93 protein-coding genes, 1 tRNA gene and 1 riboswitch (1 of these 95 running past the window's edge) are annotated in these 115,343 nt (G+C 64.4%); of the genes, 66 read left to right on the top strand and 28 right to left on the bottom strand.

All coding sequences use genetic code 11. From position 1 onward, the window contains the following. The 3 genes from ABCN07_RS04145 to ABCN07_RS04135 all read left to right on the top strand — a co-directional run. Window positions 1-748 carry the final stretch of a heavy metal translocating P-type ATPase gene (locus tag ABCN07_RS04145; protein WP_343005499.1) on the top strand. It extends 1,568 nt beyond the left edge of the window, so 748 of the gene's 2,316 nt are visible here — the last part of the coding sequence; its start codon lies beyond the left edge, outside the window; it ends in the stop codon at window positions 746-748. 102 nt (window positions 749-850) lie between these two features. Then, window positions 851-1,072 carry a heavy metal-associated domain-containing protein gene (locus ABCN07_RS04140; RefSeq protein WP_343005498.1) on the top strand — a complete coding sequence of 74 codons (222 nt, stop codon included), beginning with the start codon at window positions 851-853 and terminating at the stop codon, window positions 1,070-1,072. Between the two features lie 125 nt (window positions 1,073-1,197). Continuing rightward, a complete protein-coding gene (locus ABCN07_RS04135) occupies window positions 1,198-1,470 on the top strand; it encodes a metal-sensing transcriptional repressor (RefSeq protein WP_343005496.1) in 273 nt (90 codons plus the stop codon). Between the two features lie 345 nt (window positions 1,471-1,815). Here ABCN07_RS04135 and ABCN07_RS04130 read toward each other — a convergent pair whose 3' ends face one another. Further along, window positions 1,816-2,172, bottom strand: coding sequence for a phage holin family protein (locus ABCN07_RS04130; protein WP_343005495.1), 357 nt, complete (start codon window positions 2,170-2,172; stop codon window positions 1,816-1,818). Between the two features lie 243 nt (window positions 2,173-2,415). On the opposite strand from ABCN07_RS04130, the gene ABCN07_RS04125 reads away from it, so the two are divergent. Further along, a complete protein-coding gene (locus ABCN07_RS04125) occupies window positions 2,416-2,691 on the top strand; it encodes a YerC/YecD family TrpR-related protein (RefSeq protein WP_293815842.1) in 276 nt (91 codons plus the stop codon). A gap of 179 nt (window positions 2,692-2,870) precedes the next feature. Further along, window positions 2,871-3,950 carry an NlpC/P60 family protein gene (locus ABCN07_RS04120; RefSeq protein WP_343005494.1) on the top strand — a complete coding sequence of 360 codons (1,080 nt, stop codon included), beginning with the start codon at window positions 2,871-2,873 and terminating at the stop codon, window positions 3,948-3,950. 632 nt (window positions 3,951-4,582) lie between these two features. On the opposite strand, the gene ABCN07_RS04115 is transcribed toward ABCN07_RS04120, so the two are convergent. The 6 genes from ABCN07_RS04115 to sufC all read right to left on the bottom strand — a co-directional run bounded on the left by ABCN07_RS04115 (window position 4,583) and on the right by sufC (window position 10,206). Next, on the bottom strand, window positions 4,583-5,053 hold the full coding sequence (locus tag ABCN07_RS04115; protein WP_293815805.1) for an RrF2 family transcriptional regulator: 471 nt from the start codon (window positions 5,051-5,053) through the stop codon (window positions 4,583-4,585). Window positions 5,054-5,055: 2 nt separating this feature from the next. Then, entirely contained in the window at window positions 5,056-5,568 is a 513-nt protein-coding gene (sufU, locus tag ABCN07_RS04110) for a Fe-S cluster assembly sulfur transfer protein SufU (RefSeq protein ID WP_343005493.1), read from the bottom strand. Beyond that, window positions 5,561-6,793, bottom strand: coding sequence for a SufS family cysteine desulfurase (locus ABCN07_RS04105; protein WP_343005492.1), 1,233 nt, complete (start codon window positions 6,791-6,793; stop codon window positions 5,561-5,563). Before ABCN07_RS04105 ends, sufU begins: the two co-directional genes overlap by 8 nt. Before the next feature lie 2 nt (window positions 6,794-6,795). Continuing rightward, on the bottom strand, window positions 6,796-7,947 hold the full coding sequence (locus ABCN07_RS04100) for a SufD family Fe-S cluster assembly protein (protein WP_343005491.1): 1,152 nt from the start codon (window positions 7,945-7,947) through the stop codon (window positions 6,796-6,798). Continuing rightward, the gene (gene sufB / locus ABCN07_RS04095; RefSeq protein WP_343005580.1) at window positions 7,948-9,318 is read right to left on the bottom strand and encodes a Fe-S cluster assembly protein SufB; all 1,371 of its coding nucleotides are present in this window, start codon (window positions 9,316-9,318) and stop codon (window positions 7,948-7,950) included. It abuts the gene before it with no gap. 117 nt (window positions 9,319-9,435) lie between these two features. Next, window positions 9,436-10,206 (bottom strand): Fe-S cluster assembly ATPase SufC, encoded by a 771-nt coding sequence (sufC, locus tag ABCN07_RS04090; RefSeq protein ID WP_343005490.1) that lies wholly within the window; start codon window positions 10,204-10,206, stop codon window positions 9,436-9,438. Between the two features lie 281 nt (window positions 10,207-10,487). On the opposite strand from sufC, the gene ABCN07_RS04085 reads away from it, so the two are divergent. The 5 genes from ABCN07_RS04085 to ABCN07_RS04065 all read left to right on the top strand — a co-directional run bounded on the left by ABCN07_RS04085 (window position 10,488) and on the right by ABCN07_RS04065 (window position 18,792). After that, window positions 10,488-11,435, top strand: a complete 948-nt coding sequence (locus tag ABCN07_RS04085) for a bile acid:sodium symporter family protein (RefSeq protein WP_343005489.1) — start codon at window positions 10,488-10,490, stop codon at window positions 11,433-11,435. A gap of 328 nt (window positions 11,436-11,763) precedes the next feature. Beyond that, window positions 11,764-12,513 (top strand): SDR family NAD(P)-dependent oxidoreductase, encoded by a 750-nt coding sequence (locus tag ABCN07_RS04080; protein ID WP_343005487.1) that lies wholly within the window; start codon window positions 11,764-11,766, stop codon window positions 12,511-12,513. Between the two features lie 102 nt (window positions 12,514-12,615). Next, window positions 12,616-13,614, top strand: coding sequence for a 2-keto-3-deoxygluconate permease (locus tag ABCN07_RS04075; RefSeq protein ID WP_343005486.1), 999 nt, complete (start codon window positions 12,616-12,618; stop codon window positions 13,612-13,614). A 347-nt stretch (window positions 13,615-13,961) separates the two neighbouring features. Next, on the top strand, window positions 13,962-17,759 hold the full coding sequence (dnaE, locus tag ABCN07_RS04070) for a DNA polymerase III subunit alpha (RefSeq protein ID WP_343005485.1): 3,798 nt from the start codon (window positions 13,962-13,964) through the stop codon (window positions 17,757-17,759). Window positions 17,760-17,835: 76 nt separating this feature from the next. Beyond that, window positions 17,836-18,792 carry an isoaspartyl peptidase/L-asparaginase gene (locus ABCN07_RS04065; protein ID WP_343005484.1) on the top strand — a complete coding sequence of 319 codons (957 nt, stop codon included), beginning with the start codon at window positions 17,836-17,838 and terminating at the stop codon, window positions 18,790-18,792. Window positions 18,793-18,825: 33 nt separating this feature from the next. Here ABCN07_RS04065 and ABCN07_RS04060 read toward each other — a convergent pair whose 3' ends face one another. Then, window positions 18,826-19,950, bottom strand: coding sequence for a hypothetical protein (locus ABCN07_RS04060; RefSeq protein WP_343005483.1), 1,125 nt, complete (start codon window positions 19,948-19,950; stop codon window positions 18,826-18,828). Window positions 19,951-20,191: 241 nt separating this feature from the next. On the opposite strand from ABCN07_RS04060, the gene ABCN07_RS04055 reads away from it, so the two are divergent. Beyond that, window positions 20,192-21,058 (top strand): hypothetical protein, encoded by an 867-nt coding sequence (locus ABCN07_RS04055; RefSeq protein ID WP_343005482.1) that lies wholly within the window; start codon window positions 20,192-20,194, stop codon window positions 21,056-21,058. A 205-nt stretch (window positions 21,059-21,263) separates the two neighbouring features. On the opposite strand, the gene ABCN07_RS04050 is transcribed toward ABCN07_RS04055, so the two are convergent. Continuing rightward, window positions 21,264-22,271 (bottom strand): hypothetical protein, encoded by a 1,008-nt coding sequence (locus tag ABCN07_RS04050; protein WP_343005481.1) that lies wholly within the window; start codon window positions 22,269-22,271, stop codon window positions 21,264-21,266. A 324-nt stretch (window positions 22,272-22,595) separates the two neighbouring features. On the opposite strand from ABCN07_RS04050, the gene ABCN07_RS04045 reads away from it, so the two are divergent. The 5 genes from ABCN07_RS04045 (at window position 22,596) to ABCN07_RS04025 (ending at window position 26,959) form a co-directional block, all read left to right on the top strand. Beyond that, the gene (locus tag ABCN07_RS04045) at window positions 22,596-23,441 is read left to right on the top strand and encodes a hypothetical protein (RefSeq protein ID WP_343005479.1); all 846 of its coding nucleotides are present in this window, start codon (window positions 22,596-22,598) and stop codon (window positions 23,439-23,441) included. A gap of 178 nt (window positions 23,442-23,619) precedes the next feature. Next, a riboswitch (TPP riboswitch) is annotated at window positions 23,620-23,728 on the top strand. A gap of 90 nt (window positions 23,729-23,818) precedes the next feature. Further along, window positions 23,819-24,127, top strand: a complete 309-nt coding sequence (locus tag ABCN07_RS04040) for a thiamine-binding protein (protein WP_293815834.1) — start codon at window positions 23,819-23,821, stop codon at window positions 24,125-24,127. A gap of 228 nt (window positions 24,128-24,355) precedes the next feature. After that, complete coding sequence (locus tag ABCN07_RS04035; protein ID WP_293835125.1) at window positions 24,356-25,045, top strand: ABC transporter permease; 690 nt, start codon at window positions 24,356-24,358, stop codon at window positions 25,043-25,045. Beyond that, window positions 25,045-26,088, top strand: coding sequence for an ABC transporter substrate-binding protein (locus tag ABCN07_RS04030; RefSeq protein WP_343005478.1), 1,044 nt, complete (start codon window positions 25,045-25,047; stop codon window positions 26,086-26,088). The genes ABCN07_RS04035 and ABCN07_RS04030 overlap by 1 nt, the downstream gene beginning before the upstream one ends. Before the next feature lie 7 nt (window positions 26,089-26,095). Beyond that, complete coding sequence (locus ABCN07_RS04025) at window positions 26,096-26,959, top strand: ABC transporter ATP-binding protein (RefSeq protein ID WP_343005477.1); 864 nt, start codon at window positions 26,096-26,098, stop codon at window positions 26,957-26,959. Window positions 26,960-27,193: 234 nt separating this feature from the next. Here the strand turns inward: ABCN07_RS04025 and ABCN07_RS04020 are convergent, their stop codons facing one another. Then, window positions 27,194-28,333 (bottom strand): Gfo/Idh/MocA family oxidoreductase, encoded by a 1,140-nt coding sequence (locus ABCN07_RS04020; RefSeq protein ID WP_343005476.1) that lies wholly within the window; start codon window positions 28,331-28,333, stop codon window positions 27,194-27,196. A 514-nt stretch (window positions 28,334-28,847) separates the two neighbouring features. On the opposite strand from ABCN07_RS04020, the gene ABCN07_RS04015 reads away from it, so the two are divergent. After that, the gene (locus tag ABCN07_RS04015; protein WP_343005475.1) at window positions 28,848-29,240 is read left to right on the top strand and encodes a desulfoferrodoxin family protein; all 393 of its coding nucleotides are present in this window, start codon (window positions 28,848-28,850) and stop codon (window positions 29,238-29,240) included. Window positions 29,241-29,441: 201 nt separating this feature from the next. Here ABCN07_RS04015 and ABCN07_RS04010 read toward each other — a convergent pair. Further along, window positions 29,442-29,517 (bottom strand) — tRNA-Thr (locus ABCN07_RS04010). A 206-nt stretch (window positions 29,518-29,723) separates the two neighbouring features. Here ABCN07_RS04010 and ABCN07_RS04005 point away from each other — a divergent pair. After that, window positions 29,724-30,389 carry an HAD family phosphatase gene (locus ABCN07_RS04005; RefSeq protein WP_293834854.1) on the top strand — a complete coding sequence of 222 codons (666 nt, stop codon included), beginning with the start codon at window positions 29,724-29,726 and terminating at the stop codon, window positions 30,387-30,389. Window positions 30,390-30,431: 42 nt separating this feature from the next. Continuing rightward, on the top strand, window positions 30,432-31,496 hold the full coding sequence (locus ABCN07_RS04000; RefSeq protein ID WP_343005474.1) for a DMT family transporter: 1,065 nt from the start codon (window positions 30,432-30,434) through the stop codon (window positions 31,494-31,496). A gap of 159 nt (window positions 31,497-31,655) precedes the next feature. Here the strand turns inward: ABCN07_RS04000 and ABCN07_RS03995 are convergent, their stop codons facing one another. Next, the gene (locus ABCN07_RS03995; protein ID WP_343005473.1) at window positions 31,656-32,726 is read right to left on the bottom strand and encodes a beta-eliminating lyase-related protein; all 1,071 of its coding nucleotides are present in this window, start codon (window positions 32,724-32,726) and stop codon (window positions 31,656-31,658) included. A 327-nt stretch (window positions 32,727-33,053) separates the two neighbouring features. Between ABCN07_RS03995 and hisS the strand changes: the two genes are divergently transcribed. The 7 genes from hisS to ABCN07_RS03960 all read left to right on the top strand — a co-directional run bounded on the left by hisS (window position 33,054) and on the right by ABCN07_RS03960 (window position 42,319). Then, the gene (gene hisS / locus ABCN07_RS03990; protein WP_343005472.1) at window positions 33,054-34,370 is read left to right on the top strand and encodes a histidine--tRNA ligase; all 1,317 of its coding nucleotides are present in this window, start codon (window positions 33,054-33,056) and stop codon (window positions 34,368-34,370) included. A gap of 3 nt (window positions 34,371-34,373) precedes the next feature. Beyond that, a complete protein-coding gene (locus tag ABCN07_RS03985; protein ID WP_343005471.1) occupies window positions 34,374-35,129 on the top strand; it encodes an RluA family pseudouridine synthase in 756 nt (251 codons plus the stop codon). Between the two features lie 255 nt (window positions 35,130-35,384). Next, window positions 35,385-37,007, top strand: a complete 1,623-nt coding sequence (locus tag ABCN07_RS03980) for a 4Fe-4S dicluster domain-containing protein (RefSeq protein ID WP_343005470.1) — start codon at window positions 35,385-35,387, stop codon at window positions 37,005-37,007. Window positions 37,008-37,421: 414 nt separating this feature from the next. After that, entirely contained in the window at window positions 37,422-38,372 is a 951-nt protein-coding gene (locus ABCN07_RS03975; RefSeq protein WP_343005469.1) for an alpha/beta fold hydrolase, read from the top strand. 118 nt (window positions 38,373-38,490) lie between these two features. Then, window positions 38,491-38,817, top strand: coding sequence for an HIRAN domain-containing protein (locus ABCN07_RS03970; protein ID WP_293815632.1), 327 nt, complete (start codon window positions 38,491-38,493; stop codon window positions 38,815-38,817). A 200-nt stretch (window positions 38,818-39,017) separates the two neighbouring features. Continuing rightward, a complete protein-coding gene (locus tag ABCN07_RS03965) occupies window positions 39,018-41,720 on the top strand; it encodes a valine--tRNA ligase (RefSeq protein ID WP_293815672.1) in 2,703 nt (900 codons plus the stop codon). An 8-nt stretch (window positions 41,721-41,728) separates the two neighbouring features. After that, a complete protein-coding gene (locus ABCN07_RS03960; RefSeq protein ID WP_343005467.1) occupies window positions 41,729-42,319 on the top strand; it encodes a 5-formyltetrahydrofolate cyclo-ligase in 591 nt (196 codons plus the stop codon). 139 nt (window positions 42,320-42,458) lie between these two features. Here the strand turns inward: ABCN07_RS03960 and ABCN07_RS03955 are convergent, their stop codons facing one another. Further along, a complete protein-coding gene (locus ABCN07_RS03955; protein ID WP_343005465.1) occupies window positions 42,459-43,220 on the bottom strand; it encodes an IclR family transcriptional regulator in 762 nt (253 codons plus the stop codon). A 381-nt stretch (window positions 43,221-43,601) separates the two neighbouring features. Between ABCN07_RS03955 and ABCN07_RS03950 the strand changes: the two genes are divergently transcribed. The 6 genes from ABCN07_RS03950 (at window position 43,602) to ABCN07_RS03925 (ending at window position 49,755) form a co-directional block, all read left to right on the top strand. Continuing rightward, window positions 43,602-45,116: an altronate dehydratase family protein gene (locus tag ABCN07_RS03950; protein WP_343005464.1), complete on the top strand. Its 1,515-nt coding sequence runs from the start codon at window positions 43,602-43,604 to the stop codon at window positions 45,114-45,116. Between the two features lie 215 nt (window positions 45,117-45,331). Beyond that, complete coding sequence (locus ABCN07_RS03945; protein ID WP_120179202.1) at window positions 45,332-46,123, top strand: SDR family oxidoreductase; 792 nt, start codon at window positions 45,332-45,334, stop codon at window positions 46,121-46,123. 27 nt (window positions 46,124-46,150) lie between these two features. Beyond that, entirely contained in the window at window positions 46,151-47,407 is a 1,257-nt protein-coding gene (locus ABCN07_RS03940; RefSeq protein ID WP_343005462.1) for an MFS transporter, read from the top strand. A gap of 5 nt (window positions 47,408-47,412) precedes the next feature. Then, window positions 47,413-48,210 carry an amidohydrolase family protein gene (locus ABCN07_RS03935; RefSeq protein ID WP_330027755.1) on the top strand — a complete coding sequence of 266 codons (798 nt, stop codon included), beginning with the start codon at window positions 47,413-47,415 and terminating at the stop codon, window positions 48,208-48,210. A gap of 75 nt (window positions 48,211-48,285) precedes the next feature. Beyond that, complete coding sequence (locus ABCN07_RS03930; protein ID WP_343005461.1) at window positions 48,286-48,741, top strand: RbsD/FucU domain-containing protein; 456 nt, start codon at window positions 48,286-48,288, stop codon at window positions 48,739-48,741. A 132-nt stretch (window positions 48,742-48,873) separates the two neighbouring features. Then, window positions 48,874-49,755, top strand: a complete 882-nt coding sequence (locus ABCN07_RS03925) for a dihydrodipicolinate synthase family protein (protein ID WP_317285943.1) — start codon at window positions 48,874-48,876, stop codon at window positions 49,753-49,755. Window positions 49,756-49,864: 109 nt separating this feature from the next. Here ABCN07_RS03925 and ABCN07_RS03920 read toward each other — a convergent pair whose 3' ends face one another. Continuing rightward, window positions 49,865-50,983, bottom strand: coding sequence for a helix-turn-helix domain-containing protein (locus ABCN07_RS03920; protein ID WP_343005459.1), 1,119 nt, complete (start codon window positions 50,981-50,983; stop codon window positions 49,865-49,867). 265 nt (window positions 50,984-51,248) lie between these two features. Between ABCN07_RS03920 and ABCN07_RS03915 the strand changes: the two genes are divergently transcribed. From ABCN07_RS03915 to ABCN07_RS03825, 19 genes are all read left to right on the top strand, one after another. After that, window positions 51,249-52,913 carry a formate--tetrahydrofolate ligase gene (locus ABCN07_RS03915; protein ID WP_343005458.1) on the top strand — a complete coding sequence of 555 codons (1,665 nt, stop codon included), beginning with the start codon at window positions 51,249-51,251 and terminating at the stop codon, window positions 52,911-52,913. Window positions 52,914-52,929: 16 nt separating this feature from the next. Then, window positions 52,930-53,562 (top strand): cyclodeaminase/cyclohydrolase family protein, encoded by a 633-nt coding sequence (locus tag ABCN07_RS03910; RefSeq protein WP_343005457.1) that lies wholly within the window; start codon window positions 52,930-52,932, stop codon window positions 53,560-53,562. Window position 53,563: 1 nt separating this feature from the next. Further along, complete coding sequence (locus tag ABCN07_RS03905) at window positions 53,564-54,433, top strand: bifunctional 5,10-methylenetetrahydrofolate dehydrogenase/5,10-methenyltetrahydrofolate cyclohydrolase (protein WP_343005456.1); 870 nt, start codon at window positions 53,564-53,566, stop codon at window positions 54,431-54,433. Window position 54,434: 1 nt separating this feature from the next. After that, on the top strand, window positions 54,435-55,109 hold the full coding sequence (folE, locus tag ABCN07_RS03900) for a GTP cyclohydrolase I FolE (RefSeq protein ID WP_343005455.1): 675 nt from the start codon (window positions 54,435-54,437) through the stop codon (window positions 55,107-55,109). Window positions 55,110-55,217: 108 nt separating this feature from the next. Beyond that, on the top strand, window positions 55,218-56,663 hold the full coding sequence (locus tag ABCN07_RS03895) for a Mur ligase family protein (RefSeq protein WP_343005454.1): 1,446 nt from the start codon (window positions 55,218-55,220) through the stop codon (window positions 56,661-56,663). A 269-nt stretch (window positions 56,664-56,932) separates the two neighbouring features. After that, entirely contained in the window at window positions 56,933-57,364 is a 432-nt protein-coding gene (locus ABCN07_RS03890; protein ID WP_293815661.1) for a zinc ribbon domain-containing protein, read from the top strand. A 701-nt stretch (window positions 57,365-58,065) separates the two neighbouring features. After that, the gene (gene thrS / locus ABCN07_RS03885; protein WP_293815663.1) at window positions 58,066-59,829 is read left to right on the top strand and encodes a threonine--tRNA ligase; all 1,764 of its coding nucleotides are present in this window, start codon (window positions 58,066-58,068) and stop codon (window positions 59,827-59,829) included. 12 nt (window positions 59,830-59,841) lie between these two features. Then, window positions 59,842-60,225 (top strand): hypothetical protein, encoded by a 384-nt coding sequence (locus ABCN07_RS03880; RefSeq protein ID WP_343005453.1) that lies wholly within the window; start codon window positions 59,842-59,844, stop codon window positions 60,223-60,225. A 76-nt stretch (window positions 60,226-60,301) separates the two neighbouring features. Then, a complete protein-coding gene (locus ABCN07_RS03875) occupies window positions 60,302-60,745 on the top strand; it encodes a hypothetical protein (RefSeq protein ID WP_343005452.1) in 444 nt (147 codons plus the stop codon). 586 nt (window positions 60,746-61,331) lie between these two features. Next, the gene (gene adhE, locus ABCN07_RS03870; RefSeq protein WP_343005451.1) at window positions 61,332-63,953 is read left to right on the top strand and encodes a bifunctional acetaldehyde-CoA/alcohol dehydrogenase; all 2,622 of its coding nucleotides are present in this window, start codon (window positions 61,332-61,334) and stop codon (window positions 63,951-63,953) included. A gap of 119 nt (window positions 63,954-64,072) precedes the next feature. After that, window positions 64,073-64,834, top strand: coding sequence for an aminoglycoside phosphotransferase family protein (locus tag ABCN07_RS03865; protein WP_293815456.1), 762 nt, complete (start codon window positions 64,073-64,075; stop codon window positions 64,832-64,834). Window positions 64,835-65,189: 355 nt separating this feature from the next. Next, window positions 65,190-66,053: an NAD(+)/NADH kinase gene (locus tag ABCN07_RS03860; protein ID WP_343005450.1), complete on the top strand. Its 864-nt coding sequence runs from the start codon at window positions 65,190-65,192 to the stop codon at window positions 66,051-66,053. Between the two features lie 33 nt (window positions 66,054-66,086). After that, window positions 66,087-67,721 (top strand): DNA repair protein RecN, encoded by a 1,635-nt coding sequence (gene recN, locus ABCN07_RS03855; RefSeq protein WP_343005449.1) that lies wholly within the window; start codon window positions 66,087-66,089, stop codon window positions 67,719-67,721. Between the two features lie 218 nt (window positions 67,722-67,939). Further along, window positions 67,940-71,131, top strand: coding sequence for a PD-(D/E)XK nuclease family protein (locus tag ABCN07_RS03850; RefSeq protein ID WP_343005448.1), 3,192 nt, complete (start codon window positions 67,940-67,942; stop codon window positions 71,129-71,131). Next, window positions 71,131-74,766 (top strand): UvrD-helicase domain-containing protein, encoded by a 3,636-nt coding sequence (locus ABCN07_RS03845; RefSeq protein ID WP_343005447.1) that lies wholly within the window; start codon window positions 71,131-71,133, stop codon window positions 74,764-74,766. Before ABCN07_RS03850 ends, ABCN07_RS03845 begins: the two co-directional genes overlap by 1 nt. 15 nt (window positions 74,767-74,781) lie before the next feature. Further along, window positions 74,782-76,167 (top strand): DNA recombination protein RmuC, encoded by a 1,386-nt coding sequence (rmuC, locus tag ABCN07_RS03840; protein ID WP_343005446.1) that lies wholly within the window; start codon window positions 74,782-74,784, stop codon window positions 76,165-76,167. A 251-nt stretch (window positions 76,168-76,418) separates the two neighbouring features. After that, complete coding sequence (gene gltB, locus ABCN07_RS03835) at window positions 76,419-81,065, top strand: glutamate synthase large subunit (RefSeq protein ID WP_343005445.1); 4,647 nt, start codon at window positions 76,419-76,421, stop codon at window positions 81,063-81,065. Window position 81,066: 1 nt separating this feature from the next. After that, on the top strand, window positions 81,067-82,548 hold the full coding sequence (locus ABCN07_RS03830; RefSeq protein WP_343005444.1) for a glutamate synthase subunit beta: 1,482 nt from the start codon (window positions 81,067-81,069) through the stop codon (window positions 82,546-82,548). A gap of 154 nt (window positions 82,549-82,702) precedes the next feature. Continuing rightward, complete coding sequence (locus tag ABCN07_RS03825) at window positions 82,703-83,191, top strand: hypothetical protein (RefSeq protein ID WP_343005443.1); 489 nt, start codon at window positions 82,703-82,705, stop codon at window positions 83,189-83,191. A 309-nt stretch (window positions 83,192-83,500) separates the two neighbouring features. Here ABCN07_RS03825 and ABCN07_RS03820 read toward each other — a convergent pair whose 3' ends face one another. Together ABCN07_RS03820 and ABCN07_RS03815 are read right to left on the bottom strand one after the other, a co-directional pair. Further along, entirely contained in the window at window positions 83,501-84,634 is a 1,134-nt protein-coding gene (locus ABCN07_RS03820; protein ID WP_343005442.1) for a 5-methyltetrahydropteroyltriglutamate--homocysteine S-methyltransferase, read from the bottom strand. Between the two features lie 439 nt (window positions 84,635-85,073). Further along, complete coding sequence (locus tag ABCN07_RS03815) at window positions 85,074-86,381, bottom strand: O-acetylhomoserine aminocarboxypropyltransferase/cysteine synthase family protein (RefSeq protein ID WP_343005441.1); 1,308 nt, start codon at window positions 86,379-86,381, stop codon at window positions 85,074-85,076. A gap of 735 nt (window positions 86,382-87,116) precedes the next feature. On the opposite strand from ABCN07_RS03815, the gene ABCN07_RS03810 reads away from it, so the two are divergent. After that, window positions 87,117-88,049 (top strand): aldo/keto reductase, encoded by a 933-nt coding sequence (locus ABCN07_RS03810; protein WP_343005440.1) that lies wholly within the window; start codon window positions 87,117-87,119, stop codon window positions 88,047-88,049. A gap of 25 nt (window positions 88,050-88,074) precedes the next feature. Here ABCN07_RS03810 and ABCN07_RS03805 read toward each other — a convergent pair whose 3' ends face one another. After that, a complete protein-coding gene (locus ABCN07_RS03805; protein WP_343005438.1) occupies window positions 88,075-88,998 on the bottom strand; it encodes a LysR family transcriptional regulator in 924 nt (307 codons plus the stop codon). An 806-nt stretch (window positions 88,999-89,804) separates the two neighbouring features. On the opposite strand from ABCN07_RS03805, the gene ABCN07_RS03800 reads away from it, so the two are divergent. The 3 genes from ABCN07_RS03800 to ABCN07_RS03790 all read left to right on the top strand — a co-directional run bounded on the left by ABCN07_RS03800 (window position 89,805) and on the right by ABCN07_RS03790 (window position 93,966). Further along, the gene (locus ABCN07_RS03800; protein WP_343005437.1) at window positions 89,805-91,019 is read left to right on the top strand and encodes an iron-containing alcohol dehydrogenase; all 1,215 of its coding nucleotides are present in this window, start codon (window positions 89,805-89,807) and stop codon (window positions 91,017-91,019) included. A gap of 440 nt (window positions 91,020-91,459) precedes the next feature. Continuing rightward, complete coding sequence (locus ABCN07_RS03795) at window positions 91,460-92,911, top strand: radical SAM protein (protein WP_343005436.1); 1,452 nt, start codon at window positions 91,460-91,462, stop codon at window positions 92,909-92,911. Between the two features lie 251 nt (window positions 92,912-93,162). Continuing rightward, window positions 93,163-93,966 carry an SDR family NAD(P)-dependent oxidoreductase gene (locus ABCN07_RS03790; protein ID WP_293815488.1) on the top strand — a complete coding sequence of 268 codons (804 nt, stop codon included), beginning with the start codon at window positions 93,163-93,165 and terminating at the stop codon, window positions 93,964-93,966. 57 nt (window positions 93,967-94,023) lie between these two features. Here ABCN07_RS03790 and ABCN07_RS03785 read toward each other — a convergent pair whose 3' ends face one another. Then, window positions 94,024-94,377: an acylphosphatase gene (locus ABCN07_RS03785; protein ID WP_343005435.1), complete on the bottom strand. Its 354-nt coding sequence runs from the start codon at window positions 94,375-94,377 to the stop codon at window positions 94,024-94,026. A gap of 6 nt (window positions 94,378-94,383) precedes the next feature. After that, a complete protein-coding gene (locus ABCN07_RS03780; protein ID WP_343005434.1) occupies window positions 94,384-95,616 on the bottom strand; it encodes an iron-containing alcohol dehydrogenase in 1,233 nt (410 codons plus the stop codon). A gap of 177 nt (window positions 95,617-95,793) precedes the next feature. Between ABCN07_RS03780 and ABCN07_RS03775 the strand changes: the two genes are divergently transcribed. The 3 genes from ABCN07_RS03775 to map all read left to right on the top strand — a co-directional run bounded on the left by ABCN07_RS03775 (window position 95,794) and on the right by map (window position 98,350). Beyond that, window positions 95,794-96,111 (top strand): hypothetical protein, encoded by a 318-nt coding sequence (locus ABCN07_RS03775; RefSeq protein ID WP_343005433.1) that lies wholly within the window; start codon window positions 95,794-95,796, stop codon window positions 96,109-96,111. Between the two features lie 354 nt (window positions 96,112-96,465). Next, window positions 96,466-97,338 carry a class II fructose-1,6-bisphosphate aldolase gene (gene fba / locus ABCN07_RS03770; RefSeq protein WP_343005432.1) on the top strand — a complete coding sequence of 291 codons (873 nt, stop codon included), beginning with the start codon at window positions 96,466-96,468 and terminating at the stop codon, window positions 97,336-97,338. A gap of 127 nt (window positions 97,339-97,465) precedes the next feature. After that, on the top strand, window positions 97,466-98,350 hold the full coding sequence (gene map, locus ABCN07_RS03765; RefSeq protein ID WP_343005431.1) for a type I methionyl aminopeptidase: 885 nt from the start codon (window positions 97,466-97,468) through the stop codon (window positions 98,348-98,350). 257 nt (window positions 98,351-98,607) lie between these two features. On the opposite strand, the gene ABCN07_RS03760 is transcribed toward map, so the two are convergent. The 4 genes from ABCN07_RS03760 to ABCN07_RS03745 form a co-directional block, all read right to left on the bottom strand. Further along, window positions 98,608-99,411 carry an AIM24 family protein gene (locus ABCN07_RS03760; protein ID WP_343005430.1) on the bottom strand — a complete coding sequence of 268 codons (804 nt, stop codon included), beginning with the start codon at window positions 99,409-99,411 and terminating at the stop codon, window positions 98,608-98,610. Between the two features lie 147 nt (window positions 99,412-99,558). Then, window positions 99,559-100,233 carry a hypothetical protein gene (locus ABCN07_RS03755; RefSeq protein ID WP_343005429.1) on the bottom strand — a complete coding sequence of 225 codons (675 nt, stop codon included), beginning with the start codon at window positions 100,231-100,233 and terminating at the stop codon, window positions 99,559-99,561. A gap of 148 nt (window positions 100,234-100,381) precedes the next feature. Beyond that, a complete protein-coding gene (locus ABCN07_RS03750) occupies window positions 100,382-100,987 on the bottom strand; it encodes a methylated-DNA--[protein]-cysteine S-methyltransferase (RefSeq protein WP_343005428.1) in 606 nt (201 codons plus the stop codon). 117 nt (window positions 100,988-101,104) lie between these two features. Continuing rightward, a complete protein-coding gene (locus ABCN07_RS03745) occupies window positions 101,105-101,401 on the bottom strand; it encodes a hypothetical protein (RefSeq protein ID WP_343005427.1) in 297 nt (98 codons plus the stop codon). 128 nt (window positions 101,402-101,529) lie between these two features. Here ABCN07_RS03745 and rlmH point away from each other — a divergent pair, with 128 nt between their 5' ends. The 7 genes from rlmH (at window position 101,530) to ABCN07_RS03710 (ending at window position 108,245) form a co-directional block, all read left to right on the top strand. Further along, window positions 101,530-102,000: a 23S rRNA (pseudouridine(1915)-N(3))-methyltransferase RlmH gene (rlmH, locus tag ABCN07_RS03740; RefSeq protein WP_343005426.1), complete on the top strand. Its 471-nt coding sequence runs from the start codon at window positions 101,530-101,532 to the stop codon at window positions 101,998-102,000. 115 nt (window positions 102,001-102,115) lie between these two features. After that, the gene (locus ABCN07_RS03735) at window positions 102,116-102,496 is read left to right on the top strand and encodes a GntR family transcriptional regulator (RefSeq protein ID WP_320680392.1); all 381 of its coding nucleotides are present in this window, start codon (window positions 102,116-102,118) and stop codon (window positions 102,494-102,496) included. Window positions 102,497-102,508: 12 nt separating this feature from the next. Further along, window positions 102,509-103,390: an ABC transporter ATP-binding protein gene (locus tag ABCN07_RS03730; RefSeq protein ID WP_343005425.1), complete on the top strand. Its 882-nt coding sequence runs from the start codon at window positions 102,509-102,511 to the stop codon at window positions 103,388-103,390. After that, window positions 103,387-104,064: an ABC-2 transporter permease gene (locus ABCN07_RS03725; protein WP_343005424.1), complete on the top strand. Its 678-nt coding sequence runs from the start codon at window positions 103,387-103,389 to the stop codon at window positions 104,062-104,064. Before ABCN07_RS03730 ends, ABCN07_RS03725 begins: the two co-directional genes overlap by 4 nt. A gap of 280 nt (window positions 104,065-104,344) precedes the next feature. Further along, on the top strand, window positions 104,345-105,784 hold the full coding sequence (locus ABCN07_RS03720; protein ID WP_343005423.1) for an APC family permease: 1,440 nt from the start codon (window positions 104,345-104,347) through the stop codon (window positions 105,782-105,784). A gap of 142 nt (window positions 105,785-105,926) precedes the next feature. Continuing rightward, the gene (locus ABCN07_RS03715) at window positions 105,927-107,174 is read left to right on the top strand and encodes an amidohydrolase family protein (RefSeq protein WP_293834966.1); all 1,248 of its coding nucleotides are present in this window, start codon (window positions 105,927-105,929) and stop codon (window positions 107,172-107,174) included. A 225-nt stretch (window positions 107,175-107,399) separates the two neighbouring features. Next, a complete protein-coding gene (locus ABCN07_RS03710; protein ID WP_330027498.1) occupies window positions 107,400-108,245 on the top strand; it encodes a LysR family transcriptional regulator in 846 nt (281 codons plus the stop codon). A gap of 292 nt (window positions 108,246-108,537) precedes the next feature. Here ABCN07_RS03710 and pflB read toward each other — a convergent pair whose 3' ends face one another. The 3 genes from pflB to ABCN07_RS03695 form a co-directional block, all read right to left on the bottom strand. Next, window positions 108,538-110,808, bottom strand: a complete 2,271-nt coding sequence (gene pflB, locus ABCN07_RS03705) for a formate C-acetyltransferase (RefSeq protein ID WP_343005422.1) — start codon at window positions 110,806-110,808, stop codon at window positions 108,538-108,540. Window positions 110,809-110,888: 80 nt separating this feature from the next. After that, a complete protein-coding gene (gene pflA / locus ABCN07_RS03700) occupies window positions 110,889-111,620 on the bottom strand; it encodes a pyruvate formate-lyase-activating protein (RefSeq protein ID WP_343005421.1) in 732 nt (243 codons plus the stop codon). Between the two features lie 336 nt (window positions 111,621-111,956). Continuing rightward, window positions 111,957-112,697: a Crp/Fnr family transcriptional regulator gene (locus tag ABCN07_RS03695; RefSeq protein WP_293815151.1), complete on the bottom strand. Its 741-nt coding sequence runs from the start codon at window positions 112,695-112,697 to the stop codon at window positions 111,957-111,959. Window positions 112,698-112,966: 269 nt separating this feature from the next. Between ABCN07_RS03695 and ABCN07_RS03690 the strand changes: the two genes are divergently transcribed. Continuing rightward, complete coding sequence (locus ABCN07_RS03690) at window positions 112,967-113,551, top strand: NUDIX hydrolase (RefSeq protein WP_343005420.1); 585 nt, start codon at window positions 112,967-112,969, stop codon at window positions 113,549-113,551. Window positions 113,552-113,711: 160 nt separating this feature from the next. Here ABCN07_RS03690 and ABCN07_RS03685 read toward each other — a convergent pair whose 3' ends face one another. Then, window positions 113,712-114,674, bottom strand: a complete 963-nt coding sequence (locus tag ABCN07_RS03685) for a 3-hydroxyacyl-CoA dehydrogenase (RefSeq protein ID WP_343005419.1) — start codon at window positions 114,672-114,674, stop codon at window positions 113,712-113,714. Window positions 114,675-114,832: 158 nt separating this feature from the next. Then, on the bottom strand, window positions 114,833-115,174 hold the full coding sequence (locus tag ABCN07_RS03680) for an ArsC/Spx/MgsR family protein (protein ID WP_343005418.1): 342 nt from the start codon (window positions 115,172-115,174) through the stop codon (window positions 114,833-114,835). Between the last annotated feature and the right edge of the window lie 169 nt (window positions 115,175-115,343).

Genomic DNA, 115,343 nt, shown 5'->3' with positions numbered 1-115,343 from the left:
CCCCGGCAAGGGCGTGACGGCCCGCGAGGGCGCGAATGCCGTCGCCGCGGGCAACGCGCGCCTCATGGCCGAGCTCGGCGTCGAGGTGGACGAGGCGCGTCTCGAGGCCTTCGCCCGCGAGGGTAAGACGCCGCTCATGTTCGCCAAGAACGGCAGGCTCGTGGGCACGATCGCCGTGGCGGACCAGGTGAAGCCCTCGAGTGCGAACGCCATCGCGGCGCTGCGTGGGCTAGGCGTGCGTGCCGTCATGCTGACGGGTGACAACCTCACGACGGCGCGCGCCATCGCCCGCGGCGTGGGCCTAGGCGAGGACGAGGTCATTGCCGAGGTTCTGCCCGCGGACAAGGAGCGTCACGTTCGCGAGCTGCAGGGGGCGGGCCACATCGTCGCCATGGTGGGCGACGGCATCAACGACTCCCCGGCGCTCGCTCGCGCCGACGTGGGGCTGGCCATCGGTGCTGGTGCGGATATCGCCAAGGAGGGCGCAGACGTCGTCCTCATGCACTCGGACCTGCTCGACGTGGCGCGCGCCATCGAGCTGTCGCGTGCGGTCATCCGCAACATCAAGCAGGACCTCTTCTGGGCGCTCTGTTATAACGCTTGTGGCATCCCGCTGGCGGCGGGCGTCTTCTATCCGCTCCTGGGCTGGCAGCTCTCGCCGATGTTCGGTGCCGCCGCGATGAGCCTCTCGAGCGTCTGCGTGGTCACCAACGCCCTCCGCCTCACGCGCTTCAAGGCGAGGGACTAAAACCTGAAAAAGGGACAGTCCCTTTTTCAGGTTTCAAGTTGACAAAGGGACTGTCCCTTTGTCAACTTTGTCAACTTCCTAAAGCGAGAGAGAGGAACGAACATGAGCTACACCGTGAAGACTAAGGGAATCATGTGCGGCCACTGCGAGGCCAAAGTCGAGAGCGCCCTGCTCAAGGTCGCTGGCGTGACCGACGCCGAGGCGGACCACGAGACCAACGTGGTCAAGGTCGAGTGCTCCGATGACGTCACCGCCGATGCTGTGAGGGCCGCGATCGAGGGTGCGAGCGACACCTACGAGGTGCTCGAGATCAGCGAGGACTAGCCGCTCGCATGCGTCCGCCGCGTGATGCGTGCGCCAAGCGTCCCGCTCCGGTGGCGCTGCGCGGGTGAGGCCGCAGGTTGCCCTCCGCCGCGCCGCTGACATGCCCCACACGAAAGGAGCCTGCCATGGTGGCAGACGAGAAGACGGTCCTGAACCTCCTCAAGACCGCGCGAGGCCAGCTCGACGCGGTGATCCGCATGGTGGAGGAAGACCGCTACTGTATCGACATCTCAAACCAGCTCATGGCCATCGAGAGCCTGGTCGCCAAGACCAACGCCACCGTGCTCAAGGCGCACATCGCAGGATGCGTGAGGAGCGCCTGCCACTGTGGCACCGATGCCGAGCGCGACGAGAAGCTCCTCGAGGTCGAGGACATCATCGACAAGCTGTCGAGGTAGGGGCGTCGGCCGTCGGGGAAGCCTGAGCGTCGTGGCCGCTGCCACTCCGTGCCCGCCGCGCCGGCGCCCGCCGCGGGCCCGCCATGCATCGACAGCCGCCCCGGACCCGCCGCGCCGGCGTGCGCCTCGGGCCCATTGCGCATTGATAGCCGCCCCGGGCCCGCCGCGCATTGATAGCCGCCCCGGGCCCGCCGCGCATTGACAGTCGCCCCGGGCCCGTCCCTCGGCATCTACCGTCCAAAAGCGAAAGGGCGCCCCGCTCGATGCGGGACGCCCTTCTCGTCTTGGTGCCGGGGTGCCGGGCTTGGCCGAGTCAGAGTCTCGCCTGGCGCCCCGCCGGAGTTGTTATCTGACGATGCCGCCGACGATCATCGTGACGAGGGAAACGACGATGGCGCCGAAGAACGCTGCGCCGAAGCCGTCGATGACGATGCCTGCGTGCGTGATGTTGCGCGAGAGGAAGCTCGCGAGCTCAAGCATGAGCGCGTTGATGACGAGCGCGAACAGGCCAAGGCTGAGGATGGTGAACGGCAGGCCGATGATCTTGAGCACCGGCTTGATGCTGGCGTTCACGATGGCGAGGAACAGCGCTGTGAAGAGGGGGCCCGCATAGGCACCGCCCACGACAGTGATGCCGGGGGTGAGCCAGATGGCCGCGCCCACGGCAATGGCGCTGACGAGCCAGGTTGCGATGAAGTCCATACGTACCTCCTTGGATGACGGGGGTAGTGTACCCGGCCGCCGCGCGCCGCCTTGGGACCGGGTTCTGAAAAACGTTTGATATCAAGGTCTCTCCATGAGTGCCTTAAACGCTTTAATGCGATAAAGTTGACGGCAGTCGATGAGCCGCAGCGTGCGAAGCGCTGTTGGGGAGTTCACGGAGGGCCCGCGCAAGGCGCCCTTCGGCTTGGTTGGGAGGAATGTCACATGGATGCCACCGAGATCATGGCGACGGAGCCCGCCCAGGAGCTCCTCTCGGTCTTAGCCGAGCTTTCCACGCCCGAGGAGGTCGAGGCCTTCCTGCTCGACCTGTGCACCCTGAAGGAAATCGCCGACCTATCCCAGCGCCTCGAGGTCGCGAGGTTGCTCGACTCCGGTGAGTCCTACCTCTCCGTCCAGCAGCGCACGGGCGCCTCATCGACGACGGTCAGCCGCGTCTCGAAGTGCCTGAATGGTCCTGCTGGCGGCTATCGGGCCGTTCTCGCCCGCGAGGGGGAGTAGCCCGGCGTTCGCCGCATGCGGCGCTGTGACCTGGCGGCTCCATCCCCCGTCCACATTGCCTTGGCCATGGGGGATAAGAAACCCTATCATAGGTATGCAGAAAGGTGGGCAACCTGCCTCTACGCGCCGCGCGCCGCGGGACAACCCTCCTGACATGTAGCCTACGAAGGGACACACCCTTGAATTTCCGTCGGACCATCGCTCGCGCGACCGCAGGCCTCGTCCTCGGCGCGACCGTTCTCACCGGCCTTCCCACCATCGCCCTCGCCGACACTCCGGCAGAGCTCCAGGCGAAGCTCGACCAGGCCAACTCCCACCTCAGCGGCCTCTATGATGAGGCTTCCCGCGTGAGCGAGGAGGTCAACAAGACCCAGGAGGATCTCGACGCCACTAACGCGGAGATCGAGCAGAAGACCGCCGAGCTCGCGCAGGCCCAGGACACCCTCTCCCGCCGCGTCGCCTCCAACTACAAGACCGGCGGCGTCTCGCTCGTTTCCATCCTGTTCGACTCCACGAGCTTCGAGGACATGGTCAATCGCATCACCTACGCGAGCAAGGTGAGCGACTCCGACGCCCAGATCATCCAGCAGGTCAAGGACATCCAGTCCGATCTCGACCAGAAGCGTACCGATCAGCAGCAGCTCCTTGATGACCTCAAGGCCCAGCAGGCCGAGCTCGATGCCAAGGTCACCGAGGCCCAGAACTATGTGAGCTCCCTCGACCAGCAGGTCCAGGACGCCCTCGAGGCCGAGCGCGCCGCCGCCGCAGCAGCGACCGAGGCCGCCCAGAGGGATGCCGAGCGCAATGCCGAGAACAACGGCGGCAACTACGTGCCCAACACCGGCAACCAGAACAGCAACAACAACAGCAATAACAACACCAACAACGGTGGCTCCAACTCCGGATCCGGCTCCGCGAGCGGCAGCCTCTCCGCCTCGCAGCGCAACGCCATCGTCTCCGCCGCGTGGAGCAAGGTCGGCTGCAGCTATGTCTACGGTGCCACTGGTCCGAACGCCTATGACTGTTCTGGCTTCGTGCAGTACTGCTACGCCCAGGCCGGCATCTCGCTGCCGCGTACCTCGTACGCCCAGGGTGCTTGTGGCACCACCACGTCCAACCCCCAGGCCGGCGACATCGTCTGCTGGGGTGGCCACGTGGGCATCTACATCGGCGGTGGCATGATGATCGACGCCGGCAACCCCAGTGTCGGCGTGAGCTATCGCTCGGTCTACGGTAGTCCCTGGTACCAGACGCTGTAGCGAGCTGGACCCGAGGGCTCGGGGCAAAATGTGTTCCGCAAGGGGCGTCGACGCAAGTCGATGCCCCTTTGTCTTGTCTTTGGCGTCAAAAGCCGGCCCGAAGGCAATTGATGGAGAGGTGGTCAAAATACCCATCTTGGCGTACGCCTCTTTGGTTCTGGGAGGCGTTTGGGGTCATGAATCGCGTGTATAAGGTGCTCTGAAGGGTGCTTCTGGAGCCCTTTGGATTCTCGTTGAACAAATCGCTCTCATTTGCCAAATGCTGCAACTAATCTACCTGCGGTTTCGCATCTTGGCAAAAACAAGGGGCGTTCAGGAGTATCGCAGGGAATTCGAAAGGCGTACGCCAAGATGGTGTTTTTGACCAACCTTTGAGACCTACGCCCGCCAATTGCGTCTCAGAGACGTCTGGTTTTGGGCCTTCTTAATCTGCGACCGAGAACCTATGCGCTGTGAGCTGAATCCTATACATGTTTGAACGAGGCTAATCATGGGTGCCACCGGGAAAAGCCGATCAGGTAAAAGAAACGGGACCCCGTGGGGTCCCGTTGGCCGTTCTTGTGGGATTGGGTCGTCTCGGCGGCGTTCGGGTGTGCAGGTCGCCACGGGCGAACGCCGCGTCCGCCCGAGTCCTATTTGCAGAGGCCCGCGCCAAGCGCCTCGAGTGCATCGAGGGCGCCGTCCGTGTCGTCAACGATGTCAGACAGGTGCTTGCTGTCGAGGAATCCGCTGATGAGGGCTCCAAGCTCCTGCCACACGGGGAGCGTGGGGCAGGTCTTGGTGCGAGGGCAGATCGTGCCGTTCGAGCAGTCGAGGCAGGAGACGGGCGCCAGAGAACTGCCCTCCGCCACGCGGATGATCTCTCCCAGCGTGTAATCCTCGGGCTTACGGGCGAGACGGTAGCCGCCGCCCTTGCCACGCTGGCTTACAACGAACTTCGCCTTATGCAGCGACGCCATGACCTGCTCGAGGTACTTGCGAGAGATGCCCTGGCGTCGCGATATGTCGCCGAGGGAGACCCATCCGGCCTCGCCCTGAGCGGCGGCGAGGTCTGCCATGACGCGGAGGGCGTAGCGACCCTTGGTGGAGATTCCGGAAGCCATGGCTACTCCTCGTCTCCGCGCGCATCGGCGGAGAGGGGGTTGCCGTGCTCGTCCGTGCCGTCCTCGGTGGAGGCTGCCTCGCCGAGCTTATCGGGGTGGCCGAGCATCTCGTCGAGCGTACGCCAGGCGAGCTCGGCGCACTTCACGCGCGCGGGCATGTGGGAGATGCTCTCGAGCTCGGCGGCCTCGTCAAGCTCTTCGAGGACGGAGGCGTCCGTCTCCTCGCCGCGGATCATGCGGCCGAAGAGGTGGCAGAGCTCGCGTGCGTGCTCAGGCGTCTCGCCAACCATAAGATCGCTCATCATGTCGGCGGAGCCCTGGGAGACGGCGCAGCCGCTGCCCGTCCAGGAGACCTCGGCGATCTTGCCGTCGTCGCCGAGGCGGACGTCGAGGACGAGGTCGTCACCGCAGCTGGGGTTGATGCCCTCGTGGCTGTAGGTGGCGTCCTCCATCTTGTACTTGTAGTCAGGATTGCTCACGTGGTCCATGAGCGCGCGGCTGTAGACGTTAGCCATTGAAGACCCCCCAGACGAAGTCGAGGCCCTCGACGAGGCGGTCGACGTCTGTCTTGTCGTTGTAGAAGCCCACGGAGGCGCGGCAGCAGCTCTCGATGCCCATCCAGGTGAGGAGGGGCTGGGCGCAGTGGTGGCCGGCGCGGATGGCGATGTTCTTGGTGTCGAGCAGGCTCGAGACGTCGTGCGGGTGGATGCCGTCGACCATGAAGGAGACCGCGCCGATGTGGGCGCGCGGGTCATCCGGGCCGACGATCTTGATGTAGGGGAGAGCCTGGAGCTTCTCGCACAGGTAGGCGGCAAGCTCGCGCTCGCGCTCCTCGAGCTCGGTGCGACCGTGCTCGAGGATGTAGTCGATGGCGACACCGGTGGCGTAGATGCCCGCGGCGTCCTGGGTGCCGGCCTCGAACTTCTCCGGGATGGGCGCCCAGACGGCACCGTCCTCGGTCACGGAGTCGATCATCTCGCCGCCGGTGAGGAACGGTGGGAGGGACTCGAGCAGCTCGCGGTGGGCCCAGAGGCCGCCGATGCCCATCGGGCCGCCGAGCTTGTGGGCGGAGAAGGCGAAGGCGTCGACGCCGAGCTCCTTCACGTCGACGAGGACGTGCGGCAGCGACTGGGCGCCGTCGGCGATGACGATGGCTCCCTGGGCGTGGCCGGCGTCGGCGATGGCGCGGATGGGGTTCTCGACGCCCAGCACGTTGGAGACGTGCGTGACGGAGACGATCTTGGTCTTCGGGCCAATCTTGGAGGCGATCTCCTCGGGGCCGATGACGCCCTGGTCGTCCGGGCGCAGGAAGACGAGCTTGGCGCCGGAGGCGCGGCAGACCTGCTGCCAGGGGATGAGGTTGGAGTGGTGCTCCATGATGGAGATGCAGACCTCGTCGCCCTCGTGCAGGACGGTGGGGCCGAGGGTCTTGGCGATGAGGTTGAGCGACTCGCTGGCGTTGCGAGTGAAGATGACCTCCGCTGGGTCATCGGCGCCCACGAAGGCCGCGACCTTGGCGCGGGCCTGGTCGATGGCCGCCGTCGCGTCGACGGAGAGCTTGTAGAGGCCGCGGAGTGGGTTGGCGTTCATCGTCTCGTAGAAGCTGCGCTCCGCGTCGAGCACGGCAGCCGGGCGCTGTGCGGTGGCGGCGGAGTCGAGGAACACGAGCTCGGGGTTGTTGGCAAGCAGGGGGAAGTCCGCCTTGAAGGGGCTCGCCTGGATGTCGGTCACGTTTGCCATGGTTAGGCCTCCTCGATCATGTCACGAATCTCTGCTGCCGTCTGGGCACCGAGCGCACGCTCGGCCCAGGAGATGACGGCTGCGGGAGCGTCGCCAGGAAGGGCGATCGCGGCGTCGTCGACGATGGCGCGGCGGAAGAGACCCTCCGCCTCGTCCTCGGTAAGGCCACGGTCGCTCAGGTAGGCGAGCTGCTCGGGGCTCACGGTGCCGATGGCGGCGCCGTGGGAGCCCTCGACGTCGTCCTCGTCGCACAGGATGGTGGGGAGCGTCTTGTTCACGACGTCGTCGCCGCAGACGAGGACGGTCTCCTGCTCGGAGGCCTTGGCTCCCTTGCAGCCGTTGACGAGGTCGATCGTGGCACGCAGGGCCTTCTTGGCGTCATCCGAGAGGACGCCCGTCATGTCGAGGTTCGCGCGTGCCTTGACGCCCCTCACGGGAACGGTGTAGGCGAGGTCGAGCTTCTCTCCCGCGCCCGCGAGGTAGCGAAGCGAGAGGTCGAGGCGGGAGCGGTCTCCGGCAAGGTCGATCGTGGAACCGAGGGCGGTGGTCGCGGCGCCGATCACGTACTGGCGGACGGCGACCTCCGCGCGGTCATCGGCGACGATGCCAAGGCTGTCGATATACTGCTCGCCTGTGGTGGCGGCGACGAGGAGCGTCACGTGGACGTGGCTGCCCTGCTCCGCGTGGATGCGCAGGGCGTGGCCACTCGTGACGGGGGCGTCGCCGCGCTCGACGGGGGTGTCGCCCTCGCGTGCGGCAGCTTCGTTGTCCTCGGCGTGGGCGCGCTCGTCGCGGGCCTTGGGCGCGGCACCGAGGCCGTCTGCGGCTACGACGTCTACGAACGCCTCGGCGCCGGGGCGCACGAAGACGCTCGTCTGCGCGACGCTGCCGAGCGAGGTGTCGACCTTGACAGAGATGCGCTCGCCGGTGGTGTCGGCGGGCACGACGATGGTGCGGCGGTCGGTTGCGGAGGCGTCGAGCCACTGGGTCGCCTCGGCGCCGGCGCCGCAGGTGATGCGGCGGGCGGCGGCGGGGACCTCCGCCATGGGGTCTGCGGCGGGCGGCTCGGGAACGACGAGGGTGGTGTCGTTCGTCTTGAGCCAGTTCCAGGTCTGGGCGGGCGTGAGGCCAACGCCGGTGAGGGTGTGCGCCATCTAACCAATCGCCCCTTCCATCTCGAGCTTGATAAGGTTGTTCATCTCGACGGCGTACTCGAGCGGCAGCTCCTTCGAGACTGGGTCGGCAAAGCCGTTGACGACCATCGTGCGAGCCTCCTGCTCGGAGCAGCCGCGGCTCATGAGGTACATGATCGTGTCGTCAGAGATGCGGCCGATCGTGGCCTCGTGGCCGACGTTCGCGGAGGCGCAGCGGACGTCCATCGCGGGGATGGTGTCAGAGCGGCTGATGTCATCGAGCATGAGCGAGCTGCAGCTCACGGAGGCGCGGGCGCGCTCGGCCTTCTTCGTCACCACGACGGAGCTGCGGAAGGTCGAGATGCCGCCGCCCTTGGAGAGCGACTTGGTGTCGACCGAGGCACGCGTGTCGGGCGCGGCGAGGGTCACCTTGCAGCCCGTGTCGAGGTTCTGCGTGGCACCGGCGAAGGTGATGCCGGTGAACTCGCAGCTCGCGCGCGGCCCCACGAGCAGCGAGCTGGGGTAGAGGTAGGAGACGTGGCTGCCGAACGAGCCGGAGACCCACTCGACCTTGCCGTCCTCCTCCACGCGCACGCGCTTCGTGTTGAGGTTGTACATGTTCTTGGACCAGTTCTCGATCGTGGAGTAGCGCAGGCGCGCGCCCTTGCCCACGAAGAGCTCCACGGCACCTGCGTGGAGGTTGGCCACGTTGTACTTAGGCGCGGAGCAGCCCTCAATAAAGTGCAGGTCAGCGCCGGGCTCAACGATGATGAGGGTGTGCTCGAACTGGCCGGCTCCCGCGGCGTTCAGGCGGAAGTAGCTCTGGAGCGGGAAGTCGAGCTTCACGCCGGCGGGCACGTAGACGAACGAGCCGCCGCTCCAGACGGCATAGTGGAGCGCCGCGAACTTGTGGTCCGTCATGGGGATGAGGGTACCGAAGTGCTCGCGGATCATGTCCTCATAGCCGGAGTGCATGGCGTCCTCCACCGTGGTGTAGACCACGCCGGACTTTGCCACCTCGTCCTTCATGTTGTGATAGACGATCTCCGAGTCATACTGGGCGCCCACGCCGGCGAGGCTCGTGCGCTCCGCCTCGGGAATGCCGAGGCGCTCGAAGGTGTCCTTGATGTCGTCCGGGACTTCGTCCCAGGAGTCGGCCTGCTTGGAGCCGCTCGCGACGTAGGTAGAGATGGTGCTCATGTCGAGGCCGCCGATGGCCGGGCCCCAGTTCTTGGGCATCTCCATGCGCTCGTAGGTCTCGAGGGCCTTGAGGCGCATCTGGAGCATCCACTCGGGCTCGTCCTTCTTGCGGCTGATCTCCTCGACGATGTCGCCGGAGAGGCCGTCGGCGAAGCGCTCGTAGCCGGTCTCGGGCTTCACGAAGTCATACATGCTGCGGTCGACGTCGGCGACCTCGGCGCGCTTGCGCTCGGGGGCGGCCCCGGGAACGGAGCCGGTCTCGGTGACGTCGACGGGGGCCACGGGGGCCTTGTCCTCGGTCAACATGCGCTACGCCTCCGCCTGCTCGACGGCGGCCTCTTTGGCCTCGTAGCTCTCGAAGCCGTTGGCGTCGATCTGGGCGATGAGGTCCGGGCCGCCCTCGGCGACGAGGTGGCCCTTCACCATGACGTGGGTGCGGTCGACTTCGACGCGCTCGAGGATGCGCGTGTTGTGCGTGATGATGAGGAGGGCGCCGTCGCACTGCTCGCGGTAGGCGGTGATGCCGCGCGAGACGACGGAGAGGGCGTCGACGTCGAGACCGGAGTCCGTCTCGTCGAGGATGGCGAGCTTGGGCTGCAGGAGCAGCAGCTGGAGCATCTCGACCTTCTTCTTCTCGCCACCGGAGAAGCCCACGTTGAGCTCGCGGGTGAGGTAGGAGGAGTCCATGTCGAGCTCGTCGCAGAGCTCGCCGACGCGGCGGCGGAACTGCTTGGCCGTCATCTTGAGCTCGGGGCGCTTCTGGCAGATGGTGCGAAGGAAACTGTACAGGGGCACGCCCGGAATCTCGACCGGTGCCTGGTAGGAGAGGAAGAGGCCTGCGAGCGAGCGCTTGTCGGGCGAGAGGTCCGTGATGTTCTCGCCGGCGAACTCGATCGTGCCGGAGGTGGTGCGGTAGGTGGGGTCGCCCATGATGACGTGGCCGAGGGTCGACTTGCCGGCGCCGTTCGGTCCCATGAGGACGTGGCACTCGCCGGCGTTAACCGCGAGGTTAACGCCGTGGAGGATGGGCTTGTCGTCCGCGCTCGCGCTCACGCCACGGATGTTAAGGAGGTGTTCCATTTGATTTCCTAACCTTGCCTGTCAAAACAGCCTCAGAGATAATACCCCATAGAAAGTGGGATTAGCACCTATTCGCCTGAAAATACCGGCGATGTGGAGGGTTATCTTTGAAAACGAGGCTGCGGCATCTTCGTAGAGGGGACCCTGCTTCTTCGCAGTGCGATTGCCGCACTTCCGGACGGGGTCGCCGCGCGTGGAGCAGCCGCGCTTCCGGACGGGGTCACCGTGCGTGGTGCCGTCACGTGCGTGGTGCCGCCACATTTCCGAGATGGGACTATTGCATGGATAGATGGACCAAGTTTGGCAAGGCGATCGGCTCGCACATGTCGTTCATCGCGCCTACGTGCGTGATTCTTGGCGTGCTGTTTCCCGGGGTGTTTGGCCTGGCCAAGCCTGCGGTCCCCGCGATGTTCGCGCTCCTGACGTTCCAGGGGTCTCTGAACAACGACTTCAAGAGCGTGGCCGTGCAGTTCCGCCACCCCAAGGACGTGCTGTGCATCCTCGGCGTGAGCATGATCGCGATGCCCGTCGTGGCGCATCTCATCGCGAGTTTGCTGTTCAGCGGAAACCCCAACCTCGTGACTGGCGTCACGCTCGAGTATTGCGTGCCCGTTGGTGTGGTGTGCTTCATGTGGTGCGGCATGTATGAAGGCGACCTCTCGCTGGCGCTCGCGTCGATCCTCGTCTCCACCGTGCTCTCGCCCGTGAGCATTCCCTTCACGCTCAAGCTGCTGCTGGGGGCGGACGTCCAGGTTGACGTGCCGCAGATGATGAGCAACATGGCGTTCATGATCGCATTGCCTGCCATCGCCGGCATGCTCGTGAACAACGTGACCTATGGCTGGGGCCACAAGAAGCTGTCACCCGCCCTGTCTCCCGCCGTGAAGGTGCTGCTCATGATCATCATCGCGAGCAACTCCTCACAGATGAGCGACCAGGTGCGTCACCTCACGCCGGAACTCGTGGAGGTCGCGGCCTTCATCCTCGTCTTCGCTGCGTGCGGCTTCGCGCTGGGTATCGGGCTGGCGCTGGTGCGCAAGAGGCCCACTTCGAGGCTTGTGACCTCGTGCTTTTGCGTGGGCATCCGCAACATCTCCGCCGGCGCCGTAATCGCGGCGCAGTTCTTCCCGGGCGAGGTCGTCTTCCCGGTCATGATGGGCACCCTCTTCCAGCAGGCCCTCGCCGGCATCTACGGCTCCCTCATGGAGCGCAAGCTCCTCAAAAGTTGACAAAGGGACAGTCCCTTTGTCAACTTTTCAACCTGAAACCTGCAAAAGGGACTGTCCCTTTTGCAGGTTTTTCGTAGCAGGTTAGAGGCTGTCTCTCCATAATGCGAGCACAAAATGTATCGAAATACGTGGTCAAGTCATACCGTTCACGGATGAGTGGCTACCGTTTGCCGTTCGCGTAAAAATAAGTACCGCTCGCAAAGTTCTCGACTATCGAGATTCGCTTGCAACAATTCGCGCCTATTGTGCACTCGACAAGGCACGCCGCGAGCCCCGGGAGGGGGCTTCCGCCGCCCACGACGCGCAAGAATCCAAAGAGGGAGAAACCATGGTCTTCGACTTCACTGGCAAGACCGCGATTGTGACCGGTGGCACCCAGGGCATCGGCTACGAGATCGCGAAGGGCATCGTAGAGGGCGGCGGCCACGTCATCCTGATCGCCCGCAGCAAGGACAAGGGAGAGGCTGCCGTCGCCAAGCTCGGCGAGGGCAACTACTTCTATCAGCTCGACGTCTCCGACACGCCCAAGGCTCGCGAGACCGTTGAGAAGATCTTCGCCGAGGTGCCGGGCGTCAACACGCTCATCAACTGCGCCGGCGTCATCTCCACCAAGAAGTTCGACGAGATCGACGATGCTGAGTGGACCCGTACGATCAACATCAACCTCAACGGTGTCTTCACGATGATGTCCGCGGTCTACCCGCACTTCAAGGCCGCTCACGCCGGCACCATCGTCAACGTCTCCTCCGTCGCCGGCAAGATTGGTGGTGGCCTTCTCGGCACCGCGGCCTATGCCAGCTCCAAGGCCGGCGTCAACGGCCTCACCAAGGCGGTCGCCAAGGAGGGCGGCAAGTTCGGCATCCGCTGCAACGCCGTCTGCCCGTCGCTCACCCTCACCGACATGACCTCGATCCTCTCCGACGAGAACTCCCAGCGCATCATCGCCGGCATTCCTCTGGGCCGCGCCGCCCAGGCCAGCGAGCCCGCGCAGATGGTCCTGTTCTTCGCCTCTGACGCCGCGAGCTTCGTCAACGGCGAGATCGGCGACTGCGACGGCGGCATCGTCCTCGACGGGTAATTCCCGCAACGCGCGCGATTGCGTTCGTAAAGCGCGCGGTGCCGGATAGCTCCCGGCCCGCGCGCTCCGTTTTTTCTCGAGTCTCGAAAGCGAGTTTTTCCAATGAGTGATTCCACTGCTGTGGTGGAGGAGAAGAAGCCCTTCTTCAAGATGTCCTCCATCCCCGGCGCCACGATCCTGGTGCCGCTTCTGTTGGGCTGTCTGCTCAACACGCTGTTCCCCGAGATGTTCAAGACGCTCGGCAGCTTCACGCTGGGCATGACGCAGAATGGCGTCAGCCCGCTCGTTGGCGCGTTCCTCCTCATCGTGGGCACCACGATCTCGTTCAAGAGCGCTCCTGCCGCCGCCGCTCGCGGTGCGATCATCATCATCGCCAAGCAGGTAGTCGTCATCGCCGTGGCGCTGATCGTCCTGTTCACGGGCAACAACTTCCTCGGCCTGTCCGCGATGGTCATCCTTGCGGCCTGCACCGGCGCCAACAACGCCATGTACGCCGGCCTGATGGGTTCGATGGGTAACGAGGCGGAGCGTGGCGCCGTCGCCATCACGACGCTCGTCGTGGGCCCGCCCGTCACGATGATCGTTCTGGGCGCCGCCGGCCAGGCTTCCATCGGCTGGTCCCTCGTGGGCGCTATCCTGCCTATCGTCGTGGGCATCATCCTCGGCAACGTCTTCCCGAGCTTCAAGAAGATGATGGCTCCCGCACTGACCGGCGTCATCGTCCTGACGTTCTTCGCCATGGGCAGCACCATGACGTTTGGCCAGCTCGTCGCTGGTGGCCTGCCTGGCATCCTGCTTGGCGTCCTGTGCTCCGTCGTCTTCGCCATCCCCGCCGTCTTCATCGACCGTCTGACGGGTGGTACCGGTGTCGCCGGTGCCGCGATCTCGAGCTGCGCTGGTGCCAACGTCGCCACGCCTGCCGCCATGGCCGCGACCGACGAGGCCCTCTATGGCGGAGACGTCCTTGCCGTTGCCACCGCCCAGGTCGCCGCGTGCGCCATCGTGACCGCCATCCTGACGCCGATCGTCACCAGCTGGTGCTACAAGCACTTCAACGCCGAGAAGGCCGAGAAGGCCGCCGATGCCGGTGCAGCCGCGTAAGGTTGCCGCCGCGTAAGGGTAGCGCTCGCTTTTAGTGCGCGAGAGTCGAGAGGTCGCCGTATCCCCAGGGATGCGGCGGCCTCTCTCGTCTCGCGGCTCGACGTGGGCGGCTCGCGTGCGGTGGGGCGGCCGGCAAAAGTTGACAAAGGGACTGTCCCTTTGTCAACTCCCTTTGTCAGCCCCCGCGGGGCGGGCGTTGTCAATCCCCGAACATGGCGTGGGAGAGGGATGAAGCGTGCCGACGGCCGAAAGGGTGTCCGGAACGTGCGCTATCCTCAGAGTCGTGAAATCTTGGCGAGAGACTATGCGGCGACGGTGCCTCCGCGGGCCGTCGCAGAGGGAGCGAAATGGCGTTCGTACATCTCCATAACCACACCGACTACTCGATGCTCGACGGTGCCACGCGCGTCTCCGCGATGGTGAAGCGTGCGGTCGACCTCAAGATGCCTGCCGTCGCCATCACGGATCACGGCTATATGTATGGCGTGCCTGACCTCGACCTCGAGTGCGCCAAGTACAACCACCAGCAGGCGGATTGGCAGCAGTGGTTCCATGACAAGGAGAACTACGCAAAGGGCCGCGAGATCGTGGAGCCTGACGCGGAGAAGGAGCCTGAGGCATACGCACAGTGGCAGATCGACGTCGCCGCGCACGAGGCCGGCCGCGATCTCGACGAGGTGAAGCCGCGCCCGCTCGTGAAGCCCATCTTTGGCTGCGAGGCCTACTTCACGCCGGATGACTCCCTCTCGCGCGACCACAAGCCCGAGCTCTACCACATGATCCTCATCGCCAAGAACCAGACGGGCTACGTCAACCTCATGCAGATGATGAGCGACGCGGCCGTGCGCGGCTTCTACTACAAGCCGCGCACGACGCTTGAGATGCTGCGCGCGCACTCCGAGGGCATCATCGCCACGGCGGCGTGCGTCTCGGGCATCATCCCACGCTCCATCCTGCGCGGCCAGCCGGACGAGGCACTCAAGTGGGCTCGCACCTTCAAGGAGATCTTTGCTCCCGGCGACTTCTACATCGAGATTCAGGACCATGGCCTGACCTTCGAGAACGGCATGACGGACCGCCTGCTCGACGAACAGCTGGTGGAGCTTGCCCATTCGCTCGACCTCAAGGTCATCGCTACGAATGACTTCCACTACCTCACGCGTGAGGACGCCCCCACGCAGGACCTCATGATGTGCATCGGCATGAACTCGAAGATCGACGACGAGAACCGCATGCGCATGGAGGGCAGCGAGTTCTACATGAAGAGCGAGGAGGAGATGCGCGACCTCTTCTCCTGGTGCCCGGAGGCCTGTGAGAACACCCTCGAGCTGGCGGACAAGTGCAACGTCGAGCTCGACTGGGACCAGATCATCCTCCCGCGCTTCCCGCTGCTCGACCCCGGCGAGACTCACGAGAGCCAGTTCCGTCGCGAGTGCGAGAAGGGCCTGCGCCAGCACTACGGCGACGACTGGGCCACGCGCGAGATCAATGGCGTGAACATCAAGGAGCGCTTCGAGTACGAGTACAAGGTCATCTGCGACAAGGGCTTCGCCGCGTACTTCCTGATCGTGGCGGAGTACGTGCAGTGGGCCAAGGACAACGGCATCGGCGTCGGCCCGGGCCGTGGCTCGGCGGCGGGCGCTATCGTCGCCTATGCCATGAACATCACGGCGTTCGACCCGCTCGAGAACGGCCTGATGTTCGAGAGGTTCCTCTCCCCGCAGCGTACCGAGATGCCCGATATCGATATGGACTTCGACGATGAGCGTCGCCTCGAGGTCGTCGAGCACGTGCGTCAGCTCTACGGCCCCGAGAAGGTCACGCACGTCATCACCTACTCCACCATCAAGGCCAAGCAGGCAGTCAACGACGCCGCACGCGTCCTCGACTTCCCGGTCTACATGGGCCAGCGCCTCTCCAAGATGATCAGCGCCGCGCCCAACGCCACGCTCAAGGCAACGATGAACAAGGTCGAGGGCCGTGAGGACCAGTATTCGCAGGACTTCGTCGACGCCTACAACTCTGATCCGGACGCCCACCGCATCATCGATGCGGCGCTGTCGCTCGAGGGTATGATCCGCGGCGAGGGCGTGCACGCGTGCGCGGTCCTCATCTGCCGTGACCCCGTCAACGAGCACTGCCCTACGAAGCTCGACACCAAGGGTGGCGTCGAGATCACCCAGTACGAGGGCCACACCGTCGCGGACATGGGCCTGCTCAAGATGGACTTCCTGGGTCTGCGCACGCTCACGGTCATCTCGAAGGCCAAGGCGAACATCAAGGCCAACTACGGCATCGACATCAACGAGGCGGAGATTCCCTTCGATGACCCGAAGATCTTCGAGCTCATGGGGTCGGGCCACACGGCCGGCGTCTTCCAGGTCGAGTCCTCGGGCATGACGGCCACCATCAAGAACATGAAGCCCACCGAGTACAAGCACGTGGTGGCACTTATCGCCCTGTACCGCCCGGGCCCCCTTGGCGCAGGCATGGTCTCGTCCTACATCAACCGCATGAACGGCAAGGAGCCCGCGGTCTCCTATGACCCGCGCCTCGATGACATCCTCGGCGAGACCTACGGCACCATGGTCTACCAGGAGCAGGTCATGCTCATCTCCGTCGAGATGTGCGGATTCTCCAAGGGCGAGTCTGACTCCCGCATCCGTAAGCCCGTGGCCAAGAAGAAGATCAAGCTCCTGACCTCGACCATCCTTCACTGGGAGGACGGCTCGGATGAGACGACGTATGACCACTGGATGAACGGTGCGGTCAAGAACGGCTACAAGCGCGAGGTCGCCCAGCGCATCTGGGACGACGTTCTCGAGTTCGCGTCCTACGCGTTCAACAAGTCGCACTCCGCGGGCTATGCCATCCTCGTCATGCAGACGGCCTGGCTCAAGGCGCACTATCCCAACGAGTACATGGCCGCGGTTCTCACGAGCTATACGGGCAAGACGGATAAGATCGTCCACTACGTCTCCGCGTGTCGCCACGACGGCATCCAGGTGCTGCCGCCTGACATCAACGAGTCTGGTAAGGAGTTCACGGCCACGAAGGAGGGCGTGCGCTTCGGCCTCGCCGGCATTCGTGGCGTGGGCGAGGGCGTCGCGGACCTCATCATCGAGGAGCGCGAGCGCGGAGGCAACTTCAAGAACCTGCATGACCTGGTGGACCGCGTGGATACCGGCACGTGCAACCGCCGCGTCATCGAAGCCCTCATCAAGGGCGGCGCCTTCGACTCGACGGGATACCCGCGCCGCCAGCTCATGGAGTTCGTCGACAAGAACAACCCGGCCAACATCATCGATGCCGCGACGAAGCGCCAGAAGGATCGCGCCGCTGGTCAGAGCTCGATGTTCGACCTGTTTGGCGACGTCGAGGGAGCTGGTTTCGAGGACGAGGCGCCCGAGCCGAGCCCCGTCGAGTGGGATCGTACGCTCAAGCTCGCGCAGGAGCGCGAGGTTCTCGGCCTCTACATTTCTGACCACCCGCTGCGCCCGTATGAGTACGCGCTTTCCAAGGCGCGCGACTACACGCTGGGCGAGGTGCTGAACGGCTACGAAAAGACCAGCGTCACGGGCGAGGTGCGCCATGTGGACGTCGGTGGCGAGAAGCCCTTCTGGGTTGCTGGCATGGTGTCGGGCATGCAGAAGCGCACGACGAAGAACGGCGACCCGATGGCCATCGTCCAGCTCGAGGACATGGAGAACGAGCTTGACGTCGTCGTCTTCCCGAAGGCGTACAAGAAGAGCGCCGCGGTCCTCGCCGGCCAGACCGATGAGCAGACGGGCGAGCAGACGGGCGACGTGTTCGTGCGCGTCCTCGGCCGCATCGACCGCAGCGACCGCGGTGACCAGTTCCTCGCGACGGCCGTCGAACCGCTCGAGCTATCCGAGAAGACCAACAAGCCCAAGGTCCTCGAGATCATGCTCGAGCCGAGCGCGTTGTCGCGTAGCATGCTCGAGCAGCTGCAGAAGGTTCTCAGCCTGCACCAGGGCTTTGACCGCGTCGAGCTGTTCGTCGTGAGCGAGTCGGGTGACCGCCTTCGCATGGAGGTGCCGTGCCGCGTCGACGCGAAGAACGTCATGCTCATGGCGCGCGTCCAGGACCTCCTGAGGGACAAGGGAACCGCGACGGTCTCGTAGGCAAACGGCCGGCGCGTGGCTCTCCCGCAGCGGCGGGACGGCTATCATTCACGTGACGACAGACGGAAGGGGAGCCATGAAGGCGCAGGTAGTCGAATCGGTCGAGATGCCGGATGTCATTGAGGTTGGCGGAGATGGCCCGCTGCTTGTCATTCACGGCGGCGCGGGCAGGCGCCTCCACGAGATGACGCCCGAGCGGGCAGCAGAGACCGAAGCTGCCCTCGCTCGCGCGGTTGAGGCGGGATATGCCCAGCTCGCGGCTGGTGCGCCTGCCGAGGAGGCCGTCATCGCGGCCATCCACGTCATGGAAGATGCCCCCTGCTTCAACTGTGCCCACGGCGCCGCGCTCACGCTAGACGGCACGGCCGCCCTCGATAGCAGCCTCATGCTTGGCGATGGCTCCTGCGGCGCCGCCTGCGGCCTCACGACGGCGAAGCACCCCATCGACGTCGCTCGCGCGGTTATGGAGCGCACGCCGCACGTGCTCTTCTCCCAGCCCACGGCTTCCCAGCTCGAGGAGTGGGGAATCGAACAGGTTGACAACTCCTACTTCGTGACCGAGCGTCGCCTCGCCGAGCTCGAGGAATTCCGTGCCCGTGCGTCGGCGGGCTGCGACGACTCCGCGACGCGCCATGGCACGGTGGGTGCCGTGGCGCGTGACGTCAACGGGCGCATCGCCGCGGGCACGTCAACTGGCGGCATCACGGGCCAGATGCCTGGTCGCGTGGGAGACTCGCCCGTCATCGGCGCCGGAACCTATGCGAACCAAGGCAGCGTGGCCGTGAGCTGCACCGGAACGGGGGAGAAGTTCATCCAGGAGTCCTCGGCGTACCAGATTCACGCGCGCGTCGCGCTTGCGGGCGAGACCCCGAGTGAGGCTGCCGAGGCGATGCTCTCCGCCGTGGACGGCAGGGGAGGCAACGGCGGCGTCATCGTCGTCCCCGCCAAGGGCGCGGGTGTGATCGGCCGTACGGCGAGGACGCAGATGAACTACGCCTGGGCCCAGGGAGACATGCGCGCCGCCCACGTATAGGCAGCAAAACCTGAAAAAGGGACAGTCCCTTTTTCAGGTCCGAAGCGAGACCCGAATGCTCGGGTGCGTGTACTGGTCAAACTCCTCCTCAGGCTCTGTGTCGAAGGAGCATGACGCCTTGACGGGACCGTCGTCCGAGTAGGTGCGAATGCTCTCGTAGGGCGAGCCGGCGAGGAACGCCTCGCGGAAATCGTCCGGTACCCGCGGCTCCGCGAGCAGGCCTGCGTTCGAGGCGGGCACGTCAAGCCCATCGAGCGCCGCGCCGAGCTCCGCGATGTCGCGCATGGCCTGGTCGAGGCTCTCCTCGAGCGTGGTGCTCACGTCGACCTCCGTGCAATAACTGACGTCGGTGAGCGTGCCCTCGTCGTCAAAGTCGAGGTAGACGTAGGATTCCTGGACGCCGTCCTCGGACTCGCGCAGGTAGCCAATCACGTGGTAGCCGTAGTCCTTGTAGCGCTCGCGGGGATCGTCCGCCGTGACGCGGGCGCAGGTGCCCGTCAGCGCATCTCGTGCGATGCCAATCCGCTCGGCGGCGCTGGCAACGCGCGCGTCGAGCTCGCGACTCGCCTGCGCGTACTGCGGGACGTACGCCCCGATGGCGATGACGATGGGCAGCACCACGAGCGCGACCCTCCATCTCCTGACGTTCGGGACGGGCACGCCGTAGGCGCCGGCCATCGCCTCGGCGTTGGCCGAGGTCTCCGACAGGATGTCCGCCACGGTCAGCACGGTGCCCACGGCACCGGCAACCTGCGCGACTCCGCCCAGGCCTTTTGCCAGGTCGGAATCGCTGTCGCTAAGCAGCCGCCCTGCTGCCTGCGCGCCTATGGCGGCAGCGACCTGTGCCGAGCGGTCAGTCTCCTGCCGCGAGGCGGCGAGCCTCTCCTGTAGCGCGCGCCACTGCTTGCCGCGCATGCCAAACTTCGGGCGGAGGGTCCAGAAGCAGAAGGCCACGAGGTTGACGGCGACAAGCGCGAGGATGACGTTGAGCCCCGTGTCCTGGAAGCCCTTGTGATGGAAGACTAGGTCATCGATCATTTCGAGGGGGACCAGCATGAGGCACGTCACGAATGCCATGACGAGCGCCACGAGGGCGACCTTGGGGTAGATGCAGTAGCGTCGGATCTGCTTCTTCTCGTTCTCGCTGAGGGGTGCCATGGTGCTCCTCGGTCGTGGTCGCGCCGCGCGGCACCGGGGTCTCTCGCGTGCCCGCGGCTGTCACTTATCAGTCACGCTTGGCTTATCGTACCAGCTAGCTCGCGTGTGCGCGAAACTCGGCACGTCCGCGTGGCCGCTTGTAGCAGTGCTTTTGCCGTTCGCGTTGGACTCCCATTAATGTCCGAAAGCCTTCTTATAATGGACTCATCTTCGATGGAACACGGCCCCGTTGGAGGAAGCCATGGTGGATGAGAGCAAGTACGCAGCGACGCTTGAAGAGGAGATGCGCGCTGCAAGGATTGCGAATGTCGAGCTAACGGCTGATGAGCGTGGCGCCATTGAGCGCCTGCTTGATGGCGGGCCTTGCGTGGATGTCGATGCTCTCCTTCAGGAGATGGGGGAGGCGGCATTCTCGGGCGAGCCCGGAGCGTTCGTGGCCTTCGTCGCGCGGAACCACCAGCGCATTTGCGTGGCCGCAGCGGATAGCGACGACGTGTCGAAGCTTCTCGTCATCGGCTACAAGATGGGCATCTCGCGCGGTGACGCTGCCTGCATGAATGACCTTGGTGCCCTCTACTACATGGGCGAGCTTGTCGAGCAGGATTATGCCAAGGCGGCGGAGCTCTATGAGATGGCGATGAACCACGGCTGTTATCAGTCCATCATCAATCTCGGTTACATCTGGGAGTATGGCCGCACCGGCGAGCGTGATTATCAGAAGGCATACCAGTACTACGCCCTTGCTGCCGCGCTTGCTGATTCCAGCGAGGCGGCGTACAAGCTCGGCGACATGTACAGTCGCGGCAAGTTCGTCGAGCGCGATATGGCCAAGGCCTATCAGCTCTGGAGCCGCAGCCTCGATCTTGCGGAGGACATCGTCGAGATTGCCCAGCCCGCCATCAGGATCGCCCAGCTGCTTCTATCCGAGGACTGCGAGTCTGCGGGTGTCAAGTGCGACCCCATGCGCGCCCTCCAACTCTTCCAGCAGGCGGAGATTGGCCTTCGCATCGATATCGATAACGGCCAGACCTACTACCGCAAGCGCCTCGAGGAGGCCATCGAGGGCCAGGAGAGGGCCAGAGCGATCATCGACGAGCCGATCTTCTAAGTGCCTCGTCCTTGATTGACGAGTCGGTTACCGAGTGCCCATCCCTGCTTGGAGGTCGGTTATCGAGCGCGTTTCCCTGGATTGGCAAGCCGCTTACTGAGTGCCTCGGAGCCGGTGCCTCAGCGTGCCGTCTCGACGCTGGGCGCGCCAAAGCGAGCCTTAGCTGCTGGTGGCTGCTGCATAGGGGCTGATTCGCTGCCGGAATCTACTTCGCAGAACTGCCGGATCCGCTTGCCGTGTCGCCCGAGCCGTTGGCGTTAGCCGTGCCATTCGAGTGAATCGAGTCCGAAGCGGAGCCGGAGTTGGAGGTATCGCTTTCGGGCTTGCTGGAACTGGAGTCCGAGGCGCTGCCGTCGTTCGAGCCACCATTCGAGGGGTTTGACGAGGAACCGGACGTTGAGGGGGAAGACGAGCTCATACCCTCGTCCCGGTTGCTGCTCGATCCACCTTGCAGGCTGGCGTTTGCCCCCTCGGTCGTGGCGGGGTGCTTGTGCGTCGTAGCGGTCCCGGTGGCGGCCTGCGTCGTCTGTGGCGCTTCGACCACGATGGTGGTGGAGCTGCCGATGCCCTCGCCCTTGGTCGCGATGCTGACGACGAGCGCGAAGACGAGCACCGCGATGATGGATGCCGCGGCCATGAATATGGTCGCTCTACGGCGTATGACGTCGCGCTCGCGTCGGTGGGCGGCGGCACGTATGGCTACCGGCGCGATGGGCGTGCCCGTCTCGGCGTATTCCTTGATGTGGCTGCTGCCTGAGACCGACGCCGCGCGCGGTTGGCTGGGGATGGTCGCGTCGGCGCCGGAAGCTCCGCGCTTGAGGGCATCGTCGTGCGAGTTGTCAAGGGCGCGCGTCTTGTCGGCAAAGCGGGCGCTGTCTACGAAGCGCGTCCTATCGGTGATGCGGGTGCTGTCTACGACGCGCGTCGAATCGCTATCGTCATGGGGAGCCTGGCCGTCGATGGCGACGGAGCTCGTCTCGCCATCATTCGACGAGAGCTTCTCCGCCGAGGCCTTGAGGATGGACTTGTAGATCTGTGACGCCGCGGCGGATGCGAGACCGCCTATGACGACACCGATAAGCGAGCCAGCGAGGCCAATCTGCGAGGAGAGAGCAAATGATGTTCCTGCTGCTAGACCGCTTGCAATGACGGTCGAGAGCGAGAAATCGTCGAAGAGTCCGCCCTTCGTGTTGCGATCATTAGACTGAGCCATGCACGTTCGCTTCCTGCGTTCCTTCGTTTTTTGCTGTAGGGAATACGTACCCGGATTGTCAGCGGGTCCCGCCCATGTGAAGTAATCCTCACGAATTCGCAAGATGCGCGACGGTGCGAAACGAGGGCGACGCGGAGACGACAAGGCTCGGAGTGCGGGATGGTGCGAGGGTGGCGTGAGTGACGCATGGCATCGCCGCCGGAGCTCCCGCGGGCCTGTCTTTGGTTCCGTTGGACACCAAAATGAATGCTGGTCGCTCTGGGCCAATTAGTGTCCACAAGTGGTTTTACTCTCTCTTTGATAGCCCGCGAAAAAGGGAGAAGAATGGGACTTGATGCCTTTGTGCCTTGCAATTGCTTCGAAGAGGGGCGCATTTCTCGTCCGCCTGAGCCATTCCGCATGGATGACCTCTATCGAGACGAGGAGGGCTATATCTGTTCTCGCAGGCTTGATAGGTATTGCGAGGAGCTTGGCTATTCTAGGTACATTGAGCTGTATGGAAAGCTAGATGACGCTTTTCACTCCTGGACCCTCCACGCCTGCGAGCACGAAGACGGTGAGTATCTATCTGAGTGGGTATCTAATTGGCCTGGGGTGCGCAAGTTCCAATCCATTGTCGAGGAACTTGGCGGAGGAGAACGCTATCCAGCCCTTTCCCAATTAATCCCGAATGGAAACGGGGGTAGCTATCCTGTCGCCTTGGCGTCCAGCGCAATCAAAGAAATCGATGACTTAGTGGAAAGGGCCAAGACCCTCGTTTTCCATGCCTTGATGTGTGATGACTCAGAAGAGCCTCTCTGGACGTCTGCGGATTGCGGTTCATACCCAATGACGATGTCGCCCTGCTACCAAATATGGATGGTTGGAGACAGCATCCATTTCATTGTGGGCGGTAGCGAGTATGTGAGCCGTAGATTCAGACAGGAGCCGGTGGGCCCCGTCTATGAAAACGGAGACCAACCGATGACGGTGTTCCTTTCCGAAACCGGTGAGAGCTTCCGTATCACGAATTCCGTCGGCCCGTATGATGCGCCCAAGGTGTCTAGGGAATTCTGGGTTGAACCACGGGAGGCTCCGTTCATGTATGAGGGTCGTTACTACACCGCGGAGAGGATACGGTCTCTTCTCGTTGCGTCGGTGGAAACCGGAAATCCCATCTACTGGTGCTGATGTGGGATTGCGCCAGGCGGCGATGATGGGCACGTCGCGTGGCGAAGCTCGCCGCGGGGCACCTTCTGTCGCCACTCGCCGACGCGCGCGGCACGGTGATGCGCCACGTCTTCATTTGGCGATGTGTGTAGCGAAGGCAAACGAGTGCCATCGCAACCGAGGCGTGCTATTATTCGTGCCGTAACGGGGGGCTGGCGCATGCCGGCTGAGATTGGGCCTAGGATTGCGGCCCTGACCTAAAACCTGATCTGGGTAATGCCAGCGTAGGGAACCAATACGTGCGATATGTACGGGGCTCCCGCCAATGGCGAGGGCCCCGATTCGTTTGGCGGTGCGCCGCCCGGCGAGCTCGGACCCTCGCGGAAAGCGAGGTTTGCATGGAATGTAGCGTTGCGATTCAGGTCCTGCCGATGGACGCCGCCAACGACGACGAGGTCATCCGCGTGGTCGACGCCGTCATCGAGGAGATCCAGAAGTACGACGTGAACCCGTACGTCGGCCCGTTCGAGACCGCCATCGAGGGCGACTATGACACCTGCATGGAGGTCCTCAAGCGCTGCCAGCTCGTGGCGGCCGAGGCTGGCTGCGGCCAGGTCATGACCTACGCCAAGATCGACTACAAGCCGAATGGCGCCGTCCTCTCCACCGAGAAGAAGGTCGGCAAGTACCACCAGGACGAGAACTAGCCCATGGTCTCGCGCTCGAAGGACAAGGACGTGGCTACCGGGGACGCCTCGACGGGAAGCCGCGCGAACGGCAGCTCGACGAAAAGCGCCGCTGCGGGCCTTGCGGCCACGAAGGGCGCCACAGCCGTTCGGGTCGATGCGGGCAACGGGGCCGCGCACCCTCGGGCACGCTGGGTCGCGCCGGTGCTGACGGTCGCCGCGCTTCTCGTGTTGTGGCAGCTCGTCTGCATGGCGGGCCTCGTTCCCACCTACCTGCTGCCGAGCCCGGTGCAGGTCGTCCAGGCGCTCGTGGCCGATCTCCCGCTGCTCGTGAGCCATTCGGGCGTCACGATTGCCGAGGCACTTCTCGGCCTCGTTCTAGGCGTTGCCGTGGGCTTCGTCGTCGCCGTCCTCATGGACCGTTTCGAGGCCGTCTATCGTGCGCTCGACCCGATCGTTACCATCTCGCAGACCATTCCCACCGTGGCCATCGCCCCGCTTCTCGTGCTGTGGTTTGGCTACGGGTTGATGCCAAAGGTGCTGCTTGTCGTGTTGGGGACGTTCTTCCCCGTCACCGTGTCGCTTGCAAGCGGCTTCCGCAGCGTCGATCCGGACGTCATCGATCTCATGCGCACTATGAACGCGACGCGCGCCCAAATCTTCTGGTACGCGAAGCTGCCCGCCGCTGCGGAGAGCTTCTTCGCGGGCCTCAAGATCAGCGCGACGTATGCCGTGGTGGGTGCCGTGGTCTCCGAGTGGCTCGGCGGCTTCGTGGGCCTTGGCGTCTACATGACGCGTGTTCGCAAGTCCTATTCGTACGACAAGATGTTTGCCGTCATCCTCATCATCTCGGCCCTTTCCCTGTTGCTCATGGGGCTCGTCTCCGTGCTTCGCAAGGCATGTATGCCGTGGGACAGGGCAGAAAGGAAGAATCAGTAATGACCAAGTCCTCCATCTCCCGCTGCGAGTTCGTGGCGGGTGCCGGGATCGCCACCTCCGCCGTCGCCTTTGCCGGCCTCACCGCTTGTGGTGGCCAGAACGCCGCCGACACCGCCGCTGCCTCCACCGCCGCCGCGGGTGACGCCACCAAGCTCACGTTCGTGCTCGACTACACGCCCAACACCAACCACTCCGGCGTCTACGTGGCCATCGCCAAGGGCTTCTATGCCGACGAGGGCCTCGACGTCGAGGTCGTCCAGCCGCCCGAGGATGGCGCCGACGCTCTCGTGGGCACCGGCAAGGCCCAGTTTGGCATGGGTTATCAGGACGTCATGGCCAACTACCTCGGCTCTGACGACCCACTGCCCGTGACGGCCGTCGCCGCGACCATCCAGCACAACACCTCCGGCATCATGAGTCGCGCCGGCGAGGGCATCGACCGCCCGCGCGGCATGGAGGGCAAGCGCTACGGCACCTGGGACCAGGACGTCGAGAAGGCCATGGTCAAGAGCGTCGTCGAGACCGACGGCGGCGACTTCTCCAAGGTCCAGCTCGTTCCCTCCGGTGACGAGGTCAGCGGCCTGAAGTCCAACCAGTTCGACTGCGTGTGGGGCTACGAGGGCTGGGGCCTGCAGAACGCCAAGCTCCAGGACCTCGCCTGCGACTACTGGTCCTTCCGTAGCATCGACTCCGTCTTCGACTACTACACTCCGGTCATCATCGCCAATAACGACTTCCTCGCCAACAGCCCCGAGGTCGCCAAGGCGTTCCTTCGTGCCACGAAGAAGGGCTACGAGTTCTGCGTGACGAATCCGGACGAGGCTGCCCAGATCCTCGTCGACGCCGCCCCCGAGACCGACGCGGACCTCGCGAAGGCCAGCGCCGAGTACCTCGCCGACCAGTACACCGCCGATGCCTCCAGCTGGGGCATCATCGACTCCGAGCGCTGGGCCAAGTTCTACACCTGGATGAACGACAACCAGCTCACGCCCGTCGCGCTCGACGTCAACGGCGGCTTCAGCATGGACTACCTGGAGCAGTAGGGTGGTCGTGTCTGAGGATAGGGGAGAGGTGCGCGTGGACGCCGCCGGCGTGGATGCCGCTGCGGGCATCGGCGTCGACGGCGCCTCGCTCGCGGCGTCGGGCGCTCCATCCGCGCCCGCGCTTGAGGTCCACGACCTCACGCTCGCGTGGGAGGCCGGTGGCACGCCGACGGTCGAGGGCGTCTCGCTCTCGGTCGCGCCGGGAGAGATGGTGTGCCTCGTGGGCCGCTCTGGCTGCGGAAAGTCGACGCTGTTCCATGGTCTCGCCGGCCTCACGACGCCCGTTTCTGGCGAGGTCCTGCTCCATGGGGAGGACGTCACGGGAAGGCCCGGTCGCATCTCGTACATGCTGCAGAAGGACCTCCTCCTGCCTCAGCGCACCATCATCGATAACGTCTGCCTGCCGCTTCTCCTCTCCGGCATGCCGCGTCGCGAGGCGCACGCTAAGGCGGAGCCGCTCTTCGAGCGCTTCGGGCTTGACGGCACGCAGGCGAGCTATCCCGGCGAGCTGTCCGGTGGCATGCGCCAGCGTGCGGCCCTGCTTCGCACCTACCTCATGGACAACGACGTCGTCCTCATGGACGAGCCGTTCAGCGCACTTGACGCCCTCACGCGTCGGGATATGCGCTCGTGGTTCCTCTCCATGGTGACTGACCTGGGCATTTCCTGCGTTCTCATCACGCACGACGTGGACGAGGCGGTGGAGATGGCCGATCGGGTCCTCGTCATGCGCGGCAATCCCAAGGAGGGACGTCCGAGCAACCTCGTGGGCGAGGTGCCCGTCGACGTCTCGCGCGACGCACGAGGGGAGTGGCTCCTCACGCCTGCCTCGCTCGACGTGAAGCGAAGGGTGCTGGAGCTGCTGGGGTAGGGTGTTTGGATGGCCACTGACGGCACCCGCGGTTTTCGATGGCTGCCGATGCCCGCTTCCAGGGGCGTTTCTGCGGCTCGAAGGCATCAAAAAGGCGGCGCAGGTGGGAATGGTTCCCATCCTGCGCCGCCTTTCGCGTTTCTCGATTTGCCCGTCAGCGCGCGGGTTCTCGTGCGAACGGAGCTTGGCCGCGTGGGCGAGCGGACCCGCGCGCGATGCGTCCTTGGTCTCCGCCTACTCCACGCGGAAGTCGGACGAGAAGCGGAAGTCCGCCGGGAAGTGAACGTCCGCCTGGTTGCGAATCTCGTCGCAGACGCTGAGCGAGTTGAAGGTCACGCAGTCATAGCTCTGGAGCGCGCCGCGAACCGTGATCCCCCTTCCCCAAAGCGTGTCGAGCTTCTCGCCGCGAATGAGGGAGACGAAGTCCCTGAGCTCGTAGACCATGTTGTTCGTGCGACACTCGATGTCGAGCTCGCGCGTGGTCGAATTGGGCCTGTTCGATTCGGTCGAGGCGCTGCCGCGAACCGCCTTGCCACGCGTCATGATGGACACGTGCTGCGGCGATGCCATCGAGTCGATGGTCATCGTGCCGAGGTCGCCCTCGATCTGCGAGGGAAGCAGGTCTGTCGAGATCTTTGAATAGGCGAGCTCGACCACGAGGCCAGGCGTTCCGGAGTGAGGGCCGTAGGTGCAGAGCACGGAGCCGGCTCCGTCGATGATGCCGTTGGTGGTCTCGCACTTGGAGTCCGAGATGAGTGTGGGCGCCGCAACGACCCTGTCCGGCATGCCGAAGAGTGCGACCATGGGCTCGACCGTGTAGATGCCCATGTCCATGAGGGCGCCGGATGCCATCTTGGTGTCGAAGATGTTCGTGTGGCGACCAGCCTTCACGTCGTCATAGCGCGAGGAATACTTGCCGAAGCGGAAGGTCGCGCGGCGGAGGGTGCCGAGCTCCTCGAGGGAGCCGAAGATCTTGGCCCAGGCGGGGTCGTGGATGGGGCGCATTGCCTCGAGCGCGACGACATGGTGGAGCTCCGCCGCGGCATAAAGGGACTGCGTCTGGAAACGGTTGGAGCAGGCCGGCTTCTCGATGAGGACGTGCTTGTCTCCGCGGATACAGGCGAGGGCCTGGTCAAAGTGGAGCGCGTTGGGGCTCGCGATGTAGACGGCATCGACGTCCTTGCAGTTGGCGAGCTGCTCGAGTGTGGTGAACGGGCGAGTGCCACCGTGACGCTCGGTGAACTCGCGGGCCGTGATGGGGTTGCGCGAGTAGGTGCCCACGTACTTGATGCTATCGACTTGCGCCGCTGCGTCGAGGAGGTCGTCGCTGATCATTGACGTTCCGATGGTGGCAAGGCGGATGGGCTCTGGCATGTGGTTCTCCTCGTTTGTTGGTGGCGCTGGGTCGAGTTGGCAGGGGGGGCGGCGGTGCGAGCTGGCACGCACCGGGCGTGCTGGGATGACCGGGCTGCGCTCGGCACGACAATTCTAAGTAATTGACCGCAGTCAAACAGAAGCCTTTTGTGAACGGCCAAATGCTTTTGTGAGCGGGGCCGGCGAGGCGCGCGGCGCGCATGGCGAGGTGCGGACACTGCGCCGGGGCTTGCACGGGGAGTGACGCACAACGAAACGGCATGTTTAGGTGACGTAAGCGCGTCGAAAGCCCCGCTCGTCCAAACGCATGTGTGGCAATTGCGCTTGGCGTGTAAGGATGGGCGATCCGTGGGAAGAAGCTAGGTGAGAGGCGGGCTTGCTCGCCTGGTGCATGGCTTTTGCCTACTGGTGCGCCGTGGGGGATAGGTCCGCCCTCTCGATACGGGGCGAACGCTCGCTTCTGCCCATCGCAGGGCGCACGCTCGTCCAACACGTCAGAGAGAAAGGACGCATCATGGCCGAGCTCAAGTTCTTCCGCTGCAAGAAGTGCGGTGCCGTCCTGTGGTCCGCCGTGGACGGGGCATGCGTGCCTATGTGCTGCGGCGAACCGATGACGGAACTCCGCGCTGGTGAGACCGATGGCGCACACGAGAAGCATGTGCCCGCGCTCGAGCTGGAGGATGGGAAGCGCCTGCACGTTCGCGTGGGTGAGGTCGCTCATCCGATGCTCCCCGAGCACTACATCCAGTTCATTGCCATTGCGAGGCCGGACGGTACGGTCGAGTTCAAGCACCTGGCTCCGGGCGAGGCCCCAGAGGCGACGTTCTGCCTGCATGGCCAGGCGAGTGCCACGGTCTACGAGTTTTGCAACCTGCATGGGCTATGGAAGGCCGAATACACGGCGTAACCCGCGAGTGCCAGCGTTTGGCTTCGACTGCGAATCCAGAGATGGGCAATGGCTACAACTTCCGGCGCAATAGCGTGATTCGGCGCGCTGATTAGGTGTCATAGCTGCGGCTTCTGGCTTGCTTGAGGCGGGTGCTGGCGGGGAACAGCTCGAGACAAACAAAAAGGCCAGGGGAGCGAAGCCCCTGGCCTGAAATTACGCTGGAGCCAGCTACCAGACTTGAACTGGTGACCCCCGCTTTACGAGAGCGGTGCTCTACCAACTGAGCTAAGCTGGCGACTCCATGCGGTACGCGCTATCGCGCGCAGCGAATACGAACTATAGCGGAAACACCCGGATTTGCGCAAGAAGTTTGCGAGAAAAACTTGATGAGACTTTTGGCAGCCTGTCGTGCGCGGACACCCAGGATCTCCCGCCTTCGATCTGCTGTCCGCTACCTCTGCTAGAATCAACGACGCAAATCAACTAGCAGGGAGGATATTGATGGAGCGTCCGCAGAAGGTAGACTGTGTCCTGTTCGATTGCGACGGCGTCCTGGTGGACTCCGAGCCCGTCGCGGCTCGCCGTAACGTCAAGGTTTTTCACATGCTCGACATTCCAGCGACGTATGAGGACGCGCTGACGCTCTGTGGCTGTGATGGCGTCGCTGGCATTCCCGCCATCGCCGCCAAGTATGGCAAGGAGATGGACAAGGAGCGTTTCGAGGCCAAGACCACCGAGGCACGCGATAACGGCATTCTCCCGCGCACCATCTATATCGATCCCACTCTCGAGCTCAACGAGGGCGTCCGCGATCTTCTCGTCAGCCTGCGCGAGAAGGGCGTCAAGTGCGGCCTCGTCTCCACCACTGTCGCCGCTCATGTCCTTGCGCTGCTCAACAGGTTTGGCCTCGTGTCGCTCTTCGACGTCATCATCGCGGGCGACATGGTGCAGAACAGGAAGCCCAACCCCGAGCCCTACCTTACCGCCATGGAGATCCTCGGTACCACGCCCGAGCATGCCGTGGTCGTCGAGGACTCCCCGACGGGCGTCGCCGCGGGCGTGGCCTCTGGCGCCTACGTGCTTGGCTATACGGGTTCGAGCGTCGTGCAAGACGTGAGCGCCGCCGCCGAGGTGCTCGCCAGCTACGCTGAGTTCGACCTGGTATAGTCCATACGCTGCGATGACGCGAATGGAAGGGCTGAGGATAGGATGAGTGCGGACGAGGAGGTCACGGTCGATATGGCCGTGGCCGAGGTGGCCTCGGCAGAAATGGACGCGAACAGGTCCCCGGCGGATGAGACATCCGTGGCAAACCCAATTGCATCCGAGATAGAGGGCCTCGACGCCCCTGTTTCCGAGGTTTCCGCCTCGACGCAGCGGGGTCTGCTCGAGTCCTCTGCCTTCAACAAGGCCCTCATCGTTGCCTGTGCGCTCGCCTGGGGCTTCTCGTTCTTCGTGATGAAGGACGTCACGGAGCTTTTCCCGGTGTTCTGGCTCCTTCTCGTCCGTTTTGGCATCTCGAGTGCGATCATGGCCGTCGTTTTCCGCAAGGCGATCGTCACGAACCTCAACCTCTCCGTGGTAAAGACGGGTGTGCTGCTCGGCGTGCTCTATGGTGCCGGCTACATCTTCCAGACCTATGGCATCGTCTTTACCACGCCCGGCAAGAACGCCTTCCTGACCGGCGTGTATTGCGTGCTTGTGCCGTTTTGCGCCTGGGCGTTGGGGCATGGGCGTCCGCGCCGCGTGAGCCTGATAGCCGCGTTCGTGAGCCTCGTGGGCGCTGGCTTCGTCGTGCTCGACAACGGCCTGCCGCTCAACGTGGGCGATGCCCTGACCCTCGTGGGCTCGGTGTTCTACGCGCTCGAGATGGTGGTCGTCTCGTCCGAGGGCCGAGGCAAGGATGTCTGGGCACTCACCTTCTGGCAGTTCGTCACCATCACGCTGATCGTGGCCGTGGGGTTCCTCCTCGTCGAGCAGGCGCCTGCTCCTGCGCTCTACACGTTCGGCAACGTCGCTTCCCTGGTCTTCCTTGCCGTCGTGTGCTCGTTCGGGACGCTTGCGCTTCTCAACTATGCCCTCACGAAGGTTGACCCGGCGAGCGGCTCTCTCCTCTCGTCGCTCGAGAGCCCGAGCGGTGTGGCGTTCTCCGTCGCGTTTGGTTATGAGAGCCTCACGCACAAGCTCCTGGTGGGCTTCGTGCTCATCTTCGCGGGCATTGTCTTCTCCGAGGTGGGGGAGCGCTTCATCGAGCGCTGGCCGAGCCGGAGGTAGCTTGGGGAGCCAGCGCGCGTTGCCGTGACACAAAGCGAAAAGCGCCGCAGTCCTTGTTGGGCTGCGGCGCTTTTGGCGTGCTATGACGGATTGACACTAGGTCGCCGGAGCAACAACGCGCAGGCGCAGCTGCTCTCGCGCGAGGTGGGCGCGCGTTCCCTAGGCGCTCAGCTTGCCTGCGAGCTCGAGGACCTCGGCCACGTCTGCGGTCTCCGTCGCCCAGGAGCAGACGAAGCGGATGACGCGGCGGCCGTCCTCCAGGACGTAGAAGGTCTCGCAACCCACAGCGGCCTCGAGGGCCTCGGTCTGCTCGGGCGTGGCCGTCACGAAGACCTGGTTGCTGGTGGAGTTGCCGTAGAGCTCATAGCCGGCGGAGACGAGACCCTCGCGAAGGGCGGTCGCCTGCTCGTTGGCGTGGCGGGCGAGCTGCCAGTAGAGCTTCTCCGAGCCATTCTCCTGCTTGGCGAAGGCAGCCTCGAACTGGGCGCCCATCAGGAAGCCCTTGGCGAGAAGACCGCCGCGCTCCTTCTGGAGGAACGGGAAGGCCTCGCGTAGGCGCTCTGCGTGCTTGCCGTGGCCGCAGATGACGACGGCCTCGCCCATGAGCATGCCATTCTTCGTGCCGCCGATGTAGAAGGCGTCGACGCGGCTGGCGATGTAGGGGAGGGTGAGGTCGTTGCCGGGGGCGGTGAGGGCGCTGCCGAGACGGGCGCCGTCGAGGAAGATGCCCAGGTCATGGCTGCGGGCCCAGTCGCAGATGGCGTCGAAGCGCTTGCGGTCCCAGACGCCGCCGAGTTCCGTCGCGTCGGTGATGTAGATGGCAGCTGGGCGCGTCATGTGACGGCCGGTGCCCATCTGGAACTGATAGACGCGCTCCGCCGCCTCGGGGCTGAGGAAGCCGTCGCGATCAGTCGTGGGGAGGCTGGTGCGGCCGGTGGCGCCAAGCGCGCCCGTCTCATGCACGACGATGTGCGCGTCAGGCGTGCAGATGACGCCCTCCCAGTCGCGGAGCATGCCGTTGAGGCAGATGACGTTGGCGCTGGTGCCTCCGATGCAGAACTCGACCATGGCGTCCGGGCACTCGCATGCGGCGCGGATGAGCTCGCGAGCGTGGTCGCAGTGGGCGTCGCCCTCCGAATAACCCACGTTCTGCTCTGCGCTCACGTGGCAGACGGCGTCGAGAATCTGGGGCGCGGCGCCCTCTGAGTAATCGTTGCGGAACAGGTGCATGGGTCCTCCTCGTCAAGCCGGTGTGGGAACTGCCTCGCCGGCTTCTCGAATTAAGTGCTTGCTGGAGGTCATGATAGCGTGACGCGGGCTCGCGGTGCGGTCTGCTTGGATATCTTGCCTTGGCGAGCTCTAGTGACTTCAGTAAAGCAGGCGATGCGGACACTAAATCAGAGCCTTTTGGGGCGGCCTAACCGGGTGCTTCGGAGAGGGAATGCCAACAAATGGGGGCGATTGCCCTCGTGCTTGGTACACCTGGTTCGCGTCGTCAGGTGTGTCCATCCCTCGCGGTATACTAGCCGGGTTGAACCCGAGTGAGAGGATGCCACGATGGCGAACAAGGCAGAGGGCACCGAGGACCTGTTCGGTGCGCGCATGCGTGCCTGGGAGCACATGCAGAAGACGGCCCGCGAGACGTTTGAGCCCTATGGCTTCGGCGCCATCGAGACGCCGGCGATGGAGCAGGTCTCCACGTTCGTGCATGGCATCGGCGAGTCGACGGATGTCGTGCGCAAGGAGATGTTCCGCGTCTTCTCCGGTGCCCTGCTCGACCGCGTCTTCCAGGCCGGCAACGAGAGCGGCCTCAAGCCCAAGCAGCGCCTCGCCATGCGTCCCGAGGGCACGGCGGGTGTCGTTCGCGCCGCCGTCGAGAACAACTTCGTCCCGCAGGGCGGCGCTCCCGTGAAGCTGTGGTACGCAGAGCCGATGTTCCGCGGCGAGCGCCCGCAGAAGGGCCGTCTCCGCCAGTTCCACCAGGTGGGCGTCGAGTGGCTGGGCGCCCCCGATCCGGCGGCTGACGCCGAGTGCATCATCATGCTGATGGACTTCTACAAGGCCCTCGGCATCGACCCCGCTCACCTCCACCTCGCCATCAACTCGATGGGCGACGCCGCGTGCCGTCCCGCCTATCGCGAGAAGGTCCGCCAGTTCATCCTCGACCATGCTGACGAGATGTGCGACGAGTGCCGCGAGCGTGCGGAGATCAACCCGCTGCGCGCCTTCGACTGCAAGAACGCCCACTGCCGCGAGGTCATGGCGGGCGCCCCGCTCGCCCACGAGAACCTCTGCGAGGAGTGCTCCGCCCACTACGAGCAGGTGAAGCGCTACCTCGATGAGGCGGGTATTGCCTACGAGGAGGACCCGACGCTCGTCCGCGGCCTCGACTACTACACGCGCACCGTCTTCGAGGTTGACTACATGCCCGATCCGGCAATTGGCGCCATTGGCGGCGGCGGGCGCTATGACGGCCTCATGGAGCTCGAGGGCGGCAAGCCCACGCCTGGCATCGGCTTTGCCGTTGGTTTCGAGCGCATCATGCTCGCCCTCGAGGCGGAGGGTGTCGACCTTGGCGGCGTGGAGCCTTCCTGCGTCTACGTTGCCGGCACCGAGGCCGAAATGCGCCCGGCGGTCTTCTCGGCCACGCTCGCGCTTCGCCGCGCGGGCATCCGTACCGAGGCGGACTACCAGGGCCGCAGCCTCAAGGCGCAGTTCAAGCAGGCTGACAAGCACAACGCCGAGCTCTGCGTGGTCATCGGCCCCGACGAGGTCGCCGCTGGCACCGCCACGATTCGCGACATGAAGACCCACGAGCAGACGAGCGTCGCCATGGCGGAGCTCGCCTCCGCCGTCGCCGAGCGCCTGGCCTAGGGCGTGGCGCGCACATATGACAACGCCTCCGCGGGCGCGAGCGGGCTCTCCGGCGAGGGCCTGGCCGCGCCCGCGGTCGTCTACGAGGACGAGTGGCTTCTCGCGGTGGATAAGCCCGCGGGCATCATCGTGCATGGCGATGGCACGGGCGCGGCCTCGCTCACGGACCTCGTCCGCACGCACCTCGAGCGCGAGGGGAGGGTCGAGGCCGCCGCGCGGCTCCAGGCCGTGCAGCGCCTCGACCGCGACACCACGGGGCTCGTGCTGTTCAGCCTGGACAAGGCCGTGCAGCCCAAGCTCGACGCGCTCGTGGCGAGCCATGACGGCATCGAGAAGAGCTACCTCGCTATCGTCCGCGGCGAGCTGCCGGAGGGCCTGCGCGAGATAGACGCGCCCCTCGCGCGCGACCGCCATGACGCGCGCCGCATGCGCGTGGATGCGCACGGCAAACCCAGCCTCACGCTCGTGCGTCGCCTGGCGGTTGCGGGCGCCCGCGGCAAGCGTGTCTCGCTCGTCGAGCTCACGCTCAGGACGGGACGCAAGCACCAGATTCGCGTTCACCTCTCGAGCCGCGGTTACCCGATCGTGGGAGATGCCCTCTACGGCGTACCGGCGGACCGTACCGGTCGCGTGCCGCTCATGCTGCACGCCGCCCGCGAGACGCTCGTGCACCCAGTGACGGGCGAACGGCTGGTTTTGGCCGGCGAGTGGCCCGAGCGTTTTTCGAATCTCGGTTTCGCGTCGCGGAGAGTTGAGTAGCAGGCAATGCTGCCTGGCAATATGGCGGTGTTGTGGCCGCGTCGTTCCGTATGACGAACGCCATTCCGTATTTCTCACGCAATGCTCGAGCTGCTGTGCCTGAGCTGCTAAGATGGTCACGAATGATTGGACATTCACGGACGTGGGTTCCGTGCGCCGCGAATGCCAGATCGCTTGCGCGAGACGCCTGCCATGGGGATGGCGCACGCCTCGTGGTCCCATTGGGATGGGGCAACCTTCAAGGAGAGGACGCTTATGTCTGGAACCATGCGTGGCGTGTATACAAATCTGACCGAGATTCGTCGTAGGGTCTTCGCTGAGGTGGCGAAGATCGCCTATGACGCCGGTGGCGAGAACGCGGAGGAGGAGCTCGACTCCATCGCGCGCAACCTCCGCAACCTGCCCTATGAGATCATCCCTGGCGATGTGGCGACGTACCGCGAGTCCGTCTTCCTCGAGCGTGCCATCGTCCAGGAGCGCATCCGCCTCGCCATGGGTCTCCCGCTCCAGGACCTCGATCGTCCGGAGAGCGTGACGGAGGGCCTCAAGAAGGCCGCGGTGCCCGAGACCTACTATGAGGCGCCGCTGGTCAACGTCATCAAGTTTGCTTGCAACGCCTGCGAGGACAACGTCTATCGCGTCATGCCCAACGCCTGCCAGGGCTGCCTCGCGCACCCCTGTCGCGAGATCTGCCCCAAGGGCGCCATCACGTTCAAGGACAAGAAGGCCTTCATCGACCACGAGAAGTGCATCAAGTGCGGTCGTTGCGCGAGTGTCTGCCCCTACCAGGCGATTCATCACCACGTGCGCCCCTGTGCCGATGCCTGCGGCATGCACGCCATCGGCTCCGACGAGCACGGCCGTGCCGAGATCAACTACGAGAAGTGCGTCTCCTGCGGCCAGTGCCTCGTGAACTGCCCGTTTGGTGCCATCGCCGACAAGAGCCAGATCTTCCAGACGATCATGGCCATCAATGCCGGCGAGGAGGTCATCGCCGAGGTCGCGCCCGCGTTCGTGGGCCAGTTTGGTGGCAAGGGCAACGTCGACAAGCTTCGCGAGGCCTTCAAGGATCTTGGCTTTGCCGGCATGGAGGAGGTCGCGCTTGGCGCGGACCTCTGCACCGTTGAGGAGGCGGAGGACTTCCTCAAGGAGGTTCCCGAGAAGATCCCGTTCATGGGCACCTCGTGCTGCCCTGCGTGGTCCGTCATGGCGAAGAAGGAGTTCCCCGAGCACGCGGGATGCGTCTCGATGGCGCTCACGCCGATGACGCTCACGGCGAGGCTCATTCGCAAGCAGCACCCCAACGCCAAGATCGTCTTCGTTGGCCCGTGCTCTGCCAAGAAGCTCGAGGCCATGCGCAGGAGCGTGAAGAGCGAGGTCGACTTCGTGTTGACCTTCGAGGAGATAGCCGGCATGATGCGCGCCAAGGACATCGACTACACGAGCCTCGCTGGCGAGGGCGGCGACTTCGAGGTCGCCAGCGCTGACGCCCGCGGCTTTGCCGTGGCCGGCGGCGTTGCGAACGCCGTAGTCAACGCGATTCACCGTCGTCATCCTGACCGCGAGGTCAACGTCGTGAACGCAGAGGGCCTGGACGAATGCCGCAAGATGATGAAGGCCGCCGTGAAGGGCAAGTACAACGGCTACCTGCTCGAGGGCATGGCGTGCCCGGGTGGCTGCGTTGCCGGCGCGGGCACACTTCAGGCGGTTGCCAAGACGGCGGGCGCGGTGAAGATGTACGCCAAGAAGAGCGAGCGCAAGAACGCCACGGAGAACGCCTACTGCGACCTGATCCCCGAGCTCGAGCGTCCCGAGGACGGCAAGCACGGTGACGAGCTCGTCGCCGAGAGCACCGAGGCTTCGGTTCCCAAGAAGTAGCTAGGACTGGCATAGCGTCGCTGGCGGCGGCGTCGCGCGGGGACGTTTCCCGTGCGGCGCCGCTTTCGTTTGCGCGCACCGGGCGCGGAGGTGCGGCGGCGAGGCGTGGCGGCGCGGTGGCGCGGCGCGGCGGCGCGGGGTGCGGGCCGCGCGGTGGCGTGGCGTTCGCCAAAACCTACCTCTTGTAACGTTTCTGCGCCGAAATCGGGCCCGAACCCTTACAAGAGGTAGGCGCTGACGCATGACGCCGGGCGCCACCTGCGCCGGGCGTCGTCCACGCCGGGCCGGCGACCGGGCGCGCGACACCCAGCCGAGTGGCGGCGCCGGGGCGGACGTCGTGTGGTTGCGGTGGCACCGGCCCGCTTCCGTGCCACGTGGGTATAAGCACTCAAGACAACCCCGTCAGGAGGCAGCATGCTCACTACTACGCTCACGTATCCAAGCCACGATGGCACCTCGACCATCCGCGCGCTTCTCTGGGAGCCAGACGCCGCCGTCAAGCCGGACTTCGCGCCGCGCGCCGTGGTGCAGCTCGTCCACGGCATGGCAGAGCACGTCGAGCGCTACGCACCCTTCGCGGAACACCTCGTGGGCGAGGGCTTCGTCGTCTGCGCGAACGATCACGTGGGCCATGGCAAGACGGTCTCCTCAGAGGCGGACCTCGGCCACATGCCGCTCGAGGGTGGCGAGGACGTGCTAGTGGAAGACGTACACGCGCTTCGCGAACTGGTGGGGGAGCGCTATCTGGCGGATGTCCCGCATGTCATCTTCGGCCATTCGATGGGCAGCTTCGTCACGCGTGTCTACCTCACGCGCCATGCCGAGGGCCTGAGTGCTGCCGTGATTTGTGGCACCGGTCAACAACCGCATGCCCAGGCGGCCGCCGGCAAGACGCTGACGCGCGTGCTCGCGTCCCTTCGCGGGGAGCGTCATGTGAGCAAGCTCATCGATTCGATGGGTGCCGGCGCCTACGCCAAGGCTATCAAGGACGTGCGCACGAACGTCGACTGGATTGCCACGGACCCTGAGGTCGTGGACGAATACCAGGCGGACCCTCTCTGCGGCCAGCCGTTCACCGTGGGCGCCTATCACACGCTTTCCTGTCTCGTTGCCGACGCGACGGACGAGGCACTCGCCCGTCGCGTGCCGGCGGGGCTACCGCTGTATTTCATCGCCGGGGCCGAAGACCCCGTAGGCGATCGCGGTCGTGGCGTGCGCGCGGCGGTGAGCGAGTACAGGAATGCTGGCGTTCGCCTTGTCGAACTCACGATCTATCCCGGGGTCCGTCACGAGATTCTGAATGAACCCATCAAGGAGAAGGTCATGTCCGATGTCGTGGACTTCCTCTCTCGCCAGGGCCTCTAGCTGGGGCGTTGTGCGTGTCTCGCCTTATTGTGCTGGTCTCACTTTAATGTCCACATCGCCTCGTAAGGTTGTCTTAACGAGGGGAGGTAAAAGAGCCGCCCCGCATGAGGAGGCAACCATGTACGAGCCGTCACGTCACATCACGTCGTTCAACATCGCCGGTTTTCAGCACTGGGATGGCGCCCTCGTCCTGTCAGAGCTCAAGCCTGGCATGCAGCTCACGCTCGTCCCTGAGCCTGACAATCCCTATGACCCCAACGCTGTCGCCATCCTGTTCCAGGGCGTCAAGCTTGGCTTCGTGCCTGCGGATAAGAACGAGCTTCTCGCTCAGCTTCTCCACTTTGGTCACACTGGCGTGATCGAGTGCCGCGTTCAGCAGGTCGATCCCGAGGCCAAGACCTGGGACCAGGTGTTCGTGGGCCTGTTCATGGTCGACGCACGCTAGAGAGTTGACAAAGGGACAGTCCCTTTGTCAACTCCGAGGCGCTGAGGTGACAAAGGTGACAAAGGGGCTGTCCCTTTGTCACCTTTTCCGCAATGGCGTCCTCGTCTCCCATGCACGTGTTATCCTGGACAGCTAGTTGTACACGTGCGAGAGGATGGCTATTCGTGGCAGAGAACACCCCCTCGGCCCAGGCGGCCGAGATGCCCAAGACATATGACCCGGCAACCACCGAGCCTGCGCTCATTGACCAGTGGATCAACGCTGGCTGCTATCAGCGCAGCAAGGGTGTAGGCGACTGCACTGTCGTCATCCCGCCGCCCAACGTCACCGGTGTGCTCCACATGGGCCATGCCATGGATGACTCGATTCAGGACACCATCATCCGCTACAACCGCATGCGCGGCCGTTCCACCCGCTGGATTGTCGGCACGGACCACGCGGGCATCGCCACCCAGACCAAGGTGGACAAGAAGCTCAAGGCGGAGGGCATCTCCCGTCTCGAGATCGGCCGCGAGAAGTTCCTCGATGCCTGCTGGGATTGGCGTCGCGAGTACGGCGGAACGATTATCAAGCAGATCCGTCGTATGGGCTGCTCGGTCGACTTCTCTGACGAGCGCTTCACGATGGATCCGGATTATGCCAAGGCCGTCCGCAAGGTCTTCTGCGACTGGTACCACGATGGCCTGATCTACCGCGGCAAGCGCATCGTCAACTGGTGCCCCTCCTGCACCACCGCCATCTCCGATGACGAGGCCGAGTACAAGAACGAGAAGGGCCACCTGTGGCACCTCCGCTACCCGCTCACCGAGCCGGTGAACGGCCAGGAGTACATCGTGGTCGCCACCACGCGCCCGGAGACCATGCTCGGCGACACGGGCGTGGCCGTCAGCCCGTCCGATCCGGAGAAGGCCGCCTTCGTGGGCAAGACCGTCATGCTGCCCATCGTGAACCGCGAGATCCCCATCTTCTCGGACTACCACGTCGACAAGGACTTCGGCTCCGGCTTCGTGAAGGTCACTCCGGCGCATGATCCCAATGACTACGCCATGGGCCAGGCGCACGACCTCCCGCAGATCAACATCTTCGACGAGCACGCCGTCGTCGTCGACGGCTACGGCGAGTTCACGGGCATGAACCGCGACGAGTGCCGCGAAGCCGTCATCGCCTGGTTCGAGGAGCACGGCCTGCTCGACCACGTTGACGAGCTCGAGCACTCCGTCATGCACTGCTATCGCTGCGACGCGGCCCTCGAGCCGTGGCTGTCCGAGCAGTGGTTCGTCGCCGTTGACAAGCTCAAGGGTCCGGCGCTTGACGTCGTGAAGTCCGGCGAGGTCAAGTTCCACCCCGCCCGCTGGACTGACACCTACACCACCTGGATGGAGAACCTGAAGGACTGGTGCATCTCCCGTCAGCTTTGGTGGGGCCACCGCATCCCCGTCTTCTACTGCGAGGACTGCGGCTGGGAGGACGCCTGCATGGATGACGTCCACGAGTGCCCGCACTGCCACGGCAAGCACGTCCATCAGGACGAGAACGTTCTCGACACCTGGTTCTCCTCGCAGCTGTGGACCTTCGCCACGCAGGGCTGGCCGGATCACCCGGAGCAGATGGAGGGCCACCACCCCACGACGGCGCTCGTCACCGCCCGTGACATCATCGCGCTGTGGGTCGCCCGCATGATCATGAGCTCGCTCTACTTCACCAAGGAGATTCCGTTCAAGGACGTGGTCATCTACGCCACGATCCTCGCCAAGGACGGCAGCCGCATGTCCAAGTCCAAGGGCAACGGCGTGAACCCGATGGACCTCATCGCCAAGTATGGTGCTGACGCCATGCGCTTCAACCTCCTGACGCTCATCACCAACAACCAGGACGTCAAGTTCGACGCCAACATCGACAAGAAGACGAAGGAGCTCATCGATAGCCCGCGCACCGAGCAGGCCAAGAGCTTCGTCACGAAGATCTGGAACGCGAGCCGCTTCGTCCTCATGAACATGGACGGCTACACGCCCGGCCCCGCCAAGGCCGCCACGCCCGAGGACGCCTGGATGCTCAGCCGCCTTGCCAAGATGGTGTCTGAGTCGACCAACCGCCTCGAGTCCTATGAGCTCGGTGACTACGCCCGCGAGCTCCAGAGCTTCTTCTGGGGCGAGGTCTGCGACTGGTACATCGAGCTTTGCAAGGGCCGTCTGCTCGACGGCGAGGGCGAGGAGCGCCTGCAGGTCCAGCGCAACCTTGTCTACGTCCTCGACGCATCGCTGCGCATGCTGCACCCGGTTATGCCGTTCGTGACCGAGAGCGTGTGGGACACCATGCCCGCCAGCGAGCTCGACGCTGACGGCGAGGGCAACTACGCCGCGCATGCCGGCCGCTTCCTTATGATGGCCGCTTGGCCCGAGCCCGAGGCCCTTGCCGCCTTCGTCGATGACGAGGCAGAGTCCACGTTTGACATCGCCCGCCGCCTGGTCGCCGGCGTTCGCTCCGCCCGCGCCCGCTACAAGCTCTCTCCCAAGACCGAGCTTGCGGTCGTCGTCCGTACTGGTGCCGATGCCGTCTCCAAGCTCGCCAGCCAGACCGACTTCGTCAAGAGCGTCGGCCGCGTGAGCGAGCTCACCGTTGCCGAGGACGCCGAGAAGCCCGCCGCCTCCGTCACGCTCGTCGAGAGCGACTTCGAGGCCTTCGTCGTCATGGGCGACCTCGTTGATTTCGCCGCCGAGGGCAAGAAGCTCGAGAAGGACCTCGCCAAGGCCGAGAAGGAGCTCGCCGGCGTCGAGCGCACCCTCTCCAACGAAGGCTTCCTCGCCAAGGCGACGGCCGAGGTCGTCGCTGCCAAGCGCGAGCGTGCCGCCGATCTTACCGCTACGGTCGAGCGCATCAAGGCCCAGCTCGCGGACCTCGCCTAAGACGATCCGTGGCTACCGTGCCACTCGATAAGAAACAGTTGAGGACCCAGCTCCTGGCACTTCGCCGGGGGCTGGGTCCTTCCGTTCGCGCCGAGGTCGACGCGCGGATCGCGGTCGCCGTGGCGACGACCGAGGAATGGCGCGAGGCTCCGGCGGTTCTCGCGTACCTCTCCGTGAGGGATGAGGTCGATACGCGCGAACTCGTGCGTCTTGCCTGGGAGGCCGGCAAGATGGTGGCGGCGCCACGCGTGACGGGTCCTCGCTCTCTCGCGTGGTATCGCGTCGAGGTGGGTGACGAGCTCGAAGTGAGCGCGATGGGCATCGAAGAGCCACTGGCGCGCGGGGAGCGGCGCGTTGACCCTGCGTGCCTCGGTGAGCGCTCGGTCGCCCTCGTTCCGGGTCTCGCCTTTGACGAGATGGGCTATCGCCTGGGTTATGGCGGTGGCTTCTATGACACGTTCCTCGAGCGATTCAGGGGCGTCTCCATCGGGCTTTGTCGGGATGCGGCGCTGATGCCGTCCCTTGCTGATATGGGTGCCCTCGAGACGCATGACCGTGCCGTCGACATTGTCGTCACCGAGACGCGTCTACTTCGCTAGCGTTTGTGACCCGCTCCGCGAATACTTGTGACCCGCTCCGCGAATTGAGGACCGGGCGTTGGCTCGGGCCGGGCCATCCTCGCGCCAGCACGCGCTCCGCGAATCGAGGACCGGTCGTTGGCTTGGGACTGAGCCACCCTTATGCCAGCACGCGCTCCATATGGCGCTTGGCGCGCGAGAGTGCCTCCTTGATGAGCGCTTGCTTGTCTTCAGTGAGGCGATAGGAGGGCGTTGTAACTGACAAGCCGTACTGAATCGTGCCATGGCTGCGAATACCTATACCGATGCACTGGATGGCCTCCGTCGCCTCTTCCCGGTCATAGGCGAAGCCCTCGTTCCTTACCTCGGCAAGCTGGGCAATGAACTCATCGGCAGTTCGCACCGTGGCATCGGTGGGTCGCTCGAGCGGCTCTTGGAGCATCGCGCGCACTTTCTCCTCGTCCATTTCGCTTACGAGTGCCTTGCCAATCGCCGTGTAGTGGATGGGCAGCGTCTTGCCGATGCTCGAGGTGAGACGCACGGGCTGGGGCGAGTCCACCTTGGCGATGTAGAGCACGCGACCACGGTCGAGAACGCCGAGCTGACAGGTCTCCCCGCATGCGTTTGTTACGTCTCGCATCGCTGCCATGAACAGGTTTATCGAGGTGCTCTCGCGATCGAACGACTTGCCGAGCAGATACGTCTTGAGGCCGATGGAGTAGCGCTTCGTCGTATCGTCATAAGCGACGTAGCTGGTATCTGCCATCGTGTGCAGGATGGGGGAGAGGCTCCCCTTGGGCGCGTTCACCTCGCGGCAGATCTCCGCCATCGTGAGTCCCTCGGAAGCGTTCGCAAGCGCCTCGAAGATGTCGAGAACGCGCTTTGTCGAGCGATGCTGGGTCTTATCCTCAACCGTTGTCATTATTTGAGCTCCCTTGGGGCAAAAGTCGGGTCCGGAGGCCATGCGCGCAGCCTCGGCTCTTCAGGTTTCTAGTCATTGGGGCAAAAGCCTGGTCCTGAGGCCATGCACGCAGCCTCGGTATTTCAGGTTTCTAGTCATTCTTAGCACTGATTCTGATAGTTCGCAAATACGAACGCCGTTCGCAGAGAAATAACTACCGCCCACGGATGCCCGGAGCGCCACCCTTTCACGCGCCAAGCGATAGAATTACCCTGCAATTGCAATTTGGGAACGAGGTTCGCATATCCGAACAACACGGATTCAGGCAACACCAACGGACGCCAGGCGCTGCGCTTGGTCTTTGTGGGCAATGAACCGTCCCAGAAAGAGGGAGGATCGTTCATGAGAAACGGCGTCATCATCGACGAGAAGGACAACGTCGTCGTCGCCATTCACGAGCTCGAGGCTGGCACTGACGTCGCCTATCCGCTGCCTGGCGGAGGCGAGGGCCATGTCGTGACTCGCGAGCACATTCCGCTGTTCCACAAGATCGCGCGCACGGATATCAAGCGTGGTGAGAAGGTCATGAAGTATGGCGAGTACATCGGTGTCGCCACTGCTGACATCGCTGCGGGCGAGCATGTGCACACGCACAACTGCTCCAGCTCCGATGACCTCAAGGACACGGATGCCAACGACGTGGCCTCCGCTGCCTCCGACGCCATTTCCCCTGTGACCGCGCCCAAGTCCACCCGCACCTTCCGCGGCTACCGTCGAGCGGACGGTCAGGTTGGCATTCGCAACCACGTGCTCGTCCTTCCCACGAGCATCTGCGCCTCTGACACCACGGAGCGCATCGCCCGCGCCGTCACCGGCTGCGTGACGTTCCACAACCAGAACGGCTGCAGCCAGGTGAACGTCGACCAGCAGCTTACGGTCGACACGCTCGCTGGCCTTGCGGCAAACCCCAACGTCTATGCCGTGCTTGCCGTCTCGCTCGGTTGCGAGGGCTGCCAGAACGACCTCGTCATCGATGCCATCCGCAAGCGCTGCGACAAGCCCATCCGCTCGCTGATCATCCAGAAGGTCGGCGGTTCCATCAAGGCCGTCGAGGAGGGCACGCGCATCGCCCGCGAGCTCGTCCGTGACGCAAGCCTGTGCGAGCGAGAGGACGTGCCGGTCTCCGAGCTCATCTTTGGCACCAACTGCGGTGGCTCCGACACCTCGAGCGGCCTGGGCTCCAACCCGCTCATCGGCGAGGTGTCTGACTGGATGGTCTCGCAGGGTGCCACGACCGTCCTGTGCGAGACACCCGAGCTGTTTGGTGGCGAGCACATTCTCGCGCGCCGCGCCTCCACGCCCGAGGTGGGCGAGCAGATCCTCAAGATCGTGCGCGACTACGAGAAGTACGTGCAGATGTTCGGCGCCGAGATGCGCGAGGGCAACCCCAGCCCCGGCAATATGGCCGGCGGCCTGACGACGCTCGAGGAGAAGTCCCTCGGCTGCATCCACAAGGCGGGTCACAGCCCCATCAACGCCGTCTATCCCTATGCGGCTAAGCTCAAGAGCCACGAGGGCCTCGTCATCATGGACACGCCGGGCAACGATCCGTCCAGCGTGGGCGGCATCATCGCCGGCGGCTGCCAGCTCGTGATCTTCTCGACGGGCCTCGGCACGCCCACGGGCAATGCCATCGCGCCCGTGCTCCGCATCACGGCCAATGGCCGCACGGCTCAGACCATGGCCGACAACATCGACTTCGACGCGCAGGCCACGATCTATGGGCCCGAGTCCATGGAAGAGCTTCGCGACCGTCTCATCGACCAGATCATCGCCGTCTGCAATGGCGAGCCCACCTGCGCCGAGGCACTTGGCTACACCGAGACGGCTCTCCCGCACCTGTGCAACTACATGTAACAAAGACACGCCTGGTTGATTCGCTCTAGCTGTCTTTGCGAGCGAATCACACCAAGCAATCCCGGGGCGCCAGTTACCGCCGAAGGCGTCGCCGTCGCAAACACTAGGCATCACCGCGGGTCAAACCGCGTGATACATACGACGCAGCCCCCCAATAGCTGCGTCAGGACAAGTACCGGGGAAGGAATACCCGGAACAACCAGAAGGAGCGCATCATGGATCTTCATCTCGAGGGCAAGGTCATCTTCGTCACCGGCGGCTTCAAGGGCATCGGTAAGGGCATCGCGCTGCAGCTCGCTCGCGAGGGCGCTATCCCCGTGGTCCTGAACCGCAAGGACGGTGTCGAGGACGAGTTCCGCGCCGAGATCTCCGAGATTACCAAGACGTTCGAGATGTACTACATCGACCTCAACGACACCGACGCCATCAAGCCCATCGTCGAGGAGGTCTACAAGAAGTACGGCCACATCGACGGCGTGGTGAACAACGCTGGCCGCAACGACAACCTCGAGCTCGAGACCCTCGACTGGCACGACTTCGAGAAGTCCCTGCACGGTAACCTCACGCACTACTTCGAGCTCGTCCACTGCTGCTGCCCGTACCTCAAGGAGTCCAAGGGCTCCATCGTGAACATCGCCTCCAAGGTCGCCCTCACCGGCCAGGGCAAGACGACGGCCTACGCCGCCGCCAAGGGCGCCATCCTCGGCCTCACCCGTGAGTGGGCCGCCGCTCTCGTCCACGACTCCGTGCGTGTCAACGCCATCGTCGTCGCCGAGGCCTGGACGCCGCTGTACGCCAACTGGATCAAGACCTTCGGTGACGAGGAGGCCCAGCAGAAGCGTCTGTCCCTCATCACGGACCGCATCCCGCTGGAGCACCGTATGACCACCTGCGAGGAGATCGCCGACACCGCGGCCTTCCTGCTCTCCGACCGCGCCTCCCACACCACCGGCCAGTGGTGCAGCGTCGACGGCGGCTACGTCAACCTCGACCGCGCCCTCGACTAGCTCTGGCCTGGAAAGAGGATTTAACGCATGTCTGATTCCGCCAAGAAGGCGAGCACCAAGGGCGCTGCGGCAACCATTGCCATCGTTCTCGTGACCTCGCTGTTCTTCGTCTGGGGCCTGGCCATGAACCTGGTCAGCTCGCTGAACGCCCCGATCGCCAACTACCTTGAGCTGACGACCACCCAGACGTCGCTCATGCAGGTAGCCTACTACGGCGCTTACTTCGTCATGGCCATCCCGGCCGGCGCCATTGCCAAGAAGTTCGGCTACAAGGGTGGCGTCATCGCCGGCCTCGCTCTGTTCGTGATCGGCTCCATCATCACGGTGCCCGCCACGAACGCCGCCTCGTTCGCCCTGTTCCTGGTCTCCACGTTCGTCGTTGCCGCTGGTGCCACCACGCTCGAGGCCAACTGCAACCCCTACATCACCAAGCTCGGTGACGAGAAGCACGAGTCCATGCGACTCAACCTCGCCCAGTCGTTCAACGGCGTCGGTTCCATCGTGGGCCCGCTCATCATGGCCCAGATCCTGAGCACGACGGTCGCCGCCGGCCAGCCCGGCTTCGCCGAGGCCAAGACGGCCTTCCTGGGCAGCACCCGTGGCATCTACATCGTGATCGCCATCGTGCTCGCCATCATGCTCGCCGTGTTCGTCTTCGTGAAGCTCCCCACGCCGCCGAACGACGTCGAGGAGGCCGGCTCCGAGAAGGCCGCCAAGGGCGATGCCCTCAAGAAGCCCTACTTCAAGCTTGGCGTCGTCGCCGAGTTCTTCTACGTGGGCATCCAGACGGTTGGCTTCTCCCTGTTCGCCACGTACGCGACGAAGGTCGCCGGCCTTGAGATGAGCCTCGCAACGGGCCTCGTGAGCGCCCTGTCGCTGCTGTTCACCATCGGCCGCTTCGGCTCTACGCCGCTTCTGGCCAAGAAGGACCCGGGCAAGCTGCTCGGCATCTACATGACGGGTGCTGCCATCTGCTTCTTCCTCGTGTTCCTGAACCTTGGCGTCGTGTCCGTCGCTGCCTTTGTCGTGGCCTACCTGTTCATGTCCATCGGCTACCCGACGATCTTCTCGCTGTCGCTGCGCGGCATGAGCGGCGACGAGACCAAGACCGGCTCGTCCATCATCACGATGTCGATCGTGGGCGGCGCCATCATCCCGGTCGTCGTGAGCGCCATCGGCGATGCCTGCGGCCTGTCCGTCGCCATGCTCGTCGCCGTTCCCTGCCTGGCCTTCTGCGCCTGGTACGGCTTCGCCGGCTCCAAGATCGGTTTTGGGGAGGAGTAACTACCATGTCTGATCTCAAGGTTGTCGATTCTCACTTCCACGTGTGGAACCTCGATACGCAGAGCCTTCCCTGGCTCGACGGCACCGATGGCACCATCACGCACACCTACAAGGTGGAGGACCTCGAGGCCGAGTACGCCCGCCAGGCCGGCGTCGAGTTCGTCGGCGGCGTGTATGTCGAGGTTGACTGCGCCGACCACGAGGCCGAGGACAAGATTGCCTACGACCTCAAGGCGGCCCACCCCAAGATGCTCGCCTGCATGCTTCGCAGCGACGTCTCCCCGTGGATGCGCGTCCCGGCCTTTGCCGCCGGCATCCGCGAGCCGCTTCACATCGACTCCGAGCCCAAGGGCCGTTGCCTCGAGCCCAGCTTCGTCGAGGGCCTTCACACGCTGGCTGCCAAGGGCCTGCCCTTTGAGTCCTGCAACCGCGTGAACGAGCTCGAGGATGCCTACGAGGCATTCGCCCAGGCGCCCGAGGAGACCGTCATCCTGAACCACCTCGGCAACGTCGAGGCGCTCACGCCGGAGTGGTGCGCGGTCATGAAGAAGTTCGCGACCCTGCCGAACCTCTACGTGAAGGTCTCTGGCTTCCCCACGGCCGACAAGCAGTTCGTCTCCGAGCTGCTCAAGTTCACGCGCGACACGTTCGATCCCAAGAAGCTCCTGTATGCGTCCAACTGGCCCGTCGTGAAGCTCTATAGCTCCTTTGACGAGCACTTCCAGACGCTGCGCGACGCGTTTGGCGACGACGAGGACTTCTTCATGAACAACGCCGTGCGCGCGTACGGTCTCAAGTTCTAGCGCCATCTTTTGACCCGCGCGTCTGTCAGGCGCGCGGGCCTTTCCATCCATCCGTTTTTAAAGAGGGAGCACATCATGCTTAAGGGTATTTCTCCGGTCCTGCCGCCAGAGCTTCTCTCGATTCTGTGCGAGATGGGACATGGTGACACGCTCGTGATCGCCGACGGCAACTTCCCGGCGGCCTCTATCGCCAAGGACTGCAAGCTCGTTCGCTGTGACGGACACGGCGTGCCTGAGGTGCTCAAGGCCATTCTCAAGCTCGTCCCGCTTGACCAGTACGTCGAGAAGCCCGTTACGCTCATGGACGTCGTGCCGGGCGATGACTGCGAGACCCCGATTTGGGATACGTACAAGGAACTCGTCTCCGAGGTCGACGACCGCGGCGCCGATGTCATCGGCACCATCGATCGCTTCCCGTTCTACGACGAGGCCAAGAAGGCCTACGTCGTGATTGCCACGAGCGAGCGTGCCCAGTATGCTAACGTCATCCTGCAGAAGGGCGTCGTTTACGAGAACGAGAAAATTGACTAGCTTACCTGGTCAAAGTTGGTAAATGTCCGTGGGACCGGCGCCTTGTGCGTTCGGTCCCACGTGGCTGTCTTGGATATAAGGATAGGGGAGAGCGGAGATAGTCTCCGTCCCTAGAAAAGGAAGGGTAGTGACATGTTCGAGGGCATTTTCTGTCCGTCCATCACCATTACTGATGATGAGGGCAACATCGATTTCGATCTGTGGGGCAAGCATCTCGACCACCTTGCCGACGCCGGTCTCAACGGCGTTCTGCTCTTTGGCAGCATTGGCGAGTTCTACAGCGTCTCGCTCGAGGACAAGAAGGCCGCTTGCGACTTTGCCGTGAAGCGCGTGGGCGATCGCATGAAGGTCTTCATTGGTGTTGGCGACACGAACTACGCCAACGTCCTGGAGCTCACCCGCTATGCCGAGAAGGCTGGCGCCGACGCGGTGCTCGCGGTGTCCCCGTACTACTTTGGCCCGAGCGCGCCTACCGCTGAGCACTACTTCGGCGGCATCGCCGAGGCCACGAAGCTCCCGGTCATTCTCTACAACTTCCCGGCGCGTACCGGCACCGACCTCACGCCCGAGCTTGTTGCCTCCCTCGCTGCCAAGCACGCCAACATCTGCGGCATCAAGGACACCGTGGACACGATCAGCCACACGCGCAAGGTCATTCGCGCCGCGCGTGCCGTGAACCCCGAGTTCACCGTGTTCTCCGGCTTTGACGAGTACTACCTGGTCAACCGCGTGAGCGGCGGCAACGGCGTGCTGTGCGGCCTCACGAACGTGGAGCCCGAGACGTTCGCCAAGATGCACGCCGCCTACCAGGCCGGCGACTATGCCACGGCCGTTTCGTGCGCCGAGCGCATCTCCAAGCTCATGGCCGTCTATGACGTCTGCGACCTGTTCGTCTCCGCCATCAAGGCTGCCGTGAAGGTCAAGGGCCTGCCCATCTCCACGAAGATCTTCGATCCCGCCGTCCAGGCCACCGAGGCCGATGAGGCCGCCATCGCGGAGCTGCTCGCGGAGTAGCGAGCGCACATACGTTGTGGCTTGCGAGCCCGGATGCCTTCTGGCGTCCGGGCTTTTTCTTGGCAGTTTGCCGTGTCCCGACACATGGCCCCGCTGCCGCCTTGTTGCGCTACTCCCGCTCGTGGAGGCGCAGGGCGATGCCGCAGGCGAGGCGGACGTCAGGGTCGTCCAGGTCGAGGCTGCTGATCTCGCCGATCTGCTCCAGGTGCCTGATGCAGGTGCTTCTCGTGAGAAAGAGGTCGCGCGCGGTGCGCGTCACGTTGCGGTCGCGGTCGAGGTAGCCGCGCAGGAGTCGTGTGAGCTCCGTGCCGTTTGCGCGGTCGTGCTCCATGAGATGCAGGAGCCCCGGCGGGGTCAGCGCCGCGGGTATCTGGCGCACGCGCACGCGTCTCAGCATGTCCGCGAGCAGGAAGTCCGCGTAGCGCCAGCACGCGCTTTCCGGCTGCCTCCTGATGCCCAGGCGCGCCGCCGCCAGCGCCTGGTTGTAGTAGTAGAACGTGTTCTTGAGGTCTCCGTACGCCTCGCTCGCGCCCACGGCGAGGAGCCCCGGGATGAACACGCCGGCAAGGCGATGCAGCATGCCGTCCTCGTCCGTGCCGGCGCGCGTGAGGTTGCAGACGATGACGAGGTGCTCGCCGTGCATGACGCAGGCGAGCTCGCCGATCCTCCCAGAGAGCGAGCGCGCTGTGGACTCCAGGCGCTCCTGGCTCTGGCCGCGTTGCACGGAGGCGATCGAGACGCACAGGTAGCGGTCGAACACGTTCCAGCCGAGAAGCCCCGCCCCCGCCTCGATTCGGCGCTCGTCAAGCAGCTGGTGGGCGAGAAGGCCCTCGAGCACGAGCTCGAGCTCCCGAGGCTGTCCGGCTTCCTCGATCTGCCCGCGCATTGAGCGCTCCCACTCCTCGTGACGCGCGAAGGACCTGGTCACGCGGGCGAGCAGCGCCCTCACGTCGATCGCGCCCTCCTCGGTCCAGAGGATATCGAGGTCTCCGTGGCGCCAGGAGGCCGTCGGCTGGCCCACGCAGATGACGGACGCGATGCCACTCGCGTTGGGGCGTGCGGGCAGCTCGCTCGCCTCCGCGACGTAGACGGGCCCCTCCTCGAGGGACTCTCCGGGCACGAGGGGGAGGGCGTAGGTGCACGTGCGCGTCGCCGCGCCGGGGGCAAGGTGGCTCGAGAATTCGAGCGGCGCGAGCTCGTCTCGGAGGATCTGGAGGTTCAGCCTCATGGGGTCTCCATCGTTGAATGGTACAAAGTGTTCCATCATCGTAACGTTATTGCTGCGCTCTGGTGAGGATGTTTGGGCGTGAGGTTCATAGAATTCTATCCGTTGAGATAAACGGGTCTGTTTTGCCAATCCCACACAATGACGGCCACACTCGCCCTCGCATTCAAGAGATACAAACTGTCTCAGTTGCGGGGGCTTCTGAGTTTGTCCGGCGCGGTGACGGATAATGACAGCGCAGCAGGCCCCCCGAGCGAATGGAGCTCCCATGGCACTGACGGATATCGAAATCGCACAGCAGGCCGAGGTCTGGCCCATCAGCAAGGTCGCCGAGGGTCTCGGCCTGACCGATGACGAGCTCATCCCCTACGGCCACCACATGGCCAAGGTCGACGTCACGAAGCTTCGCGACAAGGAGCGCTGCGCCAAGCTTGTCCTCGTGACCGCCATCAACCCCACGCCCGCGGGCGAGGGCAAGACCACGACGTCCGTGGGCCTCGCTGACGCCCTCCAGCGTCTTGGCAAGAAGGCCGTGCTTGCGCTTCGCGAGCCGTCCCTCGGCCCGGTCTTCGGCATTAAGGGTGGTGCCGCCGGCGGCGGCTACGCGCAGGTTGTGCCCATGGAGAACATCAACCTGCACTTCACCGGTGACTTCCACGCCATCGGCGCGGCGAACAACCTCCTCGCCGCCATGCTCGACAACCACATCAAGCAGGGCAACGCCCTCGGCATCGACCCGCGCCGCATCACCTGGAAGCGCGTCGTCGACATGAACGACCGCCAGCTGCGCAACATCGTCTGCGGCCTCGGCGGCGTCGCTAACGGCATGCCCCGTGAGGACGGCTTCGACATCACCGTCGCCTCTGAGGTCATGGCCTGCTTCTGCCTGGCCACCTCCATCGCAGACCTCAAGGCCCGCCTCGGCCGCATCGTGGTTGGCTACACCTTCGACCGCACGCCCGTCACCGCGCATGACCTCCACGCCGAGGGTGCCATGACGGCGCTGCTCAAGGACGCCATCTCGCCCAACCTCGTCCAGACGCTCGAGCACACGCCCGCGTTCGTCCACGGCGGCCCCTTCGCCAACATCGCCCACGGCTGCAACTCCGTCATGGCGACCGACGTCGCGATGAAGCTCGGCGACTACGTCGTCACCGAGGCGGGCTTCGGCGCGGACCTCGGCGCGGAGAAGTTCTGCGACATCAAGTGCCGCATGGCTGGGCTCACTCCGAGCGCCTGCGTGGTCGTCGCTACTGTGCGCGCCCTTAAGCACAACGGCGGCGTGCCCAAGACGGCTTTGGGCGAGGAGAACCTCGAGGCCCTCGAGGCCGGCATGCCCAACCTCCTGCGCCACGTCACCAACATGCGCGAGGTCTTCGGCCTGCCCGTCGTCGTCGCCATCAACGCGTTCCCTACGGACACGAAGGCCGAGCTTGATCTCGTCGAGGCCAAGTGCCATGAGCTCGGCGTGAACGTCGCCCTGTCCGAGGTCTGGGCGAAGGGCGGCGAGGGTGGCCTGGCGCTCGCCGAGGAGGTCGTGCGCCTATGCGACGAGCCTAGCGAGTTCACGCAGGCCTATGAGCTCGGCGGCATCCGCGAGAGCATCGACGCCATCGCCCGCCGCATCTACCACGCTGACGGCGTCGACTTCACTCCCGCCGCTGCCAAGCAGATCGCCCAGCTCGAGGAGCAGGGCTTCACGAACATGCCCGTCTGCATGGCCAAGACCCAGTACTCCTTCTCCGACGACGCCAAGAAGCTGGGCGCCCCCGAGGGCTTCCGCATCACCGTCCGCTCGGTGAAGGTCTCCGCCGGTGCCGGCTTCATCGTTGCGCTCACGGGCGACATCATGACGATGCCGGGCCTGCCCAAGCGCCCCGCCGCGGAGAACATCGACGTCGACGAGGACGGCCGCATCACCGGCCTTTTCTAGGGAGTCACCCCAGTTCATGAGTGTTTCTATGACCGAGAAGACCTGCGCGGAGTTCTCCGAGCGCCTGGCCGCCCGGGAGCCCGTTCCGGGCGGCGGCGGGGCCTCCGCCTACGTGGGGGCGCTGGGAACGGCGCTCTGCACGATGGTCTGCCGCTTTACCGAGGGCAAGCCCGCATACGCCGCGCATGACGAGAGCATCCGTCACACGATCGCCGCGACCGACCGCACCCGCCACGAGCTCCTCGTCCTTATGGACGAGGACGCCCGCGCGTATGCGGCGGTCTCGGCTGCCTACGCGATCGATCGCGAGGACCCGCACCGTGCGGACGCCATCGAGGCGGCGCTGCACGAGGCGGCGCTGCCGCCGTATCGCATCATGGTGGCCTGCGCCCGCTCGCTGGCACTTCTCGAGGAGCTGGGAGACCACGTCTCGCGCCTGCTCATCTCGGACGTGGCGTGTGGCGCGCAGCTCTGCCGCGCCGCCCTCATGAGCGCGAGCCTCACGCTCTACGCCAACACCACCGCCATGGCGGACCGCAAACGTGCCTGTGAGCTCGAGGAGGAGTGCGAGGAGCTGCTCGAGCACTGGCTGCCTCGGGCGGACGCCCTGGCTGACGCCGCCGCACGCGCGGTGAGGGGGAGGGGTTAGCATGGCGAAGCTTCTCAAGGGCGCACCCGTCGCGGCGAGGCTCACGGAGGGCATCGCCGCTCGTGCCGAGGCCCTCCGCGCCCGTGGCGTGGCGCCGACGCTCTGTCTGATTCGCGTGGGCGAGCGCGCCGACGACCTCTCCTACGAACGAGGCCTGCTCAAGCGCGCCGCGTCTGCCGGCGTCGACGTGCGCAGGGTCGTGCTTGACCCTGCCTGCTCGCAAGGCGAGCTCATGGCCACCATCGCCTCCGCCAACGCGGATCCTGCCGTTCACGGCATCCTGATGTTCCGTCCCCTTCCCGCCTCGCTCGACGAGGCGGCCGCGTGCGAGGCCGTCGCTCCCGAGAAGGATGTCGACTGCCTTACCTCGGCATCGCTCTCCGGCGTGTTCACGGGCTCTGGCGAGGGCTATGCCCCGTGCACGGCGGATGCGGTGATGCACCTGCTCTCCGCCGCCGGCGTGCCGCTCGAGGGCGCTCGCGTGACCGTGGTGGGCCGCTCGCTCGTGATCGGCAGACCCGTCGCGATGATGCTCCAGGCGGCGAACGCCACCGTGACGATGTGCCATTCCAAGACACGCGACCTCGCGCAGTGCTGTCGCGAGGCGGACGTGCTCGTGGTCGCCTGCGGGCGGGCGCGCATGGTGGGCGCAGACTGCGTGCGCGCCGGCCAGGTGGTCGTCGACGTGGGTATCAACTGGGACGAGAGCGCCGGCAGGCTCGTCGGCGACGTCGACTTCGACGCTGTGGAGCCCGTCGTCGACGCCGTGACGCCCGTTCCCGGCGGGGTGGGTTCTCTCACCACCGCTGTACTTATGCAACATGTCGTGCAGGCGGCGGAGCGTGTCGCAGCCCGCACTAAGGGGGAATAACATGACCGAAGACCTCAGGGCCCAGACCGCTGGCGTGGCGGCGCAGCCCGCGCCTGCCGCTGTGACGCCTGCCGCCGCGTCCTCGGTGTCCGGCAAGGCCAGCCACGCCGCCGGCGTCGACCGACCGCGCATCGAGGCCGCCGTCCGCGAGCTGCTCATCGGCATCGGCGAGGACCCGGACCGCCCGGGTCTCGTGGGCACGCCGGACCGCGTGGCGCGCGCGTGCGAGGAGCTCTTCTCGGGCCTGGCGGACGACCCGGCCCGCCATCTGCGCAAGCAGTTCCACGAGGAGGGCAACGAGGAGCTCGTCGTCGTGCGCGACATTCCATTCCACTCCATGTGCGAGCATCACATCCTGCCGTTCATCGGCAGGGCCCACGTGGCCTACATCCCGCGCGACGGCCGCATCACGGGCCTCTCGAAGATCGCGCGTTGCGTGGCGGGCTTCGCCGCTCGTCCCCAGCTCCAGGAACGCCTCACCGGTCAGGTGGCCGACGCCATGATGGCCGAGCTCGACCCCGTGGGCGTCATGGTCGTCATCGAGGCGGAGCATACCTGCATGACGATGCGTGGCATCCGTGCTGCCGGTGCCATGACCGTCACGAGCGCCGCCCGCGGCATGCTCAAGACCGACAACAAGACCCGCGAGGAGGCCCTTCGCCTCCTTGGCAGGTAGCGTGGGCCAGGTTCTCGTCCGCCGGCTCGCGCCCCGACCCTTCGTGCGCCACCCTCCGCCGCCAGGCGCGAGGCGCGGCCGCGCCCCTTCCTGAGGAGTTCCTTGCACATGTATCAGATTCCGTTCGAGATTCCCTCCTACACCTTCGACGAGGCGATGGAGAGGCTTCACGCCACCAAGAAGTTCGGCATCCAGCCCCTGCTCGAAAGCGTCGAGGACATGCTCGCGGAACTCGGCAATCCGGATGATCACTTCGAGAGCGTCCAAATTGCGGGTACCAACGGGAAGACCTCGACCTCGCGCTATACCGCCGCGATCCTCATGGGGGAGGGCAAGCGCGTCGCCCTCTACACCTCGCCTGAGCTCGTGTGCCTCACGGAGCGCATGGAGGTCATGGGCCGTCCTGTGAGCGAGGAGAACTTCGCGCGTGGTATGGCGGCCGCCGTCACCTCGGGCGAGCGCGTGAACGCGCGCCGCAGCGCCGCGGGGGAGAGGCCCTATGACATCACGGAGTTCGACCTGCTCACCGTGGCCGCCCTCGTCGTTTTCGCCGAGGCGGGCGTTGACGTCGCCGTGCTTGAGTGTGGCATGGGCGGGCGCTGGGATGCGACGAGCGCCGCGCACAACATCAAGTCCGTCGCCGTCACGGGCATCGGTCTCGACCACATGAGGATCCTCGGCGACACGCTCGAGGCCATCGCGGGCGAGAAGGCCGCCATCATCAAGCCCGGAAGGACCTGCGTCCTTGGCGTGGGTACGGCGACCCCGGCGAGCGTCGAGGACGTCTTCCTCGAGCGCTGCGCCGAAGCCGGCGTCATCCCGACGCTTCTGCGCCCCAGGGACCTCGCCGACGCCGCGGGCGAGATGCATCCGGGCGTCCCGCGTGAGCACGCGGACCTGCCGCATGCCTTCTACGAGGTCACGAGCCGTCCCACGAGGATTGGCGACAACCTCGTCCTCGACGTGGAGACTGGCGTGGGAGGCACCGAGGTCCATGCGTATCCTGGCGTCTCGGCTCCCAAGCCCGGCTATCAGGCGGCGAACATCTCGTGCGCCATCGCGCTGGCCGAGCACTACCTCGGTCGCGCGCTCGACGAGGAGAGCCTCCTTCGCTCCGTGGCCGCCTGTCCCACGCCGGGGCGCTTCGACCTCGTCTCTTCCGAGCCGCCCGTGCTCATTGACGCCTGCCACAACCCGCAGAGCGTCCAGACGTTCCTCTCCGCCGTGCGTGGCGTCGACCCGGATGTCGCGAGCAGGCCGGCGCTTTTGTGCGCGGTCCTTGCCGATAAGGACGTCGAGGGTATCGTGGGCCTTCTCGCCCCGGAGTTCCCCGAGGTCTACGTCACGCGCACCCAGTCTGACCGCGCCCTCGGACCCGTCGAGCTCGCCGAGATGTTCGAGCGCGCTGGGAAGGCGCCCAAGGCCGTGTTCGCGAGCGTCGAGGAGGCGCTGGCCGCGCTCAAGGGCGTGCCACTCGTGGCTTGCGGCTCCATCACGACGGCGGGCGAGGTCGCGGGCGTCCTCAGGCCCGGAGTGCAAGGCGGGGAGGCCTAGTCGCGCTGGTGCCTCGCGCCTGAGCGCGGAGGCCTGACAGCGCCTGAGCGCGGAAGCCTAATCGTGCCTGAGCGCGGAGGCCTGGCAGCGCCTGAGCGCGGAGGCCTGGCAGCGCCGTCCCCTCGCGTCTGAATTTGTGCCTGACGCGGAGACGTCCCCGGCCGCCTTGCCCGTTGCCCGATGGCTGGTACAATCTCGTTCGTTGTGTCTTAAGTTGAGGATTGCCGTTGCTCGCGGTGAACGTCTCGTATGACAAAGGAGCTCGTCACATGTCCGACCTCATCGACCAGATTCTCACCCCCGAGGTGCGCATGGTGCTCTACCTCATGCTCGCCTGCGTCGTCATGCTCTACGTGCTCTCGATCGTCTACGTCATCCGCGACGCCCAGCGCCGCGGCGCCGAGCCCTGGTGGCTCTGGGCGATCATCTCCGTGATCCCCATCGTGGGCCTTCTTGCCTACGTCATCCTCCGTCCCAGCTCCTACCTGGTTGACCGCGAGGAGCAGGACCTCGACATTGCGCTTCGCGAGCACCAGCTCTCGCACTACGGCATCTGCCCCAAGTGCGGCACGCCCATCGACAAGGACTTCATCGTGTGCCCCAACTGCAACACGCAGGTCCGCAACGTCTGCCCGACGTGCCACCGCCCGCTCAACGCGGACTGGAAGGTCTGCCCCTACTGCCGCACGCGCATCCAGTAGCGCGCCTGCCCCATATGCAGCCTACGAGGCCCCGTCTTCGCGACGGGGCCTTTTTCGTGTCTCGTGGCGCTCGGTCGCGGGGTCAGCCGACGGCGACCGACCTGCGTGTCCGCGTTGTGATCAAGCAGATTGCTGCTGGGTTTTGCAACCGGCCACCGGCGACCGGCCTGCGCGTCCGCTGCCGGGATTTGCGCATCGTATGGGGGCCTTTTGCGAGGCCGCGTGCAACAAATTTGAGATTCTGCGGTTCGTTTATGGCCTTTTGGGTCCCAAAACACATATGCTAGGAAAGAGATAGCAAATAAAACCCCAGGTGGCCAAATCCTGCCTTGCGCTAGAAGTCGGATTTCAGCAGCAGAATCTCAAATTCGTTGCACACCTTGTCGCCAAAACGGCGGTATCGCCACAATGTAACGTTTCCAAAGTGCGACAATCCGCCACTTCAAGCTGCCACGGCTGCAGTGACGGGCACTTTGTGGTAAACCTAGAGAGCTGTAAATGCGCGGATTCGCCGCGCGTCGTTCGAAAGGCTCCAACTGATGCAGCTTTCGCTCGCACAGGGAACACGAACTCAGACTATCTAGGCGTCTGTCCCTTTCAGGGCCGCGAGGTCATGTGACAGGCGCCCCATAACCGCCCCCGCCGTCATGGCGCATGGGCGTTTTTCTTAACTGTTTGCACCCACTTGAGAGAGGTTTTCCATGAAGGTTCTGTACAACGACGGCCACGTCGACGAGTGCCCCGCGGAGGAAGAGCTCCACGTCATCCGCCACTCTGCCGCCCACATCATGGCTCAGGCCATCAAGCGTCTCTATCCCGAGGCTGACTTCGCCTACGGTCCCGCCACGGACAACGGCTTCTACTACGACGTTGACCTCGGCGACAAGAAGATCAGCGAGGAGGACTTCCCCGCGATCGAGGCCGAGATGAAGAAGATCTGCAAGGAGAACCTCAAGTTCACCGTCTTCGAGAAGTCCCGCGAGGAGGCCGTCGCCCTCATGGAGGAGCGCGGCGAGAAGTACAAGGTCGAGCACATCGGCGACCTCGCTGATGACGCCCGCATCACCTTCTACCAGCAGGGCGAGTACATCGATATGTGCGTCGGTCCGCACCTCTGCTACACGAAGGCCCTCAAGGCCTTCAAGCTCACCGGCACCTCCGGCGCCTACTGGAAGGGCGACAAGGACAACAAGATGCTCACGCGCATCAACGGCGTCGCCTTCGCCACCAAGGAGGAGCTCGAGGAGCACCTGCACATGATCGAGGAGGCCAAGAAGCGCGACCACCGCAAGATCGGCCGCGAGATGGATCTCTTCATGATGCGCGACGAGGCCCCCGGCTTCCCGTTCTTCCTGCCCAACGGCATGATCCTCAAGAACACGCTCCTCGACTACTGGCGCGAGATCCACCACAAGGCCGGCTATGTCGAGATCTCCACGCCACTCATCATGAACAAGCAGCTCTGGAAGACCTCTGGCCACTGGGACCACTACAAGGACAACATGTACTCCACCGTCATCGATGACGAGGAGTACTGCATCAAGCCGATGAACTGCCCGGGTGGCGTTCTCGTCTATGCCTCCAAGCCGCACTCTTACCGCGAGCTGCCCATCCGCGCCGGCGAGATTGGCCTCGTGCACCGTCACGAGCTGCGCGGCGCTCTCCACGGCCTGTTCCGCGTCCGTTGCTTCAACCAGGACGACGCCCACCTGTTCGTCCGTCCGGACCAGCTCACGGACGAGATCGTCGGCGTCGTGAACCTCATCGACTCCGTGTACCAGAAGTTCGGCTTCAAGTACCACGTCGAGCTCTCCACTCGTCCGGACGACTCCATGGGCTCTGACGAGGACTGGGAGCGCGCGGAGGAGGGCCTCAAGACCGCCCTCAACGAGCTTGGCATGGACTACGAGGTCAACGAGGGCGACGGCGCCTTCTATGGCCCGAAGATTGACTTCCACCTCGAGGACTCCCTCGGCCGCACCTGGCAGTGCGGCACCGTCCAGCTCGACTTCCAGATGCCGATTAACTTCAACCTCGAGTACACCGACGCCGACGGCACCAAGAAGCGCCCGATCATGCTTCACCGCGTCTGCTTCGGCTCCGTCGAGCGCTTCATCGGCATCCTGATCGAGCACTACGCCGGCAAGTTCCCGACGTGGCTCGCGCCCGTCCAGGTCGACGTCCTTCCCGTCTCCGAGAAGAGCCGCGACTATGCCCACCAGGTCGCCGACAAGCTCGACGCCGCCGGTATCCGCGTCAAGGTCGATGACCGCGATGAGAAGATCGGCTACAAGATCCGCGAGGCCCGCAGCATCGATCGCGTGCCCTACATGCTGATCCTGGGCGAGAAGGAGGTCGAGGCTGGCAACATCTCCGTCCGCGACCGCTCTGGCGAGACCGTCCAGCGCTCCGTCGACGAGTTCATCGCCGACATCACGGCCGAGATCTCCGAGCGTCGCAGCTAGTCTGGGCGTCCGGTGACTGTCTCGAACGACAACAACCTGGGACCTCTCCTGCCTGCCGGCGGGGGAGGTCCCTCGCTTAGCGCGCTCGCGGCCCTGCGGCGCGAGACGGACGCCGCCGCCTGGCGGCGCGTCTCCGACGTGGCCCAGACGTGCGCCAAGTACCTATCCTGCCATCCGGCTGTGCTCGCTGTGCGCTACCCGGGCCTTACGACCGACGCGAGCTACCGCGAGGCCTCCTGCACCCTGGAGGGTGGCTTTGGCCCCCTCGTCGACGTATGCCTGGTGCGCGACGGCGCCTGGCTGCGCTATGACGCGCGAACGGCCACGGGAGACGCGCGTGCCGAGGTCCTGCGCCTCGAGCACGTGCTCGGGTCGTTGTGGCAGTGGGGTGTTTGACCGCTCCCTATTTGCGGTATATCAAATCAAGCTAGTCAGACTCGTCTGTGTGTTCTGCCGTGGTGGGGAGGCCATCATGAACAGGGTAAGAGACGTAATTATTCCATTGACTCTCGCGACGCTTATGGCGGGTGTCTGGTTGAGGTTGCCGTCGTTGCCGGGACCAATCTGGGGCGCCGCGCTTGTGGAAGCGTATTCTCTTGTCAGCGGCATCCCCAACACCATCATGGGAGTCGATGGGGTGACCCTGGCTGCGGTTATCCTGTCTCGTCCGCTTATGTGGCTTTTCCTTGGCTATGCGGTGGCGGCGGCCGTCGGTTGCGGCCATCGCGCACTATTTGTCTCGTTTCTCATCCTGGTTGGCTTGGCTATCGTCTGCGCCGCCGCACGCCAAACTGTCGGCGTTGTTTTGTTGGGATTAACCGATATCTCCATGCTGGGAGGAATCGTCTTCGTCCTGCCCGGCGTTTTCTGTGCCGTTGAGCGACCCGTTGTCGCAAGAGCGTCTGCTGCAAGTTGATGCAGCAGGAAGATGATCCTGCATTTACCAGAAGGGGACTGGTTGCCAATCTCGGCGACCGGTCCCCTTGCCGTCCGGCAAGACGTTGCCGCTTGCGGAATCCGACAAGACTTCTCCACCGCAAGCGGCGGCTTATTTGCCGTGAACGGTCGATACTTGCGAGCGAGTGGCAGCTGCGGCTTTTCCCTCGGAAAACAATAGTTGGGCATAAGGCGTTTTTGCTCTATGCACGCCCGGCTGGGCATTCGCGCCCCATGCTGGGGAGTAGCTGCGGGTTTGCGTTAGCGTATGCAAAACAATATCGAGAATATGCGCAAAATTAGCATGTTGACCATATAAACGTATGCAACTGCGTTTGGGTAATCGTTGCGTAAATGACCAGTGAAGTCTGTGCAAGCGCAGGTAAACGCACTACCGCTCATCCCTTTGTGTAATTTGCGCCATTAAATTCCGGTATCATGTTCATGGTGTCTGAGGCTCAGGTTTTATGCATGGGGCTAGAAGCCATGCGAAGTCCGGGCGCGTAGGCACGGAGCCAGTTGGTCAAAGGGCAGTATTTGCCCACGAATTGATCTGGAGGTACCACATGGCAAAGGCGGAGAAGGTCATCGACAGCCTCGATGCCCTCAACTCGCGACTGGCCAGCATGCGCAAGGCGCAGGCCGAGTTCGCTACGTTCTCCCAGGAGCAGGTTGACAAGATTTTCCACGCAGCGGCCATCGCTGCCAATAAGGCCCGCATCCCGCTTGCCAAGATGGCGGTCGAGGAGACCGGCATGGGCATCGTGGAGGACAAGGTCATCAAGAACCACTACGCGGCCGAGTACATCTACAACAAGTACAAGAACATGAAGACCTGCGGCGTCATCGAGGAGGACGCGGCATTTGGCTATAAGCGCATCGCCGAGCCCATCGGCATCGTCGCCGCCGTCATCCCCACCACCAACCCGACGTCCACGGCCGTCTTCAAGACGCTCATCAGCCTGAAGACCCGCAACGCCATCCTCATCTCGCCGCACCCGCGCGCCAAGGCCTGCACCATCGAGGCCGCCCGCATCGTGCGTGACGCCGCCGTCGCCGCTGGCGCCCCCGAGGGCATCATCGACTGGATCGCCCAGCCGTCCCTCGAGCTCACCAACGAGCTCATGCGCTCCGCTGACATCATCCTGGCCACCGGTGGCCCGGGCATGGTCCAGGCCGCGTACTCCTCCGGCAAGCCCGCCCTTGGCGTCGGCCCCGGCAACACGCCCGTGATCATCGACTCCACGGCAGACGTCAAGCTCGCGGTGAACTCGATCATCCACTCCAAGACCTTCGACAACGGCATGATCTGCGCGTCCGAGCAGTCTGTGACCGTCCTCGCCGACATCTACGACGAGGTTAAGGCCGAGTTCAAGGCCCGCGGCTGCTACTTCCTCAAGGGCGCCGAGCTCGACAAGGTTCGCAAGACCGTCATCGTCAACGGCTCCGTCAACGCCAAGATCGTCGGCCAGAGCGCCCACACCATCGCCAAGCTCGCCGGCGTCGAGGTGCCCGAGAAGACCAAGATCCTCATCGGCGAGGTCACCAGCGTCGACCCGTCCGAGGAGATGGCCCACGAGAAGCTGTCCCCGGTCCTCGGCATGTACAAGGCCAAGACCTTCGACGAGGCCATTGCCAAGGCTGAGCGTCTCGTCGCCGACGGCGGTTACGGCCACACCTCCTCGCTCTACATCGCCGTGACCGAGAAGGAGAAGATGGCCAAGCACGCCGAGGCCATGAAGACCTGCCGCATCCTCGTCAACACCCCGTCCTCCCAGGGTGGCATCGGCGACCTCTACAACTTCAAGATGGCGCCGTCCCTCACGCTGGGCTGCGGCTCCTGGGGCGGCAACTCCGTCTCCGAGAACGTTGGTCCCAAGCACCTGCTCAATGTCAAGACGGTCGCTGAGAGGCGGGAGAACATGCTCTGGTTCCGCGCACCCGAGAAGGTCTACTTCAAGAGGGGCTGCATGCCGGTCGCCCTCGACGAGCTCGGCACGATCATGGGCAAGAAGCGCGCCTTCATCGTGACCGACCAGTTCCTCTACAAGAACGGCTACATCAAGCCGATCGAGCAGAAGCTCGACGAGCTCGGCATCGAGCACGCCTGCTTCTGGGATGTCGCCCCGGACCCGACGCTGCAGTGCGCTCGCGAGGGTGCCAAGATCCTCAACTCCTTCCAGCCTGACGTGATCATCGCCTTCGGCGGCGGCTCCGCGATGGACGCCGGCAAGATCATGTGGGTCCTCTACGAGCACCCCGAGGCCAACTTCGAGGACATGGCCATGGACTTCATGGACATCCGCAAGAGGGTCTACACCTTCCCGGAGATGGGTTCCAAGGCCTACTTCGTGGCCATCCCCACTTCCTCCGGTACCGGCTCCGAGTGCACGCCGTTCTCCGTCATCACCGACGCCGAGACCGGCATCAAGTGGCCGCTCGCTGACTACGCGCTGCTCCCGAACATGGCCATCGTCGACGCCAACAACATGGACTCCCAGCCCAAGGGCCTCACCTCGGCCTCTGGCGTGGACGTCCTCACGCACGCTCTCGAGGCCTATGTCTCCGTCATGGCGAGCGACTGGACCGACCCGTACGCCCTGCAGGCCATGAAGCTCGTCTTCGAGTACCTGCCGCGCGCCTACGACAAGGGTGCCGCCGACCCCGAGGCCCGCGAGCGCATGGCCAACGCCTCCTGCCTCGCCGGCATGGCCTTCGCCAACGCCTTCCTCGGCCTCAACCACTCCATGGCCCACAAGCTCGGTGCCTACCACCACATCCCGCACGGCCTGGCCAACGCCGTCATCCTCACGCGCGTCATGCGCTACAACGCGGCCGATGTCCCGACCAAGATGGGCACCTTCCCGCAGTACGCTTACCCGCACGCGAAGGCCCGCTATGCCGAGGCCGCCCGCTATTGCGGCGTGACCGGCAAGAACGATGACGAGGTCTTCGAGAACTTCATCGCCAAGATCGAGGAGCTCAAGGAGAGGGTCGGCGTCAAGCAGACCATCGCCGAGTACGGCGTGGACGAGAAGGACTTCCTTGCCACGCTCGATGAGATGACCGAGAACGCGTTCAACGACCAGTGCACGCCGGCCAACCCGCGTTACCCGCTCATGAGCGAGATCAAGGAGCTCTACCTCGACGCCTACTACGGCCGCGAGCCGAAGAGCTACGAGGAGTAAATCGTGAACTACGTGGCGGCTTCCTGCCAGGGACTGGCAGGAAGCCGCCACGAGTCCAAGGCTGCCGGACGTGCGGGGGCGCGTCCGGCACATCGGGAGGAACCCTAAGGAGGCTTCTCATGGAGCTACCGGAGAACAAGGTCGAGCTCGCTCGACGCGGCAACAAGGTCGTCTATGACACCGGCGATCGCATCGTCAAGGTGTTCAACAACTCCAAGCCCGAGAGCGACGTCTTCAACGAGGCGCTCAACCTCGCCCGCATCGAGGAGTCCGGCATTCGCGTTCCCGCGATTGTCGAGGTCTCTCGCTGCGAGGAGGGTTGGGCTCTCGCCACGGAGAAGATCGCTGGCACCACGCTCGCCGAGCGCATGAAGGCTGACAAGAAGAACGTCGAGGCCTACCTCGAGCAGTTCGTCCGCCTCCAGCTTGAGATCAACGGCCACACCGCGCCGCTGCTCAACCGTCAGCGCGACAAGTACGCCCGCATGATCAACGGTCTGACCGAGATCGACGCCACGACCCGCTACGAGCTGCTCATGCGTCTCGACGGCATGAAGGTCGAGAACAGGGTCTGCCACGGCGATTTCAACCCGTCGAACGTCATCGTCGGCGACGACGGCCTGCTCTACGTCTGCGACTGGGCTCACGCGACCCAGGGTTCGCCCGCGGCTGACGCTGCCATGACGTACCTGCTGTTCGCGCTCGAGGACCTTGACCTTGCGGACAAGTACCTCGTCCTGTTCTGCAAGATGGCTGACATGCCGATCCAGGTCGTCCGCCGCTGGACGAGCATCGTCGCCGCCAGCGAGCTCGCGCGTCACCGCGACGCCAAGGAGGAAGAGTTCCTCCGCAGCTGGATCGACGTGGCTGATTACCAGTAGGGTTGGTTGACTGAACGCTAGTCCGGGGCCTGGGGTTCCACGCAAACGTCCTCGCTCGCATGACTGTGCGGGCTTGTAGCCGGTAGCGGCTGCGGAATGTTTGCTTAGGAACCCCGGGCCCCTTTCGTGTTTTGGAAACCATTCTGGTGGCAAGTGCCACGGCGCCAGGGGCTACGGGCTGCTGTGGTGGGTTGAGGCGGCTGCGGGATGTTTGCTTAGGAACCCCAGGCCCCTTTCGTGTTTTGGAACCTTGCCGGGGGTAATCGCCATGGCGCTAGGGGACTACGGGCTGCTGTGGTGGGGACTGGTGGGGTGGTACACTTGTTCTATCTGACGGCTTTGAGGGGAGTGGCGTGTGAAGGTCCTTCTCGTTCCCAATTACTCGCGGGCGGATGCCATCCAGGCGGCGGCTACGCTCGAAGTTTGGCTTTCCCACGAGGGTGTCGAGGTGGTCTGGGCGCACGACAAGAAACGCGAGCCTAACCGCACCTGTGACCCTTCTGGTGCCGTGCTCGTGGTTTCCCTCGGCGGTGACGGCACGCTCCTGCGCGCCGCGAGCATCGTGGGGTATCGCGAGATCCCCATCCTCGGCCTCTCCTTTGGTCACCTCGGCTTTCTTACCGGTGCTGGCTCGGAGAACATCGTTGAGTCCGTCTCGCGCGCGCTCGCGGGCGAGATGCACCAGAGCAGGCGCGCCACGCTTGACGTGGACGTCACGTTCGACTGCGGTGGCGGCCTTCTTCGCGACACGCATCATTTCGCCTTGAACGAGCTCGCCCTCACGCGCGGCGCGCTGGGTGACATGATCGAGTTCGACGTCGACGTCTCTGGCAACCACATCGACCGCCTTCGCGGCGACGGCTTCGTGGTCTCCACGGCGACGGGTTCCACCGGCTATGCCCTCTCCAGCGGGGGTCCCATCGTGACGCCCGAGTTCAACGGCATGGTCTGCGTGCCCATCGCGCCGCACACCATCCTCGCGCGCGCGTTCCTCACCTCTTCCTCGGACGTGGTCGAGGTCTCCCTCTCGGACGATCGCCCGGCGGAGAGCAGCGTGTTTGTCGATGGTCAGCTCGTGACCTGCCCGGAGGGTGGCTCGGCCGCGAAGTGCACGGTCAGGCGCGGCCCGGGCGACGTCATCCTGCTCGACTCCGACGCGGGCGGGTTCTATGACTCGGTGTCGCGCGTGTTCTATGGCCAGATGAGGAAGAAGCAGTAACGACGGCGCAGGCGCCAGGGGAGGTCCCATTCGATGATTGACGAGCTCCACGTCGAGAGCGTGGCACTCATCCGCGACGCGACGCTCGTGCCCGCCGCGGGCCTCACCGTGCTCACGGGCGAGACGGGTGCGGGCAAGACCGCGCTGCTCAGCGCCTGCAAGCTGCTTGTGGGCGAGCGCGCGGATGCCGGCGCCGTTCGCGAGGGTGATGACCACCTGCTCGTCGAGGGGCGCGTCTACCTCGGTCCCGATGACATCGACGGTCACATCGTGAGGCGTCGCGTTGAGTCCGCGGGCCGCGGGCGCGTCGAGATCGACGGGCGCATGGCCAGCGTGTCTGAGCTCGCGGAGAAGGTGGGCTCCACGGTTGACCTCTGCGGCCAGCACGAGCACCAGCGCCTGCTTTCCACCTCCACGCACGCCCAGATGCTCGACGCGTGGGCGGGGGAGGGCGTCACCGCGGCGCTCGCCGCCTACCGCGAGGCCTTCGCTTCCGCACGAGACGCTCGCGCGGAGTACGAGCGCGTCGACGAGCTCTCTCGCTCCGGCGCGGAGAGGCTCGAGCAGGCCGCCTTCGAGCTCAGGCGCATTGACGAAGTTGACCCGCAGGAGGGTGAGCTCGAGGAGCTCGAGGAGGCGCTGCCTCGAGCGGAGCACGCCGAGGCCCTTCTCCGCGCAAGCGAGGGGGCGCGCGAGGCGATCGCGGGCGACGCGGGAGCCATGGACGCGCTCTCCTCCGCGGTCTCGACCCTGCGGGACGCCGCTCGCTTTGACAACGCGCTTTCCGCGCTCGCGGACTCCCTCGAGAGCTCGCTCATTGACATCGATGACCTCGCTTCAAGGCTTCGTGACTACCGCGACTCCGTCGACCTTGACCCGGAGGAGCTCGTTCGCATGCAGGAGCGCATGGGCGCGCTCCAGGGCCTCATGCGCTCGTACGGACCCAGCATGGCGGATGTGCTCGCCAGGCGTGAGGCGGCGCGCGAGGTCGTCGAGGCCGCCGGCGATTCCGGCGAGCGCGTGCGTCTGGCGCGCCGTGCGATGGAGGAGGCGGAGGCCGCGCTTGCCAAGGCGGCAGACGCCCTCGACGCCGCTCGCTCCGATGCGGCGCCGCGCTTTGCCGCAGCCGTGACGGGACAGATGGGGCGTCTCGAGATGGGCGGCGCGGAGCTCGAGGTCGGGTGCGAGCGCATGCCGCGCGTGCAGTGGACGCCGGCGGGCCCCAGCAAGATCGAGCTCATGTATCGTCCCGGCGCGGGGCTCACGCCACGGCCGCTCAGGAAGATCGCGAGCGGCGGCGAGGTGAGCCGCGTGATGCTCGCCTGCAAGGTCGTCCTTGGCCAGGTGGATGGTGTCGACACCCTCGTCTTCGACGAGGTCGACGCCGGCGTGGGTGGTTCGACCGCCCGTTCGCTCGCCGCCGTGCTCGCGGACCTCGCGAAGACGCATCAGGTCATCGTCGTGACGCACCTGCCACAGGTCGCCGTGATGGGCGAGTGCCACTACCTCGTCTCCAAGGGCACCGGCGTCGACGGCAAGCCCGAGACGAGCCTTCGCCAGATTGACAGTGACGAGCGCGTGGCCGAGATCGCCCGCATGCTCTCCGGCGACGCGAGCGAGATCTCGCTCGAGCACGCCCGCGAGCTGCTTGGGGAGGCGCGCGACTAGGCGCGCCCTCGTGCTGGCGGAGGCGCGCGACTAGGCACGCCCTTGTGCTGGTGGATACCGGTCGGGGCGCCCCGGCGTTCGGCGGGCCTGCGAGCCCGCGTGCCGTCGGTTGGGCGCGAGAGCGTTTGCCTCGCGAGATACCAGTGCTTTTATCCGATTTATAAATGTCCGCTTTACGCGGTAGGATTGTCGGGAAAGACCTCGACAAGCGGAGGAACATGGCTCTTCGACTTATCACAACGTCAGATGAGAGGCTCGTCGGTGCCTCGGCCGTTAGTGTGCTCGATGCGGGGCGTGCGGCGTCGGGAAGGGCGCTCGTGCTCGTGCCGAGCCTCACGTGTGGGCTTGAGGTCCAGCGTGAGCTTGCCGCCGCCGGTCTCACGGCCGGTGTCGACTGCGAGACGCCCTCCACGTGGACGGATCTCCGCTGGGCACTCTACGGAGACGGGCGCTCGCTTGTGACGCGCGGGCTTCGTCCCGTTCTCATGAGCCTCGTCGCCGCGGGTCATGAGATGGCCCCGCTCGACGGGGGCGAGGGTACGGTCGCCTTGCTCTGTGATGTCGTCGCTCGTGCCCTTCCCTGGCTTCCCGCCGCGGAGAAGCGAGCTTCGCTCACCGCGGGCGAGGCACGCGCCCTCGAGCTCACGGATGCCTATGCGCAGACCCTCGCCGAGAAGGGCTTCGTGGAGCCCTGCGAGGCGACCTCGCTCCTGCCCGCCATGATGGGGGAGCAGGGCGCGCCCATGCCTCCCTGCGTATTCCTGGGCTTTGACGAGTTCAACCGGGTGGCGAGGGAGCTCGTCTGCGCGCTCGCCCGCCTGGGCGAGGTCACCGTCTTTGTGCGCGTCCTCGAGGGCGAGGCATCTGGCAGGGCCCTCGCCTCCGCAGGTGAGCTTCGCGAGGCCGCTGTCGCCGCTGGGAGCGAGGTCATCGACGAGGAGGTGACGGCCGCTGAGCCCATCTCTCGTGAGCCCGAGCTCAACTCGCTTCTCGGCACGTTGTTCCGTCCTGCCTCCGAGGCGCTTAGGCCCACGGGCGCGGTCAGGCTGCTCGAGCCCGCGGGTCCGCTCGCTCAGGACGAGGCGGCATGCCAGCACATCCAGGGGCTTGTCTCCGGGGGTGCCACGCGCGTGGTCGTCGTCTCTCCGGACGTTCGCGCCACCTGGCGCTCGCTTGCGCCAAAGCTTCACGCCCGCGGCGTTTCCGTCCGCGGCAGCCTGCGTTTTTCCGTCGAGGAGACGGGTGCCGGCGCGGGTCTCCTCCGCCTTGCGGATTCGGTGGCGCGTCTGGTCGAGCTTGATGCCTCGTGGCCTTCGAAGGGTGAGCTCGCGAAGCCGGAGTGCCTGCCGGATATGAGCTGGTGGCCGCCGCGTGGCCTCACGGACTTCCTAATGGGAACCTCGTCCCGTGCTGGTGCGGAAGTTGCCTGGCGCCGTGACGTCTCCTGGCGCGGCAATCGCATCCTGTCACCCTCCGCTGTCCTCTGGACGCTCCAGAACCAGTCCCTTACCTCGCCTGCGGTCGCCGCCGCCACGCGTGACCTCATACAAGGTCACGTTGGCGCCGCCGCGACGAGGCTGCTTCTCGCCGCGGACCAACCCGCCCAGGGCGAGGACGGCGTCCCGCTGGAGCAGCCGGCAGAGCCTTCTGCGGAGGAGTCCCTTGCCCGCGCGGCGGATGCCGCGGCCCTGGCGGCGCTGGCGGAGGCCGGCCGCACGCTCAAGGCAGCGGGCGTCTCGCTTGACGCGGGCTACAGCCTGGCTGAGCTCATTCGTCTCGTCCACGCAGCGCTGATGAGCTCCTCGGTTCAGGTCAGGCCCGAGCTCGCGTGCGATGACGCAACGTGCGTGGTAGACGTCCTGTCTCCCGCGGATGCCGCGGCGCTTGCCCCTGCGTCTGCGGACGCGTTGGTCTACCTCGGCCTCGATGCGGGAACGACTCCCGTTCCCGCTCCGGGCGGCGCCTTCGAGTGCCTTCTCGACGCTGCCGGCGTCGAGGCGCCCCAAGATCCGCTCGATACCTCGCGCGCTCGTTTCGCGAGTGCCTTGCGCGTTCCCACGCGCTCGCTCGCGCTCGTGTGCCCCTCGCATGACGCGTCCGCGACGGAGACCTTCCCCTCGGTGATGCTGTCCGAGGTCTTGGCCTGTTACTCGGAGGCGAACGCCTCCGGCGAGATGCGCTGTGCGCTCGAGTCCGCGCCGTCGAGCCGTCTCGACGAGGGGTCCGTCGAGGAGAACATCGGCGCCGAGCCCGTTGCTCCGGCAGTCCACGAGGTGGCCCCTCGCGCCGAGGCGGGCCATCTCGACCCCGCACTGCGCCGCCTCGTCGTGGTGCCTCGCGATGGTCAGGCGGAGCTTCCGGGTGGCCGCCTGTCGCTTTCCGCCTCCCAGGTCGAGACCTACCTCGAGTGCCCGTTCAAGTGGTTCACGCTGCGCCGCCTCGGCCTCGATGACATGGATGCCACCTTCACCAACATGCAGATGGGCACCTTCGCGCACCGCGTGCTCGAGGTGACCCACAGGCGCCTTTTCCTGGAGGCTGCCCAGGCTGCGGGCCTTCTGGAGGGCGAGCTTGGCGAGGAGCCGGAGAACGGCGCCTCGTTCTGGTTTGATCCCCTCGTTCGCGTTCCTGGCTCGCGTGTGGACCGACAGACGCTCCCGCATGCCATCGAGCTCCTTCGTGCGGAGTTCGCGGAGCACTATGCCCACCAGCGTGCGGAGGGCAAGACGAGGGCGAAGCAGGCGCTCGTTCCCCACGCGCCGAGCGAGCTACGTCGCCTCGAGGAGCTCGAGCGCGACCTCATCTCTACGCTTGAGTACGAGGCGTCCCTCTTTGACGGCTTCGAGCCGCGACTCTTCGAGGGGGACTTCGGCGGCAAGAGCGGTCGTCCCGCGACGTATGCCGGCGCGGACTTCGTGGGCACCATCGATCGCCTCGACGTCGACGCCGAGGGTCGTGCCGTCGTCATCGACTACAAGCACAAGGGCGCGCTCTTTGACGAGTATGCCCTCCTGCCAAGGGGTGACCAGGACTGGGACGCCGGCTTCGTGCTTCCCAATCGCGTCCAGACCCTCATCTACGCGAGCATCGCGAGGGAGTTCTTCTCGAGCGAGGGCATACGGGTCGTGGGCTCTCTCTATCTCGGCACGAAGGGCGGCCACCAGGTGACCGGCGCCATCTCCGTCACCGATTCCGCTCGTTGCCTGGGCGGGGTCCTCACGGAGAAGCAACTCGAACGAATCAGCCTCCCCGTTCCGGGCGCTCGTAATTTCGACGAGCTTCTCGACCGCACGGAAGAGGCGCTCGCTGCTGTCATCGAGCGCATGAGCGCCGGCGAGATCGACGCTCGTCCCAGAAGTCCCAAGGCATGCGAGTGGTGCCCCGTCCTGTCCTGTGAGAGGAGGCAGTAATGAGCGACCAGAACTTTTCGACCCCCGCGGACGCTGACCGCGCCGCCGCACTGCTCGACGGCCTCATGCCGGGGCAGCGTGAGATCGTCGAGACGCTCGATCGCCCCGTGTTCGTCGCGGCGGGTGCCGGCTCCGGCAAGACCTTCACGCTGACGCGTCGCATCGTCTGGGCGCTCTGTCCCGGCTCCGGCGAGGGTGGCCGCCCCTACCTCGACAGCCTCGACCAAGCGCTCATCATCACCTTCACCGAGAAGGCCGCCGGCGAGATCAAGGACCGCATCCGCGGCGCCCTCCGCGCGGCGGGCCTTGCGGACGAGGCCCTTCGAGTCGACTCGGCGTGGGTGAGCACCATCCACCACATGTGCTCGCGCATCCTTCGCGACCACGCTCTTGATCTTGGCCTCGACCCGAGCTTCGCCATGGTGGGGGAGCAGGAGGCGCGTCTCATGCGCGAGGAGGCCAGCGAGCAGGCCCTTCGCGAACTTGAGGGAGACCCGGGCGTCGCCGCCCTCTTCGCCGAATACGGCAGCACGGAGCGAGACGGCGTCATGGCGCTCGTCCGCATGATTGAGAACGAGGCCTCGAGCGCGCTCGAGGGCCTTGACTCGCTTGGGTTCGCGCCCGCCCTCCCGGACGTCTCGGGAGTCATGCGCTCCCTAACGGATTGCTACGAGGCCATGTGCGCATGCGAGACGAAGCACACAGACGAGCTCTCCCGGCTGCGGGACGAGCTCTCCTCCCTCCAGGGGTTCTGGGAGCTTCCTCCCTCGAGGCGTGACGCCGCTGCCGCTCGAGACATCCTCGAAGGCATCAAAGGCCCTGATGGCAGGAAGTGGAGCGCCAAGGCCGTAAAACAGTTCTGGAGCGATACGAAGGCGGCTCTGGGCTGCGCCCGTGGCGAGGTCGCGCTCGCGAGCGTGCAGCACCTCTCAGAGCCCCTCATGCGCCTCGCCCGCCTTGCGACGAAGTACTACGCGGACGCAAAGCGCGCCTGCGGCGTGCTCGACAACGATGACCTCCTCCACCTGCTCACGCGCGCCTTCCGCGAGCATCCGGATATCGCCGCGGAGTACTCGGAGCGCTTCCGCCTCGTCATGGTCGATGAGTTCCAGGACACGAACGCCCAACAGGTCTCGATGGTCAAGCGCCTGTCGGGCGAGGGCGCCTGCCACCTCACGACGGTGGGAGACGCGCAGCAGTCGATCTATGGCTTCCGCGGCGCGGACGTGAGCGTCTTCGAGGACCGCTCCGCCGAGGTGGCGAAGACCGTGCGCCTCGACACGAACTTCAGGAGCGACGACGCGATCCTGCGCTTCGTCGCCCGCGCCTGCGGCGACACGGGCATCGTGCCGTCATTCATGGACCTGCATCCCAAGCCGGCGCGCAAGAGCGATTTTCCGGAGGACGCGTGCCCGCGCGTCGTGGTCGAGCTGACGCGCGCCCATCGCCTTGGTGCCGTGCCCGTGAAACGCGAGGAGAGGACGAGGATCGCCGCCGCCCAGCTGGCGGATCGTCTCGCCCGCATCCGCGAGCAGGGCGTGGCGCCGAGGCGCATGGCCGTGCTGATGCGCACCCTCACGGGCGCGGACGCCTACATCGACGCCCTGCGCGAGCGCGGCCTCGAGAGCGTCGTGACGGGCGGATCGACCTTCTCAAGCGCGCCTGAGGTCCGCGTCGTCGAGGCGTTCCTCCGCCTTCTCGCGAATCCCCAGGACACCAAGAGCGGCCTGTACCCGGTGCTTGACAGCGACATGTTCGAGCTCGACGCGAACGACATGCTGCGCCTGGCCACGAAGCCCCAGGAGGTGATCGACGCTCCCGCGAAGCGTCGCATCTACCCGGGGATTCGCGAGGACGCGGCTGATTTCGGCGACGAGCCCGTGAGCGCGCGCCTCGCACATGCCCGTCGCGTGATCGGCCGTGCCCTGTCACGGGTGGGCAAGATCCCCGTCGCGGACGTCTGTTTGATGGCCGTTCGAGAGTCCGGTTGGCTGGCGAGGCTCGAGGGCGAGGGCGTGACGGGACGCGCCGTCGCGGCAAACGTGCTCGCTGCGGTGCGCCATATCCGCGAGCTCTCAGAGCCGGCGGCCCTCGACGCCCCGCTCGCCGCAGACGAGTTCTCCCGTTGGCTCGAGGCCGCCAAGGAGGGCCCGGCGTCGCTTTCCGGCGAGGGCCTCGACGCGGTGAGCATCATGACGGCGCACGCCTCGAAGGGCCTCGAGTTCGACGTCGTCGCGGTGGTGGGTTGCTGTGGCTCCGACAGGCCGCACAAGACGCCGCGCCTGCTTTCGAAGCGCGACGGCGAGCGCATGGTCCTCTCCCTTGCGCCGGCTTCGCTCAAGCTTCCCGATCTGGGCGAGGACGCGCCCACCTGCGCGGAGGAGTGCGTGACGCCGCTTGAATGGCGCTATCTCATGGAGGAGGAGGGCAAGCTCGCGGACGAACGCGAGGCGGGCAGGCTCCTCTACGTCGCCCTCACGCGTGCCAAGGAGTGCGTCATCCTCTCGCTTGACGTGACCGAGGCCAAGGATGGCAGGTTGACGCCCGCGATGGCGGGGACGGTTGCGAACTCGCTCTTCGCGGAGCGTCCGGGCGCGGGGGAGGGCCGCTTCGAGTACGGCGGCGCCCGACTGGGCCTCGTTCGCTGCGTTGACGTGAGGCCCACGCCGGAAGGCTCGGTCGAGGTCGACTCTGCCGAGGCGCTCCCGCTCGAAGACGCCATGGCGGCGGGCGAAGCCACGAGTTCTGGCGAGCTCGCGCCCAGTGCTTCCGGCACTGGCAACCGTGCGCCCAGTGTCCCCGCCGCCGGCGACCGTGCGCCGTTCAAGATCTTCGATATCGACGCGGAGACCCGCGCGCGGCTCGGCTTCTGGCGCCCGCGCGAGGGCGTGTTCAGCTATTCGTCCGCTCACGCCGCCCTGGCGGCGGCCGCGGAGGAGGGCAGGCCGATCTCTCTTGATGAGGTGCTCGACCTTCCGGTCCCTGCCAAGCCCGATGCCTCGGAGCTCGCGCTCGCGAACCTCGTGCCTGGTAACTTGCCGGAGGTAGTTGACGGCCGAGCTGGCGCCCAGTGGCCCGTCGTCGTGGACGACGAACTACCCGAGGCTTCGGACGCTGACCGAGCGACGAACTTGGGCTCGGCCTTCCATGAGCTCGCACGCTACATGGTGGAGACCGGGCATGCCCCGGATGCCCGCCGCCTGCATATCGTCGCCGCAAATTACCAGGTGACCGCCCGTGACACTGCTCGCCTTGAGGAGGCGCTCGCGCGCTGGGAGGCGAGCGACATCCGTGCGGAGGCCCTTGGCCATTCGCTTGTTCGCGCGGAGGTGCCATTCTTCTGCGAGGTCGCTTCGCCGTTTGGCTCGAACCTCGAGGGCGCGATCGACCTGCTTGCGACCGACGCCGCCCTGCCTTCGCCCGGAGCGGACGAGGCCCTTCTCGTGGACTACAAGACGGGCGACGTCGGGGCAACCTTCGGTGAGATCCGCCGTCGTCACGAGATGCAGGCGCGTTTCTACGCCAGGGTTCTGCGTGACCAAGGCTACAGGCACATTACCTGCGCCTTCGTTTGCGTTGAGCTTGGCGTGGCGGATGGCCAGCCGGCTGTCGTCCGCTATCGATTCGACTTCTAGGGATGGGGATTGCCCGTGAGCACCATTGAGCTCGTCTGTGTCGTCATCGCTGCGGCCTCCGTGGCGGTCGCGCTCGCCGTTTCCGTGACGGCCCTGCGCGCGATGCGCTCCGTTCTTAGCGAGGGCCAGCTCGAGGATCAGCTCGACGCGCGCTTTGAAAAGGCGGAAGACCTTATGAGGGCGCTCGCTGATCGCCAGGCCCAGGGCGCTTCGGAGACGAAGGCCACGCTCGAGAGCGTGGCGCGCGGGATTGAAGGGGCTGGCATGCGCGTTGACGCGCTTCGCCGTGACGTCAACAACCAGCTGAGCGATACCGCTAACGCACTCACCCGTCAGCTCGCTGACAATGCTCGCGTTGCGAACGAGCAGCTAACTGGCGTCACCAATGCGGTGACCCAGCAGCTGGCAGCCAACACCAAGACGATGAATGACCAGCTCTCGAACAACACACACGTCATGAACGAGCAGCTGGCCCAGATTCGCGGCGATAACCAGCGCCAGCTCGACGAGATTCGCGCCACCGTCGACGAGCGCCTCACGCGCACGCTCAACGACCGCCTCTCCGTCTCCTTCAAGCAGATCAACGAGAACCTCGAGGCCGTCTATAAGGGTCTGGGGGATATGCAGGGCCTTGCCGCCGGCGTGGGCGACCTCAAGAAGACCCTCTCCAACGTGAAGACGCGAGGCATTCTGGGCGAGGTCCAGCTCGGTGCCATCCTCTCGGAGATCCTCGTTCCCTCGCAGTATGCGGAGAACGTCGCCACCAAGCCTGGCAGTGCCGATCGCGTCGAGTTTGCCGTGAAGCTGCCGGTGGAGGAGGGCGAGCCCGTGTGGCTTCCCATCGACGCGAAGTTCCCGGGAGACCTCTATGCCCAGCTCCGCGATGCGGTTGACGAAGGCTCGCGCGAAGAGGTTGCCACGGCGCGCAAGCGCCTTGAGGGGCGCATCTGCCAGGAGGCGTCGGACATCTCCCAGAAGTACATCTCCGTTCCCGAGACCACGAACTTCGCCGTGATGTTCCTGCCCTTCGAGGGCCTCTATGCCGAGGTCGTCAACATGCCGGGTCTCATCGAGCGACTCACTCGCGACTATCACGTGAACGTCGCTGGACCCTCGACGATGGCGGCGATTCTCTCGAGCCTTCAGATGACCTATCAGACCTTCAACCTGCAGCGTCGCACCAACGAGGTCATGCATGTGCTCCAAGCCGTCAAGGCGGAGCTTCCCCGCTACCAGGCGGAGCTCCGCAAGGCCAAGGAGCAGATCGACCGCGCCGGCAGGACGGTCGATGGCATCATCACCACGCGCACGAACGTCATGGAACGCAAACTCAAGACCGTCTCGGACAGCCTTGACGAAGAGCTTCCCGAGCTCGAGGGCGAGCATCCGGAAGAGAGTTGACAAAGGGACAGTCCCTTTGTCAACTCCCACCAACCTGCAAAAGGGACTGTCCCTTTTGCAGGTTGCCTTTTGCAGGTTGCCTTTTGCGGGCTGTGCAGGTCCGTGTTACAAGATTGCTTCGCTCGTGTTGCGCACATGTTGGCGTAACGGAGGTGACATATCCGGCTCCTAGAGTAGCGAGAGCTTGCTTGCGCCCCGTTCGCCAGCGGGGTCGCGACGGCGCGAAATGACCTACGGAGAAGGACGTCACTATGGAGTCTCATCAGTACAACGCCAGTCAGACCGGTCTGTATCGTCCCAGCTACGAGCACGATGCGTGCGGAATCGGCGCCATTGCCAGCCTGAAGGGCGTCAAGAGCCACCAAACTCTCGACGATGCCCTCTCGGTCCTCGTCAACCTCGAGCACCGCGGTGGCAAGGGCCTTGAGCGCAACACCGGAGACGGCGCGGGCGTGCTGTTCCAGATTCCGCACCGCTTCTTCCGTAAGGAGGCGCAGAAGGAGGGTCAGCTGCTTCCCGACGAGGGCGACTACGGCGTGGCGATGCTCTTCTTCCCACACAGCGACGAGACCGGCGAGGCCGATGGCGTCGCCGACCCGACCGCCGTCCAGGCAGCGATCCGCGTCTTCGAGGAGGGCTGTGCCGAGCGCGGCGTGCCGCTCATGTTCTGGCGCCGCGTGCCGGTCGACCCGCATGACCTCGGCGACACGGCGAAGGCGTGCATGCCCACTATCCTCCAGGCGTTTCTCCGCCGCCCCGAGGGCGTCGCCGCCGGCCAGGACTTCGAGCGCAAGCTCTACGTATGCCGCCGCACCATCGAGCGCGCCGCCGACACGAACCCGGCGCTCGCGGACAAGATCTTCTACGTGTGCTCGATGAGCTCGCGCACCATCGTCTACAAGGGCATGCTCGTCGCCACGCAGATGCGTCGCTTCTACACGGACCTCTCCGACGCCGCCGTCGAGACGGCGCTCGCCCTCGTTCACTCCCGCTACTCGACCAATACCACGCCGAGCTGGGAGCGCGCGCACCCCAACCGCTACATCATCCACAACGGCGAGATCAACACGCTGCGCGGCAACGTCTCCTGGATCCGCGCCCGCGAGCCAAACCTCTACAGCCCGGTGCTGCAGCATGACCTCGAGAAGGTCCTGCCCATCATCAACCGCGAGGGCTCCGACTCCGCCATCCTCGACAACGTGCTCGAGTTCCTCACGATGAACGGTCGCCCGCTCGACCGCGCCGTGACGCTCATGATCCCGGAGCCGTGGGACCACAACCCCAACCTCTCCGAGAAGCGTCGCGCCTACGACTCCTACCAGTCGATGCTCATGGAGCCCTGGGACGGCCCCGCTGCCATCGCCTTCACGGACGGCTGCATCCTCGGCGCCGCGCTCGACCGCAACGGCCTGCGCCCGGCGCGCTACTACGTCACGCGCGACGACCGCATCATCCTCTCATCCGAGGTGGGCACCATCGACGTGGAGCCGGAGAACATCCTGCGCACGGGCTGCCTCGGCCCGGGCGAGATGCTCGAGGTCGATCCCGCGCAGGGCCGCGTGATCTGGAACGACGAGATCCGCGACAAGTATGCCAACGAGAAGCCCTATCGTGACTGGCTGGGCGACGAGACGCTCGACATCCACGACCTGCGCGAGCCTGCCGCGGACGAGCTGCCTGCGGAGCCCGACGAGGGCCTTGGCCTCACCGAGCGCATGGCGAAGCTCGGCTACCACTACGATGACGTCGACGAGCTCATCCGCCCGATGGCGACGGCGGCCAAGGTCCCCCTGGCCTCGATGGGCGTCGACGCGCCCCTCGCCGTGCTCTCGAAGCGCACGCGCTCCTTCTTCGACTACTTCCACCAGCTCTTCGCCCAGGTCACCAACCCGCCTATCGACGCGCTGCGCGAGAGCCTCGTCACGAGCTCGGTGCTCTACCTCGGCAACCACGGCAACCTGCTCGAGGACTGTCGTGACACCTGTCGCCTCGTGCGCCTGCAGGGGCCGCTGCTCACCCATGACGCGTTCAGGCGCATCTGCGCCATCGACCGCGTGGGCTTCAAGACGCAGGTCTTCCACGCCACGTATCCTGCCGACGCCGGAGAGGGAGCCCTCGAGGCCGCCCTCGAGAAGCTCGATGCCGACATCGAGGCCGCGGTGCGCGGAGGCGTGAACATCGTCGTCATCTCCGACCGCGCCGCCGCGGGCGAGGTGCCCATCCCCAGCCTGCTCTCGCTCGGCAGCGTCCACAACCACCTCATCCGCACGGGCGTGCGCATGCTTGCGGACATCGTGGTGGAGACCGGTGACGCCATCTGCGCGCACGACTTCGCCTGCCTCGTGGGCTACTCCGCGAGCGGCATCTACCCCTACATGGCGCACGAGTGCATCCGTGACCTCGTGGACAAGGGCGCGATCGACCTTCCTGGCGACGAGGCCGTGGCCAACTATGACCGTGCTGTGACCGCGGGCATCACCTCGATCATGTCCAAGATGGGCATCTCGACGATGCAGGGCTACCACTCCGCGCAGATCTTCGAGATCATCGGCCTCGCCGAAGAGCTCGTCGACCGGTACTTCACGAGCACCACGACGAGCGTGGGCGGCCTCGACATCGAGGGCGTCCAGCGCGAGCAGAACGAGCGCTACGCCGCGGCGATGGCCCTTGCGAAGAGCCCGTCGCCGAACCAACTCCCGAGCCTGGGCCTCACGAAGTGGCGCCCGATCGACGGCGAGGAGCACCTCATCGAGCCGCGCGCGATCTATCTCCTGCAGCGTGCCTGCACCGAGGGCGACATGGACCTCTTCCGTGAGTATGGCGAGGTCATCCACCGCGCCGGCCGTGCCGTCACCCTGCGCGACCTGCTCGACTTCGACGCCGCCGGCCGCACGCCGGTGCCAATCGAGGAGGTCGAGCCCGTCTCGGAGATCGTGAAGCGCTTCAACACGGGCGCCATGAGCTATGGCTCCATCTCCAAGGAGGCTCACGAGACCCTCGCCATCGCCATGAATCGCCTGCACGGCCGCTCCAACACCGGCGAGGGCGGCGAGGACCCGGCGCGCGAGGTGCCGCTGCCCAACGGCGACTCCAAGAAGAGCGCCATCAAGCAGGTCGCCTCTGGCCGCTTTGGCGTGACGAGCCGCTACCTCTCGAGCGCCATCGAGATCCAGATCAAGATGGCCCAGGGCGCCAAGCCCGGCGAGGGTGGACATCTGCCCGGTAAGAAGGTCTATCCCTGGATCGCCGAGGTTCGTCAGTCCACGCCCGGCGTCGGCCTCATCTCGCCGCCGCCGCACCACGACATCTACTCCATCGAGGACCTCGCCGAGCTCATCTTCGACCTCAAGAACGCCAATCCCGGCGCTCGCATCAGCGTGAAGCTCTGCGCCCTCGCAGGCGTGGGCACCATCGCGACGGGCGTTGCCAAGGGCGGTGCCGACAAGATCACGATCAGCGGCCACAACGGCGGCACCGGTGCCGCTCCGCGCGACTCGATTTGGCACGCCGGCATCCCGTTCGAGATCGGCCTTGCCGAGACGCAGCAGACGCTCCTCATGAACGGCCTGCGCAGCCGCGTCGTCGTCGAGACGGACGGCAAGCTCATGGACGGCCGAGACGTCGCTATCGCGGCGCTCCTCGGCGCGGAGGAGTTTGGCTTCGCGACGATGCCGCTCGTTGCCATGGGCTGCCTCATGCAGCGCGACTGCCAGCAGGACACCTGCCCGGCCGGCATTGCCACGCAGAACTGCAAGCTCCGCGGCCGCTTCACGGGCACGCCCGAGCAGGTCGTCAACTTCATGGAGTTCACGGCCGCCGAGCTGCGCGAGATCATGGCTCGCCTGGGCTTCCGTACCGTGGACGAGATGGTGGGTCACCCCGAGTGCCTGCGTCAGGTCGAGGTCGAGGGCAACTGGAAGGCCAACGAGGTCGACCTCTCTCGCGTGCTCGCGAACGGGACGAACGAGTACGGCCGTAACATCCCGGGCGCCGAGGGCCGTCACTTCCTGCCGAGCATGGCTCCCGACCTCGAGCTCGAGCGCACGCTCGACGCGACGCTGCTCGTGCCCTACACCGCGAGCGCCCGCAAGCACCTCGAGCCCATCCGCTTCCATGCCGACATCGACAACGTGAACCGCTGCGTGGGCACGATGCTCGGCCATGAGGTCACCGCGGCCCACCCCGAGGGGCTTCCCGAGGGCTCCGTCACCGTCGACTGCACGGGCTCGGGCGGCCAGAGCTTTGGCGCGTTCCTGCCGAAGGGCGTCACGCTCAACATCGAGGGCGACGCGAACGACTACTTCGGCAAGGGCCTCTCCGGCGGCATCCTCTCCGTGCGCCCGCCCAAGCGTTCAAACTACAAGTTCGACGAGAACATCATCGTGGGCAACGTCGCGTTCTATGGTGCCACGAGCGGCAAGGGCTTCGTGAACGGTCTTGCCGGCCAGCGCTTCGCCGTGCGAAACTCCGGCGCCACGGTCGTCGTCGAGGGCGTGGGTAACCACGGGTGCGAGTACATGACGGGCGGCGTCGCCGTCGTGCTCGGCGAGGTGGGCCTCAACTTCGCTGCCGGCATGAGCGGCGGCGTGGCCTACGTGTTCGACGAGTTCGGCACGCTCGCGGGACGCTGCAACACCGACATGGTGGAGCTCAAGGAGCCCACGGCCGACGAGCTCGAGTTCGTTCGCGGCCTGGTCGAGGAGCACGTCGCTCGCACCTCGAGCCCGCGCGGCATCAAGATGCTCTATCGCTTCGAGACGTACGGGAAGAAGTTCGTGAAAGTGATTCCGCGCGATTACGAGCGCGTTCTCGAGGCCGTCGCTGCCGCCGAGGCGGCGGGTGAGTCTCACGAGGAGGCCCTGCAGGTGGCCTTCGACCAGATCACGGGGAGGAATTAGCATGGGCAAGCCAGGAGCGTTTCTCGAGCACGGCAGGCAGACCCATGGGCTTCGTGACGTGGCCGAGCGCACGGGTGACTACAACGAGCTCTACGAGCTCCTCACGCCCGAGCAGCAGCAGGTGCAGGCGAGCCGTTGCATGATGTGCGGCGTGGCTTTCTGCCAGACGGGCATCTCGTTTGGCAAGGCGCGCCCGAGTGGTTGCCCCTTGCACAACCTCATTCCCGAGTGGAATGACCTCGTCTATCGCGGTCAGTGGGAGGAGGCGGCCGAGCGTCTGGCGCTGACCTCTCCCATGCCCGAGTTCACGAGCCGCGTGTGTCCGGCGCTGTGCGAGGCGGCCTGCAACCTGGGCCGCGCGGACGAGCCCGAGACGATTCACGACAACGAGCGCGCCATCAGCGATTGGCAGTGGGCACACGGTGGCCCGGCTCGCTTCGCTCCCGCGGGAGCGGACGCGCCGAGCGTGGCCGTGGTCGGCTCCGGTCCCGCCGGCCTCGTCAGCGCCTGGGAGCTTGCGCGCCGAGGTGCTCGCGTGACCGTGGTCGAGCGCCACGACCGCGCGGGTGGCCTGCTCATGTACGGCATCCCCAACATGAAGCTCGAGAAGGACGCCGTGACGCGCCGCGTCGAGCTCATGCGCGAGCTGGGTATCGAGTTCCGCCTGGGTGTCGACGCGAGCGACGCTGCGGTCGCCGCCGCGCTCAAGGACGAGTTCGACGCCGTCGTGGTCGCCGTGGGCGCGTGCAAGCCGCGTGGCCTTGCCGCCGCGGGCTATGACGAGGGGCTTGCTGCCGGTGGCGTGGTCTACGCGGTCGACTACCTCACGAGCGCTACGCGCTCGGTGCTTGACGGCGGCGCGCCGGCGATCGACGCGGCGGGCAAGGACGTCGTGGTCATCGGTGGCGGCGACACGGGTAACGACTGCCTGGGCACGGCCGTCCGCCAGGGTGCGCGTTCCGTGCGCCAGTTCGAGTTTCTGAGCTGCCCTCCGGAGGAGCGCGCGGCCGGAGACGCCTGGCCGCAGTGGCCCTACGTCAAGAAGACCGATTACGGCCAGGTCGAGGCCATCGACCTCATGGGTGGCGAGATGCGCGAGTGGGGCGTCGACACGCTCGAGGTGCTGTTCAACGAGGACGGCGGCGTCCGTGGCCTGCGCGTGGTCGATCTTGACTGGAGCCATGGGAAGCCCGAGCGCGTCGAGGGCTCCGAGCGCGAGGTACCGGCGCAGCTCGTGCTCATCGCCTGCGGCTTCACCGGTCCCGAGGCCAGCGTGGTCGAGGCGTTTGGCGCGAAGATCGCCGAGAAGGGTCGCCCGCTACCCGTCATGACGACGGCGGGCTCGCACCGCACCGCCGCGAGCGTTGCCGGTAAGCCCGTCTTCGCCGCGGGTGACGCTCGCAACGGCTCCACCCTCGTCGTGACCGCCATGGCCGACGCCCTCGCCTGTGCCGCCGAAGTCGCCGCGACCCTAGGCCTGTAAAGTTGACAAAGGGACAGTCCCTTTGTCAACAATTTAATCTGCAAAAGGGACAGTCCCTTTTTCAGGTTTTTCGAGACCCGCTGGGGGAGAGTCCCTCGGCGGGTCTTTTCGTTTGCTACTATCACGGGGATGGAAACGACGATGGGAGCGAGACATGCCTCTTCATGAGAATCCCGAGCTCAAGAGGGAGAGCTTCGAGTCCCTGCTCATGGCCGAGCTCGTGGGCCTTGGCACCACGATGTGCGCTGCGATGGACGCAAACCCAGGATTTGTGCCCTGTAGCCATGCGTTTGACGTGCTCCTCGAGGGCCTCGAGGCGGCAGCCGTCCCTGCTCCCTTAGAGATCCTCCGCGAACAGGCGGGTAAGGTCCACGCACGCAGCGAGCACATCGCAGGGCATCGCGGCGTGCCCCGTGGAGTCGTGACCTGCCCGTATGCCGGCCCTGGCAGGGAGCCGATCGCGGATGCCGTCTCAAGCGTCAAGATGGCCGCGTGCGCCATCGAGGACTCCGGCTGCGAGAACGAGGAAGCCTGCGTGGCCATCGCTCGCGCGCTTGCTGGCATTGGCGACCCGCACTCAGATGCCGCCGCGGTTGCGGAGCAAGCCGCCGAGGCTCTCCGTCTGGCCCATCAGTTCGACTAGGCTCGCCGCGATCATTGGGCACGCCTCGCAGTAAGGATAGACTCCCCGCGTCCATTGGGCGTGCCTCGTAGTAAAGACCTGGCTCGCCGCTGCCAGTGGCCACTCCTCTCGCTAAAGACGAATCCCCCGATCCTGGTGCCTCTTCTCGCGTAGCTGCGTGCGAGAACGGCGCTAGGACCGGGGGATTTCATTTGGGCGTGCTAACGGGGACGCTTGCCTGGGCGTGCTAACGGGGATGCGCTTGTATGGGCGTGCTTGCCGACCGTGCTTGCCCGGACGTGCCCGTTGGCCGTGCCTGTGGCGGCTGCCTTACGCCTCGCCCCAGACCTTCTCGGCAACGCGCTTGACGAGCGCGACCTTGGCCCACTGCTCGTCCTCGGTGAGCTTGTTGCCGCACTCGCAGGAGGCGAAGCCGCACTGCGGGGAGAGGTAGAGGTTCTCGAGCGGCACGTACTTGGCCGCCTCGTTGATGCGGCTGATGAGCAGCTCCTCGTCCTCGAGGCCCGGCTGCTTGGAGGTCACGAGGCCGAGCACGACCTTCTTGCCCTCGGCAACGTACTTGAGCGGCTCGAAGGTGCCGGCACGAGGCGTGTCGAACTCGAGGTAGAAGGCATCGACGTCCTCGTCGGCGAAGAGGTAGGGCGCGACGGGGTCATAGCCGCCCTCGAAGGCGTAGGTGGAGTGGTAGTTGCCGCGGCAGACGTGCGTGGTGATCGCGAGGTCCTCGGGCTTGCCCTCAATCGCGAGGTTGTTGAGGCGGACGCCGAGCTCGGAGACCTTCTGGATGTCGACCGGGCTCATGCCGGTCTTGGCGACGAAGTCCGTGTCGCAGTAGATGCCCCAGGTGCAGTCGTCGAACTGGATGGAGCGGCAGCCGGCGGCGTAGAGATCCGCAATCACGGTGCGGTAGGCGGCGGCGATGTCCTCGATGAGGGCCTCGTCATTGGGGTATACGGAGCGCAGGCTCTCGACCTGGCCGTCGCAGCGGTCGAGGACGACCTCGGAGTAGGTCTGGATGGGGGCGGGCATGGTCTGGCGCGCGACCTGGCCGTCCTCCTCGAGGGCCTTCACGAACTTGAAGTGCTCGACGAACGGGTGGTTCTCGCCGGAGATCTTGCCCGTGACGACGGCGGTGTCAGCGGTGGTCTCCTCGTCGTGGAACATATAGCCGGTGCGGCTCGTGCGGCGCTCGATGCCGTTCAGACCCCACATGAAGTCGAGGTGCCAGTAGCTGCGGCGGAATTCGCCGTCGGTGATGACGTGGAGGCCGGCGGCCTTCTGCTTGGCTACGAGGTCGCGGATGGCCTCGTTTTCGACGACCGTGAGGGCGGCGTCGTCGATGACGCCGGCGGCGTGGTCCGCGCGGGCCTGCTTGAGGACGTCCGGGCGCAGGAAGCTGCCGACGACGTCATAGCGGAACGGGGCGTTGTGCTTGTAGGACATGGGTTTCTCCTTGGGTATGAGATGGCTCGTGGTTGTCGCGAGAGCTTGGGAGACGTGCGCAATCTTCATCTCTACCAGGCTCTTTGCTAGTCGTTTAACTAACCGACCAATTGGCTGGAAATAGTATTCCACGTTTGTGGGCTATCCGGTACTACGCATCATGTATGCGAGTGCATAGGTTAAAGCTATGGCACGCGCGGGATGCCGAGAAAGGCGCGACGCTTGCCGGGGAGGCGGGCGACGGCAAAGAGAAGGGGCCCGGAACGACTGGCGTCCCGGGCCCCACGGGTTTTAATGTCACGGTAGCTGGCACGCCAGCCCGCGACTTCGCCGGCTATGCCTCGTCCGCGCCACACAATCGGCCGGCCAGCGCACAAAAAGGGGCGGACCACCTGGGCCCGCCCCTTCCGAGTCGATGCGATTGTCTGCGGCCTGCGAACTAGTCGAGGGCGGCGAAGCCACGCTCGAGGTCGGCGATGATGTCGTCGATGTGCTCCGTGCCGATGGAGAGGCGAATCGTGGACTGCGAGATGCCCACGTTGGCGAGCTCCTCGTCCGAGAGCTGGGAGTGCGTCGTGCTAGCCGGGTGGATCACGAGGCTCTTGACGTCAGCGACGTTGGCGAGCAGCGAGAAGAGCTGCAGGTTGTCGATGAACTTCCATGCGGCGTCCTTGCCGCCCTTGATCTCGAAGGTGAAGATCGAGGCGCCTCCGTTGGGGAAGTACTTCTCGTAGAGGTCATGGTCGGGGTGGTCGGGAAGACTCGGGTGGTTGACCTTCTCGACGTGCGGGTTGTTCACGAGGTACTCGATGACCTTCTTGGTGTTCTCGGCGTGGCGCTCGAGGCGAAGTGACAGGGTTTCGGTGCCTTGGAGCAGCAGGAATGCGTTGAAGGGCGAGATGCAGGCGCCCTCGTCGCGGAGGAGGATCGCACGGATGTAGGTCACGAACGCGGCGGCACCGCAGGCGTCGGCGAAGGAGATGCCGTGGTAGGAGGGGTTGGGCTCGGCGATCTGCGGATACTTGCCAGAGGCCTTCCAATCGAAGTTGCCGCCGTCGACGATGACACCGCCGAGCGAGGTGCCGTGGCCGCCGATGAACTTCGTGGCGGAGTGGACAACGACGTTAGCGCCGTGCTCGAGCGGACGGAAGAGATACGGCGTGCCAAACGTGTTGTCCACGACGACGGGCAGGCCGTGCTTGTGGGCGATCTCGGAGATGGCGTCGATGTTGGGGATGTCGGAGTTGGGGTTGCCGAGGGTCTCGAGGTAGATGAGGGTGGTGTTGTCCTGGATGGCCGCCTCGACCTCATCGAGGTTGTGGGCGTCGACGAAGGTGGTCGTGATGCCGTACTGCGGGAGCGTGTGCTCGAGCAGGTTGTAGGAGCCGCCGTAAATGGTCTTCTGGGCGACCACGTGATCGCCGGCCTTGGCGAGCGCCTGGATGGCGTAGGTGATGGCGGCGGCGCCGGAGGCGACAGCGAGGCCGGCCACGCCACCCTCGAGCGCGGCGATGCGGTCCTCGAAGACGCCCTGCGTGGAGTTGGTCAGGCGGCCGTAGATGTTGCCGGCATCGGCAAGGCCGAAGCGGTCGGCGGCGTGCTGGGAGTTACGGAAGACATAGCTCGTGGTCTGGTAGATGGGCACGGCGCGGGAGTCGGTGGCGGGGTCAGCCGCCTCCTGGCCGACGTGGAGCTGAAGGGTCTCGAAGTGGAAGGTCTTCTCGGTCTCGGGGGCGATGTCAGACATGGGTTCCTCCTAAAGGATGGTTCTTGCGGGATATTGGTCGAGCGGGTTCTTGTTGGATTCGATGGGCGCGCTCAAGGTTTTGCTGTGGTGGTCGTACTACCTGCCGACGCGCCGAACGGGGTGGCTGCCAAAAAGGAAACGCCCGGCAGCTCACGGGCTCCCGGGCGCAAGTCGGAGACGTTTCGCAAGGCGGCGGCGCTAATGACGCACGACAACCCTGCAGGTAGACCCCTGCGGTGCCCGGGAGCTCAGCATTCGCATGCACATCATCGTGGTGGTCTTGGCAGTCATCTCTCGGCACCTCCTTGCGCCTTCGGTTTTGCTGGTGAGTTTATACGCCCGCGTGGGCGATAAGGTCAATACCCTAGTGGGTAACTAGGGATTAAGATTCTGTTACATCGAGGTAGGGAGGGGTGTTTGGCAGGCAGATTTCTATTGCGGGCCGCCGTGAGGTCGTTTTGCCGCCCGGCCGCGGGGCGCCGCGCTTCCGTTCTGCCGCCCGGCCACGAGACGCCGTGGCAAGCGAGCCGCCACTATCTGCCGGATGTCACGTGACGTCGCGAGGTCCCACTTCCGCATCGCGCGCCGTTCGCCGATGGGGGCGTGCGCTCCGGCAGCGTTCGCGTCGCGGGCCTCGACACGCGCGACGCGCCATTCGCCGATGGGAGCGTGCACTCCTCTTGGCTAAAGCGGCATCATCAGGCATAGGGGTATCCAATAGCAAGGAGGAAGCTCATGCGCTACATCGAATTTGGAGAGCAGAAGGCTAAGGCGTCCGAGGTCATGATCGGCCTCATGCGCATCAAGGAGATGAGCGTGCCTGAGGTCACGGAGCTCATCGAGGCCGCGCTCGACGAGGGCATCAACGCCCTGGACATCGCCGATGTCTATGGCCGAGGCGCTTGCGAGACCATCCTCGGCGAGGTCTTCGCCGCCAATCCGGGCCTGCGCGATCGTGTCTTCCTGCAGTCGAAGGTCGGCATCCGAAAGGAGCCGGACGGCTTCACGTGGTATGACTTCTCGAAGGAGCACATCATCGAAGCCGTTGACGCCGGCCTCGCCCGCATGGGCGTCGACCACGTCGACTCGATGCTACTTCACCGTCCAGACGTGCTCATGGATCCGGACGAGGTGGGCGAGGCCCTCGAGACCCTCAAGGATCAGGGTAAGGTCCTCGACTGGGGTGTCTCGAACCTCAATCCCACCATGCTCGGCCGTCTCGAGCGCCGCGTCCCGGTCAAGCTCGCGACCAACCAGGTGCAGCTCAGCTGCGCGTTTACGCCTGCGTTCAATGGCGCGTTCAACGTGAACATGGAGAACGACGCCGCCATCATGCGAGACGGGGGCATCTTCGAGTACTGCGAGGACAGGGACATGGTTATCCAGGCCTGGTCCACCATGCAGTACGGCTACTTCGAGGGCGTCTTCCTCGGCAGCCCCAAGTATCCCGAGCTCAACGCCAAGCTCGAGGAGCTGGCCGAGAAGTACGGCGTGACTCCGATGGCCGTGGCTCTCGCCTGGGTGCTCCGCTATCCGGCGAAGATGCAGGCTGTCATCGGTACCACGAAGCCGTCGCGCGTCCGCGAGGCCGCGCGCGCCTGCGACTTCGAGCTCACCCGCAAGGAGTGGTACGAGATTTACTGCTCCGCGGGCAACGTTCTGCCGTAGCTGTGGGGACGCGCCGCGCTCGCCGCTACCCCAGGATTTCGAAGCCGTTATCGGCGATGAGGGAGCGGAGCTCGTCGAGGTAGCGCTTGGCCATGGGGGAGAGGCGAGCGCGGTCGTTCGTGAGGAAGCCTAGCTGCATCGTCTCGTCAGTCTCGAGTGGGACGGAGACGATGTCGACGCCGTTGAGGTCGCTGTTGAGCACGCCAGAGCTGATGGTGTAGCCGTTCACGCCGCGCAGCAGGTTGAACAGCGTCGCACGGTCGGTGAGGACGATGGTCTTGCGGTGGCTTTCGAAGGGTAGGAGCTCCTCGGAGAAGTAGAGCGAGTTATGCGTGCCCTGCTCGTAGCAAAGGTACGGGTAGCCATCGAGGTCCTCGAGGCGGACGCTTTTCGCATTTGCTAGCGGGTGCGACGCGCTAACGAAGACGTGCGGGCGCGCGTTGAACAGCGGCGTGTAGGTGAGGTGGTTCTCGCGCATGAGCTTGCGCAGGACCTTCTCGTTGAATGAGCTGAGATAGATTACGCCCAGCTCGCTGCGATAGCCGGCGACGTCCTCGATGATCTCGTAGGTGCGGCTCTCTCGCAGGGTCATTTCGTATTCGTCGGCGTCGGATCCCTCGAGTAGGCGGACGAAGGCGAGGACGACGAACGCGTAGTGCTGCGACGAGATGGCGAACAGGCGCTTTGACGGGCGGGCGTGGGAGTAGCGCTGCTCGACGAGTTCCGTCTGCTCGAGAATCTGACGAGCATAGGAGAGGAACTCCGAGCCGTCGGGCGTGAGCGAAATGCCTCGCGCGCTGCGGTTGAAGATCTGGATGCCAAGCTCGGCTTCGAGATCACGCACGGCGGCGGAGAGGGACGGCTGCGAGATGTAAAGCTGTCGTGCGGCCTCGGTGATCGAGCCGCACTCGGCGACGCGCGTGACGTAGCGAAGCTGGGTGAGGGTCATGGGGCCTCCCTTGACAATGTTTGCTTGCCATAGGATACGCCTATATTAGGTGTTGAATGGGGCCGCGACGAGACTATTTGCGTGCTTGGACGGCCACGTGTTTTTAACTCGACTGAGAAGTATGGACATGATTCGGGATTCGCCAAGTAGCGTTGCCAATCGGGCGTTTACCAAATGGGGTTTTGTGATCGAGATGCGATGGCTACCCGCGTGTTCATGCTTTATGTCCATACTTCTCGACCGAGCTGCTTTTTCTGCCGGAGGAGGGGGCGTTTCATCGCGCTCCTAGACGATGCGTTATCGTTTTCGCATCGGTCTCGATTTGAAAAGTGCGCTAAGTAGGGGGCTATTTGACCGGTTGCCGAGTAGAGGCATTATTTGCGCGATGCTCAACTGGGCTTTTGCGGCGGAATCGGGGCGTCTACTCCGGCAATCTCGGTATAGCCCCCTACTTAGCGCACTTTTTTCTCGCCGCCCGCGTCGGCCCGCTGTATGTGGCGGCTTTTTAGTCCGTGTCGGCTTGCCGGTCGAGAGCGCCTGCCGCACGTGACGCTCCAAGGCCCGCAATGTTAGCCGCTCGAGGTGACCTTCCACGCTCGAGTTGATCCTCCATCTGCGATGGCTCTTCGCTCCGAGTTGATCCTCCACCTGCGATGGCTCTTCGCTCGTGAAGATTGCCACCCGTGACGAAGCAGAAAACAAGCGCGCGTATCTTATTGTCTCGAATGCGATTACGTGTTGTGACGTGCTAATTCTCGCGCTATAACACGCATTGGAATCGACGCGCTCGAACGAAAGGATGCAGCATGGAGACCTATAACTTCTATGCGCCCACGAAGGTGCTCTTTGGTCCAGGCAAGCTCGGCGAGCTCGGTGACCAGAAGCTTCCCGGCGCCAAGGCCTTGATTGTGACCACCGGTGGCAAGTCCGTGAAGGCAAACGGCTACCTCGCTCGCGTCGAGGCCGAGCTTGATCGTGCTGGCGTAAAGCATGTGCTGTTTGATCGTATCGAGCCTAACCCGCTGCGCGATACGGTTAACGCGGGCGGTTGGCTTGCTCGAAGCGAGGGCTGCGACTTCGTTCTCGCGCTCGGCGGAGGTTCGGTCATGGACGCGAGCAAGGGCATTTGCACGATCGCCGCGAATCCGGCCGTGGACGCCGAGGGCAACGTTACCGCCGGTGATATCTGGACCTACGTCATGGGCGGCACGGCAAAGTCCCAGCCCATCCCCAACGACCCGCTGCCTCTCGTGTGCGTGACCACAACTGCCGGCACCGGCTCCGAGGCGGACGCTGGCGCCGTCATCTCCTGCGAGGAGACCGACGAGAAGCTGCGTCTGGGCGATCCGCGTCTCTTCCCGTGCCTGTCCGTGGTCGATCCCGAGCTCATGCTCACGGTTCCCGCGCGTCTGACCGCCTTCCAGGGTTTTGATGCGCTGTTCCACAACGTCGAGTGCTTCATCGCCAAGAACCACACCCTCATGGGCGACATGATCTGCCGCGAGGGCATCAGGAATGCCGCGGCCTCGCTTGCTACCTGCGTCAACGACGGAACCAACCTCGAGGCGCGCACCCAGCTCGCGTTCGCCAACACGCTCGGTGGCTACGCGATGGTCTGCTCCGGCTGCGCCGGCTGTCATGGTACCGAGCACGGCATGAGCGCTCATCACCATGACCTCCCGCATGGCGCTGGCCTCATCATGATCGCTTGTGCCTATCACCAGCACATGATTGACGTCCATGCATGCGACGATCGCTACGTCGAGATGGCTCGCCTCATGGGCGCCAGCGAAGCGGAGCTTGCCGAGCAGGGCCCGAGTGCGTTCGTGACCGAGCTCTCTCGCCTCAAGCGTGAATGCGGCATGGACGGGCTCAAGATGAGCGACTGGGGCATTACCGAGGATGAGCTTTCTGCCATCGCGGAGAATGCCATTACCACCAACGACGCCCTCTTCGGTCACGATCCGTCGCCGCTGACCGTCGATGACGTGACTGCGATTCTCAAGGCTAGCTACAAGTAGAGGATAGTGCGCGATGGGCGCGGGACCGCTCGACACGTGGGGGCGCGAGGCTGGACGGCACGCGGGCGCCACGCCTGCGCGGCGCGCGGAGACGCGAGAGTGGACGGCACACGCGCGCCACGAGCCTGCGCGGCGTGCGGAGGCGCATGGCTGCCCGTGAATGCCGGACGTGACTATCTGGAACGGCCAGCAAAGGCCCGTCACCGTGTTGGTGGCGGGCCTTCTTTTCGGTGCCAGGCCCTTTCGAGTTAGACCACTCCCCGGGGTGCCGACGCCGACGTTTGGCTCGCGATCAACTTTCTGGGCTGCGAAGGCGGAAACCCCTTCGCGATACCATACTCAACCTCGTAAGTTTACATAAGAACCGACAGGGGTATCATGACGAAAGTTTACATAAGACCGGAGCGATGAGAGACTCCGGCGCGAGGGGAGAAGGATCCATGGGACTCACCCAGGCCGCCGAGCGTGCGGCGCTCAACAAGCTCGTTGATTACCTCAACGAGAATCCTGCCGAAAACGTCGATAAGATCATGGACCTCGTGAACAAGCTTGTTCCGGACAGCGTATTTCCTGTTCAACGTAAGGCCTTCACGGACGTCATCAAGAGCCGTGGCAATTGGTATGACTTGATCATGCGCGTCTTCGACCTCAACCCCGAGATGCGCACGAAGCTCCTCAAGGCTCTGCTCGTCGACGGCAACCTCCTCGCTTGGCCCGTCCAGGAGAAGGCTCGAGAGAAGTACCAGCGCAACATCCCGTGGGCCATCCTCCTCGACCCCACGAGCGCCTGCAACCTGCACTGCACCGGCTGCTGGGCGGCGGAGTACGGCCACCAGCAGAACCTCTCCTTCGATGACATCGACTCGATCGTCTGCCAAGGCAAGGAGCTTGGCACTCACATGTACATCTACACGGGCGGGGAGCCGCTCGTGCGCAAGCACGACCTCATCAAGATCTGCGAGAAGCACCCTGACTGCGCGTTCCTCTGCTTCACGAATGCCACCCTCATCGACGAGGAGTTTTGCCAGGACATGATCCGCGTGGGCAACTTCGTGCCGGCAATTTCGGCCGAGGGCAACGAGCACACCACGGACTCCCGCCGCGGTCAGGGCACCTATGCCAAGATCGAGTGCGCCATGGACCTACTGCGCTCGCACAAGCTGCCGTTTGGTATCTCCTGCTGCTGGACGAAGGCGAATGCCGACACGGTCGCCACGGAGGAGAACATCGACTGGATGATCGACAAGGGCGCGCTCTTCTGCTGGTACTTCCACTTCATGCCCGTGGGCCGCGCCGCCACGGCGGAGCTCATTCCCACGCCCGAGCAGCGTGAGAAGATGTATCGCTTCGTTCGCGAGATGCGCGAGAAGAAGCCGCTGTTCACGCTCGACTTCCAGAACGATGGCGAGTACGTGGGCGGTTGCATCGCCGGCGGCCGCCGCTATCTGCACATCAACGCCGCGGGCGATGTCGAACCGTGCGTCTTCATCCACTACTCCAACGCCAACATCCACGACGTGAGCCTGCTCGACGCACTCGGCAGCCCCATCTTCATGAAGTACTACGAGGGACAGCCCTTTAACGCCAACCACCTCAAGCCGTGTCCCATGCTCGAGAATCCCGATACGCTGCCCAAGCTCGTTGCGGAGAGCGACGCCCATTCCACCGATCTCGTCGAGAAGGAGACGCCGGAACAGTTGCGCGAGAAGACCGTCGAGGCCGCGAAGGCCTGGGCGCCCGTTGCTGATCGTCTATGGGACGACAAGGAGAGCCCCCTGTACGAGAAGCGCCATGTGGCGGACCATTCGCAGGGTATGGCCGCCACGGACATGAAGAAGTTCGAGGCTCAGGGCCACTATGGTTATGCCGAGGAGCCCACGGCCACGAAGTAAGCCCCGCCGCGTGGAACCTGCCACACGGCTGAGCCCCCGGGGCCCGTCTCGCATGCGCGGGTCGGGCTCCCTTTGCTGAAAAGAGCCGAGTTTACGGCATCTGTCAACCTCTCGCGGCCTGACCGCCGTTCGCGGATGGGCGTCTCGCCGCTCGCGGATGAAAAGGGCCACGCTCGCTCGGCCAGGAGTATCCCTGTGCACCGCGAGTGTTTGCTGCCGCCGGGGCTGGCGGCCAAAGAAAGGGGAGACTTATGACGAATCTACGCGAGAAGTACGGCGAGTGGGGCATCGTCCTTGGTGCCACCGAGGGCGTCGGCGAGGCGTTCTGCAAGAAGCTCGCCGAGGGTGGCATGAACCTGGTTATGGTGGGTCGACGCGAGGAGCTGCTGCGCGAGAAGGGCGAGAAGTTCCACGAGGAGTACGGCGTGGACTATAAGGTCGTCCGTGCCGACCTGTCTTGCCCCGACGAGGCCTGCGAGGCGGTCTTCTCGGCCACCGAGGGCCTTGATATGGGCTTCATGAGCTACGTCGCCTGCCTGCACCACTTTGGCAAGTTCCAGCACACCTCGCTTGAGGACCACGAGAAGATGGTGAACGTCAACGTCATCAGCTTCCTGCGCATGTTCCACCACTTCATGACGATCTTTGCCGAGCAGGACCGTGGCGCGGTCATCAACGTCTCGTCCATGACGGGCATCTCGAGCTCCCCGTGGAACGCCGAGTACGGCGCCGGCAAGGCCTACATCCTCAAGCTCACCGAGGCCGTGGCCTGCGAGTGCGAGAAGACGGGCGTCGACGTCGAGGTCTGCACGCTGGGCACCACGCTCACGCCCACGGCCATCAAGAACTTCCCGAAGGGCCCGGTGGGCGAGCAGGTCGTCAAGCTTGCGCTCACGCCCGATGAGGTGGCCGACGAGGCGTTCGAGAAGCTCGGGAAGGAGTTCTCCATCATCACCGGCGAGCGCAACAAGAAGAGCGTCCACGACTGGAAGGCCAACCACACCGAGGACGAGTACATCCGCTACATGGGCTCGTTCTACGCCGACCAGGACTAAGCGAGGGTTGACAAAGGGACAGTCCCTTTGTCAACCCCGTGAGGCAGTCATCGCTGGTTAATACCGAACCTCAAAGGAGGGTTTGTCGCCGGATTGGCGGCAGACCCTCCTTTCGCATGAGGCAACGGTGAAGTGCAGGTTCATCGCACGCAGGAAAGCGTGCGAGCGAGCGCTGGCGTATTGGCCGCGAAGGCCGGCGAGCACTTGGCAGATGGCGTGGCCCGTGCCCTGCATCTCCGCGGTTACGGTGCCGTTTGGCTCGTTGCGGACCCAGCCGGCGACGCCCGCCTCATTCGCGAGCGATTGCGTGGTCCAACGGAAACCGACGCCCTGGACGGTACCGTCGAAGACGAGGGCGAGGCGAACCTCTCCGTCGATATCCCAGGTGCGGATGACCTCGCTTACATCCATGGCTGACTACAGGCAGCTCTCGTAGATGGCGCGCGCGTCATCCATCGTGAGCCTTTGGAGCTGGCCAAACTCGGCACCCTTGTTCTGCTCGAGCGTCTCGAGGAAGGCGGGGATGTCATCGGCGGTGAAGCCGAGCTCTCCCAGCGTGCGTGGCATACCGATGGAGCAGAAGAAGGCCTGCAGCTCGTCGATCGTGGCGAGGATGGCGTCCTCGACGGCCTCCTCCGGCGTGGCGTCGATGCAATCCTCGACGACATCCACCGGCTCGATGTCAAACACGCCGGCGCCCAGGGTGAGGAAGCGCTCGGGGTTGGACTGCCAGACGTAGCGCATCCACGCCGGCATGACAACGGCAAGGCCGGCGCCGTGGGCTACCTTCGGGTCATGTGCGGAGAGTTCGTGCTCCATGCCGTGGCTCTCCCAGCCGCCCGCGCGACCGCCGTTGGCTCCACGGCCGCATCCGGCGAGGTCATTGTGGGCGAGCGTGCCGGCCCACATGAGGTTGGCGCGCGCGTCATAGCACTCGGGGTCTTCCATGACGCGACCTGCCTCGGAGATGATGGCGCGGATGAGACCGCAGTCAAGCTGGTCGGTCACGGGAACGGGGCCGCTGGTGGAGAAGAAGCGCTCGAGGATGTGAGCGCACATGTCCGTCACGCCGGCTGCCGTCTGGTAGGCGGGGAGGGTGAAGGTCAGCTCAGGGTCGAGAACGGAGACGACGGGGCGGTTGAGCTCGGACGAGAGACCCTTCTTGAGGTGGGCCTCCTCGTTGGTAAGGACGCTCGAGGCACTTGCCTCGGAGCCGGCGGCAGGAATGGTGAGGACGCACGCGACGGGAAGCTTGCCCTCCGCCACGGGCTCGGCGGCGTGGGTGTAGAGGTCCCACAGGTCACCCTGGTAGGGGACACCGAGGGCGATGCCCTTTGCGGTGTCGATGGCGGAGCCGCCGCCGACGGCGAGAACGACATCGGCACCCGAGGCGCGTGCCACCTCTACGCCCTCGCGGGCGTGGGCGAGGCTGGGGTTGGGCTGGGCACCGCCGAACTCCGTATGGGCAACGCCGGCGGCATCGAGGGAGGCGAGGACTCGGTCAAGCGTGCCCGTGCGCACGACGGAACCCTTGCCATAGACGACGAGGGCATGCTTGAAGCCGCGAGACGCGAGCTCGGAGCCGGTATGGTCCGTCAGGCCCCTGCCAAAGACGACTTTGGTGGGCATGGAGAAGCTGAAGTCATTCATGCGTTTCCTTTCGTGGGCAGGTTGCGTCGGGCGATTCGATTTCACTATTGTATTCCCCATACCGGACAACAAATCCGGAGGCTGACGATGGAAACCTGCAAAAGGAACAGTCCCTTTTGCAGGTTAAAGTTGACAAGGGGACAGTCCCTTTGTCAACTCTGAGGGACTGGAGTGGCAATGGCGGAGGGCGGAGTCATGCGTGCGTGTGTGGCCGCGATCATGGGTGTGGCGCTGGCTATCGCTGGTCCCTATGCGTTCACGGGGGTCGAGGCCACCTGGCAGAAGATCGTGCTTCTCTCGCTCATCCTCGCCTGCGTGGCCATTCTCGTCACGACCGTCGTCCTCTCGATGGTGGCGGAGATGTGCGCTCGTTGTGGCTCTCACGCCGAGAGGCGCGTGATGCTGCTCTCCGACGTCTTTCTCTTCTCGGGCGCGGTAATGATGCTCGTCACGTTTGTCTTCGCGTTCGTCTTCGCCATCCTTCGCATGGCATAGGCTTCGCCGTTCCGCCGCTGCGGCGGCTTGTCGCCGCGCCTGCCCGCGGCGCGCCCGCCCACGCTGGGCCCCGTGCCGCCCCCGCGCCATGCCTGCCCGTGCCGCGCCCGTCGCGCGGCGCCCGACCGTGCGTACGACCGTCGCCGCACCCGCGGCGCGAGCATCCGCTTGTTGCATGAATGAATGCCGAATGCTGTTCATCCCTATCACAAAATGACTACGGCATAGCGAACAACTAGCCATCTAGCTGCAGATTTCTGTAAGAACTCGGTGCTTTTCGCTCTCGTGTCAACATCGCTCGCTATAATCCGATTCAGTTAGTGTTTGTTGCTCATCAAGCAATGGAGGAAAGACATGCTCGTTAACGCTACGCACATGCTCCAGTCCGCCGAGAAGGGCCACTACGGCCTTGGCGCGTTCAACACCAACAACATCGAGTGGACCTACGGCATCCTCACCGCCGCTGAGGAGCTCCAGAGCCCGCTCATCATCCAGTGCACCGCCGGTGCCGCCAAGTGGATGACCAGCTTCAAGCTCTGCCACGACGTTGTTGTTGACATGATGGACACCCTGAACATCACCGTGCCCGTCTGCCTCCACCTCGATCACGGCTCCTACGAGGACTGCTTCAAGGCCATCGAGGCCGGCTTCTCCTCCATCATGTATGACGGTTCCCACGAGAAGGACTTCGAGACCAACCTCGAGCACACCGCTGAGCTCGTGAAGCTCGCCCACTCCAAGGGCCTCTCCATCGAGGCTGAGGTCGGCGGCATCGGTGGCACCGAGGACGGCGTGACCTCCGCCGGCGAGCTCGCTGACCCCGATCAGTGCAAGCAGATTGCTGACCTCGGCGTTGACTTCCTCGCCTGCGGCATCGGCAACATCCACGGCCTCTACCCGGCTGACTGGAAGGGCCTCTCCTTCGACCAGCTCGCCGCCATCAAGGCCAAGACCGGCGACCTGCCCCTCGTTCTCCACGGCGGCACCGGCATCCCCGTCGACCAGGTCCAGAAGGCCGTCTCCATGGGCATCTGCAAGGTCAACGTCAACACTGACCTCCAGGTCGTCTTTGCCCAGGGCGTTCGTGAGTACGTCGAGGCTGGCAAGGATCAGCAGGGCAAGGGCTACGATCCGCGCAAGATGCTGAAGCCTGGTCGCGACGCCATCGTCGAGCGCACCAAGGAGCTCATCCGCGAGTTCGGCTCTGACAGCAAGGCTTGGAACTAACGCCTCTTCGCAGACGCCTAGCGGCTTATGACGTGATTGGAGCCCGTCCGGATTGTCCGGGCGGGCTCTCTGCGTCCTTGTCGGCACGTAAAGTGCCATACTTACCTGCAGACGAAAGGAGTTAACCATGTATGACAACGATCCGGTTCCCGGACGTAACGACCTCTGCTGGTGCGGTAGCGGCAAGAAGTACAAGAAGTGCCACGCTCGAATCGACGAGCGTCTGCAGGAGTGCTACAACGCCGGTATGGAAGTCATCGTCCGCCGCCTGCTGAAGACGCCGGAGGACATCGAGGGCATCAAGCGCTCCGCCGCCATTAACATCGGCGTGCTTGACATGGTGGGAGAGCGCATCCACGCCGGTGTCAGCACTGCCGAGGTGGACAAGTGGATTTATGACTACACCGTCGAGCACGGCGGTACCCCGGCGGACCTCAATTACGAGGGCTTCCCCAACAGCGTTTGCACCTCCATCAACGACGTGGTGTGCCACGGCATCCCCAGCGAGGAAGACATTCTCAAGGACGGCGACATCGTCAACGTCGACTGCTCCACGATCCTCGACGGCTACTACTCCGATTCGAGCCGCATGTTCTGCATCGGCGAGGTCTCGCCTGAGCGTCAGAAGCTCGTCGACGTAACGCGCGAGAGTGTCCAGCGTGGCCTTGCCCAGGTGAAGCCCTGGAACACGTTGGGCGACATGGCCCATGCCGTCCAGAGCTACGTGGAGGAGAACGGCTTTAGCGTCGTGCGCGAGTTTGGCGGCCATGGCATCGGCAACGCGTTTCACGAGGATCCCTTCGTGTCGCACGTCGGCGAGCCGGGGGAGGGCGTCGTGCTTGCTCCGGGCATGTGCTTCACGATCGAGCCGATGGTCAACGCCGGCGGTGCGGACATCGACATGGACGATCCCAATGGCTGGACCGTGCGCACGGCCGATGGCTCGGATTCTGCCCAGTGGGAGGTCCAGCTCGTCGTGACCGAGGACGGCTACGAGCTCCTTAGCTGGTAGGCTTGCTCTCGGCGTTCGCGAGGCGGGACAAGCTGGAGACGCGTCCAGATAAAACGTTTTAAGACGAAGCCGACGGGAAGCTTGCATGTCGAACGGGGCTGTCCTCCTCTGGAGGATAGCCCCGCCGATGCGCGGCTTCCCGCCGGCTTTTGTGTGCGTCCGTGGTCTGCGTGCGCACGCAGCGCGCGCGTGCAGGCTACGGGTGCGATGTCTCGTGCGAGTTCGCCGCCTCGCGCCGCGTGCTTGCCGCCGAGCCGTTACGCGCCCGTGGACGCGCTGCTGACGTGGCCAGCGGCGACGGGCGCGAACATGATCCTGCCGGTGCCGCGATAGACGTTAACGAGCCCCTCGCCCGAGGCCGCGGAGCCGATGAGCGACTTCGTGGTGCGCTCGACGGTGAACTGAAGCGTGGGGGACCAAGCGATGGCGAGGGAACCGTCAATCTTGATGACGTCATCGTAGAGATCGGCGATGATGAGTTCCTCCCTGGGAACCGACGACTCAAGGGCGACGAGGCCATTTCCGTAGAGGCCGAGGTTGAAGAGGCCCTCGCCACCGGCGATGGCGGCAGAGGGGCGTGAAATCATCTCTGCCCTGTGGGTGAGGGAGGCGTCACTGGAGAGATAGGCGCCGTCTTCGATGATGATGCCGCCGTTCCAATCCGTCACGTCCTCTAGCAGGATGAACTTGTAGGTGGGCTCGAGGGTGACGATGCCGGTCCCCTCGTACTCGGGCTTGATCGCGGACTCGCCGGTGACGGAGCCGCGGACGAGCTTGCGGGCGAAGTCGCCTGCGCCGCGAATGCCGGTCTTCGGCTGGACGTCACCGCTCATCCATTGCATGGCGCCTGCCTGCATGGAGACGCAATGCGAGGGGAACCTGTCGAGGTGGCAGACGAGCTGACGGCGCCTTACGTTCATCTTGGAGGCGAAGTAGGCGAGCTGGGCCTCGTAGGGGTTGACGCTCATGTCACTCTGGTACTCAATCACCGAGTACCCGCCGCGCTCCGCGGTGAGCTTTACGTTTTGTCCATCGGTGAAGTTGAAGAATCTGACGGTCATGGCTGCTCCAAATCTATAAGGTCCTGCTTGCGAGCTTGAGTTTGTTGGCGGGCTTTTGGCCGACGTCTTAATTGTATGCAGAGCATCTGGGCCCCGTGTCTCATTTTTTTGTCTCCGGTGATGAGCTGCGGTGGCGGTATCCGTACCCTAACCGGCAAGGTCCTCCCAGTGCTGATAGGCGGCGTCATAAGGGTCATCACACCCGAGCCAGCGAAAGTAATCCTCCGCGGTGTCAGCGTAGTCATCCGGCGAGTCATAGTCATAGGGGGACTCATACGTGGGAGCGGCGGCCTTGACCACTTCGCCTGACGCATCCCTATTGGGCAGGCCCCAGTAGCCTTTCCAATAGTTCCTGCCTGTGTTCCACTTCGCGACGTTGATGACTACCCCGTCGCGAACGGTTGCCGAGAACAGGACGTCATGGAGCCCGTTCGTCGAGTACCAGTAGTAGGTGATACCGCCATCAAACAAACCTCCGTCGATGACCTCGCCCGTGCGCTCGGGGGTGCCGAGCCAGGTCTTGTCGAGGAGCTCCGCGGGCATGCCCTTCCAGGGGAGAGAGTCCTCTACCGGAGTGCCATCGGGCGAGGTGGTGAGCAGCGCGGCAGCGGGTGTGGCGGCTTCTGTGATCGCGGGCGCAGCGGTTGCCGGCGGGGGAGTGGTGGCGGCAGCGGAGACGGACAGCGGTGCCGTTAGGGGAGCGCTTTGCCTCTTCGGAGCCTTCTTATCGCAGCCTGCTATGCAGACTAGGATGGCCATGACGACGCAAAGGCCAAATAGCCAGCCGGTCTTACCCTGTTTCTGCGAACCCGCTGCCACCATCGCTCCCCTCGCCCCTTTTGGGGGGAAGCATACCTCGCCTTTCGGACACTAATTGAAGGCGCGCTAACCGGGGCTTTGTGGGGCTAAGGCATCAATTCCTGTCGGTCGCGAATGGCTTTGCAAGCCGTATCTGATTTTGCGTGGCGCGTCACCGCAGCCAGAACATCTGGGCTGAATTCCTAGGAGTTTCAGTCGCAATCAGAACATCTGGACCGTTTTTGCTAGGAGTTTCAATCGCCTCAGACTTCGCGCCGCGCGACATCGCAACGCCCTCTAGCTCGAGCAGGGCAACTTTCGCCTCAAGGCCGCCGCCAAATCCCGTAAGGCTGCCGTTCGCGCCGATGACGCGATGACAAGGGATGATGATGCCGAGCGGGTTTGCGCCAACGGCGCCACCAACAGCCCTGGCGGACGTTCGCTTGCCGCGGTTCTCGCCAACTCTCTCGGCGACCCAACCGTACGTGACCGTCTCGCCGTAGGGGATGGTAGCCAGGACCTCCCAGACGCCAAGCTGGAACGCTGTGCCCTCCGGATCGAGCGGCAACTCGGCGGGGTTTGGCCGCTCTCCTGCGAAGTACCTTGTCAGCCAATCTCGAGCCTGGCCGAAGATAGGCGCATGGCTACGTCGGCTGGTTTCCGGAGTTTTCGTTCCCCGTCTTCCCGTCGTGAACAGGCATGAGCGCAACCTCTCGCCGTCCTCGCTCCCGAGCACGAGCGATCCTACGGGAGATTCACTAAACACCGAGGTGAGCACGGGTGTCTCCTTTGTGTCTGCCTGCTTGCGCGAACGGATGGCATCTGGTTGAGAAGATTGTTTTCGCATCCGAAGGCTTTGGCCATAACATCTTCGGGCCCAGATATTGTCCGTGATCTACTTGCGCGTGGGCTTGTGGGTGAGATGCCAACCGCCGCAATAGGGGCAGCGATAGGTGTGGAGGTCGCGAGACCCATGGCGCTCGCAGTCGCGAATCGCGAGTTTGGCCTCGCTTTCGCTCGAATAGCGCTTCTTGCGTTCGCACGCCTTGTGGCGGAGCTGGGCTTCGCGCTGCTGTGTCGCCTGTTCGCGGCGGGCGTCCTCGCGTTCGAACGTGCTCGCAAGTTGATCGCCGAGGCTCGCTTCGAAGGCACTGCGCTGCGCCTTGAGCGCCGATTTCTTGTGGCTTCCCATCTCCACCTCCTGTGGGACAATTTGTTGCAGACAAGGGCATTGTCCCACTTTGAGGAGCCGTGCGTCCGTACGCACTTGCCAGTCGGACTGTCCCTCAATAGATATGTAAGGGAATGTAAGGGGGTCTCATGCGCTATACGGTCGTCGCTGTCGGCAAGCTCAAGGAGCGCTTCTGGCGTGATGCCTGCGCCGAGTATACGAAGCGCCTTGGCGCCTATGGCAAGGTCGAGATTCGTGAGGTGGCGGATATCGACCCGGCTCGTGCAGGTGGGGTCGAGGCGAGTCGCTCGCGCGAGGGCGAGGAGATCCTCTCTGCGATTCCCGAGCGCAGCCACGTGATTCTCCTGGCGATTGATGGCAAGCAACGTTCGAGCGAGGCCTTCTCGGAACATCTTGACGAGCTTGCCCTCCGGGGAAAAAGCGACCTCACGTTTGTGATTGGTGGCTCGGATGGCGTCTCGTCCGATGTTCGTTCCCGTGCTGACGAGACGTCCTCCTTTGGCCCTATCACCCTGCCGCACAACCTTGCGCGTGTGGTCCTGCTCGAGCAGGTCTATCGTGCCTGCAAGATTAGCCGCGGAGAGCCGTATCACAAGTAATATGCTCGTTTACCTGCGGCTTTAGGATAATCCAAAGTCTAATACTTCACCCTTGCGTGACTGTGCATACTGTATATATACTGTGCTTAACAGATATACACAGTAAGGACGGCGCATGGACATCATCCTTTCTAAATCGAGCGACAAGCCAATCTACGAGCAGATCTCCTCGCAGATAAAGTCGCAGGTTCTTTCTGGGGCTCTCGCGGCGGGGGAGAGGTTGCCCTCCATTCGCGCCCTCGCGGACGGTTTGGGCGTGAGCGTCATCACCACCAAGCGTGCCTATGCGGATCTCGAGGCGGACGGTCTAATCGAAACGGTCCAGGGCAAGGGCTGCTTCGTTTCCGAGAAGAACCGCGAGCTCCTGCGCGAGGAACGCCAGAAACACGTCGAGGCACTCCTCTCGCGGGCATGCGTCGAGGCGATGGACGTCGGGCTAACCCGACGGGAGCTACATGACTTGCTCGATCTCATGGCGCCGGAATCTCTCGGTTAGAAAGGTGCGACGATGATAAACCTGCTTGAAATGCGCGACATACGCCGTCGTGTGAATGGCTCCTTTGCCCTTGACGGCGTTAACCTCGCGGTGGGAGAGGGCGAGGTCGTGGGCCTCGTGGGGGCAAATGGTGCCGGTAAGACCACGACGATTCGCGCCGCCCTCGGTCTTCTACCCCTTGACTCCGGTGAGCTAAGCCTGTTCGGCAACGCGTTTGGCGCCCACGTCTCGAGCGAGTGCCAGAGAGACGTTCGCTCTCGCGTGGGCGTGGTGCTTGACGGGTGCCCGTTCCCTAGAGACCACACCGTCCGGCAATCCGCGGCTTGCGTGTCGGCCGCGTATAGATCCTGGGATCAAGCTCGCTTCGAGCGTCTGTGTGAGGAGTATGGCCTCTGTCTCAAGACCAAGGTGAAGGACCTCTCGCGTGGCATGGGGATGAAGCTGCAGCTCGCGGTGGCATTCTCGCACGAAGCTGAGCTACTGGTTCTCGATGAGGCGACGGCTGGCCTTGACCCCATCGCTCGTGACGAAGTCCTTGATCAGTTCCGCGCGTTCGCAAGCGAGGAGGGTTACGGCGTGCTGCTCTCGAGCCACATCACGACGGACCTGGAACGCATTGCGGACCGCGTGGTGGCGATCGATGGGGGACAGATCCTCTTTGATGTCGCCCGAGAGGACATCACGGACACGGCCGGCGTGGCGCGATGCACCCAGGCGCAGCTTGGCGAGGTCCTATCCTGCGTTGTCGGCGCCCGAGTGATCCGACGCGAGTTTGCCTGCGACGTTCTCGTGCCCGATCGCTTCGAGTTCGCCGAGGCCTTTCCCGACATCCCCTGTGATTACGCAAGCATTGACGACTACCTGCACTTCTTCCTGAAGGGGGAGACCCGATGAAAAATGCCGTTTCCTGTGATCTGAGGACGCTCGCTCCCTTTATGCCCTCGATTATCGTGACTTTGGTCTTTGCCAGCGCGTTTATGATGATCGGCTCTGGTGGCGTGGGGGTTGCGGGAAGTGTCAGCGCGATGATGACGTCGCTGTGCGCATTTTCCCTTGCGGGCTATGAGGACCAGAACAACTGGGGGAGGTTTCGAGCGACTTTGCCCCTCTCGCGGAGGGAGATCGTGGCGGGTCGGTATGCGACGGTGCTCGTCCTGGCTTTTGCGGGTGCGCTCTTGGGAACTGTGGTGAGCTTGGCACTCCAGTGCCTATTTGCGGCGTTGCCACAGGCTAAATCGCCAGAGCTGGTAGCACCTGCCGAGGTCCTCGCCTCATCGCTCGCGTCGATGGCGTGTGGCCTAATCGTCTGCGCGATTGCGATTCCATTCCTCACGAAGTTTGGGGGAGCGCGTGGCGCAAGGGCTTTTGCATGCGCGGCGCTGCTCGTTGCTTCGTCTGCAATTGCGGTTGGACTGAACATGGTCACGAGCGAAGAGGCCGCGGTAATGCTGGGCTGGATCGACCAGAACCGCGTGGCGTCCCTTGCCCTTCTGGGTGTGATTTCGTTGCTCGCATACGGTGTGAGCTATGTCGTGAGCCTGGGGATATACGAGAAAAAAGACCTTTAGTCAGTAATGCTCATTTTTAGTGCGAAAGCCCGTTAAAAGCACGTTAACTTGTCCCCATGCATGCTTCTGCAAGACTAGTACGCCATCTACCTGCGATTATGCAGGCGTTGTGAGACTGCCATCGAATGCTTCGATGTTACCTTCATGAAACAAACACCATTCGCGGGCCGTTTGATACCGCTCAGATCGAGCGGACTCCCCGGCTTCTTTTGTCCCTTCGTCTCCTTGACCAGAATCAAAGCCAGCAGGAGAAACTGCTAAAGACGAAGGGAGACAAGTTATGGCAGAACAGGAGGCCAGCGCCGGAGGGATGAAGAAGGAGCTAACGCTCTTCAACTTCTTCACCATCGGCTTTGGCGCAATCATCGGCACCGGATGGGTGCTTCTCGTGGGCGATTGGATGGTGCTCGGCGGCGGTCCTATCCCCGCAATGATCGCCTTCGCTCTCGGCTCCATCCTTCTCGTGCCCATCGGAATGGTCTTCGGCGAGCTTACCGCGGCTATTCCTATTTCCGGCGGCATCATCGAGTACGTCGAGCGTACGTACGGCCGCAAGATGGGCTTTATCACCGGCTGGATGCTTCTTCTCGGCAACGCGCCCCTCTGCCCCTGGGAGGCTATCGCCATCTCGAAGCTTCTGACCACCCGCTTCGCTAAGTTCGAGATTCTTTCGTGGCTCACGAGCGTTAAGCTCTACACGATTCTCGGCGCCGACGTGTACCTCTGGCCGACAGTCATCGCTCTTGGCTTCGCCGTGCTCGTCATCTTCATGAACCTCAAGGGCGCTGGCGCCGCTGCTAAGCTCTCCAGCTTCCTCACCAAGGCGCTTCTGACCGGCATGGTCCTCGCCATGGTCATCAGCTTCATGACCGGTTCCCCGAGCCACGCCATGCCCGTGTTCTCCCAGGTAGCTGACGCTGCTGGTGGTACCTCCACGTCCGCTACGAGCCTCATGAGCGGCATTGTTGCAGTTCTCGTCATGACCCCGTTCTTCTACGCGGGCTTCGACACCATCCCTCAGCAGGCTGAGGAGGCCTCTGAGAACATCGACTGGAAGAAGTTCGGCCTCATCCCGGCCCTCGCTCTTCTCGCCTCTGGTGCCTTCTACCTGATCTGCATCTACAGCTTCGGCACCATCATCGACTGGCACGAGTTCGTTATGGCTCCGGTCCCCGCCCTGGCTGTGCTCGAGCGCATCAACCTCTTCTTCTACATCGCGATGCTCATCATCGCCACGCTTGGACCTCTGGGCCCGATGAACTCCTTCTTCGGCGCTTCCACCCGCCTCATGCTGGCCCTCGGCCGCAAGGGCATGCTCCCCGCTGACTTCGCCGTCATCGACGAGGGCTCCGGTGTCCCCAAGAAGGCCGTCGCTGTCATGGGCGTCCTGACCCTCGTTGGTCCGTTCCTTGGCAACAACATGCTCGTCCCGCTGACGAACGTCGCTGCCCTCGGCTTCGTGTTCGCCTGCACCATGGCCGGCTTCGCCTGCATGAAGCTTCGCAAGACCGAGCCCGACCTTCCGCGTCCGTACAAGGTCAACGGTGGCATGTTCGGCATCTACTGTGCCATGGGCGCTGGCCTGCTGATCATCGGCCTCATGGTCGTCCCGTTCTCGCCGGCCGCTCTTAAGCCGATCGAGTGGGCTCTGACCCTCGGCTGGCTTGCTATCGGCTTCGTCATCCTTGCCGTCTTCGGCAAGCAGAAGGCTACGGCCTAGTTCCCCCCCCCCCCCCCGCACTCAGTTCCCCCCCGCACTCTCTAGTTCGACCTGTACCAAGTACTTAGGCTCCAAGCGCGTAAGAAACGCGTGAGTAATACAAGCAAGTAGTTTGGTTGGAATCTCGTATTGGAGGAAAGAAATGGGCAAGTTCGCATTTGTTGGTGGTAGGCTCGTCGACGGCACCGGCGCTGCTCCGGTTGACGACTCTCTCGTCCTCGTTGACGACGACAAGATCACCTACGCTGGCGCTCGCACTGAGGTGCCCGCTGGCTACGAGGTCGAGGACTGCACCGGCAAGACCGTCATGCCGGGCCTCATCGACACCCACCTGCACTTCTCTGGCAACCTCACCGACGACGACAACGACTGGGTCATCGAGTCCGTCGCCCAGAAGCAGGCTTGCGCCGTCAAGCAGTCCTACGACTGCCTCACCCACGGCCTGACCACCGTCTGCGAGATCGGACGCAACGGTATCGCCATCCGTGACCTCGTCAACATGGGCGTCATGAAGGGTCCCCGCATCTACGCCACCGGCCTTGGCTTCTGCCGCACCGCTGGTCACGGCGACTCGCACCACCTGCCGCTGCAGGTCTCCAAGGACTCTCACCCCTGGGGCGACCAGGTCGACGGTCCGTGGGAGCTCCGTCACGCCGTCCGTCTGCGCCTTCGTGAGAACCCCGACGCCATCAAGATCTGGGCGACCGGTGGCGGCATCTGGCGCTGGGACTCCGGCTGCAAGCAGCTCATGAGCACCGAGGAGATCAAGGCCGTTGCTGACGAGTGCAAGATCACCGGCATTCCTCTGTGGTCTCACTCCTACAACTCCGTGAGCGCCGCTTACGACTCCGTCCGCTTCGGCGCCGAGCAGCTCATCCACGGCTTCGAGCTCGACGACAAGACTATGGAGCTCATGGCCGAGCAGGGCACCTTCTTCACCCCGACCATCGGCTTCCTGCCGACCTGGTACGCCACCTACCCGCCCGAGGAGACCGAGGCCAACGCTTGCTACCCCGGCGACACCGTCATCGAGCGTGAGCTCCAGCGCACCTACGCCAACCTCCGTCGCGCCAACGAGATGGGCGTCACGCTCACCATCGGCTCCGACTCCTTCTCCTTCGTCACCCCGTACGGCTACGTCACCATCGACGAGATGTATGACTTCGTCGACAAGGCCGGCGTCACCATTCTCGACACCATCAAGGCCGCTACCCTCAACGGCGCCAAGATGGTCCACCACGAGGATGAGTTCGGCTCCCTCGAGGCTGGTAAGCTCGCTGACCTCCTCGTCGTCAACGGCGACGTTGCCCGTGACATCCACGACCTCAAGCCTGAGAACATGGACGTCATCATGAAGGAGGGCGAGAAGGTCATCAAGGGCGGTCTGTAAGATTGCCATGGCTAATTAGATGCCCCCTGGACGGTGGGCGAGATACCCCCCAACCTTTGTTGTCGCCCGCCGTCCGCCCCCTCTTCTAATTAGCCACTTGTATGTCCCCCAGCTTCCCCTCGCGGAATTGTCCGCGAGGGGGAGTTTGTTTTTTGTTATAAAGCTGTAACATACGTAAACTTGAACTCGCATGAGTGGTCAAGCTGTTCCCGGGGGAGGAACGCTGTGGAATCTAGCGTTCACAAAATTCGAGCGTTTGTTGAGGCTGCCAATCTAGGTAGCATCTCGCGTGCGGCAGAGAAGCTTGGGTCCGCGCAGTCCACGGTGAGTCGCTCTGTGGCGAGCCTTGAGGACGAGTGGGGAGTTCGCCTGTTCGAGCGCCATGGGCCCCTTCTTGCGCTTACCGATGATGGCGAGCGCCTTCTGGGAGATGCTCGCAATGCCTGCGAGGCATATGATCTTCTCGGCAGGCGCGTCTCTAATATGGGGTCGCTCGAAGACGGCAGCCTTGCCATTGCGGCCCCCTCGAGCGTCGTGTCTCTTCGTCTCCCCAAGCCGCTTGGTAGGTTCGTCGAGGAACATCCCGGCATTGAGATCAGCATTAACGAGTGCACCTACGGCGAGGCGGAGCGCCTCCTTATTGCCGGCGAGGTCGATATGGCCTTCATTCCCAGCAAGCTAGAAGGGGAGGGCTTCATTTCCTCCGCATACGATAAGGATGAGATCGTGGCGGTGACGCCTCCGGGGTATTTCCCTCAGGTTCCCATCGAGATTCCTGTAGACGCGCTTCTCGGCGAACGCTTTATTGCTGACACGGAAACCGCCCCGCTTCTCCAGCGCGAGCTCAAAGGTCCGTGTATCAGCTGCGAAACGAGTAACATCTCCGCGATCCTTGCGATGGTCGAGGCTGGTCTTGGCGTTTCCCTGCTCCCGAGCCTTGCTCTCGAGCGTACCAACTACGACATCGAAGTGCGACACCTCTCGCATCCTGCGAGCCGCGTGCTCTATCTCGTGCGCCGCCGTACCACCGAGATGAGCCTCGCTGCTCAGGCCTTCTTGGACTATCTGTAGGCGCTCTGCCGGGCTTCTCGTCTGGGTGCGGACGGATGCTGGCGATTGGTCGCTTCTCAACCAATCGAGCGGGCTCGGTGGGTCCTGCTCGCCGGACAAGCTGGCTGTTCTGAGTCGATGTTGGACTGGTGAGCTCTGATGATCGGGCGGCGTCGTTCCTACATATTGGTGATACCAAAAGAGGGAGCCCGTCTGAGACGGACTCCCTCTGCTTTGTGCGGGCGCCTAGGCGCCTAGGAGACTGACGTATGTGCCGTCAGCGGATTCGCTGGCGTTCTGCCGCAGCTTGTCTCTAGAGGCGCTCGTGGCAGGTGCGGGCGATGACGTCGAGCTGCTGCTCACGGGTGAGGTCGATGAACTTCACGGCGTAGCCGGAGACGCGGATGGTGAAGTTGGCGTACTCGGGCTTCTCGGGGTGCTCCATGGCGTCCTTGAGCTTCTCGACGCCAAAGACGTTGACGTTGAGGTGGTGGGCACCGTTGGCGAAGTAGCCGTCGAGAACGTTCACGAGGTTGGTGACGCGCTGCTCGTCGTCATTGCCGAGGGCGGACGGGTTGATCGTCTGCGTGTTGGAGATGCCGTCGAGGGCGTACTCGTAGGGGAGCTTGGCGACGGAGTTGAGCGAGGCGAGCAGGCCGTTCTGCTCGGCACCGTAGGCCGGGTTGGCGCCCGGGGCGAACGGGGTGAACGCCTTGCGGCCGTCAGGGGTGCCGCCGGTGGCCTTGCCGTAGACCACGTTGGAGGTGATCGTCAGGATCGAGGTCGTGGGCTCGGAGTTGCGGTAGGTGTGGTGCTTGGCGATCTTGGCCATGAAGGTCTTGAGCAGCCAGACCGCGATGTCGTCGGCGCGCTCGTCGTCGTTGCCGTACTTCGGGAAATCGCCCTCGACCTCGTAGTCGACAACGATGCCCTGCTCGTCACGGATGGTCTTGACCTTGGCGAACTTGATGGCGCAGAGGGAGTCGACAACGTGGGAGAAGCCGGCGATGCCCGTGGCGAAGGTGCGACGGACGTTGGTGTCGATGAGGGCCATCTCCTCGGCCTCATAGAAGTACTTGTCGTGCATGTACTGGATGAGGTTGAGGATGTTGACGTAGAGGTCGGCCAGCCAGTCCATCATGAGGTCGAACTTGTGCATGACCTCGTCGTAGTCGAGGTACTCGCTCGTGATGGGCGAGTACTCCGGGCCAACCTGCATGTGGTTGCCCTGCTTGTCCAGGAACTTCTCGTCCTTGCCGCCGTTGATGGCGTAGTTGAGGCACTTGGCGAGGTTAGCGCGGGCGCCGAAGAACTGCATCTCCTTGCCGGTCTCAGTGGCGGAAACGCAGCAGCAGATGCTGTAGTCGTCGCCCCAGACCGGACGCATGACGTCGTCGTTCTCGTACTGGATGGAGGAGGTGGTGACGGAGATCTTGGCAGCGTACTTGCGGAAGTTCTCCTGCAGGCGCTTGCTGTAGAGAACCGTCAGGTTCGGCTCGGGGGCCGGGCCCATGTTCTCGAGGGTGTGGAGGAAGCGGTAGTCCGTCTTGGTGACGAGGCTACGGCCGTCCTGGCCGAGTCCGGCGACCTCGAGGGTGGCCCAGACCGGGTCACCGGAGAAGAGGGCCTGGTAGGACGGGATGCGGGCGAACTTGACGATGCGGAGCTTCAGGACGAGGTGGTCGATGAGCTCCTGGGCCTCGGACTCGGTGATGGTGCCGGCCTCGAGGTCACGCTGGATGAAGATGTCGAGGAACGTGGAGACGCGGCCCACGGACATGGCGGCGCCGTTCTGGGTCTTGATGGCACCGAGGTAGCCGAAGTAGAGCCACTGGACGGCCTCGCGGGCGTTGGTGGCGGGCTTGGAGATGTCGAAGCCGTAGATGGCGGCCATCTCCTTGAGGCCCTTGAGGGCACGGATCTGCTCGGCGATCTCCTCGCGGTTGCGCACGACGTCGTCGGTCATGGTACGGCCACCACAGTTGGCGAGGTCGTACTGCTTGCCGGCGATGAGGCGGTCGATGCCGTAGAGGGCGACGCGACGGTAGTCGCCGACGATGCGGCCACGGCCATAGGTGTCGGGGAGACCGGTGATGACGTGAGAGTGACGAGCGGCGCGCATCTCGGGGGTGTACGCATCGAAGACGCCCTGGTTGTGGGTCTTGCGATACTCGTTGAAGATCTGATTGTACTTGTCGTTGACGTGGAAGCCGTAGTTCTCGGCAGCCTGCTGGGCCATCTTGATGCCGCCGTAGGGCATGAAGGCGCGCTTGAGGGGCTTGTCGGTCTGGAGGCCGACGATCTTCTCAAGCTCCTTGTGGTCGGCATCGATGTAGCCGGGGCCGTAGGCGGTCAGGCCGGAGACGATCTCGGTCTCGCACTCGAGGACGCCGTTGTTGGCGCGCTCGGCGGCCTGGAGCTCCTGGACCTTGCCCCAGAGCTCGTCGGTGGCCTCGGTGGGACCGGCGAGGAACGACTCGTCGCCGTCATAGACGGTGTAGTTGTTCTGGATGAAGTCGCGGACGTTGATGTCGTCGACCCAGTGGCCTCCCTTGAAGCCCTTCCACTCTTCGCGAAGCTGCATGCTTCCTCCTTCTGCGCCGCTGCCCATCGGACTCGGCGCTCGTTACGTTCTCCGACGCGCCCCGCGCCGAAGAGGTTTACCTAGTTGAGTCCCCTGAGGATTTGCTCCGCGTGGACGACGTCCTCGTGGGAGGGCGGCTTCACGTCGGAGAGGGTATAGGGGATGCCGAGCTCTTCCCACTTGAAGACGCCCAGCGTGTGATACGGGAGCACTTCGACACGCTTGACGGCATCACCGAGGGAGGCGATGAAGTCGCGAGTCTGGTGCAGGGAGGTCTCGCCGTCGGTGATGCCCGGCACGAGGACCTGGCGGATCCACATCGCCTTGCCCTGCTCGGAGAGCCAGGTGAGGCAGTCGAGGATGTTGGCGTTGTCGCGGCCGGTGAGCCAGCGGTGACGCTCGGGATCGATGTGCTTGATGTCTGCCATCACGAGGTCGCAGGCGTCGAAGACGCGACGAAGCGTCGAGAAGGCAGGCTCCTCGCGGGTAAACGGGGCGAGGGAGGTGTCGAGGCAGGTGTTGATGCCACGGGCGTGTGCGGCCTCGAAGAGCTCGGCCACGAACTCTGCCTGGGCGAGTGCCTCGCCGCCGGAGACGGTGATGCCGCCCTCGGGGCCCCAGTAGCTCCTGTAGCGCTCGGCGCGGTCAAGGAGCTCGTCGACGCCCATGAGGGTGCCGCCCTCGGTACGCCAGGTATCCGGGTTGTGGCAGAAGCGGCAGCGCATGGGGCAGCCCTGAAGGAAGATAAGGAAACGAACGCCGGGGCCGTCAGCCGAGCCGAAAGACTCCGTCGAGTGAACCCTGCCTTGCATGACGCCTCCTCGTTATTCTCGCCGTGGCAAGTTGCCATGGCGTGAGCGGACGGGCACTTGGCCCATCACCCAATCAACGAGAAGAATGTAGTTCGCCTGATTGAGGTCTTCCTTGACTGAAATCAAGGAGCGAAGAAATGTAATGGCAACATTAGCGGTGTGTCTGCGAACGGCGTATTTTTTCGGGCGAATGGCATGATTCCAACACCGGTTCGTGAGACAAATCGCGAGCGTAGCGTTTGTGTCGGCGAACGGAGGCGGGTTTGTGAATGACTTGTGGAGGAGGTGGCGGCGGGGCGAAAAGGCGTGTCCGAGTGCGGATATGGCTCCCGGAGGCTACTCTTCGCCCGCGACCGCTTCGAGGCCGTCATGATCCGTGACGAGCAGGCGGCCCCTGCCCACGCGCTCGACGAGGCCCTCGCGCACGAAGCGGGCGACGTTGCGCGAGACGGTCTCCGGACGCAGGCCGATGGAGCTTGCGATGTCATCTAGCTTGAGGTGAATCTCGGGGCCGACGCAGCTCTGGTCGCGGACGAGCAGGTATTGGGCGAGGCGGCGGCGTGGGTCGCGGATGGAGAGCATCATGATGCGCTGCTCGGCGTCATCGAGCTCCGTGCAGACCATGCGGATAAGGCCGAGCGCCACGTCAGGGTGGCGGGCGAGGAGGGACTCGAAATCCGCGCGATGGATGCGGCAGAGGCGGGCGGGCGTGAGGCACTCGACCGAGTAGTGATAGACGTGGTCTTCGAGGAACATGCCGTGCCAGAGGGCCTGGCCATCATGAAGGACGCTGAGCACGTACTCCTCGCCATCGGCACCCGTCCGGAAGGTCTTGATGCGACCGGAGCGCACGACGATGATGCTCTCGATGGGATCGCCCTCGTGGACGATGATGGAGCCCTCCTCGTGGACGGAATGGCGCGAGCAGGAGAGGAGCTCGCGTTTGGCGTCTGCGGGGAGGTCTGCGAAAAGGCGGATGTTGTCCATGCAGGAGCTGCCCGCGCGGCTGAAGGCGCAATCGTGGCCCTCGCCCGCGCAGACGCGGTTGCTATTGGCGCTCGATTCTTCGATCGTCATCGTGACACACTCCGTTACCAAACAGGCTGTCTCTTCCGAGTGTATCCAAAGTGTCGCCATGCCAATGGCATATGCTATGCGCTGCGCAACAAATACAGAATAAAGTCCTGCTTGCGGGGCATGTGGGGTCCTGATGCCGGATGCTTGCGATGGTGCCACGGGAATGGCGAGATGCCACTTCGCGCACGCTTGGCGAATGCGGGCGCGAAGGGGCCGCGCCGCTGCGATATCCTGGTGTTTACTCATCCTTTGCCCACGGGGAGGCTGTCATGGCGCTCATTGATGACGTTCGTGCGTTCGTACCGGAATGCGACCAGGAGGTTGCGGACAGGGCGCTCATGCTGGATCGCCTCGAGCACGACCCCGAGGTTGCCCTCCGCGGTTCGCTCGCGCATCTCACGGCGTCTGCTTGGACGGTCGACGCCACCGGCGAGCGGACGCTCCTGTGCTATCACAACATCTATAACTCCTGGAGCTGGGTCGGCGGCCATGCGGACGGTGACTTTGACCTCGCGGCGGTCGCGGCGCGCGAGCTCGAGGAGGAGACCGGGGTCGCGGGCGCTCGCCTTGTCAGCGAGGGTTTGGGCGAGGGCGCGATCCTGTCCGTCGAGGCCCTGCCCGTGGCGGGGCACGTCAAGCGCGGGAGCTACGTGAGCTCCCATGTGCACCTGAACGCGACCTACCTTTTCGTTGCCGACCCGTTCGAGCCGCTTCGCGAGAAGCCGGACGAGAACAGCGGCCTCAGGTGGGTTTCGATTGATGACGTCTGCAAGCTCTCGAACGAGCCCTGGATGTGTGAGCGTGTCTACGCGAAGCTCGTCGGGCGCTCGAAGGCGCTGCTCGGGGCAAAGTGACGGGACCTAATGCGCGGAGCCTCCCGGCGAAATCGCCAGGAGGCTTCGTCGTTTGTGCGCGCCGTGCGTTGCGGCAGAGCCGGGGCTGCGATGGGCCCTGGCTCCGGTGCCGCGCGCCGCGGGACCCGTTGCCGCTGCCGCTCCGGTCCCGGGGCGTGACCTACTCGTAGCTGTAGAATCCCTCGCCCGAACTCATACCGAGCTTGCCCTCGTCAATCATGGACTTGAGGAGACGTGCCATCTCCTTGTAGTTGTACGGCAGCATCATCTTCTTGAAGAGCGGGTTGAGCAGGCCCGGGACGCTCTGGAACTGAAGCACGATGTTGTAGGCGGTGTTGAGGCCCACGGTGTCGATGACGCGGAAGGGGCCCTTGGGGGCGCCGGTGCCGTGCTCCCAGGCGATGTCGATGCTCTTCGGGTCAGACACGCCGCTCGCCCACAGGTCGAGGCCGGAAAGCAGCCACGGTACGAGCATGGAGTTCAGCAGGTAGCCGTTCTTCTCCTTGCGAACCGGCAGCGCGATCATACGGATCTGGTTGGCGAACTCGAGCATCTCGTCAAAGCGGGCCGGGTCGGTCGACGCCTGCCCCATGACCTCGGCGGTGTTGTTCCTCCAGATGGAGTTGGCGAAATGAAGCGCCAGGTACCTGTCGGGCCTGCCGGTGTACTTGGCGAACTGGCTTGGCAGGAGGGTGGAGGAGTTCGTGGCGATGACGGTCTTGGCGGGCAGGAGCGGGGCGAGCTTCTCGTAGAACTCGACCTTCGCCTTGGCGTCCTCTGCCATCGACTCGATCACAAGGTCGGCGTCAGCAACGGCGGTGGCCATGTCAAGCTCGAGCTTAATGCCATCGTGGGCAGCCTGGGCACGCTCAAGACAGACTTCCTTGTCGAGGGGCTTGTCGGAGTCGGCGATGCCGGCGCACCAGGTGGCGGTGCCGGCTGCCATGCCCTCGATTTCGTTGCGATAGGTATCCAGCAGCTTGTCGATCTTGGGCTGCGTGCGGCCGATGCTGCCCTCGCTGCGAAGCCAGATGGTGACGTCAAACCCGCAATAAGCCGCCTGGAACGCAATCTGGCTGCCGAGCACGCCGCCGCCCGCGACAACGACCTTCTTGAAGCTCATGATTCCCCCTAAATATGTGCGCAGGCCTATTGAAGAGGTCGCTTACCGCTCATACCTGCGATTGCCGATAATGTGTAAAGCATATTGGAAGCAGGCGACGTCATTGGCAACAGACTTGCGGGTGGTAGGGGATGGCTCGTGTGTGGTTGCTGGAGGTGCTACTCCCACGTACCCCAGACCTCGGGGGCGTAGCCCACGGTCGCGGCGCGGCCGTTGCGGACGATCGGCTCGCGGAGGAGCTGCTGGTTTTCGAGGAGCTTGTCGAAGCGCTGGCTCTCGGCGAGGTTCTGGACGAGGGCGAGTGTGTCCTCGTCCTTCGCCTTGGGGTCGAGCACGGCGTCGATGCCGCCGGTTGCCTGGCAGACGCTTCTGAGCTCGCCTTTGCTCATCTCCTTCTCCTTGAGGTCGATGAACTGGAACTTGATGCGGCGCTCCTTGAACCAGCGTTGGGCCTTCTTCGTGTCGAAGCTCTTCTTGGTGCCGAATATCTGGATGTTCATGCGTACCTCGGAGTGGTTGGGGAGGGGCGACGTTTTCGGGCGCGGGTTTGGCGCTGCCGAGCGTGCGGGCAGGCAGCGCCGGGCGGGCTAGGTGTTATGTGCCAATAGGTTGTTTACACCCCGATAGTGACAAATAGGGAGGCCTCCCGCATGCTGTGGGTTGTCTAGG

The sequence above is a fragment of the Collinsella sp. 1033st1_E11_1033SCRN_220408 genome (genome assembly GCF_039062465.1).
Classification (GTDB): Bacteria; Actinomycetota; Coriobacteriia; order Coriobacteriales; family Atopobiaceae; genus Parolsenella.
Note: the sequence above shows the minus strand (reverse complement) of the source record. Positions and strands in the feature narration are given on the sequence as shown.

Bases quoted from the DNA above. Each gene is read 5' to 3' on its own strand.
- ABCN07_RS04140 (WP_343005498.1), top strand. From the start codon at position 851: ATGAGCTACACCGTGAAGACTAAGGGAATCATGTGCGGCCACTGCGAG.
- ABCN07_RS04135 (WP_343005496.1), top strand. From the start codon at position 1,198: ATGGTGGCAGACGAGAAGACGGTCCTGAACCTCCTCAAGACCGCGCGA.
- ABCN07_RS04130 (WP_343005495.1), bottom strand. From the start codon at position 2,172: ATGGACTTCATCGCAACCTGGCTCGTCAGCGCCATTGCCGTGGGCGCG.
- ABCN07_RS04125 (WP_293815842.1), top strand. From the start codon at position 2,416: ATGGCGACGGAGCCCGCCCAGGAGCTCCTCTCGGTCTTAGCCGAGCTT.
- ABCN07_RS04115 (WP_293815805.1), bottom strand. From the start codon at position 5,053: ATGGCTTCCGGAATCTCCACCAAGGGTCGCTACGCCCTCCGCGTCATG.
- sufU (WP_343005493.1), bottom strand. From the start codon at position 5,568: ATGGCTAACGTCTACAGCCGCGCGCTCATGGACCACGTGAGCAATCCT.
- ABCN07_RS04105 (WP_343005492.1), bottom strand. From the start codon at position 6,793: ATGGCAAACGTGACCGACATCCAGGCGAGCCCCTTCAAGGCGGACTTC.
- ABCN07_RS04100 (WP_343005491.1), bottom strand. From the start codon at position 7,947: ATGGCGCACACCCTCACCGGCGTTGGCCTCACGCCCGCCCAGACCTGG.
- sufB (WP_343005580.1), bottom strand. From the start codon at position 9,318: ATGTATGACTTCGTGAAGCCCGAGACCGGCTACGAGCGCTTCGCCGAC.
- sufC (WP_343005490.1), bottom strand. From the start codon at position 10,206: ATGGAACACCTCCTTAACATCCGTGGCGTGAGCGCGAGCGCGGACGAC.
- ABCN07_RS04085 (WP_343005489.1), top strand. From the start codon at position 10,488: ATGGATAGATGGACCAAGTTTGGCAAGGCGATCGGCTCGCACATGTCG.
- ABCN07_RS04080 (WP_343005487.1), top strand. From the start codon at position 11,764: ATGGTCTTCGACTTCACTGGCAAGACCGCGATTGTGACCGGTGGCACC.
- ABCN07_RS04075 (WP_343005486.1), top strand. From the start codon at position 12,616: ATGAGTGATTCCACTGCTGTGGTGGAGGAGAAGAAGCCCTTCTTCAAG.
- dnaE (WP_343005485.1), top strand. From the start codon at position 13,962: ATGGCGTTCGTACATCTCCATAACCACACCGACTACTCGATGCTCGAC.
- ABCN07_RS04065 (WP_343005484.1), top strand. From the start codon at position 17,836: ATGAAGGCGCAGGTAGTCGAATCGGTCGAGATGCCGGATGTCATTGAG.
- ABCN07_RS04060 (WP_343005483.1), bottom strand. From the start codon at position 19,950: ATGGCACCCCTCAGCGAGAACGAGAAGAAGCAGATCCGACGCTACTGC.
- ABCN07_RS04055 (WP_343005482.1), top strand. From the start codon at position 20,192: ATGGTGGATGAGAGCAAGTACGCAGCGACGCTTGAAGAGGAGATGCGC.
- ABCN07_RS04050 (WP_343005481.1), bottom strand. From the start codon at position 22,271: ATGGCTCAGTCTAATGATCGCAACACGAAGGGCGGACTCTTCGACGAT.
- ABCN07_RS04045 (WP_343005479.1), top strand. From the start codon at position 22,596: ATGGGACTTGATGCCTTTGTGCCTTGCAATTGCTTCGAAGAGGGGCGC.
- ABCN07_RS04040 (WP_293815834.1), top strand. From the start codon at position 23,819: ATGGAATGTAGCGTTGCGATTCAGGTCCTGCCGATGGACGCCGCCAAC.
- ABCN07_RS04035 (WP_293835125.1), top strand. From the start codon at position 24,356: ATGGCGGGCCTCGTTCCCACCTACCTGCTGCCGAGCCCGGTGCAGGTC.
- ABCN07_RS04030 (WP_343005478.1), top strand. From the start codon at position 25,045: ATGACCAAGTCCTCCATCTCCCGCTGCGAGTTCGTGGCGGGTGCCGGG.
- ABCN07_RS04020 (WP_343005476.1), bottom strand. From the start codon at position 28,333: ATGCCAGAGCCCATCCGCCTTGCCACCATCGGAACGTCAATGATCAGC.
- ABCN07_RS04015 (WP_343005475.1), top strand. From the start codon at position 28,848: ATGGCCGAGCTCAAGTTCTTCCGCTGCAAGAAGTGCGGTGCCGTCCTG.
- ABCN07_RS04005 (WP_293834854.1), top strand. From the start codon at position 29,724: ATGGAGCGTCCGCAGAAGGTAGACTGTGTCCTGTTCGATTGCGACGGC.
- ABCN07_RS04000 (WP_343005474.1), top strand. From the start codon at position 30,432: ATGAGTGCGGACGAGGAGGTCACGGTCGATATGGCCGTGGCCGAGGTG.
- ABCN07_RS03995 (WP_343005473.1), bottom strand. From the start codon at position 32,726: ATGCACCTGTTCCGCAACGATTACTCAGAGGGCGCCGCGCCCCAGATT.
- hisS (WP_343005472.1), top strand. From the start codon at position 33,054: ATGGCGAACAAGGCAGAGGGCACCGAGGACCTGTTCGGTGCGCGCATG.
- ABCN07_RS03980 (WP_343005470.1), top strand. From the start codon at position 35,385: ATGTCTGGAACCATGCGTGGCGTGTATACAAATCTGACCGAGATTCGT.
- ABCN07_RS03975 (WP_343005469.1), top strand. From the start codon at position 37,422: ATGCTCACTACTACGCTCACGTATCCAAGCCACGATGGCACCTCGACC.
- ABCN07_RS03970 (WP_293815632.1), top strand. From the start codon at position 38,491: ATGTACGAGCCGTCACGTCACATCACGTCGTTCAACATCGCCGGTTTT.
- ABCN07_RS03965 (WP_293815672.1), top strand. From the start codon at position 39,018: ATGCCCAAGACATATGACCCGGCAACCACCGAGCCTGCGCTCATTGAC.
- ABCN07_RS03955 (WP_343005465.1), bottom strand. From the start codon at position 43,220: ATGACAACGGTTGAGGATAAGACCCAGCATCGCTCGACAAAGCGCGTT.
- ABCN07_RS03950 (WP_343005464.1), top strand. From the start codon at position 43,602: ATGAGAAACGGCGTCATCATCGACGAGAAGGACAACGTCGTCGTCGCC.
- ABCN07_RS03945 (WP_120179202.1), top strand. From the start codon at position 45,332: ATGGATCTTCATCTCGAGGGCAAGGTCATCTTCGTCACCGGCGGCTTC.
- ABCN07_RS03940 (WP_343005462.1), top strand. From the start codon at position 46,151: ATGTCTGATTCCGCCAAGAAGGCGAGCACCAAGGGCGCTGCGGCAACC.
- ABCN07_RS03935 (WP_330027755.1), top strand. From the start codon at position 47,413: ATGTCTGATCTCAAGGTTGTCGATTCTCACTTCCACGTGTGGAACCTC.
- ABCN07_RS03930 (WP_343005461.1), top strand. From the start codon at position 48,286: ATGCTTAAGGGTATTTCTCCGGTCCTGCCGCCAGAGCTTCTCTCGATT.
- ABCN07_RS03925 (WP_317285943.1), top strand. From the start codon at position 48,874: ATGTTCGAGGGCATTTTCTGTCCGTCCATCACCATTACTGATGATGAG.
- ABCN07_RS03920 (WP_343005459.1), bottom strand. From the start codon at position 50,983: ATGAGGCTGAACCTCCAGATCCTCCGAGACGAGCTCGCGCCGCTCGAA.
- ABCN07_RS03915 (WP_343005458.1), top strand. From the start codon at position 51,249: ATGGCACTGACGGATATCGAAATCGCACAGCAGGCCGAGGTCTGGCCC.
- ABCN07_RS03910 (WP_343005457.1), top strand. From the start codon at position 52,930: ATGAGTGTTTCTATGACCGAGAAGACCTGCGCGGAGTTCTCCGAGCGC.
- ABCN07_RS03905 (WP_343005456.1), top strand. From the start codon at position 53,564: ATGGCGAAGCTTCTCAAGGGCGCACCCGTCGCGGCGAGGCTCACGGAG.
- folE (WP_343005455.1), top strand. From the start codon at position 54,435: ATGACCGAAGACCTCAGGGCCCAGACCGCTGGCGTGGCGGCGCAGCCC.
- ABCN07_RS03895 (WP_343005454.1), top strand. From the start codon at position 55,218: ATGTATCAGATTCCGTTCGAGATTCCCTCCTACACCTTCGACGAGGCG.
- ABCN07_RS03890 (WP_293815661.1), top strand. From the start codon at position 56,933: ATGTCCGACCTCATCGACCAGATTCTCACCCCCGAGGTGCGCATGGTG.
- thrS (WP_293815663.1), top strand. From the start codon at position 58,066: ATGAAGGTTCTGTACAACGACGGCCACGTCGACGAGTGCCCCGCGGAG.
- ABCN07_RS03875 (WP_343005452.1), top strand. From the start codon at position 60,302: ATGAACAGGGTAAGAGACGTAATTATTCCATTGACTCTCGCGACGCTT.
- adhE (WP_343005451.1), top strand. From the start codon at position 61,332: ATGGCAAAGGCGGAGAAGGTCATCGACAGCCTCGATGCCCTCAACTCG.
- ABCN07_RS03865 (WP_293815456.1), top strand. From the start codon at position 64,073: ATGGAGCTACCGGAGAACAAGGTCGAGCTCGCTCGACGCGGCAACAAG.
- recN (WP_343005449.1), top strand. From the start codon at position 66,087: ATGATTGACGAGCTCCACGTCGAGAGCGTGGCACTCATCCGCGACGCG.
- ABCN07_RS03850 (WP_343005448.1), top strand. From the start codon at position 67,940: ATGGCTCTTCGACTTATCACAACGTCAGATGAGAGGCTCGTCGGTGCC.
- ABCN07_RS03845 (WP_343005447.1), top strand. From the start codon at position 71,131: ATGAGCGACCAGAACTTTTCGACCCCCGCGGACGCTGACCGCGCCGCC.
- gltB (WP_343005445.1), top strand. From the start codon at position 76,419: ATGGAGTCTCATCAGTACAACGCCAGTCAGACCGGTCTGTATCGTCCC.
- ABCN07_RS03830 (WP_343005444.1), top strand. From the start codon at position 81,067: ATGGGCAAGCCAGGAGCGTTTCTCGAGCACGGCAGGCAGACCCATGGG.
- ABCN07_RS03825 (WP_343005443.1), top strand. From the start codon at position 82,703: ATGCCTCTTCATGAGAATCCCGAGCTCAAGAGGGAGAGCTTCGAGTCC.
- ABCN07_RS03820 (WP_343005442.1), bottom strand. From the start codon at position 84,634: ATGTCCTACAAGCACAACGCCCCGTTCCGCTATGACGTCGTCGGCAGC.
- ABCN07_RS03815 (WP_343005441.1), bottom strand. From the start codon at position 86,381: ATGTCTGACATCGCCCCCGAGACCGAGAAGACCTTCCACTTCGAGACC.
- ABCN07_RS03810 (WP_343005440.1), top strand. From the start codon at position 87,117: ATGCGCTACATCGAATTTGGAGAGCAGAAGGCTAAGGCGTCCGAGGTC.
- ABCN07_RS03805 (WP_343005438.1), bottom strand. From the start codon at position 88,998: ATGACCCTCACCCAGCTTCGCTACGTCACGCGCGTCGCCGAGTGCGGC.
- ABCN07_RS03800 (WP_343005437.1), top strand. From the start codon at position 89,805: ATGGAGACCTATAACTTCTATGCGCCCACGAAGGTGCTCTTTGGTCCA.
- ABCN07_RS03795 (WP_343005436.1), top strand. From the start codon at position 91,460: ATGGGACTCACCCAGGCCGCCGAGCGTGCGGCGCTCAACAAGCTCGTT.
- ABCN07_RS03790 (WP_293815488.1), top strand. From the start codon at position 93,163: ATGACGAATCTACGCGAGAAGTACGGCGAGTGGGGCATCGTCCTTGGT.
- ABCN07_RS03785 (WP_343005435.1), bottom strand. From the start codon at position 94,377: ATGGATGTAAGCGAGGTCATCCGCACCTGGGATATCGACGGAGAGGTT.
- ABCN07_RS03780 (WP_343005434.1), bottom strand. From the start codon at position 95,616: ATGAATGACTTCAGCTTCTCCATGCCCACCAAAGTCGTCTTTGGCAGG.
- ABCN07_RS03775 (WP_343005433.1), top strand. From the start codon at position 95,794: ATGGCGGAGGGCGGAGTCATGCGTGCGTGTGTGGCCGCGATCATGGGT.
- fba (WP_343005432.1), top strand. From the start codon at position 96,466: ATGCTCGTTAACGCTACGCACATGCTCCAGTCCGCCGAGAAGGGCCAC.
- map (WP_343005431.1), top strand. From the start codon at position 97,466: ATGTATGACAACGATCCGGTTCCCGGACGTAACGACCTCTGCTGGTGC.
- ABCN07_RS03760 (WP_343005430.1), bottom strand. From the start codon at position 99,411: ATGACCGTCAGATTCTTCAACTTCACCGATGGACAAAACGTAAAGCTC.
- ABCN07_RS03755 (WP_343005429.1), bottom strand. From the start codon at position 100,233: ATGGTGGCAGCGGGTTCGCAGAAACAGGGTAAGACCGGCTGGCTATTT.
- ABCN07_RS03745 (WP_343005427.1), bottom strand. From the start codon at position 101,401: ATGGGAAGCCACAAGAAATCGGCGCTCAAGGCGCAGCGCAGTGCCTTC.
- rlmH (WP_343005426.1), top strand. From the start codon at position 101,530: ATGCGCTATACGGTCGTCGCTGTCGGCAAGCTCAAGGAGCGCTTCTGG.
- ABCN07_RS03735 (WP_320680392.1), top strand. From the start codon at position 102,116: ATGGACATCATCCTTTCTAAATCGAGCGACAAGCCAATCTACGAGCAG.
- ABCN07_RS03730 (WP_343005425.1), top strand. From the start codon at position 102,509: ATGATAAACCTGCTTGAAATGCGCGACATACGCCGTCGTGTGAATGGC.
- ABCN07_RS03725 (WP_343005424.1), top strand. From the start codon at position 103,387: ATGAAAAATGCCGTTTCCTGTGATCTGAGGACGCTCGCTCCCTTTATG.
- ABCN07_RS03720 (WP_343005423.1), top strand. From the start codon at position 104,345: ATGGCAGAACAGGAGGCCAGCGCCGGAGGGATGAAGAAGGAGCTAACG.
- ABCN07_RS03715 (WP_293834966.1), top strand. From the start codon at position 105,927: ATGGGCAAGTTCGCATTTGTTGGTGGTAGGCTCGTCGACGGCACCGGC.
- pflB (WP_343005422.1), bottom strand. From the start codon at position 110,808: ATGCAGCTTCGCGAAGAGTGGAAGGGCTTCAAGGGAGGCCACTGGGTC.
- pflA (WP_343005421.1), bottom strand. From the start codon at position 111,620: ATGCAAGGCAGGGTTCACTCGACGGAGTCTTTCGGCTCGGCTGACGGC.
- ABCN07_RS03695 (WP_293815151.1), bottom strand. From the start codon at position 112,697: ATGACGATCGAAGAATCGAGCGCCAATAGCAACCGCGTCTGCGCGGGC.
- ABCN07_RS03690 (WP_343005420.1), top strand. From the start codon at position 112,967: ATGGCGCTCATTGATGACGTTCGTGCGTTCGTACCGGAATGCGACCAG.
- ABCN07_RS03685 (WP_343005419.1), bottom strand. From the start codon at position 114,674: ATGAGCTTCAAGAAGGTCGTTGTCGCGGGCGGCGGCGTGCTCGGCAGC.
- ABCN07_RS03680 (WP_343005418.1), bottom strand. From the start codon at position 115,174: ATGAACATCCAGATATTCGGCACCAAGAAGAGCTTCGACACGAAGAAG.